The organism is Streptomyces sp. NPDC042346 (genome assembly GCF_055581845.1).
In genome coordinates, this window is sequence record NZ_JBVJEH010000001.1 from 333,815 (window position 1) to 446,962 (window position 113,148).

Below are 113,148 nucleotides of genomic sequence, written 5' to 3' on the forward strand. Positions count from 1 at the left end.
GGGCGCCCCACCGGTCGGTGGGGCGCCCCTCGTCTTTGAGGTTCAGAGGCTCAGAGGTCCAGAGGTTCAGAGGTTCAGAACTCCAACGTCCGTCGTGCGCCCCGGTTTACGCCGGAATGGCCACGCCCGCCCCCTCGGCGTGCAACGCTGGTACGAGCCGTGTGCTGACGAGCCGTGTGCTGCCGTGAGGAGTGGCTCATGAGGACGACGCGGGACCGAGGGCGACGGGCGACAGCGGGGTGGTCGGCGGCAGAGGGGTGGCCGGCGGCGGCAGGGCGATGGACAGCAGGGCGACGGGCAGCAGGGCGGCGGGCAGCAGAGGGCCCCGGCGCCTTCCGGCGCCGGGGCCTGTCCTCCCCTGTCCTGACCTGGAGCCCCGAGCTCTCAAGGTCAGTCCCGTCGGACCGTTTTTCCCCGAGCGGTCCGCCTCCCGTTCAAGATCTCCCCTCGGCGGCGGGGGTCAACCCTTGAGCCCTGTCACTCGAACGAGGGGTGTTGGGTGGCAGAAGCTCATTTTCGAATGCGAGTTCGATACTCTGATGCGGTTCGACGGGAAAGAGGGGGTGCCAGGGACATGGCGCGACGACTCGACGTCACCGGGGCCGACGGCGTACGCCTGGCCGCCTGGGACTACACGACGCTGACCGGCGAAGGCGACGCAGGCCACGACATCCGCGAAGGCGACCCGAAGGCTGCTTCACGGTCGGTCCCCCGCCCACCCGGCCCCCGGACGGCCCCCACGCCCACGCCCACGCCCAAGCCCACGCCCACGCCCACGCCCACGCCCGCTTCCACCCCGGCCCCCGGCGTCTTACTCCTCCACGGCCTCATGGGCCACGCGGCCCACTGGGCCCCCGCGGTCCGCCGGCTCACCGGCCGCCACCGCGTCGTCGCCCTCGACCAGCGCGGCCACGGCCACAGCCAGAAGCCGGCCGCCGGCCCCTTCACCCGCGAGGCGTACGTGGCGGACGCGGCCGCCGCGGTCGAGCAGCTGGGCCTCGGCCCGGTCACCCTCGTCGGCCACTCCATGGGCGCCCTCACTGCCTGGCAGCTGGCCGCCGAGCGCCCCGACCTGGTCCGCGCCCTCGTCATCTGCGACATGCGGGCCTCGGCTCTCGGCGCCGCCTCGCAGCGCGCGTGGCAGGACTGGTTCCGGGACTGGCCCGCGCCCTTCCCGTCGCTGGACGCCGTGCGCCGCTGGTTCGGCGAGGACGACCCGTGGGTCGAGCGCCCCAACCCCGCCAGGGCCGCCTTCTTCGCCGAGGTGATGGCCGAGCGTCCGGACGGCTGGCGCCCGGTCTTCGACCCGGCGCAGATGCTGACCTCCCGCGAGACCTGGGTCCACGACGCCCACTGGGAGTCGCTCGCGCAGGTCCGCTGCCCGACGCTCGTCGTCCGCGGCCTCGACGGCGAGCTGGGCCGCGCCGAGGCCCAGGAGATGGTCAGGGTCCTGCCCCACGGGGCGTACGCGGAGATCCCCGACGCGGGTCACCTCCTCCACTACGAGCACCCGGAGGCCTGGAGCGAGGCGGTCGAGCCCTTCCTGAACGGGGTCCTGACGCCCTGACGACGAGGAACCGGAACCCCCTTGCCATGATCGTCGAATGGCAAGGTACGGTCCTCCCCGTGGCGCGTCGAGGCCTCTCCGCGCCACCTCAGGGAGGAAACGAATTTGCGCACTTCACTGCTGAAGCGCCTGGCCACGGTGGCCGCGGCGCTGGGGCTCACCTCTGCCGGCCTGCTCGGCGCGGGCGCCGCGCCCGCCCAGGCCGCGATCAGCGACTGCCCGTCGGGCTACTTCTGTGCCTGGAAGACCGACAACGGCACCGGCACGATGTACAAGACGAACGCGAACGCGGCGACGCTCGGGACCTGGGACAACACGTTCCGCTCGGTCGTCAACCGCACGAACAAGTTCGCCTGCCTGTACGACGACCCGAACCACGGCACCGACGGCGCCGTCTACTCCGTGTACCCCGACCCCTCGGGCTCCGAGTGGGGCGGCCCCGGCAGCAACTCGATCAGCTCGCTCAAGTTCGTCGCCGCCGAGCGCGAGTGCACCATGGACCCGTACCCGGTCTGGTACGCGGCCGAGGCCCCCAAGGCGGCCGGTTTCGGCGACCTCGACGCCGACCGGACGGCGGACGTCCTCGTCCGCGACAAGGCGGGCCGGCTCTGGTTCCTGCCCGGCGACGGCAGCGGCAAGCTCGTCGGCTCCGGCGGCTGGCAGGCCTTCAACGCCCTCGTGCGTCACGGCGACTTCAGCCGTGACGGCAAGGAGGACGTGATCGCCCGCGAGGCGTCCACGGGCAAGCTGTGGCTGTACCCGGGTACGGGTACGGGCTCCCTCGGCGCCCGCAAGCTCATCGGCACCGGCGGCTGGAACGTCATGAGCCGGCTCGTCGGCGTCGGCGACCTGAACGGTGACACCCGCTCCGACCTGGTCGCCGTCGAGAAGTCCTCGGGCAAGCTCTGGCTGTACCCGGGCACCACCACCGGCACCCTCGGCTCCCGCGTGCTCCTGGGCAGCGGCGGCTGGAACGGCATGAACGCCTTCGCCGGCACCGGCGACCTGAACGGCGACGCCCGCCCCGACCTGGTCGCCCGCGAGGCGTCCACGGGCAAGCTGTGGATGTACCCGGGCAAGGCCGGCGGCACGTTCGGCGCCCGCTTGCTCCTGGGCAGCGGCTGGAACGTCATGGACCAGCTCCTCGCCGTCGGCGACTACGACGGCGACGGTCACCACGACCTGGCCGCCATCACCAACAGCAGCTACTCGTCGAACGTGTTCCGCGGCGACGGCGCCCTGATCCTCTACTCGGGCACGGGCACCGGCAAGTTCGAAGCGGGCTTCCCGGAGACCGACAGCTGGTGGCAGCTGAACGGCGCCTTCTGATCAGGCTCCGCTCCACGTGAGACGAAGGCCTCCGCCCCGGGTTCGCCCAGGGGGGAGGCCTTCATCCATGTGTACGGGGAACGCCCGTACCATGATCGCTCCATGACAACCGGCCCGGAGGTCGCCCCATGTCGGAGCTGTCCCGTCGTACGGTCCTGCACGGCCTCGGCGCAGGCGCGGGTGCCGTCGCGGCGACCCCCTGGCTGACGGCGGGCACGGCAGCCGCGACCCCGGCCGTCCCGCCCGCCAGGACCGCCGACAACCCGGTCGTACGGGAGAACAGGGCACCCGGCTCCGACCAGTGGGCCGTCGGCTGCGCGGAGACCTGCGGGGTGGATCCGGCCCGCCCGCAGATCGCGGGCCGCACCGAGCGGGACTCGGTCGCCCCCGGCGAGACCCTCCGCCTGCACCTCTCCACCCCCGGCGCGACCGTCTCGATCTACCGCCTAGGCCACTACGCCGGCGCCCGCGCCCGCCACCTCCTCACGGCCACCGACGCGGACCGGACCTGGACCCTGAAGATCCCCGCCGAGTGGGTCTCGGGCCTCCACCTCGCCGTCCTCACGACGCCCGACGGCCACCGCGCCCACACGCCGTTCGTCGTACGGGAGCCCGCCCGCGCCTCCGGCGTCCTCCACGTCGTCTCGGGGGAGCCGGGCGCCGACGCGAGCGTCGTCCGCTGGCTGGAGGAGGAGGGGTACGACGTCACGTACGCCACCGCCGGGGACGTCCGCGAGGGCCGCGTGCGTCCGGCGAGGTACGGCGCCGTGATCGTCACGGGCCGCACCGCGCTCACCGGCCGCCGCGTGGTCCGCCTGCCCCGCCCGCTCGCGCTGAGCGAGCCGGGCCGGACCGAGGAGACGGCCCGCCGGGCCGCCTCCGCCCTCATCGACGAGGCGGTCAGCAGGTCCAGAAGCTGACGTCCGCGCCGATCCAGCCCTTGAAGGCGCGGTCGTCGAAGAGCGTCACCCAGCCGTCCGTCGTCACTTCGAGCCGGACGAGCAGCGGCTGACCCGTCACGTACGCCCCGGAGAGGACGCCGACGAGCCGCTGCGTACGGTTCGGCCGGGCGGGCTGCGGAAGCTGGAAGAGCTTCGTCACGTCCGCCCAGGCCAGCTTGTCGACCCGGTCCATCGAGAAGTGCAGGTGGACCTGATCGCCGGAGAGCCGGTACTGCGGCGCGTAGGACGCGCTGTTCGGCGCGAACACGACGGTGTCGTACGGGACTTCCACCCACGGGCTGGTCCCCGGGTGCGGGTAGCGGGCCGCGTGGAAGCGCCGCGCGCCGGAGACCCCGCCCGCGAACCCGAACGCCAGGGTGGCCTGCGGATCGCCGGGACTGTTCCCGTACACGCACAGCCCCTCGGGCTCGCGGTACGTGATCGACCCGAAGGCGGCGACGACCTCGTCCTGCACGACCGCACCCGTGTCCCAGTGGGCGCAGGTCACGCGGCACTCACCGGACGGCTGCCCGTAGAGCGTGTACAGGTAGTCCCCGAGGCTGGCGTACCCCTGGAGGGTGCGGCCGGAGGGCGTGAACGGCAGCGTGGCGAGCGGCGTGTACGTACCGGCCACGGCGGCGTCCAGGTCGTAGCGGTCGACACCGCCGGCGGAGGAATCGGAACCGACGTTGCTCGACTGCCAGCGGTAGATCAGCTCCCGGCGGGTCGGATCGATGGTCGCCGACACGCGGTACGCCCCCGTCGTCCGGGGCCGGTGGAAGGTGATCGCGGTCGCCGGGGCGGCGGTGTCGGAGGCGTCGACGGTGCCGCCGGGCACGTACGGGATCCGCGCGACCGCCGAGGCCCACCCGCCGACCGGCAGCGCGTCGGTCCACAGGAACACCCCGCCCCCGGTCCGCTCGACACCTGTGTTCGCCCCGTGCCCGGCCCGCTCGACGTGCATCGAGTCCACGACGCTCCCGTCGGCACGGAGCCGCGTGACGAGCAGCCGGTCCTGGTCCTCGGGGGTGATGTCCCGCTGACACACGTACCAGTACTGATCGAACGCCTCCCAGAAGAACGACTGCGCGACGCTGGCCTCGGAGGCGAGCGGCACCCCGTTCAGGAGGACGGGTGTGACGGCGGAAGCGAGTCTGATCATGCGGCAACCCCTCAAGATCGGCAGGAGAGCCCGAGGGTACGACCCGGGTGACCTGCCGATCGTGAGGGGGGGAGGGGTCACATGGAGCCGAGGAAGGCGGCCCAGGCGGAGGGGGAGAGGGAGAGAGAGGGGACGGTGAGGTCCTTGGAGTCCCGGACGTGAACGGAGTGGGCGGAGGAGGCGACCTCGACGCAGTCGCCTTGCTGGTCGCTGCTGTAGCTGCTCTTGAACCAGTTGAGGTCGGTACTCATAGCTCTCGTGCCACCTGTTCGATGAGTCGTGCGGATTCCTCTGGAGTGAAGGCTTGTGCCCGCAACGCGCTGTAGCGGGCGAAGCAATCCCCCACCTCCGGCTGCTCGCTGAGAAAGTACCTGCTGCTCTGTCCCTCGACATAGACGAGTTGACTGCGGCGCTCCTCGGTCTCAAGCAGCGTGAATGATCCGCTGAGTCCCGCATGGGTCCACCCGTCGTCACGCATGACCTGAATGGTGACGTTCCGCAGGTCGGCGCACTCGCGGATGTAGCGCAGGTTCTTCCGAAGCACGTCCGGTCCGCCGATCGGCTTGATGAGCGCGGCCTTCTCCAGGACGAAGGTCACAAGAGGTTGCGGCTTGCGGAAGTACACCTCCTGCCGCTTGATGCGCGCGATCACGCTGGCCTCGATGACCTCCTCCTCCAGGACCGGGACGCCGCAGTGGAACACCGCCCGCGCGTACTCCGAGGTCTGGAGAAGCCCGGGGATCAGCTGGATCTCGTACTTGTGGATACCGGCAGCCTTCGCCTCCTCCTCCAAGTAGTCCTCGAACCAGGCGGCGACACCACTGGCCGTCACCTCCTCGGCGACCTGCAAAAGTGCACCTTGTGCACCGAGCAACTCATCCACGATCTTGACGAAGTTCGCCCTCGCCCGCCGCTCCCCGCGCTCGATCATCGCCACCTGGGACTTGGAATAGCCGGTTGCCCGGCCCAGCGCTTCCTGCGAGATCCCTGCCCGCTCGCGGTAGAAGCGCAGGAGCGCGCCGAAGGCCTTCGCGGCCCCCGGGCTCCCCTTCTTCTCGTTGTTCACACCCGACCTCCCGAGTGCACAGTCCGGCACAACCGGCCTGTGTCGCTGGTCACAGCACACCACGCCCGCAAAGCTGGTCGCATGAATCTGCGCAAGTCGCTTGACATCGCGCCCTCTTGGGTGCCCGCGACCGGTCACGCTCTCCGTCACGCGGGGGTGCACTTCGACGCCGTACGGATCGGGGGGTTCCTCGGTGAGGACGTGGCGTACCGGATCATGTCGTTCACGGATTTCCAGGCGGGCCCGATCGTCCGCGAGGCGACCGGTGAGAAGAACCTGTACTTTCTGCTGCCGCCCCGCACCGCCGGTGAGTTCGCGTGGCCGGCGCCGGCGAGGGCGCTGAGTGGGAGCGGCAGGAGTGAGGCGTACGTCGGGATCCCGGCGTTGCACGGGCTGACCTGGCCGTTGGACTGGCGGTCACGACCGACGCTCGAAGATCCGTTCGTAGAGGCGGAGTTGTTGCATTGGACCGTGAAGTCTGCGCTACGGTAACCCTGTTATCACGCTCCGTAAATGGAGCGGTCCCCGGGGGTGCGCCAACACCGCCCGAGGACCTTCACGCCCAGTGGAAGCGGTGTCCACCAGAAATGCTTCGGCATGCTATCGCGCCTGTGCGCAGCTATACGAAGGTCTCGAACGAGATCCTCCACTCGCGTCGGATGAACAACGACGCGAAGGTCTTGCTCCTCGTCGTCCAGAGCCTCCCCGAGAAGGACCGGTACGACGCGCTCGGCGCGTACGCGGAGGCGCTGGGGCTGACGCCCCGGCAGTACCGGAACGCGAGGAAGGATCTGATCGCGAACGGGTACCTCCACGAGTGGAAGTGGCAGAACGACCGGGGGCGTTGGGTCACGGATCAGCTCACGTCGAACGTCACGCTGACGAGCGATGAGGCGATCGCGCTTCGGGACGGGGGTCCTCCGGCGGAGCCACCGAGTGAGCGGGATCCGATGGTCGGTTCTTTGGGTACGCGGAAAGCCCGAACCTATAAACCGGTAGAAGAAGACTGTGGGAAGACTCCTCCCCACCCACCCTCCCAAGCGGACCCGGAACGCGACCCGGACCCGAACCCGGAAGGGGACCCGGAACTCCTCCAGGCCGAACGCCTGTTGCTCTCCCTCCGCCACTCGCACAGGGATCTGCTCCTGGGGGTCCGGGAGGCGCGGGGGCTGGCCGAGCATGCGGCGGAATGGCTCCGTCGCGGGATGCAGGCGGCCGATCTGCGCCGCGCCCTGACGGCGTACCTGCCGAGCAACGGCGTACGGTCGGCCGTCGGCTTCCTGCGGCACCGCCTGACGGAAAAGATGCCGCCCCCGGCGGCCTCGGCGGATACCCCGGACACCTCACCTGAGCCGCCCACCCGCCCGGCGCCGCTGATCACCTGCGAGGGCCCGGGAGACCTGCACGTCTTCCGCCCGGCGGCCGGCGAGACGCACTGCGGCTCGTGCCGCACGGAGGCGGCCTGGGAGGCCCACGAACGCCGCCACCCCCGACCCCAGAGTGCCCCCGACCCCGGCCCGGTCGCCTGGCGCGACCACTTCGACAAGTACGCGAAGGGCCTGATCACCTAGAGCGTGTCTCTTCGAATGGTTGCTCAGTTGATCGAAGATCACCAGCGACCAGGACGTGCTGCTGGACTCGCCATGGTGTTCAAGCTGCCTGCGCGGCATGAGCCACCTCGGCCGATCCGCAGGGCGCGAGTGGATCTCAGGTATCCCTGCACCGTATGTGCAGATGACCGTCGAGAGGGAAGGAGGGCGGCGCCGCGGGCAGAAGGCTGTCGAACTCGTACCGGCTCTTCTGTGCAACCCGGCACGAAGCGGAGTTGTCCACCTGATGCAGGAGTTCCAGACGCTTCAGCCAACCGGCCCCGAGCGTGTCGAAGGCCCAGCCGGTGAGAGCCTCCAGAGCGCGAGGCGCCACACCCCGTCCGCGAGCATGCGCCGCGGTCCAATAGCCCACCTCAGCCGAGGGTTTGCCGGAGGCGACTTCCTTGAGGACCACATTGCCGAGCAACTGCCCATGGGTTGAGTCGGGTTGCGCTTCAAGGACCGCGAAGCCGAACCGGTCGCCCACCGCCCATCCTCGCTGCTGGGCCCGCACCCACCGTACCGCGTCGGCGTCGTTCTCCACGGAAGAGCTTGTCCAGAGGCGCAAGGCTGGATCCCGGCACGCCTCGACCAGCGCGGGAACGTCCTGCATGCACCAGGGACGAATAACGAGGGCGGGAGTGGACGGCGTGGCATCCGCACGCAGTACGGCGGTGTCAGTCACCGGCCGATCGTACGCGTCGGCGTCCGGCCCCGGCAGAGACGGTTCCGGGCCCACTACCGCTGCGTCCGAACGCGCAGGGCCTCGACGGACCAGTCGAGCACTCGCGCCAGGCTCTCCGGAGCAGGCCAGCTGTTGATCACTGCGAGTAGCTGGAAGTACCGGTCCCTGCGCGGGTCGTTCGCACTCTCCAGCCGGAGCAGCAGCCGACGGCGAAGCTCGGCGTCGTCAGGGCGGCCGCAGATGTGCGCGTAGTGATCCGCAAGCGCCGCGACGATCGGATCGGCCTGATGGGAGGCCGGGTCGATGCCCGCTGTCAGGGCCGGGGCGACGAGGTCACGGACAGCTGCGGCGAAGTCGCGGCGCGGGCCCGCGGTGTCGCTCTGTGCCCGTTCGGCCGCCAGATCCTCGGCCATTCGTCGCACGCCGGCACGGAAGTCCGGGTCCAGGGCCAGTTCGGCCCACTCCACCCATGCTCGGGCCTGCTCCGCCTCGGGAGCATCCGGCAGTTCGGGGGTCATCGAGCGCATGACCCCTGCGAATGCCGGGTCGGCGCCGAGACCGTCGAAGACAGTGTCGAGGAAATCACCGATGAGCTCTCGGCGTTCGTCCTCGGAAAGCTGGGCAAGCTGGTGCATGAGATCGGTCTCCTCGGGAGTGAGCCCACGCTCGGCCACGACTGTCAGCACCGCGTGCCGCAGACGCAGGATGCGAATCTGCACCGCGAGTGCCTCGGCATGCGCCGAGGCGACCTCGGGGAGCGAGAGCTCCCGATCGACGATCTTGCGGATCGTGGGAAGGTCCAGCCCCAGTGTCCGCAGGGTCCGCACGAGGTCCAAGCGAGCGACGGCGTCGATGTTGTACAAGCGGTAGCCGGCCGGGCTGCGGTCCGTCGGCGTCACGATTCCTCGATCGGAGTAGAACCGAATGGTCTTGATCGTGAGACCGGTCCGCCGAGCCAGCTCGCCGATCGAGTAAAGCGTGTCGCCGTCCATGCCCACAGCTTGGTGTCTCCCCCTACGGGAGACTCAAGCCCCCTCGCCAGCCGACGGCCGGCCCCCTCGTGCACAGGTCTTGACTGTTCCTCCACCTCGCCAGCGACAGTCGTGCAGGACCCCGCCTGACGCCGTCCTCGCGGACCGCGCGTACTCGTCCCGCGCGATCCGCAGTCACCTCCGCCAAGGCGGTATCCGCGCTGTCATCCCCAGCCGTCCGACCGGATCGGCCACCAGCGGCTTCGCGGTTTCGCGGCATCGCGCGTTCAAGGAGACTTTGAGAGTTGAACGCGTTCAACTGCTCTGGCAAGGTGTCACCCATCGACTCGGAGGTGGGTGTGGTGGTGCGGGGGAGTGGGGTGCGCGCGTGGGGGTCCGCCATGGGTGGCCTCGTGTTGGCGCTGGTCGTGCTGACGGGGTGCGCCGGGCCGTATCAGTACTACGAGGGGACAGGGGTCCACGACGCCACGGCGGCCGAGGTCGCCGGGGCGTGGGAGAACATCGAGGGGACCCGGGTCGTACTCCGTAAGGACGGGACGGCCCAGGTCGAGGCGCTCGACGGGCCGGACTTCGCCTTCGAGGACGGCTGGCGCCTCTTCGGTACGGGGACGTGGAAACTCGCCGACGAGAAGGGCGGGCAGAGCGTCCGGCTGGAGCTGACGAAGCGGACGAAGGTCACGACCCGCTCACCGTCACCCTCGCCCTCCCCCTCGGCGGTCCCGGTCGCACCCACCCTGACCGCCGACCCGCCCTCCGTCTACTCCTGGGACTTCTACGTGCGCCGCGATGAGCGCGACGCGTTGGAGCTGTTCTTCTTCGTCGGCGATCCCGACATCGGGAACACGTACGTGATGTCCCGCGAGGCGGAGTCCTCGACCGAAGCCCCCTGAACCGGGGGCGGGGCGTCCGTCAGACGGGCTGGGTGGCGAAGACGAAGAGGCCCTCGGAGGTGTGGATGGCGGCGTAGCCGTTCGTCGTGAACTGCGGCATCTCCGCGATGTCGGAGGCCAGCAGCTTCTTGTCGTCGGCGTCGAGCGCGGCTCCGACGCCGTCCAGGTATGCGTAGAGGACGCCGTTGCCCGGGAGGTCGCCCGGCCCGATGGTCACCTCGTCATCCGCCTGGCGCCACAGCTCCTTGCCGGTCTCCGTGTTCCAGGCGACCGCGCCCTTGCCGTACTGCACCACGGCGGTCTTGCCGTCGGGGGAGACGGCGAGGCCGTCGTCGTCGGTGGTGCCGTTGGTGTCGATGGCCGGCCCCTCGGCGAGCCGGCGGCCGCTCTTGACGTCGATCAGCGTGATGACCGCTTCGGAGTCGCCGTACGAGGACCATTCGAGGAGGGCCTTGTCGCCCCGGAACGGCATCAGCCGCGCACTGGTCGCCTTGTCCGAGGTGACCAGCTTGGCGATGGGGGCCGGCGGCGTGAGGTCCTCGCTGGTCCACGCCTTGTTGTCCGTACGGACGTCCTTGGCGATCAGCCAGTCGGCGGAGGGCTGGTAGGAGATGTCCGGCTCCGAGTAGTAGCCGAGACCGGAGCCGACCGTCCCCTTGAGGTCGAAGGCCGAGGCCTCGCTGGTCACGGTCTCCCCGTCACCGATCGGGGTGAACGTGGTGCCGGCGCCGATGGAGCTGGCGTCCACGATGTAGCCGTTCCGGACGGGGGTGGACATGTGGGTGTCCTCGTCGAAGGAGGAGCTCCCCAGCTTCTCGCCGGACGGCGCGTACATGGTCAGCACGGTCTGGGACGAGGCCTTCTTTAGGCCGCTCGCCGGGGTGTCGACGCGGCTGCGGATCAGCAGGGCCGGCGAACCGTCCCGCCACTCGCCCACCTGCGCGATGGTCACCGCCGAGGCGGACTCGGGCCTGCCGTCACCCGCGGGGTGGACGAAGTCGAGCTTCTTGCGCAGCTTGCCGGTCTCGGCGTCGAGGAGCCGGGCGGTGAAGACGCCCGTGCCATCCGGCCCGTTGGTGTAACTGGTGACGATGAGGGCGTCCCCGACCGTGCAGATGTCGTTCCGCGACGCGTCCTTCACGGACGCCTTGCCCGCGCAGTTCCCCGCCTCGTCCCTCGCCAGGCTCCAGGCCGGCTTCGCGGCCAGGCCGGGCACCGGCTTGCCCTTGAAGACCGGGGTCTTCGGTGCCGCGGACGCGGACGCGGACTCCGTGACCTTGCCCGTTTCCCCGCCACTGGGCTTGGCATCGGGCTCCGCGCCTCCGGAGCATCCGGTCACGAGAGCCGCGGACAGCACCAGACCGAGCGCCACCGTCGTTCGTATGCGATTCAAGTTCCTTGCCCGTCTTTCCTCTTGAGTGATCAACGGACCAGCTTACTTCGATCATGACCCGCCCCTGCCGGGCATGCCGGGCATCCCGGGGGGAGCCTCGGATTCAGGATCGGTCGGGTCGCGCTCAGTCGCCGAGGCGGGCGAGGACGCTCGGGCCGAGGTGTTCGGCGACGACCGCCAGCGCGGCCTTGACCTCGGCCAGTCGCTCCGGGTCCTCCAGTACGCGCGTGAGGACGCCGTCGATGTCGGCGGAGCGGACCTCGGCGACACGGGGGGAGGCGGTCGGGGCGGGGCTGATGAGGGTGCGGCGGCGGTCGGCGGGGTCGGTGTGGGTCTCGACCGCACCCGCCTCGCGCAGGCGCGCCACGCAGGCCGAGACCTTGCTCTGGGGGAACCCGGTCCTCGCGGCGACGTCCTTGACGGGCGTGCCCGGGTGGGCCTTGATGTCCGCCGCGACGATGATCACGGACTGCGCGCTCGTCCCGTGGGTGCCGATGCCCTCGGTGGGGATGGCGGCCTCGCCGAGCTTCATCAACGTGCGGCCCAGCAGGGCCAGATCCATGCCGTTCACTCCAGCAAGGTACATCAATGTAGATGCATCACTCTTGATGCATCAGATCTGATGGATTACTGTGGGGTCCACACCCGACGAAGGAGGAACTCCCATGACCACCGGCCTGCTGACCGTCGACGGCGCGACCCTCTACTTCGAGCAGCGCGGCACCGGCCCGCTTCTCTTCATCTCGCAGAGCGGCGAAGGCGACGCCGGCCGCACCACCGACCTCGTCGACGCCCTCGCGGACGACTTCACCGTCCTCACCTACGACCGGCGCGGCCTGTCCCGCAGCACCCTCGACGCCCCCGGCCGGCCCGTCACCATGGCCGACCACACCGACGACGCCCACCGCCTCCTCGCCCACGTCGCCGACGGCCCGGCGCTCATGCTCGGATGCAGCTTCGGCGCGGTCATCGGCCTGCACCTGGCCGCCGAGCACGCGGACCAGCTCGACACCCTCATCGCCCATGAACCGGTCGCCCCCTGGCTGCTCGACGCGGACTCCGACGCCCACCGCCACGAACTGGCGGAGCTCCAGGACCTGTTCGCGGCGGGCGGCCTGCCTGCCGCACTCCCGGCCATCGCGGCCTCCCTCGGCATCGACCCGGCCCAGCCCGGCGCGGAACCCGACCTGACCCCGCAGCCGATGGACGACCGCCGCCGCGCCAACTTCGCCCACTTCATCACCGCGGAGTTCACCGCCCTGCGCACCGACCCCGGCTGCCGCGACCGCCTCGCCGCCACCACGACCCGCATCCTGCCCGCCACCGGCCGCACCACCCCGACGACCGTCTTCGACTACCAGGCCGCCCACAGCCTGGGAGCACTGGTCGGCCGAGAGGTCACCGCCTTCCCCGGCGGCCACAACGGCAACACCACCCACCCGCGCGCCTGGGCGGCCCAGCTCCGCACCACCCTCGCCGCCCGCTAGGGAGCGTCGCCCAAGGTCGGGGTCGCGGGGCCTGATCCGCCGGACACGACCTAGTCCCGCAGGACCTCTACGGCCCGGTCGAAGGCCGAGTCCTCGTTCCGGTCGAACTCCTCCGTGGTGAAGACCGGCTCGGTGAGGTGCGGCGGGATGCCCGCGCCGTCGAAGGTCCTGCCCGACCGGGTCAGCAGCTCCTCGTTCGGCAGCCAGACCGACATGCCGTTGGGGAGCTTGCGCACCATGACGTCCGAGAACACGCCTTGCGTGGGCTGCCCGATCCGCACGGTCCGGCCGGGCCGGTCCATGAGGGCCTGGGTGAAGGTCTCTCCCGCGCTGACGGTCGAGCCTCCGGTCAGAACGGCGACCGGTCCGGTGTAGCGGGGACCCTGGGCGGGCGTGACGTACAGGGGCTGCGGGCGCGTGTGCCGGGTGGGGTCCGCGGGATCGTTGCGGGCCCGCTTGGAGTAGGCGAGGTAGGGGGTGTCGGTCAGCCGCCCGGCGAGGTGGAGCCCCATGGCGTCGGAGCCGCCGCCGTTGATCCGCAGGTCGATGACCAGGCCCTTCAGGTGCCGGGTGCGCTCCCGGTCGAGGATCGTGTCCAGCGTCTTGTCGAGCTCGGCCAGCTCGGCGGCGTAGGAGGCCCCGTCGCCCGCGTAGCCGCCGAAGCCGGAGATCCGCAGGTAGCCCCGCCCGCCGGGGAGGTCGGCGTAGGTGATCCGCCCGGCGGCGAAGTCCTGGACGTTCCGGGCGTCCTTGAGGTCGCGCTCCACCACGAACTTCTTGACCTTGGCGTCAAGCTTCCCGTCGGGCCGGACGGTGCCGGGGCGGACCTGTGCGAACGCCCGGTCGGGAATGCCGTCGGCGTCGGCGTCGACGTCGAAGACAGCGACGTGGGCGTCGTGGAGCGGCTCGACCATCTTGCCGAAGACGGCGAAGAGTTCGTCCGGGGTCGTCCCCTCGTGGACCGTGGGCCGGTACCGGTCGCGTACGGCGTGCCAGTCGATGCCCTTGGCGGCGAAGAAGGGGTAGTTCTCCTCGAAGGACTGCCAGAAGACGTCGAAGGAGGCGAGCGGTCCCCCGGGGGTGGACGGCGCGCAGGCGTCGGGCAGTTCCGCCATCCGCCGCAGGTTCCGTTCACCGACGTCGCCGTCCAGTCGTACGGAGGCGCGGTCGCGGTCCCCGCGGGTGCGCACGGTGAAGACGGTGCCACCCCCGGGCGTGGTGTAGGTGCCGGGGCCGGTCCGCCGCGCGGTGTCGCCCGCGATGCAGCTGACGGCGGTGGTCTGGTACTCCTGGAGGGTTCCGTTCCGGATGGACAGCACCGTGCCGTAGCCGTCGGTGCGCCAGATTCCGTCGGTGGCCGGCTGATGGGCGGTGGCGGCCGGCGCGGCTGCGCCGACGAGGGCCAGGGCGACGGCGGTGGCCGTGACGATGCGCACGATCTTGCCTTCTCTGTAGGCGACTTGCTGGGTACCTCCCCACCGTCGCCGACACGGGACCCGCCGGGCCATCCGGCTGTCCGGCCGATCAAGGGTGGGGTCAGCCCCCGCTCCCCGCGGAACCCGGGACCAACACGCTTGAGGAGGTGTGCGCGCGACGGAAGGTGTGAACCGCCGCCCCCACCACGGCCTCGACGCGGCCGCGCTGCTGCTTCGGGGTGGCCTGGGCGTCGGGGCGCAGGGTGTAGACGACCCGACGGTGCGCGTGCGGGTCGGTGGTCGCGAAGACGCCGCTCGTCCAGCCACCGCTGGAGCCGGTCTTGCCCCAGACCTTCGTGCCGTTCAGGTCGAGCCCCATCAGCCCGCCTGCGCTGAAGCAGGCCGTGGCCGGCGGGCAGCTGGTGTTCTCGGGGCCGCCGGGGACCGCGGGTATCTCGAAGAGGTGCCGCTGCTGGGCCCGAGGCAGCAGCCGCCCGTCCAGCAGCGCGCGCAGGAATCTGTCCAGGTCGGCCGCGGTGGACGTCAGTCCGCCCTCCGCCCAGGACCAGGCGATCGCCGGCTCCTCGGAGAGGGCGGTGTGGCGCAGGGCCAGGGGGCGCAGGACGCGCCGGTCTAGCTCCTGGGCGAAGGTGCGGCCCGTGACCCGCTCCACCAGCAGCCCGGCGACGAAGCTGTTGAGCCCGTTGTACTGCTGGACGGTCCCGGGCGCCGGGACGTGGCCGGGGCGGGCCGTCGCGTCCCCCTCGAAGGACGCGGTCACCACCCCGCGCGGGTCGAGCGGCACCCGTGCCGGGCGGGGGAAGTCACTGGTGTGGTCGAGGAGTTGGCGTACCGTCACGTCCGCGTACGCGGCCGGGATCAGCTCCGGGAGGTGGGGGCGTACGGGCTCGTCGATGCCGATCCGGCGCTCGGCCACCAGCTGGAGGATCACCGCGTCGGTGAACACCTTCGTCACGCTCCCCACCGGGAACCGCGCGTCCGCCGCCACCGGTCCCGCCGTCCCCGTGTACGGCGAGCGCATGCCCTGACCCGCCACCCTCACCAGGGCCGCGTCCGTCACGTCGTCGGGGATCGTGGCGAGCAACGCCCGTACCGCGTCGGGGGAGTGGTGGGAGGCCGGGGCGGCCGTCGCCGCCGGGGCCGCGCCGACGCCGGCCGTGAACGCGGCCAGTGCGAGGCCGGTGGCGGCGAGGCGGCGGCTGAGGGTACGGGGGAGGGCGCTCATCGGTGGCTCCTGGGGACGGGGCGGGCGGCTCGGGTCTTCGCCTGACTGCGGCTGGTCCAACCTTCGTGCCCGCACCGCCTGTTGCTCATCGGTGATCACCCTGAGCCCACCCGGAGCTCACCCCGACTCCCGCTCCGGGTCGGAGATCAGGGGCGGTGCCGTGGCGGTGCGTGCCGGTGCCGGCGCCCCGGTCGAGCTCCTTCCCCACCCCCTATAAACCCGGTGTATACGCACTGCGTATAGTCGGCCGCATGGCACCGTCCCCGCGTACCGCGACCGCCCCCCGGCTCCTCAAGGCGCTGATCGTCACGCTGCTCGCCGTCGCGGCGGCGCACCTCGTCCTGTCCGACACCCTGCGCCTGTCCTTCAGCAGCCAGGCGGCCTCGACGCTGGGCGCCGCCCCCGGCTACTCGGCGGACCAGGCCTTCACGAACGCGCTGATCAACACGTTCCTGGCGATGCCGTTCGTCCTGTGGGCGGGGATGCGGATCAGCGGGGAGCGGAAGGTCTGGCCGATGGTCCTCGTGGGCACCGCGGTCTGGATCGGCGCCGTGGGGAACGGCATCGACGTCATCGACGACGCCCCCGGGACGCTCCTCCCCCTCCGCTCCCTCGCCCTCGTCATCGGCGTCACGGCGCTCGCCTCCCTCATGCGGCGCCGTTCACCCGCCTGACTTCGACCGGCCCTTCGCCGCCGGAGCGTCCGGGCCGCAGGCCAGCAGGGCCGCCTCCATGGCGTGCCTCTCGCGCTGCTCCACCACCGGCTCGGAACACTCCAGGATGCCCCCGCCGTCGATGGTCCACCCGACGGCCCGGCCCGTCACCGGCTTCTCGGTCCCGCAGGTGTACCGGAAGTCGCCGGTGACCTCCTCCACCCAGGCGTAGTCGACGAAGTTTCCCGCGCCGGTGACACGGGTGTGGCTCACGAGACTCGGTACCTGCCTGCGGACATTGGCGAACTCGTGGCTCACGCCGTCGTCCTCGGCGCTCACCTCGCCGACGCGCCTGCCCAGCGAGAGCAGCGCGGCCTTCGCGTCGCCCCGCGCGCCCTTCTCGAAGGTGACGGCCGTGCGCGGCGTGTGGAGCGGCTTCAGGGTCGAGGCGAGGTCGCCGCCCCCCTTGCCGATCTTCTGCTTCTCGCTGATGCCCGTCAGGACGTCCTTCTTGTCCACGTTGAACCACGTGTAGGTGCCGTTCTTGCACGCGGCAGCGGTCGTGGGCCCGGCCTTGTCGGCCGGCCCGTCGCCGTCGGACGTACACGCGGCGGTGCACGCAAGCAGCGCGGCCACGGCGCACGCCGACAGGAAGGTCTCTTTGATCTTCATGCTCTTGTCCCCCCGGAACCATTGGTCAGATGGTGCGGTCGACACTGCCGCCAAGGAACCGGGGAGGCAAGGGACTTGATCTACTCCAGAGCTCCGGAGAGCACCGGCGGAGGCCTTCGGGTCACCCCTTGCTGACCGCCGCCAGGATCTCCGGCAGCCGCCGCGCCGTGCGCGGGGCCGCCACCTTCAGACCCGCCCAGACGAGCAGCGCGCCGTAGAGCACACCGGCCGGGAGGAGGAGCCACAGCGCGGACTCCTGGTCGGACAGGTGCAGGTAGACCGTCGCGCCGATCAGCGGCGAGCACAGCAGCGCCGAGCCGAACATGCCGCCCAGGATCGACATCCAGGCCAGCCCGCCCTGCCCCGGCACCACGTTCTTGTAGCCGCTGTCCTGCGGGATCGAGTACGGGAAGACCGCCGAGGCCACCGCGCCCGAACCCACCAGCGCGCCGAGCAGGCCCAGCGCCAGGCCGAGCGCCTCCGGGAGGGCCGACCAGTCGCCGAGGACGGCGGCCGTCGCCACCGTCACCAGCGCCGTGAACGGCAGCGTGATCGTCAGCAGGGCCAGGGCCCGTGCCCGCAGTTCGGCGTACGCGTCGTCCTTCGTCGAGATGGTCTGCGCGACCATCCAGAACGCCGACGTGTCCTGCCCGAACTGGTTGTACATCTGGACGCCGAGCATCCCCGAGGCGAAGCACGCCCAGTAGATCGTGCCCACGCCCTGGAGGGCGTTGAACAGCGGCACGATCAGACCCATGGCCAGCGAGGTCACCCACGCCGCCTTCGTCTTCGGGTCGCGCCAGATGTAGCGCAGGCTGCGCTCCATGACCGCGCCCGTGCGCCCGCCCGGCAGGATCCGGCCGAGCAGCCCCGTACCCCCGGACTTCTTCCGTACGTCCGAGCCGGAGGACGCGCCGATCGTCGAACCGTCCGGCTCGACCATCAGCCGCACCAGGCTCCGCTGCCACCAGTGGACGAGCCCCGCGAGCGCCGCCGCCGTGAGCAGCAGCCGGGCCGCCGCCACCACGTGGTCGCCGTTGCTCGCCGCGTCGACCGCGCCGATCGCCGCGGCCGGCGGCAGCCAGCCGACGACGGCCGCCACCGGTTCGAGCGGGCCCATACCGCCGGCCTGGCCGAGGCGCTGGGCGCCGAAGTTGACCACCTGCATGCCGACCGCGATCACCAGGCCGCTGAGCAGCGCCAGGTCCCGGCCCTTGCGGGAGGTCAGGAGCCGGACGTTGGCGGCGGCCACCGCCCGGGACAGCGCGACGCACACGGCCGTCACGAGCGGGACGGCGAGGACGGCGGCGACGACGCCCGCCGCGCCCCGCGCGACCGAAAGGGCCGAGCCGAACACCAGGAGGAGGGTGATGGCGGGGCCGACGCCCACCAGGGACGCCACGAGCAGCGCCCGGACCAGCGGCCGGGGCCGCAGCGGCAGCATCACGAGCCGCGACGGGTCGAGGGTCTCGTCCCCGCTCGGCACGAACAGCGGCATGAACGTCCACGCCAGCGCGAGGGTCCCGGTGAGGAGGACCGCGATCGTGCCGGCCGACGAGCTGCCCCGCAGCAGGACGGACGCCAGCACCATGCCCGCGGCGAAGAGGACGCCGAAGACGATCGAGACGATGTACGCGGCGGTCCGCCCGCCCGACTGCCGCAGCCCGTTCTTCAGCAGCGACAGCTTGAGCCGTACGAAGGTGGACGTCAGCGACGGTACGGGGGAGGTGCCGGTGGCGGGCGAGGTGGCGGTGGTCGTGCTCATCGCTGCGCCCCGCCCGCGGAGCCCGTACCCGAGGCACCCGCCGAGCCCGCGGAGCCCGTACCCGAGGCGCCCGCCCCGCCGCCCAGCCAGTCCAGGGAGTCCCCGGCCGTCTCGTGCCCGCTCGCCCCGACCAGTTCCAGGAACGCCGCCTGGAGCGAGGGCCGGTCGCCGCGGACCTCCGCGAGCGGGCCCTGCGCGCGGATCCGGCCCGCCGCCATCACGGCGACCCAGTCGCAGAGCGACTCGACCAGCTCCATGACGTGGCTGGAGAAGACGACGGTCGCGCCCGACCGGGTGTACCGCTCCAGGACCCCGCGGATGGTCTGCGCGGAGACCGGGTCGACGCCCTCGAACGGCTCGTCCAGGAAGAGCACTTCCGGGTTGTGGAGCAGGGCGGCCGCCAGGCCGATCTTCTTCCGCATGCCGGTCGAGTAGTCGACGACCAGCTTGTTCTGCGAGCCCGTCAGGTCGAGGACGTCGAGGAGCTGCGCGGCCCGCTTGTCGACCTCGGCACCGGGCAGCCCCCGCAGCCGCCCGCTGTAGGCGAGGAGTTCACGGCCGGAGAGTCGCTCGAAGAGCCGCAGCCCCTCCGGCAGGATGCCGATCCGCGCCTTGACCTCGGCGACCGACTCGGGGTCGGCCCAGACGTCGTGCCCGGCCACCAGGATCCGCCCGTGGTCGGGCCGGAGCAGGCCCGTGATCATCGAGAGGGTGGTGGTCTTGCCGGCCCCGTTGGGCCCGACGAGCCCGATGAACTTCCCCGCGGGCAGCACGAGATCGATCCCGTTCACCGCGATCTGCTGGCCGAAACGCTTCCACAGCCCCTCGACACGCACAGCGGGCACCGCACCGGCACCCGGTGCGGTGCCCGCTGTGGCGCCCGCCTTGTCAAAAACTCCGTCAAATGCCTGGTCAGGCATGGTCCGTCAACCCTTCGGTTGTCCCCGTGGATACGGGCACCACCATACGGGTGAGACCTGGCCCGGCCCAGGGATCACTGCGCCCGGCTGCGCGCCTCCGCCGCTTCCCGGCCACACGCGTACGCGAGGGGACTGATCAGTTCCTCCGCGTCGGGGAGCCAGCGGTTCGCCGGGGTGGGGCGCCGCGCCCACTGCACCGCGCCGACGCCGCCGATCCGGGTGGGCGGGGCCGCCACGTAATGGCCCTCGCCGCGCGTCGCGAGGTCGATCGCGCCCGGGACCCAGCCCAGCTTGCGGACGAGGTCGGGCACCTTGGCGGCGGCGCCCGGCAGGACGAAGAAGAACATCCGGCGGTCCGGCGTACAGGTCACGGGGCCGAGCGTCAGGTCCATGCGCTCCATCCGGGCGAGCGCGAGGAAACCGGCCGACTCCGACACCTCGATCGCGTCGAACGTCCGGCCCGTCGGCAGCAGGATCGACGCCTTCGGCGTCTTCGACCACATGCGCCGCGCCCCGACGCCGCTCCCCGTGGCCTGGGTCGACCAGTCGGGCTTGACCGCGTGCGCGCCGGGGACGGCGCACTCCGCGCCGCAGGAGCAGCGCTCCCTGCCCTCGACGGCCTCAAGCCAGGTCCCGGGGAACACGTCCCAGTGCCGCTCTTCCGCGTACCGCACGGCGCTGTCCAGCAGCTGCTCGCCTCGCTGCTGGGGGATCTGTGCGGCTTCCGTGACTCCGATGGTCTCTTCCACGGTGAACACAACTGCCCCCGTCACCTGGGGTTACGGGCGTGGGGAAGAGCGGTGTGACGCATCGATCCTGCACATGGGGCGCACGGGTGCACCGACGGGGGCGCGCGGGAGGCCGGGGAGCGGGGGTGGGTACGTACCAGTGGGTACGCGGCCGTCACGGGTGCGTGCCCATCGGTGCGCGGCCGTCATGGCTGCGTGCCCGTGGACGCGTCAGTGGGGGGCGCCGGCGGCAGCGTCGCGGCCGGCCTGTCCGGTTTCGCGTGTTCACATCGGCATTGACCGGATATTCGCCGGGCATTGATCACTTCCCGTGATCACTGCACCTGTGATCACCGCTCGGCCTCAGGGGGTAACTCATGGCAGCCAGGCCACTTGTCGCGCGTCAGCCCAACGAACGGCTCCAAGTCCTCATCCAGGAGGCGGCCTGCTCGCACGCCGGCCTCGCCCGCAGGGTCAACATGGTCGGCGCGGAGCGTGGCCTCGACCTGCGGTACGACAAGACGTCGGTGGCGCGGTGGCTGCGCGGGCAGCAGCCGCGCGGCCGGGCGCCGGGCATCATCGCGGAGGCGCTGGGCCGCAAACTGGGCCGGACGGTCACGATCGACGAGGTCGGGATGGCGAACGGCCGGAACCTCGCCGCGGGCGTGGGCCTCCAGTTCGCGCCGACCGTCCTCGGGGCGATCGAGCAGGCCTGCGAGCTGTGGCGCAGCGACGTGGGCCGCCGGGACTTCCTCACGGGCTCCACGGTCGCGGCCTCCGCGCTCGTCGAGCCCAGCAGGGACTGGCTGATCACCGGGCCGGACGCGCACGTGGCGCGGCTCGCGGGCGCGCGCGTCGGGGTCGCGGACGTCGCGGCGGTACGGGAGATGACGAGCGCGCTGGTCGACCTCGACCGGCGGTTCGGCAGCGGTCACGTGCGGCCGGTGGTGGTGCACTACCTCAACAGCGTGGTGTCGGGGATGCTGTCCGGCTCGTACCGGGAGGCCGTGGGCCGGCAGCTCTTCGCGGCGGCCGCGCGACTGACCGAACTCGCCGGGTACATGGCGGTGGACACGGGCGAACCGGGGCTCGCGCAGCGGTACTACATCCAGGCGCTGCGGCTCGCGCAGGCGGCGGGGGACCGGGGCTACGGCGGCTACGTCCTCGCCGCGTCGATGAGCCACCTCGCCGCGCAGCTCGGCAACCCGCGGGAGATCGCCCAGTTGGCGCGGGCGGCGCAGGAAGGGGCGCGGGGGAAGGTGCCGCCGCGGGCGGAGGCGATGTTCCTCGCGGCCGAGGCGCGCGGGCACGCGCTGCTCGGGGACCTCAGCTCCTTCGAGACGGCGGCGGGCCGTGCCGTACGGGCGCTGGAGCAGGCCGATCCGGAGGCGGGCGACGACCCGGTGTGGATCGCGCACTTCGACCAGGCCTATCTCGCGGACGAACTGGCGCACTGCTACCGGGACCTGGGGCAGGCGGAGGCGGCGGCGCGGGCGGCGCGGGAGTCGATCGCGGGGCATCCGGAGACGCGGGCGCGGCGCCGGGCGATCGGTCTGGCCCTGCTGGCCTCGGCGCAGGTGCAGCAGCGGGAGGTGGAGCAGGCCTGCCGGACGGGGACGCGTGCGCTGGAACTCCTCGGCACGCTGCGGTCGTCGCGGGGCGCGGAGTACCTGGACGACCTGCGGGACAGCCTGGAGCCGTACGCGGGAGAGGCCGTGGTGCGGGAGTTCGGGGCGCGGATGGACCTGTCGGCCGCCTAGCCGCCCCCGGACCCGTCGCCGCGCAAGAAGGTTGTGTAACCGGGCTCACACGTGTGTGCGGAGCCCTGCGCGCACCCGGTAGCGTGAGCCGACGATTCCGTAGGTCGGTCCATCAGTAGGAGTCCCGGTGACGCAGAACGGACAGGGTCCGGAGCCGCAGTACCCGGCGGTGCCCCCCGCGCACGACGGTGCCCATGGGGGAGCTCAGTCGTGGGACGGCGCCTGGGGCCCCGCCGGTGGTCAGCCGGGCGGGCAGCCGCTGCCGCCCGCGCAGCCGCTGCCCCCGGAGGCGACGCCGGGCGCCGCCGACATGCAGTCCACGCAGTACCTCGCGCCCATCCCGCCGCAGGCGCCGCCGATACCGCAGATGCCGCAGCAGGTCCCGCCGCAGCCCGGGTACGGCTACCCGCCGCCGGCCGCCCAGGCCGCCGCCGACATGCAGGCGACCCAGCACATCGCGCCGGTCCCGGGCGCGATGCCGCCGGTGCACGCCCCGCAGCCGGGGTACGGCTACCCGCCGCCCGCGGCCCAGGCCCCGCAGCCGGGGTACGGCTACCCGCCGCCGGCGGCCCAGGCCGCCGCCGACATGCAGGCGACGCAGCACATCGCCGCCGTGCCGCCGCACCCGGGCGCGGGCTCCGACACCCAGTTCCTGGGGACGGGCTCGCTCCCGCACCAGGGGCCCGGTCAGGCCGCGGGCGCCTCGGACGCGACCCAGTACATCGCCCCCGTACCGCCGCAGGCCCAGGCCCAGGCCCAGCAGCCCGGTGAGCGGCAGCCGCCCGCCGAGTTCGACAACCTGTTCCGTACGGAGGCGCCGCGCGCCCCGCAGCAGCCGCAGGCCTACCAGCCGCAGCAGCACCAGCAGCCCGCCCCGCCGGCGTACCAGCAGCAGCACCAGCAGCACCAGGGGCCGCCGCAGCACGGCTACCAGCCGCCGCAGCCCCCGCAGCAGTACGCGTACCAGGACGCCTACTACGACGACGAGCCCGAGCCGCCGCGCCGCAAGTCGCCGGTCGCGCTGATCGCTGCCGTCGTCGTGGGCTGCGCGGTCGTCGGCCTCGGTGCCGGGATGCTGCTCAGCGGCGAGGACGAGAAGGACCCCAAGACGCCCGGGCAGAACGTCGCGGCGAGCTCCGCCGCGCCCTCCGCCTCGACCGAGGCGCCGCCCTCGGAGAAGCCGGCGGACCCGGCGGAGCCGCAGGCGAAGGAGCTGGACAAGCTCCTCGCGACCAGCAACAGCAGCCGGGACACGGTGATCAGCTCGGTCGCGAAGATCAACCAGTGCAAGGACCTCGACAAGGCGGCGAACGACCTGCGGGGCGCCGCCGAGCAGCGCCGGGGCCTGGTGACCAAGCTCCAGACGCTCTCGGTGGACAAGCTCCCGAACAGTCCGGCGCTGACGTCCGCGCTGACGAAGGCGTGGCGGGCCTCGGCCGCCGCGGACGACCACTACGCGGCCTGGGCCGACCAGATGAAGGCCAAGAAGGCCTGCAAGGGCAAGGCCAAGCGGACCAACCGTCTCGCCGAGGCGGAGAAGGCGAGCGGCGAGGCCACCGCGGCCAAGCGGCAGGCGGCCGGGTTGTGGAACCCGACCGCCACGAAGTACGGACTGGACAAGCGGACGCCCACCCAGCTCTAGCGGAGGGTGTTACGGGACGCTGAGGACGGTTTCGCCGACGTCGACGAAACCGGGCTTCTCCGCCACGAGCCGCCCCTGGCGGACCACCTGGAACGTCACCTCGCGGTTGACGACCCGGGTGAGGCCGGGGGCGCCGAGCAGGTCCTCGTACTTCCACCGCAGGGTGGGCGTGAGGCCGCCGGTGTCGATGCGCGCGCCCTGGTCGAGGGCGTGGGTGATCTGCTCGGAGGTGATCTGGTCCTTGTCGAGGGACTCGACGACCGACTTGAGGACCGTGTAGGCGATCCAGGTGGTCTGGACGCCGGTGTCGGCCGGGTCGACCCGGTTGTCGGCGAAGGCGTGTTCCTGGATGACCTTGCGCATCGGCGCCCAGCTCTTGTCGGAGGCCTCCGGGTACCAGCCGGTGACGTACGCGCCCTCGAAGGGGCTGTGGGCGCCGCCGGTGCGGTCGATGACGGGCTGGGCGACGCTGCCGAGCACCGAGGAGATGCGGACGGGGTCGCCCTTCTTGCCGGACTCGTCGTTCTTCCCGTCCTCCGGGAGGCGCCGGAAGGAGTCGAAGAAGGTCTGGGTGCGCTCGCCGAGGACGGCGGTGACGCAGCCCTTCTCGGCGCCGGCCTTGTCACGGGCCCGGCCGGCCTGCTCGGTGTACTCGGCGGCGTCCTCGACGGCCGGGATGTCGACGGCGCTGCGGTGACTGGCCTTGCGGAGGCCGGAGTTGAGGAGGTCGGGGAGCCGGTCGCCGGCGACGGTGTCGGGCCGGACGAGGGAGACCCGGCGGCAGGACTCGGCGAGCTGCATGCCGTGGCCGGCGATGAGCGCGGCCTGTCCGCCGTTGACGGGGTAGGACAGCGAGCTGGTGAACTCGTCGTCCGAGATGCCGTAGCCGCCGATGTACGGGATGCCGGCGGCCTCCAGCGGGGCGAGGAACGAGCTGCCGTTCTGGCTGTACGAGCCGACGACCGCGACCGCCTTCTCGCGGACGGCCCGGCGGGCGCAGGCGGCGGCGCCGGCGCTGGTGTTCTGTTCGTTGCAGGTGAGCACGCGGAGTTCGTGGCCGTCGATGCCGCCCTGGGAGTTGACCCAACGGGCATAAGCCTGCGCCATTGCGGGCATTCCGGGCATGTTGGTCGCTCGGGTCTGGTCGGGAGCCCAGGTCATCACCGTGACGGGCTCCCTGGAGCCCCCCGTGGCCCCAGGGAGCACGCCACACCCGGTGAGCAGCGACGCTCCGGCCGCCGCGGTCGTGACGTACGCGAGGAGTGAGGTCAGTCGCCTACCGGTCATGGGCATGCACATTTCCGCCTCACGGGTAACGCGGGAGTGAGCGCGGTTCAACGAAGGGTGACGTGAAGGTGAATTACGGGGGCGGGACGCCGATGAGGAGGGGGTGAGTCCGCTTACGCCGCAAGGGAACGTACGATCGAAACGTGTCCAGTCCAGTCTCCGGTTCGGTTAACTCTTCCCGTCGCGGCCGTCGCTCCTCCACCATGGGCGGCATGCCGCTCAACGACATGCCGTGGTGGCGCTGGCGCATCAACGTGCGTTCCGCGCTGCACATGCTCTCCGACCCCGGATTCCACGAGACCACCTGGCTGACCGGCCAGGAGGGGTACGGCGACGTCACCGACGCCGTCTACCGCCTCGTCGAGGACACCTGGCTCGACAACTGGTCCGCCGAGAAATACGTGGGCGCGGTCTTCCGCGACGGCGGCGAGGCCGCCCTCGTCGACGCCGCCGTGCTCCGCGTGCTGCGGATCATGCACCAGGTGGGCCCCGACGCCCCCGTCTCCGCCTACCTGGAGCACCAGGGCTGGCCCGAGGCCGTACGGGCCGCCCGCGAGGCACACGTACGGATGGCGCAGGCCGACGGGGAGGACCCCGACACGCCCCCGCGCTCCCTGGACGTGCTCCGTATCATGACCCGGTCCTGAGCCGTTCCGCCTGACGGACGGTGGCTCTTGCGGGCCGCCCCGGTGTGGCAGGCTGACGGGATGACCGACCAGTACGTCCTCACCCTCTCGTGCCCGGACAAGCAGGGCATCGTGCACGCCGTGTCGAGCTACCTGTTCATCACCGGGTGCAACATCGAGGACAGCCAGCAGTTCGGAGACCGCGACACGGGTCTCTTCTTCATGCGGGTCCACTTCTCGGCCGAGGCGCCGGTGAACGTGGACAAGCTGCGGGCGAGCTTCACGGCGGTCGGGGACTCCTACGGGATGGACTGGCACATCAACCGCGCCGACGAGCGCATGCGGGTCGTGCTCATGGTCTCCAAGTTCGGGCACTGCCTGAACGACCTGCTGTTCCGCTCGCGGATCGGCGCGCTGCCGGTGGAGATCGTCGCCGTCGTCTCCAACCACACGGACTTCACGGAGCTCGTCGGCTCGTACGGCATCCCGTTCCGCCACATTCCGGTCACCAAGGACAACAAGGCCGAGGCCGAGGCCGAGCTCCTCGACCTGGTCCGCGAGGAGAACGTCGAGCTGGTCGTCCTCGCCCGCTACATGCAGGTGCTCTCCGACGACCTGTGCAAGCAGCTCTCCGGCCGCATCATCAACATCCACCACTCCTTCCTGCCGAGCTTCAAGGGCGCCAAGCCCTACCACCAGGCGCACACGCGCGGGGTGAAGCTGATCGGCGCGACCGCGCACTACGTGACGGCCGACCTCGACGAGGGCCCGATCATCGAGCAGGAGGTCGAGCGGGTCGGCCACGAGGTGACCCCGGACCAGCTCGTCGCCGTGGGCCGCGACGTGGAGTGCCAGGCGCTGGCCCGCGCGGTGAAGTGGCACGCGGAGCGCCGCATCCTCCTGAACGGCCGCCGCACGGTCGTCTTCGCGTAACCCCTGGAGCTTTTACAGGCGGCTCAGGGACGCCGCCGCCGAGAGGACGTCGCGGATGGCCTCCCGGTCGCCGTCCTGGCCGGCCGCCGCTTCCTCCGGGGAGATGTGGCCCGCCACCAGCTGACAGAACTCCACCCCGTCCATCGCCACCTGTGCGACCGCCCGGTCAGGCGAGCCGATCGCCGCGGGGGAGTCCAGCGCGATGTACCAGTGGCCGCCGCCCGCGCCCTCGACCTCCAGGTGGAGCGAGCGGCCGGGCGCACCGGCCGCGACGAGGTGCCGGGCCGGGGCCGCGAGGCCGCTGCGACGCCGGCCGGCGAGGGCCGCCGGAAGCAGCCGGGCCGCCAGGTCGATCATGCCGTGCAGATGGGCACCGCTCGGCGGGGCGTACGGGTACGCCACCGCGTTGGCGATGTCGTCCGCGTGCACCCAGCACTCGAAGGCCCGCTCCAGGAGCGAGTCCCGCAGCGGCAGCGCGAAGTCCTTGTACGTGACGGTGAGGTCGCTCACGCCGCGGCCCGCGAACGAGACCGTGCGGATCAGGGTGTGCGTCTGGTCCCGCCAGGGCCCGCGCAGCGCACGGTTCGGCGGCCGGTCGAGCGCCGACCAGAACGCCTCGGTCCGCTCCGTCGGCGAGAGCTCCGGTACGCCCGCGCCCAGCGGGTCCGTGATGCCGAGTGCCGAGGTCACCAGGCCGTCCACCGCGAGGAGGTGGCCGATGACCCCGGCGACGGTGGTCTTCCGGCGCATCACGTGCTCGTCCTCGTACCACTTGAGCCGCACCGGGGCGTGCCACTCCGACTCGCCGATGTCCCGCAGCAGCGCGTCGAGCCGGGCGGTCTCCGCGTCGTACGGCGTGACCCACTCGGGCACGGGGACGCGGGCGGGGCGGCGGCCCAGGCAGTTCTCCAGGACCCGGGACCGCAGCAGCGGGTCGAGGTCCAGATCGCGGTCCTCGTGGAGCAGCGCGACGGCGTCCCGCAGCCGCAGGGCCTCCTCGGCGCAGGGCGCGCACTCGGTGAGGTGGTCCTCGACGGCCGTCGTCTCCCCGGCGGAGCACGCCGAGAGCGCCCATGCCCCGAGGAGGGACTTGAGCACGCGGTGCGTCAGCTGCGGGACGTCCGGCTCCTCGGGCTCCTCCGGTACGTCGGCGCCCGGCACGGCCTCCGCCGTCAGGTCCGCGGCTTCCTCGGCTTCCGCGCCCTCCGCCGGGACAGCCGTCGTGGCAGCCGTCAGGTCAGTCGTCGGGTCAGCCGTCGGGTCAGCCGTCGGGTCAGTCGTCGGTTCGGTCGTCGGGTCGGACGACAGGTCCGCGTGGTCGTCCGCCGACCGGCGCGGTCCCGGTATCCACGGGGCGCGTGCGACGTCGTCCGCGTCGCCGTTCGCCCCCGTCACAGCGCCCGCCCGTAACCGGGCGGTGAGGAGCCTTCCAGGGGGCGGGTGTTCGCGGAGGAGAGCAGCTGGAGCCCGAGCCGGAGGCGCCGGCGCGCCTCGTCCTCCGTGACCCCGAGGTCGGCTGCGGTCTGGCGGTAGTCCCGCCGCTGGAAGTAGGCCAGTTCGAGCGCGGCCCGCAGCGGCGCCGGCATGGAGGTCACGATGTAGTCCGCGCGGGCCGCGACGGAGGCCCGCCGCACCTTCTGCTCCAGCTCCTCGGCGGAGCCCTGCCCGGTCTCCGCGTAGGCCGTCGCCTCGACCTGCCGCAGCCGGTGGACGGCCTGCCGCTGGGTCAGCCGGGCCACCCACGACCGCATGTTCCCCTGCTTGGGGTCGTAGTCGTCGGGGTTCTCCCAGATGTAGCCGAAGACCTCGCGGGTGACCTGGTCGGCCGCGGCGTCGTCGTCGAGCACCCGGTGGGCCAGGCTGTGCACGAGCGAGGCGAAGCGGTCGTAGAACTCGCCGAGAGCGGCGGCCTCCCCGCGCGCGAGCCGCTGCTGCATCTTGCGGTCCCAACGCGGTGGTGTCTCCATCGCCATGCGAATCCTCCGTCCCCTGCCGGTGCCGGTCCCCGAGTCCTCGTTCTCCAAAGTAATGCGCGGTGCCGACAACGCACGCCTGTTTGCCGCAAGTGCGCCCTTGACGCGGTTCTGGATGGTAAGGAAAGCGCCATCCCTGGGCGCGGGGGTTTCGGCCGGTGGTGTCGGGGCAGGCGGCGACCGTGACGACGATCGAGGTCGACGAGGACGAACACGGCCCCTGGACGGTGCTGAGCATCCGGGGGGAACTGGACCTGGTCACCTCCCCAGGGATACGCCGCCGCGTCCACGACGCCGTCGCGGGCGGCCGCCACGACCTGGTGATAGACCTGTCCGCCGTGCGGTTCTGCGACTCCAGCGGCGTCGGCGTCCTCATCGCCGCCCGCCGTCTCCTGCGCTCCTGCGGCGGCCGCCTCCGCCTGATCCTGCCGGAGACGGGGATCGAGGGCGTGGACGGTCATGTCGACCGGGTCCTGTCCGCCCTCGGCGTCCGGCGTCTCTTCGACGTGTACGGGGACGTCCCCGCTGCGGTCAGCGCGACGGGCCGAACCGTTCCCTGAGCTGGTACTTGAGCACCTTGCGCAGGGTCTCGTTGCGGGGGAGGGCGGCGACGACCTCCAGTTGTTCCGGGAGCTTGTGGACGGAGAGGCCGGCCTCGCGGAGGTAGGCGGTGACCGTCCCCAGGCTCAGCGGGGCGGCGCCCGGCGGCTGTTCGACGACCGCGCAGACGCGTTCGCCGCGCTCGGGGTCCGGGAGGCCTATGACGGCGGCGTCGCCGACGTCCGGATGGCCGTGGAGGAGGTCCTCGATCTCCTTGGCCGAGATGTTCTCTCCCTTCCGGATGATGATGTCCTTGATCCGGCCCGTGAGGACGAGGTGGCCGCTCGGGGTCAGGTGGCCCACGTCCCCGGTGACGAGGAAGCCGTCCTCGTCGAAGGCGGCCGCGGTCTGGGCCGGGTCCAGGTAGCCCCGGCAGACGGCCTCGCCGCGCAGCCGGACCTCCCCGGAGTCGGTGATCCGGATCTCCATGCCGGCGGGCGGGCGGCCCTCGGTCGTCGCGAGGTTCTCCTCGGTGTCGTCGGGGTCGCCCATCGTGATCATCGGGACCTCGGTCATGCCGTACCCGTGGGTGAGCCGGCAGCCCAGCTCCTTGCGCACCGCGTGGTAGATCTCCGGCGGCTTCGGCGCCCCGCCGCCCGCGAGCAGCCGCAGGGTGGGGATGACGGGCTCGCCCGGCTGCTTGCGCTGCTCCGCGAGGAACATCGCGTAGAAGGCGGTGGAGCCGCCGGCGACGGTCACGCCGTGCGCGCGGTACTCGGCGAGCGCCTCGGGCAGCGCGAACTGTTCGAACATGACGGCGGGGAATCCGTACAAGAGGAGCATCACCGTGTAGTCGGGCCCGGCGATGTGCGCGTACGGGAAGGCCATCGAGCCGACGTCCTCCGCCGTCAGGCGCAGGGCGTGGGCGAGGCAGGAGCCGCCCGCGAGGAGCGAGCGGTCGGTGTGCAGGACGCCCTTGGGGTCGGAGGTCGTGCCGGAGGTCCAGTAGATCCAGCGGACGTCGGTCCCGGAGGAGGGCGGTGGCGGCAGGATCTCCGGGTCGCCGTCGGGGAGGGATTCGGGGCCGTACGCCTCGAAGATCCCGCGCGCGCCGAGCCGCCGGGCGAGCTCCGTGTGGTCGAAGCCGCGCCACACGCCGGGGACGGCGAAGAACTCGGCCCGGGACTCGCGGAGCGCGAAGCCGACCTCCTTGTCCCGGTAGAAGGGGATCACCGGCGTCTGTACGGCTCCGATGCGGGCGAGCGCGAAGGAGAGCACCGCGGTCTCGATGCGGGTGGGCAGCTGCCAGGCGACGACCGTGCCCGGCCGGACGCCCATCCCGTACAGCCCGGCGGCGCAGCGTTCGGCGCGGTCGCGGAGGCCGCCGAAGGTGAGGACGCGGTCGCCCTGGAGCAGGACGGGCCGGTCGGGGGTGAGGGCGGCGCGGCGCTCGACGAGCTCCCAGAGCGTGCGGGACTCGCCCAGGGCGTGCGCGGTCTGGTCCAGGGCCGTATCCATGACCGTACTCCTCTTGGCTGACGTTCCGTCAGATCGTGCGGAGAGCGTAGAGGTCCGGCGCTTGTCGGTCCAGGGGTGCGGGGCTAGCCTGATCCCGTCAGATCTGACGGGTCATCAGAAACGGATCGGGAACGGTCCGCCGAATCCGGGAGGGCTCCATGACGGAACTGCCCCGCATCATCAGCGTCGACGACCACGTGATCGAGCCGGCCCACCTCTTCGAGACCTGGCTCCCGAAGAAGTACCGCGACCGGGGCCCCAAGGCCCTCACGGCCGGCATCGGCGAGCTCGCCTACGTCGCCGGCAAGTACCAGATCACGATGGACCCCGAAGGGCCGCCCACCGACTGGTGGATCTACGAGGACCTCAAGTTCCCGTACAAGCGCAACATCGCCGCCGTCGGCTTCGACCGCGACGACATGACCCTGGAGGGCATCACCCGCGACGAGATGCGCCGCGGCTGCTGGGACCCCAAGGCACGCCTCGCCGACATGGACCTCAACCACGTCGAGGCCTCCCTCTGCTTCCCCACCTTCCCGCGCTTCTGCGGCCAGACCTTCGCCGAAGCCCACGACAAGGAGGTCGCACTCGCCTGCGTCCGCGCCTACAACGACTGGATGGTCGAGGAGTGGTGCGGCGACAGCGGCGGCCGCCTCATCCCCCTCTGCATCATCCCGCTCTGGGACATCGACCTGGCGGTCGCCGAGATCCGCCGCAACGCCGCCCGGGGCGTCAAGGCCGTCACCTTCTCCGAGATCCCCACCCACCTCGGACTCCCCTCCATCCACTCCGGCTACTGGGACCCCTTCTTCGCCGTCTGCCAGGAGACCGGCACGGTGGTCAACATGCACATCGGGTCGAGCTCCCAGATGCCCGCCGCCTCCCCCGACGCGCCCCCCGCCGTCCAGGCCTCCCTCAGCTTCAACAACGCGATGGCCTCGATGATGGACTTCCTCTTCAGCGGCGTGCTGGTGAAGTTCCCCAGGCTCAAGCTCGCCTACAGCGAGGGCCAGATGGGCTGGATCCCGTACGCCCTCGAACGCGCCGACGACGTGTGGGAGGAGCACCGCGCCTGGGGCGGCGTCCGCGACCTGATCCCCGAGCCCCCGTCCACGTACTACTACCGGCAGATCTTCTGCTGCTTCTTCCGCGACAAGCACGGGATCGCGTCCCTCGACGTCGTGGGCAGGGACAACGCCACCTTCGAGACCGACTACCCGCACGTCGACTCGACCTTCCCGCACACCAAGGAGGTCGCCCTCGACCACGTCCAGGGCCTCGACGACAAGACGATCTACAAACTCATGCGGGGCAACGCCATCCGCATGCTCGACCTGGACTTCGACCGGGGCCTCGGCGGGGGTCTCGGCCGGGGTCTCGTCTGATGGACCTCGCCTACGGCGCGGAGGAAGAGGAGTTCCGGGTCCGGCTGCGGGAATGGCTGGCCGCGGTACTGCCCACCCTCCCGGCGAAACCCGACCCGCTCGACTGGCCGGCCCGGCGCGCCTACGACTGCGGCTGGCAGCGCCGGCTCCACGACGCCGGATACGCGGACGTCCACTGGGACGCCTCACCCACCCAGCGGCTGATCTTCCTGGAGGAGACCGAACTCGCCGGCGCGCCCTACGTCGGCGCCAACTTCGTCGGGCTGCTCCACGCGGGCCCCACGATCGCCGCCGAGGGCACCGCCGAACAGCGCGAGCGCTGGCTGCCGTCGATCCTGCGCGGCGACGAGGTCTGGTGCCAGGGCTTCAGCGAACCCGACGCCGGCTCCGACCTCGCCTCGCTCCGCACCCGGGCCGTCCGGGACGGCGACGCGTACGTCGTCACCGGGCAGAAGATCTGGACCTCGCACGCCGAGGTCGCCGACTGGTGCGAGCTGTTGGTACGGACGGACCCCGAGGCGCCCTCCAAACACCGGGGCATCAGCTGGCTCGCCATGCCCATGGACGCGCCCGGCATCACCGTCCGGCCGCTGCGGACCCTCGCGGGCTCGACCGAGTTCGCGGAGGTCTTCCTCGACGAGGTGCGGGTGCCGGTGGCCAACCGGGTCGGCGAGGAGAACGACGGCTGGCGCGTCACCATGGTGACCCTGTCGTTCGAACGCGGCACCGCGTTCGTCGGCGAGGTCGTCGCCTGCCGCCGCCTCCTCGGCGAACTCGCCCGCACCGCCCGGAAGAACGGCACCTGGGACGACCCCGTCCTGCGGCGGCGGCTCGGCAGGCTCTCCGCCGAGTTCCAGGCGCTGTGGCGGCTCACCCAGGCGAACGTCAGCGAGGCGCAGGCGACGGGCGGGGTGCCCGGCGCCGGCGGCTCCGTCTTCAAACTGCACTACTCGCACGCCCGCCAGGAGCTGTACGAGGCCGCTGCCGGAGTGCTGGGGCCCGACGCGCTCGACCTCGGCCGCGACTGGACCCTCGACCGGCTGTCCTCGCTCTCGTACACGATCGCCGCCGGCACGTCCCAGATCCAGCGCAACATCGTCGCCGAGCGCATCCTCGGCCTCCCGAAAGGACGGTGACCCCCGCCATGGACTTCCGACTCACCGAGGACCAGCGGGCGCTGCGGAAGGGGGTACGGGAACTGCTCGCGCGGCTCTTCGACCGGGAGGCGCTGCGGGCGGCCGTGGAATCGGGCGGCCGGCTGGACCGGGGGCTGTGGCGGGAGCTCGGCACGGCCGGGTTCTTCGCCCTGCGGCTGCCGGAGGACGAGGGCGGGGTGGGGCTCGGGCTGCCGGAGGCGGTGCTGCTCTTCGAGGAGGCGGGGAGGGCGCTGGTGCCGGGGCCGTTGGTTGCCACGCATGTGGCTGCCGGGTCCGTGCTGGGGGCGGCGGAGGGGGATGTCGTGGTGACCGACGCCTCGGAGGGGCTGGTCCCTTGGCTGGACGAGGCCGATGTGGTCCTGGGTGACGTGGAGGGCGCCGTCCCGATGCGGTCGGTCGATCCGCTGACGCCCCTGCACAAGGTGCAGGGAGTCGGGGGCGCCGGGAGCGGGGGCGGAACGCGCCCGCAAGGGCGCCGTCCCGTTGTGCCCACCCGTCCCGCCCCGGCGGGACGCATGCCCACAACGGGGGTGCTGGACACAGCGGACGTCCTGCCGGCGGGCGACGAGCTGGTCGCCGTGCTGCTCACCGCCGCCGAGCAGGTGGGGAGTGCGGAGCGGACCACCGAGATGGCTGTTTCGTACGCGCGGGAGCGGGAGCAGTTCGGGCAGGTCATCGGGGGGTTTCAGGCCGTGAAGCATCTCTGTGCCGGGATGCTCGTGCGGGCCGAGCTCGCGCGGGTCGCCGTGCGGGCCGCCGCCGTGACCGGCGATCCCGTCGAGATCGCCGGGGCCAAGCTCCTCGCCGACGAGGCCGCCACCGGGAACGCCCGTGACTGCCTCCAGGTGTACGGCGGCATGGGCTTCACCTGGGAGGCGGACGTGCACCTGCACCTCAAGCGGGCCTGGGTGCGGGCCGAGCTGCGGCTGCCCGCGGCGCGCGCCGAGGAGGTGGTGGCGGCCCGGTTGTAGCGCTCCGCGTTCGCCGGGTCACGGAATGTCGATATCGGGTTGTGTCCTACGGCGCGGCCGTCACGGCCCGGAGTCGGTCGTCGGCTCCGGTACTCTCCGTGGGATGCGAGTGCTCGTTGGCCCGGATCGTCCCGGTGTCGCCCCTGAGGTGACCCCGGGCCCGGGGATGCCCGCCGCTCGCGCCCGGCGTTCGACTACCCGCAGCGTGCGTCGCACAGTATGGACCATGCGTACTCCTTCGCGCTGGAATATGCCCGAAGCGCTTGTTGCGGTGACTGTACGTCAACCATGCTGTCCCATAAGGGAATCACGTTCCGTGAAGGTGTGTCCGCCGGTTCGGATGGTGTGAGCGGTGCAGGTGCTTCAGGTGCAGTTGGAGGTCGGGCCCGACCCGGCGGAAGTGGGGCGAGCCCGGAGGTGGGCGCGGTCGCGGCTCGCCGGTTCGGGTATAGGGGACGACGAGCCGCTCGCGGAGACGCTGGTGCTGCTCATCTCCGAGCTCGTGACCAACGCCGTGGTGCACACGGGCTGCCCGGCCGTGCTGCGGATGCTGTTCGCGGCGGAGGGCGGCGTACGGGTCGAGGTGGCGGACGCGAGCGACCGCCCGCCGCAGCCCCGGCACGCGGAGGGCGACGACACCAACGGGCGCGGCCTGGAGCTGGTGGACGGCCTCGCGGACCGGTGGGGCTGGCAGCCCGAGGGTGCCGGCAAGAGCATCTGGTGCGAGGTCGACCGGGTGGCGGTGGCGGTGGCGCCCGCGCGCGGGCAGGGCGCGGTGTCGCCCGGCCGGGTGCACTGTTGACGGTTCGTTCCGTTTTGCCCACTCTGGTGTGAGCGATTCGTGGCGAGGGGAGCCGAGGGCGTCGTGTGCTGCCCTCGGCGTGTGCGGGTCGTGGCCGGGTGGCGGCGCGACCGTGCCGTGCTCGGGGCGCGCGCGAGCGCGCCGCCGCCCGTGGAGCCGGTAGCTGCTGGCCGGTAGCCGGTAGCCGGTGAGCCTCTGTGTCAGAGGATGGCTATCGGGGCCACCGGTGTGCCCGTGCCGCCGACGAAGGGCTCCGGCATCGCGGAGAGCAGGAAGGCGTAGCGCCGCTCCTGTGCACAGGCTGTGGACAGTCCTTCGAGGTTCCAGTTCTGCCCCTGGAGCATGCCCATCTCGACCAGGTCGAGGGCGTGGACGGGCAGCCAGAGGCCGTCGATCTCCGGCGGGAAGATCTCGAAGGTGAGCGTGTCGTTGGCGACGGCCGCGACGTCCCGGGCGTGGAACCACTCCGGCGTACGGACCGAGAGCCCCGGTGACGGGAACGCGTACCCGTGCTTGTCCCCGGCCAGGTACACCTGCATCTGCCCCGTCCGTACGAGGACGATGTCGCCGGACCGGACCGTGACCCCGCCGAACTCGGCGGCCTCGTCGAGGTCTTCGGGGGTGACGGCGTGGTCGCCGGGCAGCCGGTCGACGCCCTTGGCGGCGGCCACGTCGAGCAGGACGCCCCGCGAGACGACCTGGCGGGCGGTGTGGATGCCGCTGAACTCGGCGCGGCCGTGCGCGGTGATCGTGTCGGCGGGGCGGCCGTTGTAGATCCGCCCGGAGTGCGAGGCGTGGGTCAGGGCGTCCCAGTGGGTGCCGGCCTGGAGGCCCAGGGTCACGGCGTCGTCGCTGGTGGCGACCGTGCCGGGGCCGAAGAGCTCCTGGTTGACCTGGACCATGACGTGGAGCGGATTGACGCGGCCGGGGATCATGCCGGTCTGGACGCCGTCCTGCTCGAGGTCGACGGCGAGGGGGATCCGCCGGCCGGTGCGGACGGTGGCGACGGCCTCGCGCACGACCTCGTCGGTGATGAGGTTGAGCGTGCCGATCTCGTCGTCCTGGCCCCAACGGCCCCAGTTGTTGACGCGTTTGGCGATCTCGTGAAAAGCGGCGGGCAGAGACATCGGGGCCTCCGGGGTCTTGTTTTCCCGTATCTGACGGGTCGTAGAATCCTGACGACGAATGAATCTAACGGACCGTCAGAAACTGCGGGAGGGGCCGGGCATGGGGAACTTCTTGGCTGGCAAGGTCGTGGCCGTCACGGGAGCGGGGCGGGGCATCGGCCGCGCCGTCGCCCTCGCGTGCGCGGCGGAGGGCGCGAAGGTCGTCGTGAACGACTACGGGGTGTCGATCGAGGGCGGCGAACCGACCTCGGAGATCGCCCTCTCCGTCGTGAAGGAGATCGAGGCGGCCGGCGGCACGGCCGTCGCCGTCGCCGACGACATCTCGACGATGGCGGGCGGGCAGCGGATCGTGGACGTCGCCCTCGCGGAGTACGGACGCATCGACGGCGTCGTGTGCGTGGCGGGCATCCTGCGCGAGCGGATGCTCTTCAACATGTCCGAGGAGGAGTGGGACCCGGTCGTCGCCACCCACCTGAAGGGCACGTTCACGGTCTTCCGCGCGGCCTCCGCGGTGATGCGCAAGCAGGGCACGGGCACGCTGATCGGCTTCACCAGCGGCAACCACCAGGGATCGGTCGCACAGGCCAACTACTCGGCGGCGAAGGGCGGGATCATCTCGCTCGTCCGGAGCGCCGCCCTCGGACTCCACAAGTACGGGGTCACCGCGAACGCCGTCGCCCCCGTCGCCAGGACCCGGATGTCCGCGAACGTCCCGATGGAGCTGAAGGAGATCGGGGAGCCGGAGGACGTGGCCGCACTCGTCGTCTACCTGCTGTCGGAGCAGGCCAGGGCCGAGAAGATCACCGGCCAGGTGTACACGATCGCCGGCCCGAAGATCGCCGTGTGGGCGCAGCCGAGGGAGCTGCGGGCCGGATACGCCGAGGGCGGGGCGTGGACACCGGAGCGGATCGCCGACTTCCTGCCGGGGACGGTGGGGACCGACCCGATGCCGATGCTGGCACGCCTGGAGGAGATGGCCCGGGCGGCGGCCGAGGGCACCCGCCCGAACGCGTAGCACGTACACGTACCCGTACCGGATCGTTGGGGGGCGCGCGCCCCGGAGATGAGGAGCTGGCTCATGCGTGGTGTCGTGTTCGACGGGAAGTCCGTGCAGGTCGTCGACGATCTGGAGGTGCGGGCGCCCGGGCCCGGAGAGGTGCTCGTCGGGATCGCCGCCGCCGGGCTGTGCCACAGCGACCTGTCCGTGGTCGACGGGACCATCCCGTTCCCGCCGCCCGTCGTCCTCGGCCACGAGGGCGCCGGAGTCGTCGAGGCCGTCGGCCCCGGCGTCACCCATGTCGTCCCGGGCGACCACGTCGCCCTCTCCACCCTCGCGAACTGCGGCGCCTGCGCCGACTGCGACCGCGGCCGGCCCACCATGTGCCGCAAGGCGATCGGCATGCCCGGACAGCCGTTCTCGCGCGCGTCGACCGGGCAGAAGCTCTTCCAGTTCGCGTCCAACTCGTCCTTCGCCGAGCGGACCGTCGTCAAGGCCGTCCAGGCCGTGAAGATCCCGAAGGACATCCCGCTGACCTCCGCCGCCCTCATGGGCTGCGGCGTCCTCACCGGCGTCGGAGCCGTACTCAACCGCGCGAAGGTCGACCGCGGCGAGACCGTCGTCGTCATCGGCACCGGCGGCATCGGCCTCAACGTCATCCAGGGCGCCCGGATCGCGGGCGCCCCGACGATCGTGGCCGTCGACACCAACCCGGAGAAGGAGGAGGTGGCCCGGCGGTTCGGCGCCACGCACTTCCTCGCCTCCACCGACGGCGTACGGGAGATCCTGCCGACCGGCGCCGACCACGTCTTCGAGTGCGTCGGGCACACCGGCCTCGTCCGTACCGCGATCGAACTCCTCGACCGGCACGGCCAGGCGATCCTCCTCGGCATGACCGCCCCGACGGCGGAGGCGAGCTTCCCGCCCGCCGCGATGTTCCTGGACAAGTCGATCCTGGGCTGCCGCTACGGCTCCTCCCGCCCCCAGAAGGACATCGCGCTCTACGCGGAGCTGTACCGCTCCGGCAGCCTCCTCCTCGACGAGCTGGTGACGCGGACCTACCCCGTGGAGGACTTCGCACGGGCCGTCGAGGACGCCGAGCAGGGGAAGGTGGCGCGGGGAGTGCTCACCTTCTGAGCCGCGCGGGACGGTACGGAAATCTCTGGGGGACAGGACCGCCTGAGGGTTACGGTCATGGCCATGTCCTACCGCGAGCTCGCCACCCGACCCGTCCTCGCCTGGTGCGCCGTCACCGCCGCCGGGCGGCTGCCCGTCGCCATGGCGCCGCTCGCGCTCGTCTTCCTCGTGCGCGAGCGGCCCGGCGGGTACTCCCTCGGGGCCGCGCTCGCCGCCGCGTACGTCATCGGCGAGATCGTCGCCGCACCCGTCCTCGGCCTGCGCATGAACGCCGAGCGGGCCCGGCCGCAGCTCGTCGCCGGACTCGCCGTCGGCGGCGTCGGGTTCGCCGGACTCGGGTTCGCGCCCGACGCCCACCCCGTCGTCCTCGCCGTCCTCGCGGTGCTCGCGGGCGCCGGACCCGCGGCCGTGGCGGGCGGGCTGCGCGCCCTCCTGACGAGCATGGTCCCCGAGCGGGCCGTCACCCAGGCCATGAGCATGGAGTCGATGCTGGTCTTCGGCGTCTGGGCGGCCGCCCCCGCACTCGCCACCGGCCTCGCGCTCGGCGTCGGCCCCGCCGTCCCGCTGCTCCTCATGACCGCCCTCACGGTGCTCGCGGTGGCCGGGATGTGGCTGCTGCCCGTCGGCTGGGCGGCCGAGCCGCCCGAGAAGGGCGTCTCCGCGCGGCGGGCGCTGCTGCGGGCCTGGCCCGTGTACGTCCTCGGGGCCGCCGGACTCTCCCTGCTCGCGCTCGCCGAGCTGCTCCTGCCCGCCCTGCTCGAACAGCGCGGAATCGCCATCGGCTGGGCCGGTCCGCTGCTCGCCGGGTTCTCGATCGGCTCGGCGGTCGGCGCGTTCGTCTACGGCCTGCGGGCCCGCTGGCCGGGCCCGCTGCTCGTGCAGTCCGTCCTCCTGGTCCTCGCGGTGACCGCGGGCGTCGCCCTCGTGGCCCTCCTGCCCTGGGCCGCCGCCATCGGCGCCGTCCTGGTCGCCGCCGGACTCCTCCAGGCCCCCGCCGGGCTCACCCGCAACCTCGCCCTGCGCCGGCTCCTCCCGCCGTCCGCGCTCGCCGCCGGGTACTCGGTCATGTACGCGGCCGTCGGCGCCGGTTACGCGGCGAGCGGCGCCCTCGCGGGCGGCCTGCTGAAGGTCGTGGCCCCGTCGACCGCGATCCTCTACGGCGTCGCGCTGACCGTGCTGCTCACGGCGATCGGCGCGGTGGGGGAGCGACGGCTGACGCGCCGCGTCCCCGCGGGTCAGACGGAGGGACCTGCCGAGGGCGCGGCGGACTCGGAGGGCGCGGCGGTCTCGGCGGTCTCGGAGGGCGCGGCGGTCTCGGCGGTCTCGGCGGTCGAGGAGGACTCGGCGGACTCGGCGGTCGAGGAGGACCGGAAGGTGCGCCGGTAGGACGTCGGGGTCACCCCGATCGCGCTCATCAGGTGCACGCGCAGCGACTGGGCCGTGCCGAAGCCGGCGTCCTGCGCTATCCGGTCGACGGGCAGCCCGGTGGACTCCAGGAGGTGCCGGGCGCGCTCGACGCGCTGCTGCGTGAGCCACTGCCCGGGGCTGATGCCGACCTCGTCCCGGAAGCGGCGGGTGAACGTCCGTACGCTCATCGCCTCCCGCTCGGCCAGGTCCCGCAGCTGGATCGGCTCGTGGAGGTGGGCGAGCGCCCAGGCCCGCGCGGTGGTCGTGGTGTGGGTGCCGGCCTCGGGGAGGGGCCGCTCGATGTACTGGGCCTGGCCGCCGTCCCGGTGCGGCGGGACGACGGTCCTGCGGGCGACGTCGTTGGCGACGGCCGTGCCGTGGTCGCGGCGCACGATGTGCAGGCACAGGTCGATCCCGGCGGCCACGCCGGCCGAGGTGAGGACGTCGCCGTCGTCGACGAAGAGGACGTCCGCGTCGACCCGCACGCTCGGGAAGAGCCGCTGGAAGTGCGCGGCGGAGGACCAGTGGGTGGTGGCCGGGCGCCCGTCGAGGAAGCCGGCTGCGGCGAGCACGTACCCGCCGGTGCAGATGGAGACGAGCCGGGTGCCGGGCCGGATGTGCGCGAGGGCGGCGGCGAGCTCGCCGGTGAGCCTGCCCTCCTCGTAGACCGGGCCGAGTTCGTACGAGGCGGGGACGACGACCGTGTCGGCGGTGGCGAGGATCTCGGGGCCGTGCTCCACGTACACGGAGAAGTCGGCGTCCGTGGGAACCGGTCCCGCGATCGGGGCGCAGGTGACGATCTCGTACAGCAGGGTGCCCTCGGCGTCCCGGGCGCGGCCGAAGATGCGGTGCGGGATGCCCAGTTCGAAGGGGAGGAGCCCGGGGAGGGCGAGGACGACGACGCGGTGGGGCACGGGCACGGGTACGGGCACGGCGGGAGGCTCCTTCCGAAGCGCGACGGCGAGAAAATCAGTGGTGGTCCAGACCAGTTACTGGTACCTCTTCGTTTCCGTGACGGACAACACGTACAAGTCTGAGGCCGCCGAACGGATTCCCGTACCGGCCGAGCCGCCCGCACTGTGGAACCGTAACTTCCGGCTCTTCTTCGTGGCCCGCGCGGTCGCCGTCTTCGGCGAGGGCATGGTCCCCGTCGCCTACGCCGCCGGACTCCTCGGAGCCGGCCACCCCGGCTCCACCGTCGGCTACGCGCTCGGCGGCTGGACGGCCGCCTTCGCGCTCTTCGTCCTCTTCGGCGGCGTCCTCGCCGACCGATTCACCGCCCGCCGCATGATGATCCTCGCGGACCTCCTCCGGCTCCCCGGCGCCGCCGTCCTCGCCGTCTCGTTCACCCTCGGCAGCCCGCCCCTGTGGGCCGTCTACAGCCTCTCCGTGCTCAGCGGCATCGGCGCCGCCCTCTTCCAGCCCGGGGTCGCCTCCACGATCCCGCGCATCGCCCCCGACGTGCAGCGCGCCAACGCCGTCCTGCGGGTCGTCGAAGCCCTCATGGTCATGGCGGGACCCGCCGCGGCGGGCCTGCTCGTCGCCCTGTGGAACGCGGGCGCGGCCTTCGCCGTCAACGGCCTGACCTTCGCCGTCAGCGCCCTCTGTCTCGCGCTCATGCGGCTCGCCCCGATCCCGTCCGACACGGCCCGCCGCGACTCCTTCGGTGCCGAACTCGCGGGCGGCTGGCGGGAGTTCCGCTCCCGCAGCTGGCTGTGGGGGGTCATCTCCATCTGGACCGTGTACGGGCTGACCGTCGCGGGACCGATGGTGCCGCTCACCGCGAGCCTGGTCACCGGGGACCACGGCTCCGCCACGTACGGGGTGCTGATGGCGGTCAACGGCGCCGGCAGCGCCGTCGGCGGCCTCCTCGCGCTCCGGCTGCGGCCCCGGCGGCCCCTCGCGGCGGGCGCGGTGGCCCTCCTCGGCCTCCCCGTGAACCTCTTCCTGCTCGGTACGGACGCCTCCGTGTGGCTGCTGGGCGCGGGGCAGCTCATCGGCGGCGCCGGCTTCGCGTTCTGGCTGGTCATGTGGTCCACCGCCGTCCAGACCCACGTCCCGCAGGAGGCCCTCAACCGGATGCACGCGTACGACGTGGCCGGCTCGCTCCTGATGATGGGCGTCGGGCGCACCCTGTCGGGCCCGGTGGCGGCGGTGGTCGGCACGGAGCAGGTGCTGCTCGCGGGGGCGGGGGTCGCGGTGTTCGTGGTGGCGGCGCTGCTCGTCGTACGGCCGATCAGGACGCTGCCGCGGGCGTAGGGGTCCGGCGCGGAGGCCAGTGGCTCGATGCGGGGCGGGCTGATGGCCCGATCCTTTGCAAACCTGTCGTCCGGGCCAATGGTCGGTACGGGCGCGCGGGCGGGATGCTCTGTGGCATGGCCCAGACAACCGAGAGCCGCGGCTCCGCGCTCCCGCCCTCCCCACGTCGCCCGTCCGGCACGTCCGACACATCCGACACGTCCGGCACACCCGGTACGTCCGGCACGCCCCGCCGCCCGCCCCGCGTCCACCGCGCCTGGTTCGTCGCGGCGGTCACCTTCGTCACGATCATCGGCGCGGCGGCCTTCGCGTCCCTGCCGGGCCTGCTGATCGAGCCGCTGCACGGCGAGTTCGACTGGTCGCGCGGCACGATCGGCTTCGCCGTCTCGGTGAACCTCGCCCTCTACGGCCTCACGGCCCCCTTCGCCGCCGCGCTCATGGACCGCTTCGGCATCCGCCGGGTCGTCGCCGTCGCGCTGACGATCATCGCCGTCGGCTCGGTCCTCACCGTGTGGATGACGGCCGCCTGGCAGCTCGTCCTCTTCTGGGGCGTGCTCGTCGGCCTCGGCAGCGGCTCGATGGCGCTCGCCTTCGCCGCGACCGTCACCAACCGCTGGTTCGTCGCCCGCCGCGGCCTCGTCACCGGCATCCTCACCGCCGCCGGCGCCTCGGGACAGCTCGTCTTCCTCCCCCTCCTCTCCTGGCTGGTCGAGCACCACGGCTGGCGCCCGGCCGCCGTCACCGTCTCGCTCGCCGCGCTCGCGGTCGTCCCCTTCGTCTGGCTGCTGCTCCGCGACCACCCGGCGGACGTCGGACTCGCCCCGTACGGCGGGGAGTACGCCGAGAAGCCCGCCCCCGTCACGGGCGCCGCGCGCCGGGCCGTCACCGTCCTCTTCAAGGCGGCCCGCACCGGTCCCTTCTGGCTGCTCGCCGGCACCTTCGCGATCTGCGGCGCCTCGACGAACGGCCTGGTCAAGACCCACTTCGTGCCCGCCGCCCACGACCACGGGATGCCCGTCACGGCGGCGGCGGGACTGCTCGCGGTGATCGGCGTCTTCGACGTCGTCGGCACGATCGCCTCCGGCTGGTTCACGGACCGCTTCTCCACGCGCCGCCTCCTCGCCGTCTACTACGCGCTGCGCGGGATCTCGCTGCTCTTCCTGCCGATGCTGCTCGCGCCGACCGTCCACCCGCCGATGCTGTTCTTCATCGTCTTCTACGGCCTCGACTGGGTGGCCACGGTCCCGCCGACGATCGCCCTCTGCCGCGAGCACTACGGCGAGGACTCGGCGATCGTCTTCGGCTGGGTCCTCGCCTCCCACCAGGTCGGCGCGGCGATCGTCGCCTTCGGGGGCGGCGTCGCCCGGGACGTCTTCGGCTCGTACGACATCGTCTGGTACGCCTCCGGCGCGCTGTGCGCGGCGGCGGCCCTGATGGCCCTGGTCATCAGGCGACCCCGATCGGAAGCGGCGGTTCCGCTCAGCGCATGATGGTACGGAGGGGGTGATCGCCCATGAGCGATGACGAGAGCGGCCGGACCGCAGACCGGACCGCAGACCGGACGGCCGACCGGACGGCCGACCGGACCGTCGGTCGGATGGTGCGGGTGGCGGTGCTGACGCTGCTGCTGGAGGGGGCTCTGACGGTGGCGGCGAAGGCCGTGTTCGCGGGCCCCGGCGACGACCGGGCCGGTTTCCTGGCGGTCTTCACGCACCCGACGCTCGCGGCGATCTGGCTGCTGAGCCTGGCGGCCGCGGCCGTGTTCCTGGTGCTGCCCGTGGTGTGGCTGGGCGAGGAGCTGGAGCGCCGCTTCCGAGGCCGCGCGGACGCCTGGATCCCGGTCGTGGCCGCCGCCGCGGCCACGGTGCCGGTCCTGCCCCGCGCGCTCTCGGCGGGCTCGGGCCCGGCGGACTCGGCCGGGGCGTGGCTGACCGGAGTGGTCGTCCTGTCGGTGGCCGCGCTGGTCACCCGGAGGGCGGGCGGAGGCCGGGGTCTCGGCCTCGGACTCGGCCGTGGCCTCGGCTTCCGGCGCAAGGCCCCCGCGCCGACGCGCTGAACCGGTCCTGCCGGTGGCGCTGCCCGGCGAGGAACTGGGACACGCTCGCGGTGGTGAGCGTCTTCACGGTGGGCGGAATCATCGTGTACGCGGCGGACTGACCCCCGCCTCTAGGAGTCGAACCGCCCGAACCGTCCCCGGTGGAAGAGCAGCGGATCCCCGTCCTCCGTCGCGCCGAGAGAGTCGACCCGGCCGACCACGATCAGATGGTCGCCGCCCGTGTGGACGGCGGTGATCGTGCAGTCGATCCAGGCGGGCGAGCCGGCGAGGCGCGGCGAGCCGGTCGCCGGCGCCGGGTCCCAGTCGACCCCCGCGAACTTGTCGGCCCCGCTCACCGCGAACGACCGGCACAGGGCGCCCTGTTCGGCGCCGAGGATGTTGACGCAGAAGGTGCCCGCGTCCGCGATCCGGGGCCAGGTCGTCGACGTACGGGCGACCATGAAGGCGACCAGGGGCGGGTCGAGGGAGAGCGAGGCGAAGGACTGGCAGGCGAAGCCCGCCGGGCCGTCGTCGTCGAGGGCCGTGACGATCGTGACCCCGCTCGCGAAGTGACCGAGGACGCGGCGGAATTCGGCGGGATCGACGGGCGGTCGCTCGTCCTCCCGTACCGCGCGCAGTACCGGCCGTGGCAGTGGTTCGACGGCCGTGGGCGAACCGGCCGCTCTCAGGTGTCGGACGGCGGTGGCCGCCATCCCGGCGTGTCCCATCACATCACCCATTGAAGCTGACGGTTCGTCAGATAGGAAGCCCCGGGCACGACGGACAGACGACGGACAGGAAGTCCCCGGCGCGACGGACGGGAGGCCCTCGGGCCCGACGGACGGGAAGCCCCCGGGCCCGACGGACGGGAAGCCCCCGGGCCCGACGGACGGGAGGCCCTCGGGCCCGACGGACGGGAAGCCCTCGGGGGCGACGACCGTCCGTCGCCCCCGGGGGCTTCCGTATGGCAGGCGTACGAGGTCGGCGCGGGCGGCCGGTCCCGACGGCGTCGCGCGACTATTTCCCCTCGTACCGCGCCTCCCGCCGCTCCACGAAGCTCGCCACCCCCTCCTGTGCGTCCCTCGTCGTCATGTTGAGCTCCTGGGCCGTCGCCTCCGTCGCGAAGGCCGTCGCCCGGTCCGTGTCCAGGGATGCGTTGACCAGCTGCTTCGTCAGGGCGAGGGCCCGCGTCGGGCCCTGGGCGAGGCGTTCCGCCCATTCGCGGGCCGTCTTCTCCAGGTCCTCCGCCGGGACGACCCGGTTCACCAGGCCCAGCTCCTTCGCCTCCGCCGCCGGCACCGCGTCGCCGAAGAACATCAACTCCTTCGCCCGCTGCGGCCCGATCAGCCGCGGCAGCAGATACGCGCCGCCGCCGTCCGGGACGAGTCCCCGGCGTACGAACACCTCGATGAAGCGCGCCGAGTCCGCCGCCAGCACCAGGTCGCAGGCGAACGCGAGGTGCGCCCCGATGCCCGCCGCCGTGCCGTTCACCGCCGCGATCACCGGCTTCTCGCAGTCCATGACCGCGCCGATGAACCGCTGCGCGCCCAGCCGGATCATCCGGGCCACGTCCCCCGCGACCCGCTCCCCGGTGGCGGGCGCCCCCCGCAGGTCCGCGCCCGCGCAGAAGCCCCGGCCCGTCGCCGTGACGACCACCGCCCGGACCTCCGGGTCGGCGGAGGCTTCGGCCAGCAGGTCGATGATCCGTTCCCGCTGGTCCCAGGTGACCGCGTTCATCGCCTCGGGGCGGTTGAGCGTGATCCACGAGACGCCGTTCTCGACGGCGTGGAGTACCTCGGTCATACGTGATCTCCTCAGCGGCAGACCGCGAGCGCGTCCAGGGCCACCGCCCCCTGCCCGCGCGGCAGCACCATCAGCGGGTTGATGTCCAGTTCGGCGAGGTCGCCGTCGAGTTCGAGGGCCATCCGCTGCACCCGGAGCACCACCTCGACCAGCGCGTCGACGTCGGCCGGCGGAGCTCCCCGTACGCCCTCCAGGAGCGCCCGGCCGCGCAGCTCGGCGAGCATCGAGCGGGCCTCGTGCTCGCCGAAGGGCGGGACCCGTACGGCCGTGTCGTTGAGGACCTCCACCAGGACCCCGCCGAGGCCGACCGTGACCGTCGGGCCGAAGAGTTCGTCGCGGGTCACGCCCACCACCATCTCCACCCCTCGCCCGACCATCTGGCAGACGAGGATGCCGTCGAGGTCGATCGACTCGTACCGGGCGATGTCGGTGAGTTCGCGGTACGCGTCCCGGACCTGGCTCGCCGAGGTCAGCCCGACCTTCACCAGGCCCAGCTCCGTCTTGTGCGCGAGCTGCGCACCCGACGCCTTCATCACCACCGGGTAGCCGACGAGCCCCGCCGCCCGGACCGCCGCCGCCGCGCTCGTCACGAGCTGCTCGCGCGGCACCCGTATCCCGTACGCCCGCAGCAGCTGCTTCGCCGCGTGCTCGCTGAGCCGCCGCCCGGGCCGCATGAGGGCCTGGGCCTTGCGGAGGGAGGGGGAGGGGGTGCGGGGGGCCTCGTCGAAGGGCGAGCGGTAGCCGGTGGTGAAGCGGTGGTGGTCGAGGTAGGCCTTCACGGCCCCGATGCAGTTGCCGAAGGTACGGAAGGTGGCGAGGCGCGAGGAGCCGAGGAGGGTCGTGCGGTACGCCTCCTCCGTCCCGACCGGCGAGCCCCAGATCACGCACACCAGCTTGTCCGTCGCCTCGGCCGCGTCGGCCAGGTCCTGCGCGAGCTTGTCGCTCATGGGCGGGAAGGGGCCGGTGATCGGACAGATGAGGACGCCGACGGAGGGGTCGGCGAGGATCGCGTCGATGATCTTCCGGCCGCGCCAGTCGCCCACCGGGTGCCCGCCGTTGTCGACGGGGTTGGAGACGCTCAGGTACTCCGGGATCCACTGGTGCAGTTCGTCCTGCTTGGCCTGGGAGAGGGTGGGGAGTTCGAGTCCCGCCGCCGTGGCCAGGTCGGCGAAGTGGGCTCCCGTACCACCGGAGATCGAGTACACGACGACTCCGTCGGCCTGCGGCCTGCGGGCGCGGGCGAGCAGGGTCGCGGTGTCCTGGAGCTGGTCGAGCCCGTCGACCCGGATCACCCCGTACTGGCGCATCGCCGCGTCGACGACCTGGTCGGCGCCGGTGAGCTTGCCCGTGTGGGAGGCGGCGGTGCGGGCCCCGGTCTCGGTGCGGCCCACCTTCACGGCGACGACGGGGACGCCCTGGCGCGCGGCCCGGTCGGCGGCGAGGAGGAAGGCGCGGCCGTCCTTGAGCCCCTCGACGTAACAGGCGATGGCCCCGACCTCGGGGAGTCCGGCGAAGTACGAGATGAAGTCGGAGGTCTCCAGGTCGGCTTCGTTGCCCGTGGGGGCCCAGTGGGAGAGCCGGACGCCCAGCTCCTGGAGGGTGAAGACGGGCCGCCCCTGGTGGCCGGACTGGGTGATGAGGGCGACGGCGGGGCCTTCGAGGTCGTCGCGGAAGCGCTCGAAGGCGTTGAGGTTGGTGTTGGGGCCGAGGAGCCGGAGCCCCGAGCGGCGTACGGCGGCGGCGAGCCGTTCCTGCGCGGCGGCGCCCGCCTCGCCGGTCTCGGCGAAGCCGGAGGCGAAGGCGACGGCGAACTTCACCTTCGTGTCGGCGAGTTCCTCGATGACGGGGAGCGGGTCGGCGACGAGGAGGACGGCGAGGTCGACGGGTTCGGTGAGCGCGCCGACGGAGGGTACGCAGTCGATCCCGAAGACGCTCGTACGGGTCGGGTGCACGGGCACGAGCCGGGCGCCGACCCGCTCGGCCCAGGCGAGCAGCTGCCGGGTGATCCCGGTGTTGGGGCGGCCCTCGGTGTCGGACGCGCCGACGACGGCGACGGACGCGGGCCGGAAGAACCGGTCGAGGTCGGGTACGGGGGCGTGCAGCGGCCGCCCGCTGACGTCCTGGTCGCCGGGGGCGACGGTGACGCCGTGCACGACGGCGGCGGGCGCCTCCCCGCAGGCGACCACTCGTGCGCGGAGATCGGTGGTGAAGGTGCCGTGAGTCGATCCAAGCATCGTTCCGCTCCACCTTCCGCCCATGACTACTGACCTGACGCCTAGTCAGATTACAGAACTGACGGCCAGTCAGGAATGGGCGTGCAGGGGGCAGTACTGGCGGGTACGGCGGGAGGGGCGGCGGGAGGGGCCCCGTAGGCCCGGCGGGAGAGCCTCTGTGAGCCCGGCGGAAGGGCCCCGTGGACCCTTCCGCCGGGCGGCGGGTCAGAAGGCCCAGCGCTGGTTGTTGCCGCCGTTGCACTCCCACTGGATCAGGGGAGTGCCGTTCGAGCCGCCGTAGCCCGAGGCGTCGAGGCAGAGGCCCGAGACCCTGTTGCGCAGGCGGAAGCTCGAGTCGGCCAGCGGCTCGACCCTCCACTGCTGGTTGTGACCGTTGTGGCAGGTCCACTGGATCGCCTGGACGCCCCACTCCCTGGAGCTGTTCGGGATGTCAATGCAGCCGTTGTTGTCGTTCGCCAGCTTGACGTAGCCTTCGCCCGCGGCGACGTGGGTCCACCGCTGGTCCGGGTTGCCGTTGCAGTCCCACAGGACCGCCGGGGCTCCTTGGGGCGGCGCCTGACCGTAGATGGCGAGGCACTTGTTGTCGGTGCCCCAGGCGTAGGTGGACGTGCCCAGGGCGGAGGCGGACGGCGCGCCCGCGATGAGCGTGGTGGCCAGAGCGGCCAGACCGGCGGCCACGGCCGAGACGCGTCCAAGAGAACGAGACATTGCGGATTCCCCTCGAAGGATGAGTGCGGGTGGGTCGCACGCTCAGGAGGCGGTGCGTTCCTCGCGGGGAAAGTCTGGCGACGGTCCTCCCTCCGGGTCTTGGACAAAAGCGAAGCAAGCGAGAGGGTCCTGCGGGATCGTCGGCCACGAGCAGCCGAGCGTCAGGGTGTGCAGGAAGCGCCCCGGCGGCATGCCGGTCAGCGTCCTGAACTCGCGTGCGAGGTGCGGCTGGTCGCTGAAGCCGGCGGCGGACGCGGTGTCCGCCTGGCTGAGGCCTGCCGACAGCAGCGCGATGGCCCGGTCCAGGCGCAGCCCGCGCGCCAGGCGCTTCGGCGTGAGCCCGATCTGTTCACGGAACCGGATCTCCAGCTGCCGCCGGCTCCATTGCGCTCTGGCCGCGACGTCGTGGATGGGCATGGTGCCCGCCGTGCCGGTGATCAGGTCCCAGGCGCGCAGCACTGTCGGGGCGGGGGCGGAGTGGCGGGCGCTGTCGGCGCGCGCCGTCCACCGCAGCAGCTGCCGGTCGAGGATGCCGAAGCGCGTACGCCAGTCGGAGGCCTCGCTGACGGCCTCGGCGAGGAAGGACAGGCGGCGCCCCACGACCGCGTCCGCGTCCACCACCGTGTCGGCCAGATCGTCCATCGAGGCGTCGAAGAGCCGGCGGGCGACCCAGGGGAGGACGCTGATCTCGACCCCTTCGACGGCCCCTTGGCGGCGGAGGATCTTGGGCCGTGCGTGCGTCCCGTAGAACACGGAGGGCCGGGACAGTCCCGTGGTGGCGTCCTCCCCGTCTCCCGTGTGACCGGCCGACATCTCCCCGTCGAGCGTGAGGAAGACGGAGACGCTCCCGTTGGCCGCGAAGTACCACTGCTGCGGTTCCGCTCCGGTCAGGCGGTAGGCGCCGTAGCCGATGACGCCGGGCCGTAATCGGGCGTCCGCCTGCACCAGGACCAGCTCGCAGTCGCCCCGGGAGCACGTGTGTTGCTGCATCTCTCATCCCCCTTGCCAGGTCTAGACCAATTCTGCAAGGGGGAGATGCGCATGGCTACCCCGGCGGCCAGGGGGAGGCGGGGAGCGGGCGGTTACGCGACGGCCGTTGCGGGGCGGGTCACCCGCGGCCCGCGCGCCTGTCCGACCGGGCGATCCGCCGTGCGATCCGCTCCGCGTCCAGCGCCAGCTCCCGGAACATGCCGCTGATGGGGTTGGTGAAGCCGGTGAAGTACAGCCCCGGCGCCTCGCGCGGGCAGCGCGCCCCGTGCGCCACCGGCCGCCCGTGCCCGTCCAGCACCCCGTCCAGGTGTCCGAGGAGCGGCTCCAGGGCGCGCCGGTACCCGGTCGCCGCGATCACCGCGTCCGGAGCGATCCGGGTGCCGTCCGCGAGGAGCACCTTGCCGCCCTCGAAGGCGTCGACGGCGGCGACGACCTCGACCTTCCCGGACCGTACGGCGTCGATCAGGCCCACGTCCTGCACCGGGATCGCGCCCGCCCGCTGCCGGGTGGCGAGGCCCGTGTCCGGCCGGGGCAGGCCGTACGCCGTGAGGTCGGGCGTCGCGAACCTCGCGACGAGCGCGCCCAGCCGGTCCACCAGGCCGGCGGGCAGCCGCCGGATCAGGATGCCGGACCGCTGGGCGGGCCAGCCGAGCGTCGTCCGGCGCACGAGGTGCGGGACGGTCCGCACCGCGAGCCGTACGCGCCCGGCGCCGCCCTCGGCGAGGTCGGCGGCGATCTCCGCCCCGGTGTTCCCGGCGCCCACGACGAGGACGTCCCTGCCCTTGTACGGGCCGGGGTTGCGGTAGCCGCAGGCGTGGCCGAGCTCGCCCTCGTAGCCGTCGAGGCCCGGCCACTCCGGCAGGTGCGGGGTGTGGTTGTACCCGGTGGCCACGACCACCGCCCGCCCGGTGAGCCGCCGCCCGCCGGTCGCGTGCAGGACCCACTCCGCGCCCGCCCGCTCGACCCGGAAGACCTCGACGCCCGTCACGACCTCCAGCTCGTGCTTCTCCGCGTACTTCTCCAGGTAGCGCACCATGTCCGCGCGGGCGACCCAGCGGCCGAAGGCGCGGGGTATCCGCAGGCCGGGGAGGCCGGAGAGCGGCCGGGTGGTGTGGAGCCGCAGCCGGTCGTAGTGGGTGCGCCAGGAGGCGCCGACGGCGTCGGACTTCTCCAGGACGACGGCCCGGACGCCGCGCTCGCGCAGGGAGGCGGCGACGGCGAGTCCGCCGGGGCCGCCGCCGATGACGTACACGGGGTGGGTGGAGGGTTGCTGGGGGGTGGTGACCATGAATGCTGAGCGTAATGACGTGTACACGGAGTGGGTCTCGACCAAGAGGGATTTCGGTTGCGAATCGGTCACGTGCGCGCCGGCCCCGCCGTGGCTCCGGTCCGGCTCCGTCGCGGCTCTTCGCCGGCCCCGCCGTGGCTCGCGGCGGGCTCCGCCCCGGCTTGCGTGTGGCTCCGTCGCGGCTCCGCCCCGGCTTGCGGCCGGGCTCCGCCCCGGCTCCGGGCCGGACTCCCGCTCGCCCCTTGTGTCCGCTCCGTGCGCGCACTCCTCGCGCCCGCCTCTTGCGCGCGGGGCCCGCCTGCGCTGAACTGACGTACCGTCAGATACGACTCCTCGAGGGGGCGCGCATGCAGACCGTCTGGCTCACCGGCGCCGAATGGCTCGCCGTCCTCCGCATCGGCCTCGGCCTGTGGTGGCTGGAGAGCTGGCGACACAAGGACAGGAAAGGCTGGTTCGAGCGCGGCACCGGCATCGCCTGGGCCGCCGACGTCGCCGCCAAGCACAAGTGGCCACAGGTGAAGAAGGGCTTCGACACCGTCGTCGCCCCCCGCCCCAAGGCCATGGCGTACATCGTCGTCTACGCCGAACTCGCCCTCGGCCTCGGCCTGGTCGTCGGCTTCCTCACCCCGGTCGCCCTCGTCGGCGGCCTCCTCCTCAACCTCCTCTACCTCGTCCTGATGATCCACGACTGGGCCGAGCAGGGGCAGAACGCGATGATGGCGCTGATCTCCCTGGTCGCCCTTCTCGCCCTGTCCTGGCAGACCTGGTCCCTCGACTCCGCGATCGGACTCTTCTGATGACGGCCGCCGACCCCGACGTCGACACCTTCACCCGCCCGTACTGGGACGCCGCAGCCGAAGGACGGCTGCTCCTGCGCCACTGCGCGGCCTGCGACCGGACCCACCACTACCCGCGCGAGTTCTGCCCCCACTGCTGGAGCGAGGACGTCCGCTGGGAGCCGGCGAGCGGCCGGGCCACGCTCTACACCTGGTCCGTCGTCCACCGGAACGACCTCCCGCCCTTCGGCGAGCGCGTCCCGTACGTCGCGGCCGTCGTCGACCTCGCCGAGGGCCCGCGCATGATGACCGAGATCGTGGACGTGCCGGAGGCGGACCTCCGGATCGGGATGGAACTACGGGTCGCCTTCCGTGCGGAGGGCGAGATGACGGTCCCGGTCTTCACGGGCGGCGGCGCCTGAGGCCTCTTGAGGCCTCCTGATGCCGTCTCCTGACGCCGTCGCCCGACGCCGCCGCCCAGGCCCTGGGCGGCGGCGTCAGGCGAGGCGATCGGTCAGGCGGGCGAGATGTTCCGCCAGAGCTGCGCCTTCATGCTCGGGTCGCAGGTGTACGACATCATGAACGGCGGGCCGGCGACCATGCACTGGCCGCTGTCCATGTTCTTGATGGTCATGCCGGCGGACGTCTTGGTGTTGATCTTCCAAGACTGGGTGCTGGAGCCGTTGCACGCCTTGGCGGTGAAGCCCGGTGTCCCGCCCGGCTGGAGGCAGTGGCCGGTCGCCCTGTTGACCAGCCGGAAGGTGCCGTTCCCGTTGGACGTGTAGGTCCACGCGTAGGAGATCGTGCCGCTGCTGGGCGGTTCGCCGCACGGGGCCGTGTTGGCCATGATGGCGTACCCGGGGTTGGACTCGGCCAGGCACTCCCCGTTGGAGACGCTCTGGATGGAGTACGTCCCCGAGGGCGTCGAACCGCCGGTCGTCGGCGGGGGCGGCGGGGGAGCGGGCTGGGTGGTCGTGCGCGGGGGCTGCGACGCGGGCTGGGTGGTCGTCGACCCGCCCCCGCCCCCGCCACCGCCGGGACTGGTCGTGGTGGATCCGCCGCCGCCCGGACTGGTCGTCTTCGACCCGGACCCGGACTCGGACCCGCTGCCCGCCCCGCCGCCCGAGCCGCTCCCGGAGCCGCTTCCGTCGCCGGGTACGGTCCCGCCCCCGCCGTCACCCGTGCCGGGCGGCGGTGCCGCCGTGGACCCGCCCGGAGGCACGGACGACGGCCCCGCCGAGGCGGAGGAGGACGCGGACGGGGAGGCGGACGTGCCCGGCTTCCCGGACGACGACGTGGGTACGGGCGCGGGGTCGCCCGGCGCCGGCTGCGAGGCGACCGAGGAGGGCGACCCGGAGGTGTCGGGGGACGCGCCGAGGCGGCCGATCTCGTACGGGCCGAGGGCGACGGTCAGGGTGGTGCCGGTCGCCACGACGACGGGCACGGCGAACATGACGAACCGATTCCGCCGCACCCGCTTGCCGCCGGCGGCGGTCCCGGTGACGGAGACGGCGTCGGGGGAGGCGGTGGCGGGCTCCCTGCCGCCCTGCGGGGTGAGCGAGGCGGTCGCGACGTCCTGGGCCGGCTCGATCCGCTCCAGCTCCGCGAGGTGCTCGGCGGTGGGCGCCCCGGCGGCGAAGACCGCCCGCTCGCCGATGCGTTCGGCGACGGCGGTGGGCCACGCGGCCCCGGCGGCCCCCTCGGTGGCCCGCTCGACGAGCTCGGCGGCGGTCGGCCGGTCCGCCGGGTCCTTGGCGAAACAGGTCCGGACGAGCGCGGCGAGCTCGGGGTCGGTCTCCGTGAGCCGCCCGAAGTCGGGCTCGCCGTGGACGACCCGGTAGAGGAGGTCCGGCCCGGAGCCGTCACCGAACGGAGGTCGCCCGTTCGCCGCGTACAGCAGTAGGCTCCCGAGCGCGAACACATCGGCGGCACCGGTCAGTTGCCGGTCGGCGACGGCCTGCTCGGGGGCCATGTAGGCGGGGGTCCCGATGACCATGCCGGTCTTGGTCAGCCGGCTCTGGTCGGCGGCGCGGGCCACGCCGAAGTCGATGAGGGAGAGGCCGTCGCCGGTCAGCATGACGTTGGACGGCTTGAGGTCGCGGTGCACCATGTCGGCGCCGTGCACGACCCGCAGCCCGGCCGCCGCGTCCCGCAGCAGCCGCCACAGCGACTCCCCGGGCAGCGGGCCGCCGTTCAGCCGGATGGCCTCGCTGAGCGTGATGCCCGGGATGAACTCGGTGGCGAACCAGGGCGGTTTGGCCGTGCGGTCGCTCGCGAGCAGCTTCGTATTGGCCCCGGCGGGCAGTCGGGCGAGGTTGTCGAGCTCGTGCCCGAAGTGGCTCAGGAAGTCGGCGTCCTCGGCGAGCACGGGAAGGACCCGCTTCACCGCCGCGAACTTCCCGGGCACGGCGCCGAGATAGACCCGCCCCATGCCTCCTGAGCCGAGCACACCGAGCAGTCGGAACGCCCCGATCTGACGGGGATCCCCCGCTTCCAGAGGCATGGCTCCGCTGCCGTCGAGACTGCCCACACCAGAGTGGTCTTCCAGTTCCCCCTGCATGGGCCACACATTAGCTGAGGGTTATTCACATCTATACGGAAGCCAAGTGCGGGTTTCTGTACGGGGGTTGAACGGCCGGAGTGGCGGCGACGGCGCGTTCACTCTCAATCCATTGCAACGTCAAGGTGTTGGTTGTTGCGTTAGGCCGCATCATGGTTGCAATGAAATCTTGGCCTTGACCTGCAATTATGGGGTTTGGATGCGGTGCATGTGTTGCTCGATCTTTGAACGCAACGTAGCTTTTCCCTTGTCGGAAACGGCGCGGACAGCGAGTCCGAAAGCCGCAAACAAGGAGAACGCCATGCAGAAGTTCCAGACCCCCGCCGCCATCGTCACCACCCTCGACATCCCCGCCGGCCTCATCCGGTTCATCGCCGCCGACCGGGCCGACACCACCGTCGAGGTCCTCCCCGCCAACGCCTCCAACAGCAACGACACGAAGGCCGCCGAGCGGGTCCTGGTCGCCTACGCCGACGGCGTCCTGCGGATCGAGGCCGCCGAGGCCAAGAACAAGATCCTCGGCACCTCCGGAAAGGTCGAGGTCACCGTCCACCTCCCCGCCGGCTCCCGCGTCGAGGCGAAGACCGCCGCCGCCGAACTCCACAGCGTCGGGCGCCTCGGCGACGTCACCTTCGACAGCGCCCAGGGCACCGTCAACCTCGACGAGACCGCCGCCGCGCACCTCACCCTCCAGGCCGGCGACATCACCATCGGCCGCCTCGGCGGCGCTGCGGAGCTCCGTACCCAGCAGGGCGGGATCCGGATCGGCGAGGCCCAGGGCGGCACGGTCGTCCTGCGCACCGAGTCCGGCGACCTGGAGGTCGGCGCCGCGACCGGCGTCTCCGCCACGCTCGACGCCGGCACCACCTACGGCCGCATCACCAACACCCTTCAGAACTCCGAGGGTTCCGCCGCCGTTCTGACCATCCACGCCACCACGGCGCACGGCGACATCATCGCCCGCAGCCTCTGACCCCCACTCCCACCCTCACCCCCACCCCCTTACGTACGCACACGCCGAAAGAGGACCACGCCATGACCACCAACACCGCCACCGCAGCCGCCGTCACCCCGCAGTCCGTCGCCGCGTGGACCGGCATGGTCCACGTCGACGACACCGCCCTCGCCGTGACCGACACCGGCGGCCCCGGCCGCCCCGTCGTCTACCTCAACGGCTCCTACGCCGACCAGTCCCACTGGCGCCGCGTCATCACCGAACTCGGCGGCGACTACCGCCACATCACCTACGACGAGCGCGCCCGGGGCAAGTCGGACCTGTCCGCCGACTACTCCTTCGAAGCCTGCCTGCGTGACCTCGACGCGGTCCTGACCGCCCGGGGGATCGAGAGCGCGATCCTGGTCGGCTGGTCCTACGGCGCCATGCTCGCCGTCCACTTCGCCGCCCGGAACCCCGACCGCGTCGCCGGGGTCGTGTCCGTCGACGGCGCCCTGCCCCACTCCTGGCTCGACGACGCCACCAAGACCCAGGTCCGCAAGCTGTTCCGCCGTCTCAGCCCCCTGTTCCCCGTCGCCCGCCGCATCGGCATGGCGGCCCGCATGAGCGCCGAGCAGCACGCCGAGATCAACATCGAGGTCAACGAGCTCTGCGCGCCCGCCGTCCTCGACCCCGTCTTCGACCGCATCACCGTCCCCACCCGCTACGTCCTCGCCACCGGCGGCAACCTCGGCGGCGACCCCAAGCTGATGGAGAAGATCCGCAGCAACCTCACCCCCGTCACCGACCGCAACCCCAACATCCGGCTCAGCGCCAAGGTCCCCAGCAACCACTCCAAGATCCTGCGCAAGGACTTCCGCGCGGTCGCCGACGCCGCACGCGATATCGCCGCCACCGCTGCTACCGCCGGCGCCACCGACGGTCAGACCGCGTGAGCCGCAGGAGGGTGCGGGTCGCCCAGGCCCCAGGGGTGAACGTCCCCCACGGGCTTCTGGTGCGGCCGCCCTCTTTCCGAGTGTGGCGGCCTCCACCGCCGCGTCAAGGGCAAGTCGGCTTCGCCGATGGGCTGCGCCCACCCTTGACCCGGCGGCGGAGGCCGCCTTTTCACACTCGGAGGGCGGCCGGGGGCGTGGCCACGCGGGGGCCCGGGCAGTATCCGGGGTCGCGTGAGCGGGTGGCGGGCCGGTGGGTGGGGGCTTGGTCAGTGGCGGGGGAGGGTGAGTCCCTTCGGCCCGGTTCGGGGTGCGCGGTTGTTGAATGGGGCGGCCGGGCTCGGCTTAGCGGCGGACGTCCGTGCCTTGGCTGGGATTCAGGCCCCGCTGGTCATTCCCGGTGGGTGGTGGTCGGTGGCCAGTGGTGCGTGAGGGCGGGCGGCGAGACATTCGTGCACTTTCTCGGCCCGATGAGGGTGATATGCACCCAATGCCCGCTATTCTCGCGCCTGTTACTGGGGTAGCTGCGGGTTGGGCTCTGCCCGGCGGGTCATGGGGGATCGACAGGAGAGGCGCAGGTCACACGCCAGGTTTATGGGTGCGCTCCATGGCGAACCCCATGGCAGGCTTCATGCATGCCGAACGTTGTCGTGTCCCCCGAGGTGTCCATAGCGTACGAGAGCTTCGGCGACCCCGGGGATCCACCCGTCCTGCTCGTGATGGGTTTCGGTGCGCAGATGCTCGGCTGGCACGAGGACTTCTGCCGGGCGCTGGCGGACCGCGGCCGCTACGTGATCCGCTACGACAACCGTGACTGCGGGCTGTCCACCAAGTTCGACGATCACCCCGTCGACACGGGCGAGTTCATCGCCACCGTCAGCTCGGGTGACATTCCCGCCGCCCTCGCGATGGCCCCCTACCGGCTGCGCGACATGGCCGACGACGGACTCGGCCTGCTCACCGCGCTCGGCATCGAACGCGCCCACGTGGTCGGCTCCTCGATGGGCGGAATGATCGCCCAGACGATGGCCCTCTCCTCCCCCGAGCGGGTGCTGACCCTGACGTCGATGATGTCCTCGACCGGCGAGAACGCATACGGCCGGTCCAGCCCGGAGGCCCAGGCGGCGCTGTCCACTCCGAAGCCCGCAGACCGCGAGGGATACGTCGCGGCGGCGGAGAAGGAACTGGTGTGGGCGTCCAAGCGCTACGGCAACGCCGCGGCGCTGCGAGAACTGGCCGCCGCAAGCTACGACCGCTCGTACTACCCCGCGGGGCTCGGCCGACAGCTCGCCGCGATGATCCTCAGCGGTTCACGCGCGGACGCCCTCCGCGAACTGCGGGTGCCGACGCTGGTGATCCACGGCTTGGACGACACGCTGATCGACCCCAGCGGCGGAAAGCGCACCGCGGAGCTCGTGCCCGGTGCGGAACTCCTGCTGATCCCCGACATGGGTCACGACCGTCCCCGAGAACTCTGGTCGCAGCTCATCGACGCCGTGGTGTCCCACACCGGCTGAGTACGTCGTCCGTAGCACTCGCGGCCTGGCCGACGCCGAGCGCGCTGGAGGAAACCCGTTCCTGTCGAATCGGTGCCCGCCTCGGCATGCCCCCACCCACCAGGAGTGACCAGCGGGGCCTGAATCCCAGCCAAGGGACGGACGTTCGCCGCTAAGCCGAGCCCGACTGCCCCATTCAACGACCGCGCACCCCGAGCCAAGGGAAGGCGCCCACCCGCCCCGACCGCGAACCCAGCCCCCACCCACCGGCCCGCCACCCGCTCATCCGACCCCCGCCGATGCCCGGGCCCCGGCGACCCCGGCCCCCGGACCGCCCTCCGAGAGTTGTTGCGCACCTTCCGCCGCCGGGTCAAGGGTGGCCGTAGGCCATCGGCGGAGCCGACTTGCCCTTGACGCGGTGGTGGAAGGTGCGACTCTCGGAGAGAGGGCGGTCCCACCAGAAGCCCACGAAGCAGGCCCGCCCCGAGTCAGCTCAGAGACGCCAGGATGTGCGGCGCCGCGTCCGCCAAGGTCGGGAAGTGGCGGTGGGCGCCGTCCACGGCGGCCGGGCCGTTGACCGACCAGACTGTCATTCCGGCGGCGAGCCCCGAGCGGACCCCGGAGGGCGCGTCCTCGACGACCAGGCATTCCGCCGGGTCCGCGCCCAGCTTCTCGGCCGCCAGCAGGTACGGGACGGGGGACGGCTTCCCCTCGGTCACCGAGGCCGCGTCCACGATGAGCCCCGGCAGCGGCAGCCCGGTCCGCTCGAACCGCCCCCGCACCCGGTGCTCGTAGTTCGACGTGACGATCGCCCACCGGTCCGCCGGAAGCCCGGCGAGCAGCTCGGCGGCGCCGTCGAAGGCCGCGTACGTCCCCGTACGGACGTCCTCGTCCTCCAGCTCGTGCAGCAGGGCGAGGCACGCGTCCGGATCGTGCTCCGGGGCGACGGCCGCGAAGGTCTCGACGGGCCGGGTCCGGAGCGCGACCGCGTACACCTCGTCCCCGTCGAGCCCGTACCGCGCGGCCCACTCGTGCCACATGCGGCGCTGGTTGGCGACGGCGTCCATGAGGGTGCCGTCGACGTCGAAGAGAACGAAGTTCTGGGAGGTCACGCCCCGGATGCTACGACGAGCGATCCGAGGCGCGACCGGCAGGCCCTGACCCGTACCGGGTCAGGCGGGCGTCACGACACCGACGTGAACTTGGTTCCCTCGCCCGCGTACAGCGAGGTCGTCGTCTTCGTGAACGGCGCCGACCACGAACCCGTCCCCAGGTACACGTGCGTCCCCGCCGACCCGTACGCGACGAGGTCGGGCCGCCCGTCGTTGTTCGCGTCACCGACACCCACGAGCTGGCTGTACGCACCCCAGCCCGTACCGATCTTGGTCCGGGCCGCGAACGTTCCGTCGCCCTTCCCCAGGTACAGCCACAGCACGCCCGCCGCGTCCCGGGCGACGAGGTCCCCGGCGACGCCCCCGGCGATGTTCCCGACGGCCGTCAGCTGGTTGTAGATGCCCCAGCCGGGCCCGATCTTCACGCGGCCCGCGTACGGAGCGCTGGGGCTGCCCGTGCCCTTGTAGAACCACAGAACGCCGGACGCGTCGGTGGCGACGAGGTCGGCCCTGCCGTCGCCGTTCAGGTCGGATCCGCCGGCGAGCTTGTTGTAGACGCCCCAGCCCGGGCCGACCTTGATCCGCGTCCCGAAGCCGCCGTCGCCCTTGCCGAGGTAGGTCCACAGCACCCCGGCCGTGTCCCGCCCGATGACGTCGCCGACACCGCTGCCCGCGATGTCCCCGGCCGCCTCGATGAGGTTGTACGTGTTCCACCCCGGACCGATCTTCACGCGCGGCTTCGCCGGCGTCACCTGACCGGCGACCGGCCAGTCGAGCAGGTCGTCGCGCCACAGCACGCCCGACGCGTCCCGCGCGAGCAGGTCCGGCGAACCGTTGTCGCTGTAGTCGTGCGGGTTGGCCTTCCGCGTCACCTTGAAGGCGCCGGAGGCGTATCCCGGGTATCCGATGCCGTTGGTCGGCGTGAGGGTGACGTTCCAGGTGTAGTCGCCGTTCGGGGCGCTGGACCCGTCCGTGGTCAGCCCGTCCCACGTGAGCCGCGCGGGCGCCGTCGGCCGCGAGAGCCGCTTCGTGTAGGTCTTCCCGGTCACGTTGTGCCGCAGGGTGACGTCCACGTTCACGTTGTACCGGGAGAGCTGCCACTCCAGGGCGACCTGCCCGCCGTTGCGGTCGAGCTCCGCCACGGCCGGGACGGTGCTGCCGAGGACGGTCGGCGAGGTGGACGCGCCGGGGGTCTTCGCGACCAGCGTGGTCAGGGGATAGCCCCCCTCGCCGATCTTGAACAGCCCTTCGCCGTCGGTCGACTTGCCGCCCTGGACGTAGATGCTTCCGTCGGGCGCGGTCGACGTGGACGTGAAGTGGTCGAGCAGCGTCATCGTCTCGCCGGTGAGGACGTTCTGCGCGGTGAGCGCGTACAGCGGGTTGGGGGAGGAGGCGGTGAGCCCGCCCGGCACCCCGTACAGCACCCAGTCCCCGTTGAACCCGACGACGGTCCCGCTCGTGCCCGCACCCAGGGAGATGTACTTGAACGGCTGGTACTCGCTCCGCTTCTGCAGGCCCACCCGCGTGACGCCGTCCACGGTCTCCGTCCACGCGATGTACGACGGGCTGACGGCGCCGGTGACGTTGGCGAGGTCGAAGGGCTGGGTCGCGTTCTCCGGCCGGTGGAAGTTGCCGAGGAGGCTCGTCAGGGCGCGGTAGTACGTGGTGGGGCTGGTGAGGCTGCCCTTCTTCGTGAACATGATGGACACGTCGGCGCCGGAGTCCGCGACGATCTTGTAGTCGCGCGCGTAGGGGAGGTACGAGATCCTCTCCTGCTGCTGCACCCCGTTCACGCGGGTGAGCCGGTAGAGGTCCTCTCCGCCGACCGAGTTGGGCACGGTCAGGTAGAGGGTCGAGGCGGCGGCGCCGACGACCTTGAAGTCCGTCCCGATCGGCGCGGTCGGCTGCACGTGCGTCGTGAACATGCTGACGCTCATGTCATAGAGAGAGAAACGATTCCCCTCGCGGACGATCACCGTGTCCGAACGGCTCGGGACGGCGACCGTCCCCGGAATCGCCGTACGGCTGCCGTCGGAGAACCTCGTCCACGTCAGCTCGGTCCCACCCGCGCCGTCGTCCTTCGAGCTCAGGAACCCGGTCGACCCGCTGCTGACGAGCTTCTCGCCGGCCGGAAGCGTGACGTCCGTCGCGTCCTGCGGCGCGGCCGGGGCGGTGACGGCGGCCACCGCTGCGGGCGCGACGACGAGCGTCCCGCCGACGGCGGTGACGGCGAGCACGGCGGTGACGGCCACGGCGAGCCGACGGCCGGGTATGTAGGCGTGATTCATGTGGTGTATCCCCCCAGAGGAACGGGCGGGGAATTACCCAACACCACGCCCGTTACTCACGATTGCGTTGTGATCGCAGCGTACGAGACGAAGGCGGACCAGGTCGCGGGGGATACGGCGAGCTGGGGGCCGTGGGGGATCTTGGAGTCGCGGAGGTGGATGGCGGCGGGGTGGGCGGCGACTTCGATGCAGTTGCCGCCTTCGCCGCCGCTGTAACTGGACTTACGCCAGTCGTAGGCGACTTCGATGCAGTTGCCGCCCTCGGAGCTGCTGAAGCTGCTCTTGAACCAGGCCAGATCCGTGGTGTTCATCGTTCTCCCAGCAGTTTCTCGAGCCATGTCAGGGACTCGTGTTGCGTGAGCGCCTGCGACCGGATGATGCCATAGCGCTCGGTGTACTGCCGGACCTCTTCCGGGTCGGTGATCAGCCGGGGGTGCCCGTAGATCTCGGTGTACGCCGTCTCCCGTCGTCCCTTGGGGGTGAGTAGGGTGAACGCGCCGTCCAGGTAGGGGTGCTGCGGCTGGTCCAGGGGCATGATCTGGAAGTCGACCGTCCGCCGCTGGGCGACGCTCAAAATGCGTCGTAGCTGCTCGCGGTGGACCTCGGGTCCGCCGAACGGCCGGAGTAGGACGGCCGCCTCCAGGACAAAGCTGATCGTCGGTGCGGGCCACTTGTCGAGCAGTACCTGGCGGGAGATCCGGTCGGCCACGCGCTTCTCGATGGTCGCCTCGTCCAACATCGGGCGGCGGTCCCGGAAGAGGGAGAGCGCGTAGGCGGGCGTCTGCAGGATGCCCGGCACGGCCTGCACCTCGTAGTAGTGCAGTGCCACGGCTTCCGCCTCGGCCCGCGCGAAGTCCTGGAACCAATCCGGATGCCGCACCCGCGCCTTCGCCTGCGCCTCCCGCACATCGCCCACCGCCGCGATCAGCACCCCACCCGCATTGAGCACAGGGTCCGCCCGCATCAGGAAGTCCGGCTGGGGAATCCGTACGCCCCGCTCGATCGACGAGATCAGGTCCTCGCCGCAATGCGTGATCTCGGCCAGCTCCACCTGGCTCAGGCCCGCGTTCTTCCGCAGGACCTTGATGATCTTTCCGAGCGCACGGAACAGGTGCGCCGTCCCGTCTGCTTCGGACGGCCGTTCCGGCCGCTCCGCCTGGTTCTCCGACATCCGTACCGCCCTCTTGGCGCACCCGTACAGTGACTCAGCGTCGTCGCGTCGCTGCTGTTCAGCGTAGGACGGACCCACCAGGCTCAGGGGCATGAAGTCCGAAACCACCACCCCAACCGGTGAGTTCACGCTCCGGCTCTCGGCCACGCGCCGGGGCGCACGTCTGGCGCGGCTACTCGCCGTGCAGCAACTCCACGACTGGGGCGTGACCGGTCCCGCGGCCGAGGCGGCCGAACTGGTCGTCGCCGAGCTCGCGAGCAACGCCGCCCTTCACGGCCGGGTGCCGGGGAGGGACTTCGAGGTGCGGATGGAGCGCGCCGACGACCACGTACGGATCGAGCTGTCGGACGCGCGCGGCGAGCGCCGCCCGTTACCGTCCGGGCAGCCCGACGAGGGCGGCTACGGGCTGTTGCTCGTAGCCGCCCTCGCCACCACCTGGGGTGTGAAGGACCGGTCCGTCGGCAAGACGGTCTGGGCGACCGTCCCGCTCGCTCCTTAGAACACCGTGTTGAGGGCCGTCGGGAGGGTGGCGAGCCACTTGGCGGCCCCGAAGGGAGCACGCCAGTCGCCCGTCCCCTTGTAGACCGTCAGGCTGTCGGTGGAGTCGAGCCCCCACAGGTCCGGGCGACCGTCACGGTTGATATCGCCGATGCTGAAGACGTCCTTGTACGCGTTCCAGCCGCCGCCGATCCTCGTGCGGGGCGCGAACGTGCCGTCGCCCTTGCCGAGGTGGAGCCACAGCACACCGGTCTTGTCGCGCGCGACGAGGTCTCCGGCCGGGCCGCCGCCGATGTTGCCGGTGGCGACGAGCTTGTCGTACGTGCCCCAGCCGTGGCCGATCTTCGTCCGGGTGGCGAAGGGCGCCGTGGCCTTGCCCGTGCCCCTGTAGAGCCACAGGTCTCCGGCCTTGTCGGTGGCGACGACGTCGGGCCTGGCGTCGCCGTTGAGGTCGCTGCCGCCGGTGATCAGGCTGTAGCCCTGCCAGCCACCGCCGATCCGCACGCGGGGCGCGAGGGCGCGCCCGGTGCCCTGGTAGAGCCAGAGGACGCCGCTTCTGTCCCGGGCCACGACGTCCCCTGCCGAGGTGCCGCCGAGGTTGCCGGGCGCGACGAGCCGGTCGTAGATGCCCCAGCCGGGGCCGATGTGCTGCGCCGTGTCGAGCGGATGCTGCGGCGCGGTGGCGCCCGTGTTGTAGCCGGACAACTGGCCGGATGTGTCCCGGACGAGGTAGTCGGGCGTGCCGTTGTCGTCGAAGTCGTGCGGGACGGTCTTGCGGGCGATGGTGAAGGCGCCGGTCCTCTCGACGCCCGGGCCGATGCCGTTCATGGGGGTTGCCGTCATCCGCCAGGTGTAGCCACCGTTCGTGGCGTACGTGGCGTCCCACTGGAAACCGACGGACTTCCCGCCGCCGGATTGGTGCAGCGTCACCGTCTTCCCGGTCGCCGTGTGGGTGAGCTGGAGGCTCGCCAGCACGTAGAGATGGTTGAAGTACCAGGTGAACCGGACAGGCGCGGCGTGGCGGTCCAGGTCGACCTGCCCGGGGGTGCTCTCGGTCTCCCACTGGAGCGCGGTGGACTCGCCGGTGCTCGCCACCAGCTCGGTGGACGGCCTGCCGTCCTGGTCGAGGGCGATCCGGTACAGGCCCTCGCCTTCGGCCAGGGTGCCGCCGCGCACGAGCTGTGTGCCGTTCGGGCCCGGGGCGGAGCTCGTGAGGTGGTCCAGGAGCGGAAACGTCTCGTCTGACGTCAGGGACACGGCTCTCAGGGGGCTCTGGGGTCGTAGCCGGGGAGCTTCGAAGCCGCCCTGCTCCCCGTACAGCAGCCAGTCACCGGCCAGCTCGACGGTCAGGCCGCCGGTCTGCCCCAGGTGGACGCGCTTCGTCTCGCCGGCGCCGCGCCGGGCCACGACCAGGTCTGCGGCGTTGTTGCCGCCGGCGGGCCTCTCGATCCAGGCGATGTGGGTCTCGGACAGGGCGAGGTCACCGTCGTAGTTCCCGGTCCGCGGGGTCGTGTAGGTCTCGACGACGGCACGCTTCTCGATGTCGACCACGGCGACGTGCGTGCCCACCGACGTGTCCCCGATGTCCCTGTACCGAACGGAGAGGGTGCCGGGGTGGTTCTGGTGGAGACGCGTGACCTCGGTGTTCTCGGGCAGACCGGTCACCTTGTCGTCGACGAGTGCGCCGTTCACCTTGCTGACGATGTGGAGTTCGCGCGCCCCGGTCGCGGTGGTCTTCGTGGCGACGAGGGTGGACGGCCCGATGGCCCTGCCCGAGCCGAAGCCCCCACCGAGGAGAGCGGTGTCGATCACCACGGGCTCGGCGTTCTCCGCCGCCATGTCGGAGAGGGTGAAGACGGGCAGGTCGACCTTCGTGACGATGTCGGTCTGCCCGAGTGAGGCGACGACACCGGCGGGCAGGGCGGTGGTGGAGCCGCCCTCGTACCCGGTCCACGCGTACGAGGTCTTGCTGTCGACCGTATGGGAGGTGAGGAAGCCCGTCCGGCCCGCGCCGGCGATGAGCGCCCCGGCCGGGAAGGGGAGGTGATCCTGCTGCGCGGGCTCCTCGGCGGCCGTCACGGCCCCGGTCGCCGCCATGGCCGCCGGCGCGGCCGTCACCGCCGCACCCGCCGTGACGGCGAGGGCGACGGCGACGGCGGTGGCGAGCCGGTGCCGGGTGGTGTTCGTGCGGTTCAAGGCTCTGCTTCCTCGGTTCTCTGCGGGGGTCAGAACAGCGTCGGGTACGGGCGGGAGATCTCCGCCGGGATGGGGTTGGGCGACTGGCCGCTGAAGGGCTTCCGCCAGTCGCCCGTGCCGTGGTGGACGACGAGGTCTTCGGTGCCGGTCCGGCTGCCACCGGCGACGAGGTCGGGCCGGCCGTCGCGGTCCGTGTCGCCGAGGGCGACGATGTCGTCGTAGACGCCCCAGCCGCCGCCGATCCGGGTGCGGGCGGCGAAGCTGCCGTCGCCCTTGCCGAGGTAGAGCCAGAGGACCCCGGCGGTGTCGCGCGCGACGAGGTCGCCCGCGGGGCCGCCGCCGATGTTCCCGGTGGCAACGATCTTGTTGTAGACGCCCCAGCCGCCGCCGACCTTGGTGCGCGTGGCGAAGGGGGCGGTCGCGGAGCCGGTGCCCTTGTAGAGCCACAGGGCGCCGGCCTTGTCGGTGGCGAGGAGGTCGGAGCGGCCGTCGCCCGTGAGGTCGCTGCCCGCGGTGAGCTGGTCGTAGACGCCCCAGCCGCCGCCGATCCGGGTACGGGTGGCGAAGGGGACGGTGGTGTTGCCGGTGCCCGCGTAGAACCACAGCACGCCCGTCCTGTCCCGGCCGAGCAGGTCGGAGTGCTTGGCGCCGCCGAGGTTTCCGGGCGTGACGATCCGGTCGTAGGTGTCCCAGCCCGCTCCGACGTTCACCTTCTCCAGCGGGCCGTTGTTGCCGACCTCGAACGTCTGGCGGGCGTCGTAGAGGAAGAGACGGCCGCCCTGGCGGAAGAGCAGGTCCGGAGAGCTGCTGTCCGAGAAGGCGTGCGGCGCCTGCTTGCCGGTGACCTTGAGGGCGCCGGTCCGCACGACCGCCGGGCTGAGGCCGTTCCCGGGCGTCGCCGTCATCCGCCAGGTGTAGTCGCCGTTGGACACGGAGGTTTCGTCGGTGAAGGTGCCGTCCCACGTCAGGGTGACACCCCCCTGACGGTTCAGCTCGCCGACGAGGGTCCGGCGCTTCCCGGACGCGGTGTGCGTCAGCTCGACGCGTACCAGCGCGGCGGTGGGACCGTCGAACTGCCAGCTCAGCTTCGCCTCGCCGCTCTTCGTGGTGAAGTCGACGGTGGCGGGGACGGTCTGGTGGTCCAGCGTGAGCGCGATGGGGCGGCCGGTGCTCCCCACGAGGGTGGCGGTCGGGTCGGCGCCGTCCTGGCCGGGGGTGATCCGGTAGAGGCCCTCGCCGTGCTCGATCGTGCCGCCCTGCACCAGCAGGCCGCCCTCGGCGTCGCCGCGGATGTCGGTCACGGTGTCGAGCAGCTCGACCGACCGGTCGCCGGTCAGGGAGCGGACCGTCAGGGAGTGGAGGGGGTTGGGGTAGGGCGCCCTCGTCCCCCCGGTCGCGGAGTACGCCACCCAGTCCTGGCCCAGGAAACCGACCGCCAGCCCGCCCTTCCCGAGGGGGAGACGCGTCTCCTGGGTCTCACCGCGCTTGGTCAGCCGCAGGATCGCCGCCTCGGTCTCGGAGTACTCCGCCCAGGCCAGGTGCGTGGCGGACGCCCGTACTCGGGTGTCGTAGTTGCCCGCCGTGAGGACGCGGTTCTCCACGACCGCGGCGGTGGCGACGTCCACCAGGGCCACGCTCAGGGTGCTCGTCCAGCTCGCGCCGTGGCGGATGACGAGGGTGTCGGGCGAGGACGCGTCGTACCAGCGGACGGCGGCGGTCGCGGGCAGCCCGGAGACCTTGCGGTCCACGACGGTCGCGCCCGGCTTGCTGAGGAGATGGACGTCGACCGCGCCGCCGCCACCGGCTCGCGGGACCTCCAGGACGAGGGTGGTGCCGACCAGCCGCACGAACTTGGCGGACGCGCCCAGGAATGCGGCGTCGATCACGACGGGGTCGGCGCCGGTGGCCATGTCGTACAGCTTGTACGTGGTCCCCTCGATCTTCACGACCACGTCCGACTGGACACCGCCTTCGTACGTGCCCTTGGGCAGCGCGGTGGTGACACCGTCCTCGTACCGCGTCCAGCGGTACACGTCCCCGATGTCGTAGCTGTCGCGGTGGCGCGTCAGGAAGCCCGCAGCGCCGTTGCCGAGGACGGTGGAATCGGGCAGCAGCGCGGCGGCGTCCTCCTGTGCCGTCGTGGCGGAAGCGGTCGCGCTCGACGTCGTCCCGGTGGAGGCGAGGGCAGGCGTCGCGACGAGTGTGCCCACGGTGGCGGCGAGGGCGACGGCGGCGGTGCGCCGGTGCCGGGATGTCGAGCGTGCTGTGGACATGGCGGTGTCCTCCCCCGGATGTCAGAAGTCGGATGTCAGAAGATCGCGTTGAAGCGGGTGGGGCCGGAGTGGATGTCCGTGCCGATGCCCGCCGTGAAGGGGCGCGTCGCGATGCCGGTGCCCGGGTGGAGCCGGGAGCCGTACGGTCCGGCCGCGTAGAGGTCCGCTCGGCCGTCGTGGTCGGCGTCGCCGATGCCCACGAGGTCGGTGTACTCGCCCCAGCCGCCGCCGATCCGCACGCGGGTCGTGAACTTGCCGCGGCCGTCGCCCTGGTACAGCCAGAGGACTCCGGCGGTGTCGCGCGCGACGAGGTCGCCCGCCGCCGTGCCCGCGAGGTTGCCGGTGGCCGTGATCTGGTTGTAGGCGCCCCAGCCGCCGCCGACCCTGACGCGGCCCGCGAAGGGGGCGGTCGTGCTGCCGGTGCCCTTGTAGAACCAGAGGACACCGGAGGTGTCGGTGGCCAGGAGGTCCGAGCGGCCGTCGCCGTTCAGGTCGGAGCCGCCGGTGAGCTTGGTGTACGCGTTCCAGCCGGAGCCGATCCTCGCGCGGGTGGCGAAGCCGCCGTTGCCGTTGCCCTGGTAGAGCCACAGGACGCCCGAGGCGTCACGTGCCACGAGGTCCGGGGCCGCCGAACCGGCCAGGTTGCCGACGGCCTCCAGCCGGTTGTAGATCTGCCAGCCCGGGCCGACCGCGTGCCGTCCGGGCGAGACGACGTCGCCCGCCTCCGTCGTCCACGTGTCGTCCCGCCACAGCTTGCCCGAGGCGTCCCGCGCCAGGATGTCCGGGCTCGAGTTGGAATTGAGGTCGTGGAGGCCGGCCTTCCGGGCGACCTTGAACGTGCCGGTCTTCCTGAGGGCCGGGCCGATCCCGTTGTCCGGGGTGGCGTCCAGCTCCCACGTGTAGTCACCGGCGGGGGCGTAGCCGCCGGACTCGCCGATGGTGCCGTCCCAGCCGATGACGAACCTGCCGTCGACCGGCGGGTTCACGTGCGAGTTGACCATGAAGGAGGTCGTCTGGCCCGTCGTCTTGTGCCGCAGCGTCACCTTGCCGTCGAAGGCGTTGCGGGACAGGGTCCAGCTGAGCTTTCCCGAACCGCTGTTGGGGGCGCCGAGGTCGACGGTGGCGGGGATCTCCGTCTTGCGGAGGGCGAGCGCCGTGGACTCTCCGGTGCTCGCGACGAGCGTGGCGGCCGGCTTGCCGGTGGCCGGGTTCACGGCGATCCGGTAGATGCCCTCGCCGTGGGCGACCGAGCCGCCCCGGACGAGCAGGGTGCCGTCGGGCGCGGAGACCGTGGACGTGGCGTGGTCGAGGAGAGTGACCTTGCTGTCGGGGTTGCGGGAGTCGACGGCGGTCAGCGGGTTGTACCGGGACCGGCGGTCGTCCTCGTAGCCGACGCGCAGCGCATACGTCACCCAGGGGCCGACGAGGCCGATGTGCATGCTCGCGAAGTTCCAGCCCTCGTCGACGAGGGTGACGAGGTCCCTGGCAGGGGCCGTGCCGGCTCCTCCGCGTTCGGCGAAGCGGAGTCGGTTGCCCTCGACCCAGGCGAGGGAGGAGGGGTTGGCGGCGCTGTCGTACGGGCTCGCCCGGCGCTCCTCGACGACCTGGGCGGTGGTGACGTCCACGACGGCGAGGTGCTGGGTCCACGGGTAGGGGCCGGCCACGTACTGGACGAGTGCGGTCGTCGGCGTGAGCGCCTCGGCCCAGTCGACCCGGGTGTCGGCGGGGAGGCCCGTCACCACACGGTCGGAGTCGGCGCCGACTCCCTCGCTCTTGAGCCGGAGCCCGCCCTTGCCGTTGTCGTACGTGGAAAGCAGCAGCGTCCGGCCGACGACCGCCCGCAGGCGCGTTCCGGGGGCGGTCCCGTCGATGACGGCGGTCGAGCCGCCCGGCACGGACATGTCCCGGAGCAGGTACTGGCCGGTCGCGGGGCCCTGGGAGACGACCGTGTCGGAGTGGCCGACGTAGTAATCGGAGTAGTCGTCCTGCTGGGGCAGGGTCGTGGTCGTGCGGTCGACGGTGCTCGTCCAGCGGTGGACGGGGATGCCGTCCTGGAACTCGACCGTGAGGAATCCGGAGGGCCCGGAGCCCAGGATCCGGTGCGCCTGGGGTATCGCGATCGCGCCGTCGAGGGGCGCCGCCGGGGCCTGGACGGCCAGGGGTGCGGCGGCGGTCGCCGGGGTGGTCGCCAGGGCCGTACCGGCGGTGATCGCGAGGACGGCGGTCACGGCGGTGGCGAGGTGACGGTGGCGGCGACGGACGGACGAACGGTTCTGCAAGGTGAGTTCCCCCAAAGAACAACCGGGCGTGGCGAGTGCCACGCCCGGTTGGACTCGTGATCGGGATCAGTGGTTGTACGGCTTCGGGCGCCCGTTCGGGAATTCGTTCGGGCGCCCTGCCGTGCGGAGTTCGGACGACTCAGGCGATCAGGTTGATACCGGTCGCCGGGTAGAGGGGCAGGCCGGTGCGGCCGCCGATCGGCGCCGAGAGATTGCCCGTGCCCGCGTAGAAGAACGTTCCGCTCGGGCCGTGCGCCAGGACGTCGGCGCGGCCGTCGCCGTCGATGTCGCCGGAGCCGACCAGGCGGGTGAAGCCGCCCCAGCCGCCGCCGATCCGCACGCGGCTGCCGAGGGCGGTGCCGCCCGTGCCCGGGTACAGCCAGAGGACCCCGGCGGTGTCGCGGGCGAGGAGGTCGCCGTGGGTGGTGCCGGCGAGGTCGCCGACGGCGGTGATCTGGTTCATGCCGCCCCAGCCGCCGCCGACCTTCGTCCGACCGCCGTAGGGCGTCTTCCAGTTGCCCGTGCCCTTGTAGAGCCAGAGGACGCCGGACGTGTCGGTGGCGAAGAGGTCGGACCAGCCGTCGTTGTCGACGTCGCTGCCGCCGGTGATCTTGTTGTACGTGTTCCAGCCGGGGCCGATCTTCGTGCGGGGCGCGAAGGTGCCGTCGCCCTTGCCGAGGTACAGCCAGAGGGTGCCGTCCCCGTCCCGGGCGACGACGTCGCTCACGGAGGCGCCGGCGATGTTGCCGACGGCCTCGATCCGGCTGTAGCCGTTCCAGCCGGAGCCGATCAGCTTGTGCTCGGACGCGACCCGGCCGTCGTACATGTCGGAGCCGTTGACGAAGTCGTCGCGCCACAGCCGGCCGGCGGTGTCCCGGGACAGGACGTCCGGCGTGCCGTTGTCGCTGTAGTCGTGCGCGGCGGGCTTGCGGACCACCTTGAAGGTGCCGTCCTTCGTCAGCTCCGGGCCGATGCCGTTCTTCGGCTTCGCGCGGAACTGCCAGGTGTAGTCGCCGTTGTAGGCGGCGGTCCAGTTGAGCTTGCCATTCCACTCGACCGTGACCTTGCCCGTGGGGTTGTTCGACCCCACCGAGCTCACGAATCCGATCTCCTGGGTCTTCCCCGTACGGGTGTGCCGCAGCGTGAGCGTGCCGGAGACGGCCCGGGACGGGGTCCAGGAGAAGGACGCGCGGTCGTTCTTGTCGAGGTCGACCACGGAGGGGACGTCCTGCGACACGAGCGTGAGCGCCGTCGGGGTGTTCAAGGTCGCGATCTTGGTGGCGGTCGGCGTGCCGTCGGCGCCCAGGGTGATCCGGTAGACGCCCTCGCCCTCGGCGACGGTGCCGCCGCGCGCGACGAGGGAGCCGTCGGGGGCCGTGGTCACGGTCGAGAGGTGGTCCAGGAGCGTGACCGTCCGGCCGGGTTCGGTGAGGGAACGGGCGGTCAGCGGGTAGAGCGCCGACGGGAATTCGGCGGTGCCGCCGTTCGGCCGGGCGTACGTCACCCAGTCGCCGACGAGTCCCGTGTGCATCCCGGAGCCGCCGCCCAGGAGACCCAGGTCGGTGTACGTGTACGGGGGCGTGCCGTCGCCGCCGCGCGGGGCGGTGGCGAGGCGGGCGCGGTCCGCGCCGACGTACTCGACCCAGGACCAGTGGGTCGCCGACACGGAGGCGTCGATGATCTTCTGCGTGGTCTGCGGGAGCTTCTCCGTGATCTGGCCCGTGAAGGTGTCCAGGGCGGCCAGGCCGTACTGGGTGGCGTCGCCGCTGCCCGTGGCGTAGTGCACGATCGCCGTGCCGGGGGTGGTCACGGAGGCCTTGAGCAGGCGGGCTCCGGTCGGGAGGCCGGTCACGGGGGTGGAGCCCGTCGAGCCGCCGGTGTTGCGGAGGATGGAGATGCCGGCGGGGTTGGTGGACGTGACCAGGAGCGCCGAGCCGAGGGCCGCGCGCACAGGGGAGCCGTTGTTCGTCGAGATACCGGTCAGGACATTGCTCGGGTGAGCCATGTCGTGGATCCAGTACGTGAGCGAACCCGCCTTGTGGGAGAAGACGATGTCCGAGCTGTTGCCCAGGAAGGAGGTCTCCGGCTCCTTCAGGACGGTGGTCGCGCCGGTGTCGTAGGTGATCCAGCGGTACTCGGAGTCGCCGTACTCGGTCGGGACCGTGGTCAGGAAGCCGGTGGCCCCGGCGCTGACCACCTGGGAGCCCTGCGGGAGCGTGGCCACGGCCGCCGCGGCCTGCGCCGGCCCGGCTTCCTGGGCGGCGGCGGGGGTGGGGGCGGCGGCGAGTGCGGCCGGGCCCGACGCCAGGGCCGTACCGGCGGTGATCGCGAGGACGGCGGTCACGGCGGCGGCGAGGTGACGACGACGGGCGGACAAACGATTCTGCAAGGTGAATTTCCCCCAAAACAACCGGACATGGCGAGCGCCACGCCCCGGTTGGACTCGCGATCCAGGTCAGGGGTTGTACGGCTGATGATCGCGAGTCAGGAGGCCGTGCGCTCCACCACGCCCCGTACGTACGCCGCCTGCCCCGCGTGCTGGAGGTCGTCCGCGATCACCGACACCAGTCGGACGCCGAGGGTGACCGGCGGGTCCCAGGCGGGGTCGACGATCCGGCCCAGGTCCGCGTTGGTCACCGCCCCGATCAGCTCCACCGTCCGCGCGTGCACGGCGTCGTGGTAGCCGAGCAGCAGTTCCGCCGGCGCGCGCACCGCGCCGACCTGGGCGCTCGTCTGCGCGTACCCGGTGGCCCGTGGGGAGAACGGCAGGCCGAAGCGGGTGGCCCAGCCGTCCGACGTCCACAGCTGCGGCGTGTCGAACGCGTCCGCGAGGTGGTCGTCCTGGATTCGGGTGAGGTGCCAGACGAGCCAGGCGACCGAGTTGGCGTCCGGGTCGATCCGGGCGGAGAGTTGCTCGTCCGTCAGGCCTTCCACGGCCTCGTGGACGACCTCTCGTACGCGCCCGAACGCGTCCACCAGCAGACCGGCGCTGTTCACAGCAGTCACGGGAGATTCCTCTCCGCCCTCCACCGCTCCAGGGTCTCCTCGACGTCGAAGAGCGTCAGGTTGAGCGGGGGGCCGGCCGGTGGCCGGGCGAGGGCTTCGGCGATCTTGGTGTTGATCTCGCCGAGGATCCGGCGGACCTGGCGCTCCGAGACGGCCGCGGCCACCGCCTCCTCCGCGTCCTCGGCCTCCTTGCGCAGGGCGAGCGACGGCGGGAGCACGGACGCGCCCTCGCTGTGCATCTTGCCCTTGATCCACCACAGTTCGTCGTACGGGGCCGAGTCGTCGGGCAGGGGCTTTCCGAAGCCGGGCAGGCTGCGGAACTCGCCGCGCTCCGAGGCCTCCCGGATCTGCTTGTCGACGAACGACTCGAAGCTCACGCCCGGCGGTTTCCGTTCGGTCATGTGTCCAGACTACGTAATCGCCGTCGTACGAGTGTGGTTCTCGGGGTCTACTGCGGCACGCGATCTTCCGGCACTCTGTGGTCCGTTCAACGCGCGTCGACCCTTGCCATGACCGGGATCCCCGGAATCCCCGGAATCCCCGGAATCCCCGGAAACGCCGGAATCTCCGGATTCCCGGGTTCCTCGGGTTCCCCGGATTCCCGGGTTCCCGGGTTCCTCGGATTCCCGGAATCCCCCGCTCCCCACGAACCGGAGGACGCATGCGTGCACGGATCACTCCACTCGGCACCCTGCTCGCGCTCGTCGCGGGCCTGCTCACCGCGCTCGTCACGACCACCCCCGCCCAGGCGGCGCCGCTCTTCAAGGCGCCCTACCCGTGCGGCCAGCAGTGGACCTACAGCCACCACTCCGCCGAGGTCCGCCAGGCCCTCGACTTCATCCGCTCCGACGGCGGCACGACGGCCGGCACCCCGGTCCTCGCCTCGGCGTCCGGGACCGCCTACCGCTACTCCCAGCCGAGCGGCGCCGGCAACTACATCGTGGTCGACCACGGCAGCGGCTGGAAGACGTACTACTTCCACCTCAACGCCTACTCCGTCGCCGACGGCGCCTGGGTCGCCCAGGGGCAGCAGATCGGCACCACCGGCACCACCGGCAACAGCTCCGGCGCCCACATCCACTACGAGCAGCTCTACAACGGCGTCGGCCAGCCCATCGTCATCAACGGCGCCTCCCTCGCCCCCTACCCGGGCTCCTACGGCTCCAAGTACCTGACCAGCGACAACGGCTGCTCGGGCGGCGGGGGCGGAAAGTACTGGGTCGACACCTTCGCCAACGCCACGGGCTACGCCCAGGCGAACACCAACGACGCCCAGGGCGTGCTGAACGCGGGCACCAACTACGTCTACTGCAAGGTCTGGGGGCAGGAGGTCCGGGACGGCTCCGGGAACTTCAACCACTGGTGGCTGAGGACCGACCTCGACACCGTCTACGCCGGGAAGAACGGCAACGGAGCGTACGTCTCCGCGTACTACCTGTCACGCTGGGGCAACGACGAGGCCCGTGACAACAACGGGGCGGTCATCCCCACCTGCTGACCCGACGGGAAAAAGGCAGGAGCCCCGCTCGTGCCCGGAGGCACGGAGCGGGGCTCCTTGGGTACTGCTCTAGACCAGCGCTGAAGCCGACCCGGGCAACTTAGGCCGGGGTGACGTTCTCCGCCTGCGGGCCCTTCGGGCCCTGCGTGACGTCGAAGGTCACGAGCTGGTTCTCCTCAAGCGAACGGAAGCCGTTCGCGTTGATCGCGGAGTAGTGGACGAAGACATCCGGGCCGCCGCCGTCCTGGGCGATGAAGCCGAAGCCCTTTTCAGCGTTGAACCACTTCACGGTTCCGGTAGCCATGAGCCCTCCTATGGGCCAAAGGGTCGCCCTGCTCCAGAACCTGCAAACAAGTCTGAAAACTACAAAAGCCTGCGGGTCACATGCTCCGCAGGCTCTGTACTGCAAGGGAAACCAAACTGCAACTTGCGGACGAGCCTAGCACGCAGGGCGCGGCGGGCGGTAGAGGGAAAGATCACGTCACCCACATGTTTGATCTGCGGTTCCACGCTGACGTCCGACGTGTCGCGAGCCCCGGCGATGCCCGCGCCGCGAGGCGGGTCTAGCCTCGCAATGTGGACAATGCAACCGACGACGCAACCGGCGCCCACCGACGCAGCCGGCCCCGCGTCGGACACATCCAGTTCCTGAACTGCCTGCCCCTTTACTGGGGACTGGCGAGGACCGGAACGCTCCTCGATCTCGAGCTCACGAAGGACACCCCGGAGAAGCTCAGCGAGCGCCTCGTCCGGGGCGACCTCGACGTCGGCCCCATCACCCTCGTCGAGTACCTCCGCAACGCGGAGGACCTGGTCGCCCTCCCCGACATCGCCGTCGGCTGCGACGGCCCCGTCATGTCCTGCGTGATCGTCTCCCAGCGGCCGCTGAAGGAGCTGGACGGGGCCCGGGTCGCGCTCGGTTCCACCTCCCGCACCTCCGTACGGCTCGCCCAGCTGCTGCTCGCCGAGCAGTACGGGGTGAAGCCCGACTACTACACCTGCCCGCCGGACCTCGGCGTGATGATGCAGGAGGCGGAGGCGGCGGTCCTCATCGGCGACGCCGCGCTCCGGGCCTCGCTGCACGACGCTCCCCGCCTCGGGCTCCAGGTCCACGACCTGGGCCTCATGTGGAAGGAGTGGACCGGGCTGCCGTTCGTCTTCGCCGTGTGGGCGGCGCGCAAGGACTACCTGGCGCGCGAGCCCGAGACCGTCCACGAGGTGCACCAGGCGTTCCTGGCCTCGCGCGACCTCTCCCTCGAAGAGGTCGCCAAGGTCGCCGAGCAGGCCGCCCGCTGGGAGACCTTCGACGCCGAACTCCTGGAGCGGTACTTCCGCACGCTCGACTTCCGCTTCGGCCCGGAGCAGCTCGCGGGGGTGCGGGAGTTCGCCCGCCGCACCGGCCCGACGACGGGATTCCCGGCCGACGTCCGGGTGGAACTGCTGCCGCCGAACACCCTGAGGAAGCCGTGACAAGCCCTGGCGTACGCTGGTTCGGTCGATCAGAACCCCTCCGAAAGGGACGTACCCGGTGACCGAGAAGGCCGAGCTCCAGTCTGTTCTCGACCGCGCAGCCGCGGGTGGCCGGATCACCCCCGAGGAGGCGCTCGACCTGTACCGCTCGGCGCCCCTGCACGCGCTGGGGTCCGCCGCCGACGCCGTGCGCCGCCGCCGGTACGCGGGGACCGAGCACATCGCGACGTACATCATCGAGCGGAACATCAACTACACGAACGTCTGCGTGACGGCGTGCAAGTTCTGCGCGTTCTACGCGCCGCCGAAGGACACCGCCAAGGGCTGGACCCGCGACCTCGACGACATCCTGCGCCGCTGCGCGGAGACCGTGGAGCTCGGCGGCACCCAGATCATGTTCCAGGGCGGCCACCACCCGGACTACGGCGTCGAGTACTACGAGAAGCACTTCGCCGCGATCAAGCAGGCCTACCCGCAGCTGGTCATCCACTCGCTCGGCGCCTCCGAGGTCGAGCACATGGCCCGGATCTCGAAGGTCTCCGTCGAGGAGGCGATCACCCGCATCCACGCGGCCGGTCTCGACTCCTTCGCGGGCGCCGGCGCCGAGCTGCTGCCCGAGCGGCCGCGCAAGGCCATCGCCCCGCTCAAGGAGAGCGGCGAGCGCTGGCTGGAGATCATGGAGATCGCGCACGGCCTGGGCGTCGAGTCGACCTCCACCATGCTGATGGGCACCGGCGAGACCAACGCCGAGCGGATCGAGCACCTGCGCATGATCCGTGACGTGCAGGACCGGACGGGCGGCTTCCGGGCCTTCATCCCGTACACGTACCAGCCCGAGAACAACCACCTCAAGGGCCGCACGCACGCCACGCTCTTCGAGTACCTGCGGATCATCGCGGTCGCCCGCCTCTTCCTCGACAACGTCGCCCACATCCAGGGCTCGTGGCTCACCACGGGCAAGGAGATCGGCCAGCTGACCCTGCACTACGGCGCGGACGACCTCGGCTCGATCATGCTGGAGGAGAACGTCGTCTCGTCGGCGGGCGCCAAGCACCGCTCCAACCTGCGCGAGATGATCGACATGATCCGCACGGCGGACCGCGTCCCGGCGCAGCGCACCACGACGTACGAGCACATCGTGGTCCACGACGACCCGGCGAACGACCCGGTCGACGAGCGCGTCGCCTCGCACATCTCGTCCACGGCGATCGAGGGCGGCACGGCACACCCCGAGCTGAAGCTCCTCGACGCCAACTGAGGCGACCGTGCTGACGATCCACTACGCCGAGGCGTCGCCCGAGACCGCCGTCCTGGTCGACGGCGACGTCGTCGCCGCCGTCGGACCGTACGAGGACCTGGCCGCCCTGCGCCCCGAGGCGCGGGTGCGGCAGTGGCCCGGCATCCTCACGCCCGGACTGCTCAACCCGTACGGGCCCGAGCTCCTCGAGGGCATGTACCACCCGGACCCCCGGGAGGCCGCGGGCTTCGGCACCGAGCCGATCCCCGGGGAGCGGGCGCAGCGGATCTTCCGGATGGACCCGTCCCGCCGCGGGGCGTCCGCGCGCCGCGGCGTGCAGCGGATGCTCGCGCACGGGACGGTCGCGGTAGCGGGCGAGCTCCGCGGCCAGGCGGCGGCGGACGCCGTGCGCCGGGCCGGTCTGGCCGTCGGCCGCCGCCCCGACAAGCTCCCGGCCGGCCCGTCCTTCTCGCCGGCGCCGCTGATCCTCCTGCCCGGTCTGGCCCCGGGGGGCCCGGCCCGCTTCGCCGTCTTCGACGTCCCGGACCGGGCGGCCCTGGTCAGGCTCGGCCCGTCGACCTGCGTGGCCACCGTGATCGGCGGCCGGCTGGTCTACCGCGCCCGCTGAGCCGTCCCGGGTCCGTTCCGGGGTCCGTGCCGGGTCCGTCCCGGGTCCGTTCAGAGTTTCGTGCGGGGTCGTGTCAGGCCTCCGTTGAGCGGCTCCTCCGGCTCCAGCGGATGCGCGTTCCGGGCCTTCACCAGGTCCAGGAAGCGGGGGTCTCCGGTCAGGGCGGAGAGGTCGCGTGCCGTCAGCGGCACCGCCGCTCCCTCCCCGAACACGGAGAGCGCGACCCGGCTCTTGCCGTACCAGTACTGCACGGCCTTGAAGTCAGCCCACTCGACGATCTGCCCGGTCTTCAGCTTCGTGTCCTTCTCGCAGTCGCGGCAGTCCTGGAGGAGGGAAGCCGACATCGGCCGCACCGAGACCGTCATGATGAAGGGCCGGCCGTCCACCGTGATCCGGTACTCGGCCACCTGGCCCTCCACCGGCCGGATGTCGGTGACCTTCGCGGGCAGCAGCTCGTCGAGGAGCGCCGCCGTCTTCCGCTGGTGCTCCGTGGCTCGCTCCCGCTCGGCCTCGGCCTCGGCGTCGACGTGCTTCGCCACCCCGGCGACGTCCGCCCCCGGGCCCGGCAGCAGCGTGAGGCCGAGGGCCCCCGCCGTGACCACGGCGAAGGCAGCCGCCCCGACCGCGAGCCGGGACCGGGTCCGTCGCCTGCGGCCCTCGCGCACCGCGAGCGGGGCGAGGTCGGGCAGCGGGGGCAGACCGTCCGTCGTCCGGTCCATGGCGTCGCGCAACAGAGCGGTGCCGTCGTTGTTCTCCACGGTGGACCTCAGCTTTCCGTGATCGAGAGCCCGGCATCCGCCAGGCGTACGCGAAGTCGGGCGAGCGAACGCGAGCACTGGCTCTTGACGGTGGCCTCGCTGCACCGCAGCAGCGTGGCCACGGAGGCCACGCTCTGGTCGTCCCAGTAGCGCAGCACGACCATCGCCCGCGCCCGGGGCGGGAGCTCGGCGAGTGCGCCGAGCAGCGTCACCCGCAGATCGGTGTGGTCGGCGGGCGGTGCCGGTTCCGTGCCCCCGGTCCGGGTCAGTGCGAGCAGATCGCGCAGCCGGCGCCGCCGCTCGGACAGGAAGGTGCGGGTCAGCACCGTCTTGGCGTACGCGTACGGATGATCGGCGGCCCCCGCCCGCCGCCAGTGCTGGTACAGCTTGGCCAGCGTGGTCTGGGTCAGGTCCCGGGCGCCCTCCGCGTCCCCGCAGAGCAGGTACGCCGTCCGGTACAGCCGCTGTTGCGCGGAGCGGGCGAACTCCTCGAACCCCGCGACCGTCCCCACGTCCGTCCCCACAGCCGTCCCCACGTCCGGTCCCCCGTCGGGTCCCACGTTCACCCCCACGGGTCTCACCTCGGTCGGCACTGCCATCGCACCCCTGCTCCTCTCGGTCCCGGACAGCGCCTCCGAAGAGCGCTTCCGACCGTCCTTGAGCACCGCCGGGCCCGAAAGGTTGAAGCGGTACGGGAAGAGATTCGGGCGGCTGCTTGAATGGGTCCCGTGACCCGAGCCAACCTGGACAAACAGCCGCACGAAGTCGCCTCCATGTTCGACGACGTCGCGGCCAACTACGACCTCACCAACGACGTGCTCTCGCTCGGCCAGGACCGCCGCTGGCGCAAGGAGGTCGCGAAGGCCGTCGACGCCCGCCCCGCGCAGAAGATCCTCGACCTCGCGGCGGGTACGGCCACGTCCTCGCAGCCCTTCGCGCGCGCGGGCGCGTACGTCGTGCCCTGCGACTTCTCGATCGGGATGCTCCAGGTCGGCAAGAAGAACCACCCATGGATGCCGTTCACGGCGGGCGACGGCACGAAGCTGCCCTTCCGCGACGACGTCTTCGACGCCGTCACGATCTCCTTCGGGCTGCGGAACATCCAGGACACCGAGCAGGCGCTGCGCGAGCTGTACCGGGTGACGAAGCCGGGCGGCCGGGTCGTCATCTCCGAGTTCTCGCACCCCACCTGGGGGCCGTTCCGCACGGTGTACGAGGAGTACCTGATGCGCGCGCTGCCGCCGGTGGCGCGTGCCGTCTCCTCGAACCCCGACGCGTACGTGTACCTGGCGGAGTCCATCCAGTCCTGGCCGGACCAGCCGACCCTGGCGGGCTTGCTCCAGAAGGCCGGCTGGTCGAAGGTGGCCTGGCGGAACCTGACCGGTGGGATCGTCGCCCTCCACCGGGGGTTCAAGGCCGTCTGAGCGGTCGGCGGCTACTTCGCGTACATGCCGTAGCCGCCCACCCCGGCGTACACCGAGTCCGCCACCTTCCGGTACACGTACTTGCCGCCCACCCGGTCCGTCGGCGGGGTGTTCACGGCCATGTCCGTCAGCGGCCGTGTCACCAGGGTCGTGGAGCCGCCGCCGTCCAGGTTGATGGCGTCGATGATCCCGAGGCCGGGGGCGTCCAGGAGGGTGGCGAAGTCCCGCAGGTAGGCGCCGTCCTCGTTGGTCGTGAGGTCGCCGCTCGGGACGGTCTCGCCGCTGAGGGTGACGAGCACCGGGCGTCCGTAGACGTTGGTGCCGAGCGCCGTGCGCGAGTCGATGCAGATCTGGGTCGTGCCGTCCTTGCCGGTCCTCGGCTCGCTGCACGAGTTGGGCAGCTCCGAGGGGATCGATCCGTCGCGGAGCAGCTGGTGGAAGGAGCTGACGACGTCGACCGACTCGTCCAGCGGGATGTCGCGGTTCAGGGTGACGTCGTGGAGCTTCTGGTCGATCGTCACCCGGTCGTCGACGGCGAGCCGTTCGCGGAGCCACTGCGCCCCGGTGCCGATGCCCTGGATGACGCGGCCGCCCTCCGGGACGGTGGTCCCGCCGCGGCCCTCGCGGACCTGGGTGACGACGCCGTGCGCGTCGACGACGACCTCGAAGCCGGCGTCGGCGGTGGCGGCGATGTTCGGGTCGGTGCCGGGCTTGGGCACGGGAAGGCCGTAGTCGTCGGTGAACACGACGATCTCGTCGGGGTCGGTGAAGACGGACGGCTTCGTGGTCACCTGCGTGTCCTCGGCGTCGCGCGCGCAGTGCGGGGGCCGGCCCGGGGTCCGGTTGAAGTCGTCGACGCGCACCGTCTCGCCGGAGGGCCCGGTCAGCTTCAGGTCGGTGAGGAGCTTGGTGACGTACGGGGTGCCGTACTGGATCACCGCGCCGGTACTGCCCTTCCCGCCGTTCCAGCAGCTGGAGCTGTGCAGGACGCCGTCGGTGGCCGAGACGCTGGAGTGCGCCGCGGTGTCCGCGACGCCGGCCCCGGCGGGTTCCGGCTGGAAGAGGCCGCCGTTGACGCCCGCGTACGGGCGGCGGGCCACGGTGTTGGAGACCTGCGTGAGCTGGTCGGTCACCACCTCGGCCGATCCGCCGCTCGTTCCGATGGTGCTCTCCAGGGTGAGGCCCCCGGCGGTCGGGTCGATCTCGACGACCTGGAGGATCCGGGGCTTGGCCCGGTTGTCGGGGCTCGTTCCGTCCGCGAGGACCTTCTCGGTCCAGGTGGTGTGGGTGACCCCGGCGGTGATCTTGACCGATGTGCCCTTCGTCCAGTTGGCGAGCGGGTCGGCCGCCGGTACGTCGGCGTGTGCGGCGGCGGAGGTGAGGGTGAGGACGGCGCCGAGGGCGGCGGCCATGGCCACCCAGGGGCGGAGGCGGTTCCCGGTCACTGGCATTCCGCCGTTCCGTTGACGAGCTCGTGCGAGCGGATGGAGGTGGCGAACGGCGCCGGGACGGTGATGCTGTCGCCGCGCAGGACGACGTAGGCGCCGTACTTCGTGGCGTCGTCCGGGTCGGTCCAGCTGCCGGTGAACGTCGGCTCGGGGTAGAAGCAGACGTGCTTCTGCGTGCGGTTCCAGACGGACTTGGGCATGGCGCCGGTGCCGTAGCTGTTGCCGTAGTTCCGGGTGGTCGGGTCGGTCTTCGGGAGGTGGACGGTCATCGCGCCGCGGCCGTTCGGCTCGGGGAAGGTGCAGACCCGGTTGTCGGGGCAGCGCTCGTAGCCGGTGAAGCAGCGGGCGCGGGCCGGGACCAGCTTGTGGGAGCGGACGGCGCCGACCGCGTACGCGTCGGCGTTGCCCGGCTTGACGGTCTGCAGGGCGCCGCCGTACGCGGGGTCGCCGTAGACGCAGGCCCAGAGGTCGGTGTTGTTCTTCGCCGACAGGGTCTTGCCGTCCCAGGCCGGGGCGTAGCTCTCCAGGTTCTGCAGGTCGGTGAAGTCGCGCCGCTCACCGGTCCCCTTGGCTCCGGAGTAGAGGCAGAGCGTGTCGGCCGGGCAGTCGGCGAAGTCGGTGGACTCGGCGTTCGCGGGCAGCACGTAGAACAGCGAGCAGAGGAGGGCGAGGACGGCTGTGATCAGCGCGCCCCGCCGTATATCGAATCGGAAGTCGGTCACGGATGATCAATCTGCCATCACGTTCCGCACAGGGGAACACGTGTTCACCCTGTGGGAAAGCGGTGGGGTGACCCTCCGCTTCCCCCGCACCCGCCCCCCATAGACTGCGATACGTCCTCAACACCGAATTTCCGGGAGACTCCGTCGTGACCGAGCAGCCCCTCTCCGAGCACACCGCTGATGTGATCGTCGTCGGGGCGGGCCCGGCCGGCTCCACCACCGCGTACTACCTGGCGAAGGCCGGACTGGACGTCCTGCTCCTGGAGAAGACCGCGTTCCCCCGCGAGAAGGTCTGCGGCGACGGCCTCACCCCCCGCGCCACCAAGCAGCTCGTCTCCATGGGCATCGACATCTCCGAAGAGGCCGGCTGGCTGCGGAACAAGGGCCTGCGGATCATCGGCGGCGGCGTCCGCCTGGAGCTCGACTGGCCCGAGCTCGCCTCGTACCCGGACTACGGGCTCGTCCGCAAGCGCGACGACTTCGACGAGCAGCTCGCCCGCCAGGCCCAGAAGGCCGGCGCCCGCCTCTACGAGCGCTGCAACGTCGGCGCCCCGATCGTCGACGACCGCACCGGCCGCATCACCGGCGTCCACGCCAAGCTGGGCGACGAGAAGCGCGAGGTCACCTTCCACGCCCCGCTCGTCGTCGCCGCCGACGGCAACTCCACCCGGCTCTCCCTCGCCATGGGCCTGCACCGCCGCGAGGACCGCCCGATGGGCGTCGCCGTCCGCACGTACTTCACCTCGCCCCGCCACGACGACGACTACCTGGAGTCCTGGCTGGAGCTGTGGGACCGGCGCGGCCCGCAGGACCGGCTGCTCCCCGGCTACGGCTGGATCTTCGGCATGGGCGACGGCACGTCCAACGTCGGCCTCGGCATCCTCAACTCCTCCTCCGCCTTCCGCGAGCTGGACTGGCGCGAGGTGCTCAAGGCCTGGTGTGCCTCGATGCCGGAGGACTGGGGATACACCCCGGAGAACATGACGATGCCGATCCGCGGCGCCGCCCTCCCGATGGCCTTCAACCGCCAGCCGCACTACACCAAGGGCCTGCTGCTCGTCGGCGACGCGGGCGGCATGGTCAATCCGTTCAACGGCGAGGGCATCGCGTACGCCATGGAGTCCGGCCAGATCGCGGCCGACGTCATCGTCCAGGCGCACGCCCGCGCGACCCCCGCGCAGCGCGAGCTGGCCCTGCGGAACTACCCGCAGGTCCTCAAGGAGACCTACGGCGGCTACTACACGCTGGGCCGCGCCTTCGTGAAGCTCATCGGCAACCCGAAGGTCATGAAGATCGCGACGCAGCGCGGCCTGACCCACCCGCTCCTCATGAAGTTCACCCTCAAGATGCTGGCGAACCTCACGGACCCGACGGGCGGCGACGCGATGGACCGCATCATCAACGGCCTCTCGAAGGTGGCCCCGAAGGCCTGACGCGCGCGAACGAAAAGGGCCCTCTTCCCGCGGGAGGAGGGCCCTTCGCCGTGTCACCGGTTGACCGAGGCCGCCTTCCTGATCCGCTCGTCGAGCTCGGTCCTGACCTGCTTCAGCGTCTCGGCGTGCCGGTTCATCAGCTCGTTCTGGAACCCGACCTCGGAGGTGTACCAGAGGGCCACCAGATCCGTCCGCTTCTTGCAGGCGACGTCCTGCCGTGCGGCGGCGATCGCCCTGGCGTTGCCGAACTCGGCCTCGGACCTCAGGCCGAGGGCCTTCTGCGGCGAGACGGGGTCGGTGACGCCGTACCCCTTCTCCGCCATGCACGCCGACCAGGCCTTGAGGGCCTTCGCCACCTTCGGGTCCTCCTTGGCCCGGGAGAACGCCTCCGACTCCATCCCGAAGACGTAGAGCAGGTCCACGGGGTCCTTCTTCTCCGCGTAGAGCCGGAGGTGGCCCTCCCGGCCGCAGCCGCCGACCGGCACCTTCTGCCCGCCGACCGTCCGGCCGCTGTCGGTCTTCCGGGACTCCTCCAGAGTGGTCGGGGGAAGGACCATGCCGCCGCTCGGCTTGGACTTGAGCGGCGGGCCGTGCAGGGCCAGCTGCTCGGACGAGGAGAGGGAGCCCTCGGCCGCCTTGCCGGGCCCGGGGCCGACGCCGGGCTTGACGTACCCGTACCGGGCGGCCGTCGTCTCGTCCGTGACCCCGTACCGCGACCAGGTGCTCCTGGTGCGCGGCAGGGGCCGGACCGGCGGCCGGTACGTGAACCCGAACCGCTTCATGCAGTCCGCCGTCAGCAGGTCCTGTGCCTTCTCCAGGCTGCGGATCTGCTCGTTCGACGTCTTGTACGGGTCCAGGGGGTACACCAGCTGCGCGGCGGGCACCTTGGCCGGGTCGGACGGCGGCTTCGCACCGGCGGAGACGGCCTGGCCGCCCTGTCCTCCCGGTTGGCCCGGGTCGCCCGGTTCGCCCGACGAGCACGCGGTGAGCAGCGCCGTACTCAGCAGGAGGGCGGCGGCGGTGAGTGGACGGCGGGGACGCATGAAGGGGGCTCCGGGAAGGCGAGGCGGGGGAGGGAGGGGTCAGCGGGCCTTGAAGTGGTAGACCGAGGAGACCTCGTTCTTGAACGTCTCGGAGAAGGTGCCGAAGCGGTCCGCGGGGATCCAGCCCTCGATGCCACCGGCGCTGGCGCCGGTGTAGACGTACCAGGTGACCTTGTCCTTGTTGAAGTACGAGGCGGCGTTGTTGCCCACGGTGTACCCCTGGCCGGGGCCGGGGCTGATGAACCGGTCGTTGGCGAGATCGCCGTCTGCCATGTACAGGTCAAGGAAAGAGCCGCCGAGGGACGAGTTGTAGAACAGGCCGAACTCCCGGATGTCCAGGTAGCCGTCCCGGGTCACGGCCGAGGCGCTGCCGGCGGTTGCCAGCACGCCCGTTCCGAGGGTGCCGAGGACCACGACGGTGCCGAGGGCGCGCCGGAGAGCGGTGTTCTTCATGTCCTTGCCTTTCGGTACGGGGAGGGCTGTCACGCACCATGTAAGCCATGTGACAGTCGGTGCCTGCGTGACGACGACAGGGAAGTAGACGCCACCGGCGGGGAATTGGCCAAGCGGCGCTCCCGCGACTATGTCAAGTCCGGTGAATCTTCCGCGCCATGGCTTAAATCGTGGACAACACGTGTGTACGGCATGCCAGTTGAGGGAAGAGGCGTCCCCTCTTCCGTGTGGCTAGAGTGGCCCCGGTCGAGCAGCCGTACGAGCCGCCCGGCCTGTTCCGCGCCGAGCCGTGGAGGCGCACCACGCCACCGGCCCCGAGCGCCGCCCCCGTATCGGGAAGCCCCGGCATCGGGACCCCCGGATAAGGACGTGCACCGATGAGACGTTCGCTGGCCGCCCCCTTGCTCCTCGCCGCTCTCGCGCTCACCGGGTGCGGGGGCGACCCCGACACCGACACCGGCCCCGCCGCCGCCCGTCCGGACCCGACGTCCTCGGTCGAAGCCGCCTTCGCCCCGTTCTACGACTGCCTCGCCGAGCACGGACTGAAGCTCGTGGAGTCGGAGGGAGGCGCCCGGCGGGTCGACAAGGACGCCAACAGCGAGCAGGCGCAGCGCGAGGCCGACAAGGCGTGCAAGAGCCTGATGCCCACCGAACCGCCCGTCGACCAGGCGCAGCTGAAGCAGGACAAGGCCGTCTCCGAGTGCGTCCGGCGCAACGGATTCCCCGACTATCCCGACCCGGACCCGAAGACCGGCCGGCTGCCCGAGAGCGAGGCGGTCAAGTACGACGAGAAGCTCCCCGAGATCCTCCGCAAGTGCCGCCCGGTGGCGGGGGAGGACCAGGGAGGCCAGGGAAACGCGGTCGACGGTGGCTGAGGTCGTCGGCGGGGACGGCGACACCTCCCGCGAACCCCGCACCCGCCGCGGCCGCGCGGGGATCGGCGCCCTGGTCGTCGGCGCCGTGCTGCTCATCGGCGCCGGTGCCGTCGCCGGTACGGTCGTCAAGTCCCCCGCGCAGGTCGCCGCCGACGCCGAGGCACCCCCGCCCGACCTGCTCACCGCGCCCGTGGAGCGGCGCGTCCTCCACGAGACCGTCGTCCTGCGCGGCACCGTCGCCGCCGGACAGACCGTGCAGGTCGCCCCCGTCGTCTCCGGCGGCGAGGGCGGGACGCCCGTCGTCACCAAGACGCCGGCCGCCGTCGGCGCCGCGGTGCGCCCCGGGCAGGTCCTCCTGGAGATATCGGGCCGCCCCGTCCTCGTACTGAAGGGCCGGCTGCCCGTCTACCGCGACCTCAAGCCGGGGGCGACCGGCGACGACGTCGCCCAGCTCCAGACCGCGCTCGCCGCGCTCGGCCACGGCCGGGGCGGCGACCCGAAGGGCACCTTCGGCGACGGGACCAAGAACGCCGTCGCGGAGTTCTACGCCTCCGTCGGGTACGACCCCCGGCCCGCCCAGGACGACGACGGCGCCGCCGTCGACAGCGCCACGGCGGCGGTGACCGCCGCCGAACGCGCCGCCGAGGACGCCCGGGACGCCCTCGCCGACAACAAGGACAAGGCGCAGGTGAAGGCGCTCCGCAAGGCGCGCGACCGGGTCGTCGCCGACCTCGCCGTCGCCCGGACCGCCCTGGACAAGGCGTGGGCCGCCGCCGGACCCATGGTCCCCGCCGGGGAGGTCGTCTTCGTGGAGCGCTTCCCCGCCCGGGTCGCCTCCCTCGCCGCGCGCCCCGGCTCCCCGGCCTCCGGCACCCTGATGACCCTGTCCTCCGGCCGGCTCCTGGCCCAGGGCCACCTCCAGGACCACCAGAAGGGCATGGTCAGGCCCGGCCAGAAGGTCCGCGTCCTCGACGAGACCTCCGGCACCGAACTCGCCGCCCGGGTGGCGACCGTCGCCGACACCGCCACCGGCCCGCGCGCCGACACCCCGCCCACCGGCGGCGGGGGAGAAGGCCAGGACGGCGCGGCCGCCCCCGCGAACGGCCCCACCGGCTTCCTCTTCACCGCCGTCCCCGACAAGGAGATCCCGCCCGCTCTCGCCGGCCAGGAAGTACGGCTGACGATCGAGGCGGCCTCCACCGACGGCGAGGCCCTCGTCGTCCCCGTCACCGCCGTGTCGGCGGGCGCGGACGGCCGGACCCTCGTCACCGTCGTGGCCGGAGACGGCCGCCGCACCCCCGTGGAGGTGCGCACCGGCACCCTCGGCGACGGATACGTCGAGGTCGTCCCGCTCGCCGCGGGCACCCTGGCGGAGGGCGCCGAGGTCGTCACCGGGGTGGCCGCCACCGGCGCCGCCCCGGACGGCCGGGGGTCGTCGTGAGCCCGTTCGTACGACGCCGGCGGGACCGGCAGCCCGGCCCGCCGCCCGCGCCGGCCGCCCCGCCCGGTCCGGCCGGTCCGGGTGATCCGGGTGTCCCCGTCATCGCGTTCCGGCAGGTCGGCCTCACCTACCCGGGGCCGCCGCCCGTCCAGGCCCTGCGCCCCTGCGAACTCGCCATCAAGAAAGGCGAGTTCGTCACCGTCGTCGGCCCCTCCGGCTCCGGCAAGTCCACGTTCCTGAACGTCGCCGGACTCCTCGACGCCCCCACCGAGGGCACCTACCTCCTCGACGGCATCGACACGGCCGCCCTCTCCGACGGCGATCGCACGGCCCTGCGCGGCCGCCGCATCGGCTTCGTCTTCCAGGCGTTCCACCTCATGCCGCACCGCAGCGCCATGGAGAACGTGATGCTCTCCATGGTGTACTCGGCCGTCCCCCGCGCCGAGCGCCGCACCCGGGCCAGGGAGGCGCTGGAACGCGTCGGCCTCGCCCACCGCGTCGACGCGCTCCCGGGCCGCCTCTCGGGCGGCGAGCGCCAGCGCGTCGCCATCGCCCGCGCGCTGGCGGGCCGGCCCTCGCTGCTGCTCTGCGACGAGCCGACGGGAAACCTCGACTCCGGCAACGCGGAGACGGTCCTCGCGCTCCTCGGCGAACTCCACGCCTCCGGCATGACGGTCGTCGTCATCACCCACGACAGCGAGGTCGCCGCCCGCGCCGGCCGCACGGTGACGATCCGCGACGGCGTCCTGAGTGAACAGCCGAGGGACGAGGGGCCCAGGGGCGACGCTCCCCGGGACTGCGTACCCGGGGACGGACCTGGGGAAGGCGCACCGCGGGACGATGCACCCCGGGACGGCGTACCCCGCGCGGATCGGAGCCCCGTATGAGAAGCCGTCTCCGGGCCCGCCGGGTCGTCGAACCCTCCCGCCTCACCCCCCGCGACGCGCTCTCCGAGGCCGTCGCGGGCATGGTCCAGCGCCCCGGCCGGTCGGTGCTCACCGCCCTCGGCACGGTCCTCGGCGTCGGCACCTTCGTCGCGATCCTCGGCCTGACGGCGACCACGTCCTCCCAGATCGACTCCCGCTTCGACCTGCTGACCGCCACCGAGGTCACCGTCGAGGACGTCGCCCGGGACCAGAACGAGTTCGCGGGCCCCGGCTTCCCCGCCGACGCGGACGCCCGGATCCAGCGGCTCGGCGGCGTCCGGGCCGCCGGGGTCTACTGGACGGTCCGGCTCGGCCCGGACGTCACCGTCCGCGCCGCGCCCGTCGGCGACGGCGCGGACGGCGTACCGGTCGACGTGGTCGCCGCCTCGCCGGGCGCGCTCCGCGCCGCCGTCCCCCGCCTCGCGCAGGGCCGGCTCTACGACGAGTTCGCCTCGGCGAAGGCGCAGCCGGTCGCCGTCATCGGGGCGTCCGTCGCGGCCCGGCTCGGCATCACCACCCTGGAGACCCGGCCGGCGGTGTTCATCGGGGACGAGCCGTTCGTGGTGGCCGGCATCGTCGACGACGTCGAACGCAGGCCGGACGTGCTGATGTCGGTGAGCGTGCCCCGGACGACCGCCGAGCGGATGTGGGGGCCGCCCGGGGCCGGGGAGGCGCGGATGCTCGTCGCGACCGAGACGGGGGCCGCCCGGCAGATCGCCGACGAGGCCCCGGTCGCGCTGCGCCCGGACCATCCGGAGTACCTGAAGGCCGTTCCGCCGCCGGACCCGAGGACGCTGCGGGCCGGCGTCACCGGCGACCTCGACCAGCTGTTCCTGCTGCTCGCCGGGATCTGCCTGGTCATCGGCGCGGTCGGCATCGCCAACACCACCCTGGTCGCGGTCCTGGAACGGACCGGCGAGATCGGACTGCGGCGCGCCCTGGGCGCCCGGGGCCGGCACATCACCGTCCAGTTCCTCACGGAGTCCGGGGCCCTGGGCGCGGTCGGCGGGCTCGTCGGGACGGCCCTGGGCGTGTGCACGGTGATCGGGGTGGCGCTCGTCCGGGACTGGACCCCGGTCGTCCACCCCGCGGTCGTCGTCGCGGCCCCCGCGATCGGCCTCGTCACCGGTGTGGTGGCCGGTCTCTACCCGGCCTGGCGGGCCTCCCGGATCGAGCCGGCCGAGGCCCTCCGCCACTGACGCGTCAACGGCCTCGCGAAGGGGGCCCCGAAGGCCTGAACGCCCGCCGGTAGTCGCTCGGGGAGACCCCGACCGTACGGGTGAAATGGCGCCGCAGGTTGGCCGCGGTGCCCAGACCGCTGCGGTCGCCGATCTGCTCCACCGGCAGATCGGTCGACTCCAGCAGGGTCTGCGCCCGCGCGACCCGCTGCTGGAGCAGCCACTGGAGCGGCGTGGTCCCGCAGGCCTCCTGGAGCCTGCGGTGGAAGGTCCGGGTGCTCAGCCGGGCCCGCCGGGCCAGGTCCTCCACGGTCAGCGGCTCGGCCAGGTGCTCCGTCGCCCACTGGAGGACCGGGCCGAGACTGTCGTCGTCGCTGGGCGGCAGCGGCGTCTCGATGAACTGCGCCTGCCCGCCGGTCCGGTGGGCGGGCACCACGAGCCGCCGGGCCAACTGGCCCGCCACGCCCGCGCCGAGGTCCTTGCGGACCAGGTGCAGGCACAGGTCGAGCGCGGCGGTGGCACCGGCGCTGGTCAGCACCGATCCCTCGTCGGTGTAGAGCACGGAGTCGTCGACGATCACCTCGGGGTGGCGGGCGGCGAGCTGCGCGGTGTGCTGCCAGTGCGCGGTCGCGCGCCGGCCGTCGAGGAGCCCGGCGGCGGCGAGCGCGAAGGCCCCCGTGCACAGGGAGACCACGCGGGCGCCGGAGTCGGCCGCCGCGCGCAGGGCCGCCACCAGCTCGGCGGGCACCTCCTCGCCGTCGTCGACGACCGCCTCGGGCACGGACGGCACGATGACCGTGTCCGCGCCGACGAGCCCGTCGAGGCCGTGGGTGACGCGCAGGGAGAGCGGCCCCGGCGGCGGCGCCGCGGTCAGGTCGCCGCAGAGGCGCAACTCGTACCAGGAATCGGCCAGATCCGGCTGCGGGATGCCGAAGACCGCGGACGCGATGGAGATCTCGTACAGCTCCCAGAGGGTGAGACCGACCCCGCCGTCCGGCACGACGGCGATGGCGACGACTCCCGGACCTGTGCTCATGATCGCCAGGCTATGGCAGGAACCGTGCGCACAGGGTCAGTTCCGCCACTGTCGGCCGGATCCCGCCGCTGCGAGCGTGGAACCCATGAGCAAGCAGAACACCACCCTCGCCACCGCCACCGCCACCGCCACCGCCACCGCCCCCATCCCCGCTCCCGTCACCGTCATCGGCCTCGGCCAGATGGGCGCCGCCCTCGCCGCCGCGCTCCTCGCCGCCGGCCACCCCACCACCGTCTGGAACCGCACCGCGGAGAAGGCCGATCCCCTCGTCGCCCGGGGAGCGGTCCGCGCCCCGGGCGTCGCCGAGGCCGTCGCGGGCGCCGAGCTCGTCCTGGTCTGCGTCCTCGACTACCCGGCCGTGCGCGAGCTGCTCGCCCCCGCGGCCGGGGCGCTGCGCGGCAAGGTCCTCGTGAACCTCACCTCGGGCTCGCCCGAGCAGGCCCGCGCGGAGGCGGAGTGGGCGGCGGAGCACGGCATCGGCTACCTGGACGGCGGGATCATGACGACCCCGCCCGGCATCGGCGACAGCGCCAACATGATCCTCTACTCGGGCGCGCCGGAGCTCCTCGCCGCGCACCGACCGGCCCTGGCCGTGCTCGGGGACCCGGTCGACCTCGGCGCCGACGCCGGACTCGCCTCGCTCTACGACGCCGGGCTGCTGGGCCTCATGTGGTCGGTGTTCGGCGGCTGGCTGCACGCGACGGCCCTCGCGGGCGCGGACGGGGTGAGCGCCGCGCGGTTCACGGAGGTCTCGAACCGCTGGCTGAAGACCGTCTCCTGGTTCATGAGCGGCTACGCCGAGCAGATCGACGCGGGGGAGTACCCGGGAGACGACGCCACCATCGACGTGCAGGTGGCGGCCATCGGGCACCTGCTGCACGCGGGGGAGGCGCGGGGTGTGGACGGGCGGCTGCCGCGCCTGCACCTGGACCTGATGCGCTCGGCGGTGGAGGCGGGTCACGGCGGCGACAGCTACGCACGCCTCATCGAGGCATTCCGGAAATAACGCCCGAAGCTTACCGAAGCAGAACAAAAGCCGAAGGACCGTCTCTCCCCCGAGGAGTGACGGCCCTTCGGCTCACGTGGTGCGTCGGATCAGAGGATCCGGACGGCGCCCGACGGGGTGTCCCAGTCGAGCGAGCGCTCGACGACGCCCGTGGACGGGTTCTGCGCGCCGACGTACTTGCCGCCGCCGACGTAGATGGCGACGTGGTACGAGCCGCTGCGGCTGCCCCAGTACAGGACGTCGCCCGGCTGGAGGTTGCTCAGCGAGACGGAGGTGCCGCGGCTCGACTGGTCGCCGGAGATGCGCGGCAGGTCGATGCCGGCCTGGGCGTAGGCGGCCTGGACGAGGCCGGAGCAGTCCCAGGAGTTGGGGCCGGTGCCGCCCATGACGTACGCGTCGCCGATCTGGGCGCGCGCGAAGGCCACGATCGCGGCGGCGGTGCCGGAGGGGGCCTGCGTCTCGGTGCTGCTGCCCGTGGACGAGCCGCTGTCCGAGGAGGAACCGGTGGAGCCGGAGTCCGAGACGCCGGAGCCCGACGAGCTGTTGCTCGTGGAGGTGGTGGAGAGCTGGGTGCGCGCGGCGTCGCGGGAGGCGCGCTCCTCGGCGTCCTTGCGCTCCTGCTCGGCCTGAGCCTTGGCCTCGGCCTCGGCGCGGGCCTTCTCGGCGCGCTCGGCCTCGGCCTTGCGGTCCGCCTCGGCCTTGGCCTTCTTGGCCTCCTTGGCGGCCTTCTGCAGGGCCGCGTTCTCCTGGGCCTGGAGGCTCTGGTCGAGGGCCTCCTGCTGGGACGTCTCGGCCGAGGCGGCGACGGCGCTCGCCAGGCCCGCGGTGTCGAGGGATCCGAGCGTGGGCATTTCGATGGTCTCGGTCACCGGCTCGGCAGACGCCGGCCCGGCAGCACCGGCCACCGCGATGGTGCCGAGGACGCCACCGGCAACTCCTGCGCGGAGCGCGAGCTTCGAGGCGCTGCGGCGGGGCTTCCGGTGGCTGGGTATGTGAGCGGTGTGGGACATGGGAACAACCGCTATCAGGGCTTGGTGGTTCCCTTCAAGAAACGTGGGCTGCGCCACAGTTGCGTGGGGAGTGGCCGAATCCGCTTCTCTGGCGCCCTTATTGACGCCGTAACGGGCAAATCGGGCACGCGTCATCGCGCCCTTGATCATGCGTTTTCAATAAAACGTCCGAATTGCCCGTCACTTACCACCTCTTCACGTCTGTGGCCAAGCCCCGTTTCCTCGGACCCTCGTGGGACGTGACGCAGGTCACAGGCGAGCTCGTGAACGGGTGCACGCGTCCACCTCCGTACGCGGGACCCCCCGACCGGGCGACGACGGCTTCCTTTATCACCTTGATCCATCCCATCGCCAATTTGCCTGTATGGGCCATGGCTTGATAGTGCGGCACCCCCTCCGAGCAGCGACTTCCGGTACGGATGTCACATCTGGTGATCACCTGGGCGCTTCGCGCAACAAGATCACCCCTCATCCGGCTTCATGATCCTTCGTCAGGTGGTGGAGATCACAAACTCGTTGCTGTACCCCGTGTCGCAGATCACAGAGGGGCGGGCATAAGATGCGGGGCAGCCGGGCTTGTGAACTGCCTCACATGGGGGCGATCTTTCACGGTCCGGCCGTGCGATCCAACGGTCAAGGACGACTGGAAGGAGCGAGGAGCGTGAATGCGTACGCGCCCGTCCTCGTGCTCGGTGCCCTGGGTGCGGGGTTTGCGATCTTCTCCGTGGTCATGGCCACGCTTATCGGGCCAAAGCGGTACAACAGGGCAAAGCTTGAGGCGTACGAGTGCGGCATCGAGCCGACACCCACGCCCGTCGGAGGCGGCCGCTTCCCGATCAAGTACTACCTGACGGCGATGCTCTTCATCGTCTTCGACATCGAGATCGTCTTCCTCTACCCCTGGGCCGTCACCTTCGACGCCCTGGGGCTTTTCGGGCTCGTGGAGATGCTGCTCTTCGTGCTCACCGTCTTCGTCGCCTACGCCTACGTGTGGCGTCGCGGCGGCCTGGAATGGGACTGAGGGGCTGAGGGGCACCTATGGGACTCGAAGAGAAACTCCCGAGCGGCTTTCTGCTGACGACGGTCGAACAGGCCGCGGGCTGGGTGCGCAAGGCGTCCGTGTTCCCCGCGACCTTCGGCCTCGCCTGCTGCGCCATCGAGATGATGACCACCGGCGCCGGCCGGTACGACCTGGCCCGCTTCGGCATGGAGGTCTTCCGCGGATCGCCGCGCCAGGCCGACCTCATGATCGTCGCCGGCCGCGTCAGCCAGAAGATGGCGCCCGTACTGCGGCAGGTCTACGACCAGATGCCCAACCCCAAGTGGGTCATCTCCATGGGCGTCTGCGCCTCCTCGGGCGGCATGTTCAACAACTACGCGATCGTGCAGGGCGTCGACCACATCGTGCCCGTCGACATCTACCTGCCCGGCTGCCCGCCGCGGCCGGAGATGCTCCTCGACGCGATTCTCAAGCTCCACCAGAAGATCCAGACCTCCAAGCTCGGCGTGAACGCCGAGGAGGCGGCGCGCGAGGCGGAGGAGGCGGCGCTCAAGGCGCTGCCGACCATCGAATTGAAGGGTCTGCTCCGGTGAGTGACGAGACACCCAACCCCGAGAAGGAGCTGAGCGAGCAGAACCTGCCGGGTCAGCGCGGGGAGCACGGCGAGGAGGTACGCCTCCAGCGTGGCATGTTCGGCGCCAACAACGGCGGCGACACGTCCGGATACAGCGGCCTCGTCCGCTCGGTCCGCCTCCCCGGCCCGGCCAACCGCCCCTACGGCGGCTGGTTCGACGAGGTCGCCGACGAACTCGAAGGCGCGCTGGAGGAGCAGGGACTGCTCCCCGCCAACGCCATCGAGAGGACGGTCGTCGACCGCGACGAGCTCACGTTCCACATCGAGCGCGAGCACCTCGTCCGGGTCGCCCGGACCCTGCGCGACGACCCGGCACTCCGCTTCGAGCTCTGTACCGGCGTCTCCGGCGTCCACTACCCGGGCGACAAGGGCCGCGAGCTGCACGCCGTCTACCACCTGCGCTCGCTCACCCACGGCCGGCTGATCCGCCTGGAGGTCTCGGCGCCCGACGCCGACCCGCGCATTCCGTCCCTCGTCGCCGTCTACCCGACGAACGACTGGCACGAGCGCGAGACGTACGACTTCTTCGGCATCGTCTTCGACGGCCACCCCGCCCTCACCCGGATCATGATGCCGGACGACTGGCAGGGCCACCCGCAGCGCAAGGACTATCCCCTCGGCGGCATCGCCGTCGAGTACAAGGGCGCCCAGATCCCGGCTCCGGACCAGCGGAGGTCGTACTCGTGAGCACTTCCCACGCGTCTCCCCGCGAGACGACAGAAGGCGCCGTCTACACGGTGACCGGCGGCGACTGGGAAGAGGTCGTCCAGTCCGCCGCCAAGGCCGACGACGAGCGCATCATCGTCAACATGGGCCCGCAGCACCCGTCCACCCACGGCGTGCTCCGGCTCATCCTGGAGATCGACGGCGAGACCGTCACCGAGGCCCGCTGCGGCATCGGCTACCTCCACACCGGCATCGAGAAGAACCTCGAATACCGGACCTGGACGCAGGGCACCACCTTCGTCACGCGCATGGACTACCTCACCTCGTTCTACAACGAGACGGCGTACTGCCTCGGCGTCGAGAAGCTCCTCGGCATCACCGACCAGATCCCGGACCGGGCGAGCATCATCCGCGTCCTGCTCATGGAGCTCAACCGGCTCTCCTCCCACCTGGTGTGCATCGCCACCGGCGGCATGGAGCTCGGCGCCACCACGATCATGATCTACGGCTTCCGGGACCGCGAGATGATCCTGGACCTGTACGAGCTGATCACCGGCCTGCGCATGAACCACGCGTTCATCCGCCCCGGCGGCCTCGCCCAGGACCTGCCGCCCGGCGCCGTCGACGCCGTCCGCGAGTTCGTGAAGACCATGAAGAAGAACCTGCCGGAGTACGACAAGCTCGCCACCGGCAACCCCATCTTCAAGGCCCGCATGCAGGACGTCGGCTACCTCGACCTGACCGGTTGCATGGCCCTCGGCGCCACCGGCCCGATCCTGCGCTCCGCCGGCCTCCCGCACGACCTGCGCAAGACCGACCCGTACTGCGGCTACGAGAACTACGAGTTCGACGTCCCGACCGCCGACACCTGCGACTCCTACGGACGCTTCCTCGTCCGCCTGGAGGAGATGCGGCAGTCGCTGCGGATCGTCGAGCAGTGCCTCGACCGCCTCGCCCCGGGACCGGTCATGGTCGGCGACAAGAAGATCGCCTGGCCCGCGCAGCTCGCCCTCGGCCCCGACGGCCTCGGCAACTCCCTCGACCACATCAAGAAGATCATGGGCACCTCCATGGAGGCCCTGATCCACCACTTCAAGCTGGTCACCGAGGGCTTCCGGGTCCCCGCGGGACAGGCCTACGCGGCCGTCGAGTCGCCCAAGGGCGAACTGGGCGTGCACGTCGTCTCCGACGGCGGCACCCGCCCCTTCCGGGTCCACTTCCGCGACCCGTCCTTCACCAACCTCCAGGCCATGGCCGCGATGTGCGAGGGCGGCCAGGTCGCCGACGTCATCGTCGCCGTCGCCTCCATCGACCCCGTGATGGGAGGCGTCGACCGATGACGGAGAACGTCAGCCTGGGGATGCCCCAGCTCCCCGCCCCCGCCTACCCGGCCGAGGTCCACGCGCGCCTGACGGAGGACGCGAAGGCGATCATCGCCCGCTACCCCGACTCCCGCTCCGCGCTCCTGCCGATGCTGCACCTCGTGCAGTCGGAGGAGGGCCACGTGACCCGTACCGGCATGCGGTTCTGCGCCGACCTCCTCGGCCTGACCACCGCCGAGGTCACCGCCGTCGCCACCTTCTACACGATGTACCGGCGCAAGCCCTCCGGCGACTACCAGGTCGGCGTCTGTACGAACACGCTCTGCGCGGTCATGGGCGGCGACGCCATCTTCGAGGAGCTCAAGCAGCACCTCGGCGTCGGGAACGACGAGACGACGGACGACGGCAAGATCACGCTCGAACACATCGAGTGCAACGCCGCCTGCGACTTCGCACCCGTCGTGATGGTCAACTGGGAGTTCTTCGACAACCAGACCCCGGCCTCCGCCAAGAAGATGGTGGACGACCTGCGGGCCGGACGGACCGTCGAACCCACCCGCGGAGCCCCGCTCTGCACCTTCAAGGAGACCGCGCGCATCCTCGCGGGCTTCCCCGACGAGCGCCCCGGCGCCGTCGAGGCCACCGGCGGAGCCGGCCCGGCCTCCCTCGTCGGCCTGCGCCTCGCCAAGGGCGAGGCGCCCCACCACCGAATCGTTCACCCGCGCGGTGAGGCAACCCGTCAGGAGGGGGAGTGATGACCTTGGCGGCCGAGATCGACAACAACAACAGCCCCGAGAAGCTTCTCGCCCCCGTCCTCTCCGCCTTCTGGGACCAGCCCAACTCCTGGACCCTGGAGACCTACGAGCGGCACGAGGGATACCAGGGCCTGAAGCGGGCCCTCGCGATGACCCCCGACGACCTCATCGCGTACGTCAAGGAATCCGGGCTCCGCGGTCGCGGCGGCGCCGGCTTCCCCACCGGCATGAAGTGGCAGTTCATCCCGCAGGGCGACGGCAAGCCCCACTACCTCGTCGTCAACGCCGACGAGTCCGAGCCCGGCACCTGCAAGGACATCCCGCTCCTCTTCGCCAACCCGCACTCCCTCATCGAGGGAATGATCATCGCCTGCTACGCGATCCGCTCCGAGCACGCGTTCATCTATCTCCGCGGCGAGGTCGTGCCCGTCCTGCGCCGCCTCCACGAGGCCGTCCGCGAGGCCTACGCCGCCGGCTACCTCGGCCAGGACATCCTCGGCAGCGGACTGAACCTCGAACTCACCGTGCACGCCGGCGCCGGCGCGTACATCTGCGGCGAGGAGACCGCCCTCCTCGACTCGCTCGAAGGCCGTCGCGGCCAGCCCCGGCTGCGACCCCCCTTCCCCGCGGTCGCCGGTCTGTACGCCTGCCCCACTGTCGTGAACAACGTCGAGTCCATCGCGTCCGTTCCCGCGATCCTCCACCGCGGCAAGGAGTGGTTCACCTCGATGGGCAGCGAGAAGTCCCCGGGCTTCACGCTCTACTCGCTCAGCGGGCACGTCGTCTCCCCCGGCCAGTACGAGGCCCCCCTCGGCATCACGCTGCGCCAGCTCCTCGACATGAGCGGCGGCATGCGGCCGGGCCACCGCCTCAAGTTCTGGACCCCCGGCGGCTCCTCCACCCCCATGTTCACCGAGGAGCACCTCGACGTGCCCCTCGACTACGAGGGCGTCGGCGCCGCCGGATCCATGCTCGGCACCAAGGCCCTCCAGTGCTTCGACGAGACCACCTGCGTCGTCCGGGCCGTCACCCGCTGGACCGAGTTCTACGCCCACGAGTCCTGCGGCAAGTGCACGCCCTGCCGCGAAGGCACGTACTGGCTCGTCCAGTTGCTCCGCGACATCGAAGCCGGCAAGGGGCAGATGTCCGACCTCGACAAGCTCAACGACATCGCCGACAACATCAACGGCAAGTCGTTCTGCGCCCTCGGCGACGGCGCCGCCTCGCCGATCTTCTCCTCGCTGAAGTACTTCCGCGCGGAGTACGAGCAGCACATCACGGGCAAGGGCTGCCCCTTCGACCCCGCCAGGTCGACCGTCTGGGCCGACCGGCGCGCAGACCACACGGAGGTGAACGCATGACAGTCACCACGTCTGCCCCCTCCGGGGGCGGCGAGGCGGCGCTCCCGCCCCAGGACCTCGTCACGCTGACCATCGACGGCGTCGAGATCTCCGTCCCCAAGGGGACGCTGGTCATCCGCGCCGCCGAACAGCTCGGCATCGAGATCCCGCGCTTCTGCGACCACCCGCTCCTCGACCCCGCCGGCGCCTGCCGCCAGTGCATCGTCGAGGTCGAGGGCCAGCGCAAGCCCATGGCGTCCTGCACCATCACCTGCACCGACGGCATGGTGGTGAAGTCGCAGCTGACCAGCCCGGTCGCCGAGAAGGCCCAGCACGGCGTGATGGAGCTGCTCCTCGTCAACCACCCGCTGGACTGCCCGGTCTGCGACAAGGGCGGCGAATGCCCCCTGCAGAACCAGGCCATGTCCCACGGCCAGTCCGAATCCCGCTTCGACGGCGTCAAGCGCACCTACGAGAAGCCCGTAGCGATCTCCACCCAGGTGCTCCTCGACCGCGAGCGCTGCGTGCTCTGCGCCCGCTGCACCCGCTTCTCCAACCAGGTCGCGGGCGACCCGATGATCGAGCTGATCGAGCGCGGCGCGCTCCAGCAGGTCGGCACCGGCGAGGGCGACCCCTTCGAGTCGTACTTCTCCGGCAACACCATCCAGATCTGCCCGGTCGGCGCCCTCACCTCGGCCGCCTACCGCTTCCGCTCCCGCCCCTTCGACCTGGTCTCCTCGCCGTCCGTCTGCGAGCAGTGCGCCGGCGGCTGCGCCACCCGCACCGACCACCGGCGCGGCAAGGTCATGCGGAAGCTCGCCGCCGAGGACCCCGAGGTCAACGAGGAGTGGATCTGCGACAAGGGCCGCTTCGGCTTCCGGTACGCGCAGCAGCGCGACCGGCTCACCACCCCGCTCGTGCGGAACCAGGAGACCGGTGAGCTCGAAACCGCCTCCTGGCCCGAGGCCCTGGAGGCCGCCGCACGCGGCCTTGTCCGCGGCCGGACCGGCGTCCTCGCCGGCGGCCGGCTGACCGTCGAGGACTCCTACGCGTACGCCAAGTTCGCCCGGGTCGCCCTCGACACCAACGACGTCGACTTCCGGGCCCGGGTCCACTCCGGCGAGGAGGCCGACTTCCTCGCCTCCGCCGTCGCGGGGCGGGGCAGGGACCTGGACGGCACGGGCGTCACGTACACCTCGCTCGAAGCCGCCCCGGCCGTCCTCCTCGTCGGCCTGGAGTCCGAGGAGGAAGCCCCCGGCGTCTTCCTGCGGCTCCGCAAGGCCTGGCGCAAGCACGGGCAGAAGACCTACGCCGTCGCCTCCCACGCGACCCGCGGCCTGGACAAGGCGGGCGGCACCCTGCTGCCCGCCGCACCCGGCACCGAGACCGAGTGGCTCGACGCCCTCACCTCCCGGGTCGGCCTCGAAGGCGACGGACTCGCCGCCGCCGAGGCCCTCCGCCTGGACGGCTCCGTCATCGCCGTCGGCGAGCGCCTCGCGGGCGTGCCCGGCGCGCTCACCGCCGCCCTGCGCGCGTCGGCCGCCACCGGCGCCCGGCTCGTCTGGATCCCGCGCCGCTCCGGCGAACGCGGAGCGGTGGAGGCGGGCGCGATCCCGACCCTGCTGCCCGGCGGCCGGCCCGCGACCGACCCGCGCGCGCGGGAGGAGGTCGCCGCCGCCTGGGGCGTCCGCGAACTCCCGCACCGCTACGGCCGCGACACCGGCCAGATCCTGGAGGCCGCGGCCACCGGCGAACTCGCCGCCCTGCTCGTCGCCGGCGTCGAGGTCAACGACCTGCCCGACCCGGCACGCGCGCGTGCCGCGCTCGACGAGGCCTTCGTGGTCTCGCTCGAACTGCGGCCGAGCGAGGTCACCGACCGCGCCGACGTCGTCCTGCCGGTCGCCGCCGTCGCCGAGAAGCCCGGCACCTTCCTCAACTGGGAGGGCAGGGCACGCCTCTTCGAGGCCGCGCTCAAGCCCGAGCAGATGACCAGGCCGCTCGCCCCGGCCGACGCGCGCGTGCTCCACATGCTCGCCGACGCCATGGACGCCCACCTGGCCCTGCCCGACCTGCGGTCCGCACGGCGCGAGCTGGACCGGCTCGGCCGCTGGACCGAGGAGCGGGCCTCCGAGCCCTCCGAGCCCGGTCAGGCCGCGCCCCGGCCCGGCGACGGCGAGGCCGTCCTCGCCGGACACCGGCTGCTCCTCGACCTCGGCCGCCTCCAGGAGGGCGACACCGCCCTGGCCGGCACCCGCCACGCGGCGGTCGCCCGGCTCTCGGCCGCCACCGCCGCCGACACCGGAGTCAAGGACGGCGACACCCTGGAGGTCACAGGACCGGCCGGCTCCGTCACCTTCCCCCTCCAGGTCACCGAGATGCCCGACCGCGTGGTCTGGCTCCCGCTGAACTCGGCCGGCGCGGGCGTCTACTCCGACACCGGCGCCCACCCCGGCGACCTGGTCCGCATCGGCGCGGCCGCCACGACGGAGGTCCAGGAATGAACACCGTCCTCGCCGCCGAAGACCTGTCCATGTTCGGCACGGACCCCTGGTGGCTCGTCGCGATCAAGGCCGTCTTCTGCTTCGCCTTCCTGATGATCACCGTGCTCTTCTCCATCGTGTGGGAGCGCAAGGTCGTCGCCTGGATGCAGCTGCGCATCGGCCCCAACCGGCACGGCCCCTGGGGCCTCCTCCAGTCCCTCGCGGACGGCATCAAGCTGATGCTCAAGGAGGACCTGGTCGTCAAGAAGGCCGACAAGGTCGTCTACATCCTCGCGCCGATCATCGCCGCCGCCCCCGCGTTCATGGCCATCGCCGTGATCCCCTTCGGCCCGGCGGGCAACGAGGTCTCGATCTTCGGCCACCGCACGGCGATGCAGCTGACCGACCTGCCGATCGCGATGCTGTACGTCCTCGCGATCGCCTCCGTCGGCATCTACGGCATCGTCCTCGCCGGCTGGTCCTCCGGCTCCACGTACCCGCTCCTCGGCGGCCTGCGGTCCTGCGCGCAGATGATCTCGTACGAGATCGCCATGGGCGCGGCCTTCGCCTCCGTCTTCCTCTACTCCGGGTCGATGTCGACCTCGGCGATCGTCGAGGCGCAGGCGGACCGCTGGTTCGTCATCCTGCTGCCGGTCTCGTTCATCATCTACATCGTCACGATGGTCGGCGAGACCAACCGCGCCCCCTTCGACATGCCGGAGTCCGAGGGCGACCTCGTCGGCGGCTTCAACACCGAGTACTCGTCCATCAAGTTCGCGATGTTCATGCTCGCCGAGTACGTGAACATGGTGACGGTCTCGGCCGTGTCGGTGACGCTCTTCCTGGGCGGCTGGCGGGCCCCGTACCCGATCTCCACCTTCTGGGAGGGCGCGAACCACGGCTGGTGGCCGATGCTCTGGTTCGTCCTCAAGGTGCAGCTGCTCCTCTTCTTCTTCATCTGGCTCCGCGGCACCCTGCCGCGCGTCCGCTACGACCAGCTGATGAAGCTCGGATGGAAGGTCCTCATCCCGGTCTCCGTGGTGTGGCTCATGCTCGTCGCCACCGTCCGGGCCCTGCGGAACGAGAACATCGCCTTCTCCAACATCGTCCTGTACGTGGCCGGTGTCGTCCTCGGACTGCTGCTGCTGTCCTTCCTCTTCGACACGTTCCGCGACAGGAAGGCGAAGGCCGAGGCGGAGGCCCCCGAGGACGCGCGGACCTTCGACCCGATGGCCGGAGGCTTCCCCGTACCGCCCAAGCCCGGACAGTCCCTGCCGCCCGTGCCCCGGCGCAGGCCGCGGCGCGAGGGGGACCTCGTTGTCAGTGGCGCCTCCGATACTGCTACTGCGAGTGAGGGAAAGGAGACGGACGGTGTCTGACTTCCAGAATCCGGTGGCCGGCTTCGGCGTGACCTTCAAGGCCATGTTCAAGAAGCGGTTGACCGAGCAGTACCCGGAGCAGCAGAAGACGACGGCGCCCCGCTTCCACGGCCGGCACCAGCTCAACCGTCACCCCGACGGTCTGGAGAAGTGCGTCGGCTGCGAGTTGTGCGCCTGGGCCTGTCCCGCCGACGCCATCTACGTCGAGGGCGCGGACAACACCGAGGAGGAGCGCTACTCGCCCGGCGAGCGCTACGGCCGCGTCTATCAGATCAACTACGCCCGCTGCATCCTGTGCGGGCTGTGCATCGAGGCCTGCCCCACACGCGCGCTGACGATGACCAACGAGTTCGAACTGGCCGACTCCTCCCGCGAGAACCTGATCTACACCAAGGAGCAGCTCCTCGCGGGCCTGGAGGAGACCATGGTCGACTCGCCGCACGCGATCTTCCCCGGCATGACCGAGCAGGACTACTACCGGGGCCTCGTCACCGAGGCTGCGCCCGGGACCGTCCAGCAGGTCGCCGTCTCCAAGGGCGAGCAGGGCGAGCCGGAGGGGGCGGACGCATGAGCGCCAACCTCGCGGCGTACACCACGTCGAGCGGCGAGGCCTTCCAGTTCTGGGTCCTCGGCACCGTCGCCGTCGCCGGCGCCCTCGCCACGATCCTGATGAAGAAGGCCATGCACAGCGCGCTGTCGCTGGCCGGCACGATGATCATCCTGGCGGTCTTCTACCTCGCCAACGGCGCGTACTTCCTCGGCATCGTCCAGATCGTCGTCTACACCGGCGCGATCATGATGCTCTTCCTCTTCATCGTCATGCTGGTCGGCGTCACGGCCGCGGACTCCCTGAAGGAGACCATCAAGGGCCAGCGCTGGTGGGCCGCGGCCTGCGGCCTCGGCTTCGGCGTCCTGCTGATCGCCGGCATCGGCCAGGCCTCGCTCACCGAGTTCAACGGCCTCGGCGCGGCCAACTCCGCGCGCGGCGGAAACGTCGAGGGCCTCGCCGCCCTCATCTTCACCAAGTACGTCTTCGCCTTCGAGATCACCGGCGCGCTCCTCATCACCGCCGCCGTCGGCGCGATGGTGCTCACCCACCGCGAGCGCACCGAGCCGGCCCGCACCCAGCGCGAGCTCTCCGAGCAGCGCGTCCGCCAGGGCACGCACGTGCCGCCGCTGCCCGCACCCGGCGTCTACGCCCGGCACAACGCCGTGGACGTCGCCGGTCTGCTGCCCGACGGCTCCCCGTCGGAGCTCACCGTCATGCAGACCCTGCGCAAGCGGGGCCAGATCCGGGACGTGTCCAGCGAGGCGCTGGCCGACCTCAAGGCCCTGGAGCAGCGCTCCGAGGAGCGCCTCGGCCGGGACCGGGACGAAGAGGAGGCCACCCGGTGAACCCCGTCAACTACCTGTACCTCTCGGCCCTGCTGTTCACCATCGGTGCGGCCGGGGTACCGATCCGGCGCAACGCGATCGTCGTCTTCATGTGTGTCGAGCTGATGCTCAACGCCTGCAACCTCGCGTTCGTCACCTTCTCCCGCATGCACGGAAACCTCGACGGCCAGATCATCGCGTTCTTCACGATGGTCGTCGCCGCCGCGGAGGTCGTCGTCGGGCTCGCGATCATCGTGTCCGTCTTCCGTGCCCGCCACTCGGCCTCGGTCGACGACGCCAGCCTGATGAAGCTGTGAGGGGCTGACCCGTGGAAAATCTCATTGCGCTGCTCGTCGGGGTGCCCCTGCTCGGCGCCGCGGTCCTGCTCTGCGGCGGCCGGCGGCTCGACAAGTCCGGGCACTGGCTCGGCACCCTGCTCGCGGCCGTCACCTTCGTCATCGGCCTGGCGCTCTTCGCCGACATGCTCGGCAAGAGCGCCGACGACCGGGCGCTGCACCAGTCGCTGTACACCTGGATCCCGGTGGAGGGCTTCCAGGCGGACATCGCCTTCCAGCTCGACCAGCTGTCGATGACCTTCGTCCTGCTGATCAGCGGGGTCGGCACGCTCATCCACGTGTACTCCATCGGCTACATGGAGCACGACGAGCGCCGCCGCCGCTTCTTCGGCTACCTCAACCTGTTCGTCGCGGCGATGCTCCTGCTCGTCCTCGCCGACAACTACCTGCTCCTGTACTTCGGCTGGGAGGGCGTCGGCCTCGCCTCGTACCTCCTGATCGGCTTCTGGCAGCACAAGCCCAGCGCGGCCACCGCCGCGAAGAAGGCCTTCCTGGTCAACCGGGTCGGCGACATGGGCCTGTCGATCGCCATCATGATCATGTTCACCACCTTCGGGACCTTCGCCTTCGGGCCGGTCCTGGCGTCGACCGGCGAGGCGTCCCAGGGGACGCTGACCGCGATCGGCCTGATGCTGCTCCTCGCGGCCTGCGGCAAGTCGGCCCAGGTGCCGCTGCAGTCCTGGCTCGGGGACGCGATGGAGGGCCCGACCCCGGTCTCGGCCCTCATCCACGCGGCCACGATGGTGACCGCCGGTGTCTATCTGATCGTCCGCTCCGCCGACATCTTCAACGCGGCGCCGGACGCGCAGCTCGTCGTCACCGTCGTCGGCGCGGTCACGCTCCTCTTCGGTGCGATCGTCGGTTGCGCCAAGGACGACATCAAGAAGGCGCTGGCCGGTTCGACGATGTCGCAGATCGGCTACATGATCCTGGCGGCCGGCCTCGGCCCCATCGGCTACGTCTTCGCGATCATGCACCTCGTGACGCACGGCTTCTTCAAGGCCGGGCTGTTCCTCGGCGCCGGTTCGGTCATGCACGGCATGAACGACGAGGTCGACATGAGGAAGTACGGCGGCCTGCGGAAGTACATGCCGGTCACCTTCGTCACCTTCGGCCTCGGCTACCTCGCGATCATCGGCTTCCCCGGTCTGTCCGGCTTCTTCTCCAAGGACAAGATCATCGAGGCGGCCTTCGCGAAGGGCGGCACCGAGGGCTGGATCCTCGGCTCGGTCACCCTCCTCGGCGCGGCCATCACCGCGTACTACATGACCCGCGTGATGCTGATGACCTTCTTCGGCGAGAAGCGCTGGCAGGACGACGAGAACGGCAACCCGCCGCACCCGCACGAGTCGCCCAAGTCCATGACGATCCCGATGATCCTGCTGGCCATCGGCTCGGTCGCCGCAGGCGCCTACTTCGAGTTCGCCGGGTTCGTCGAGTGGCTGGAGCCGGTCACCGGCTTCGCCCACGGCCACTCGCCGCTCAGCGCCGCGACCGTCACCACCGCCACCGTCGCCGTCATGGTGATCGGCGTCGGCCTCGCCTGGCTCCAGTACGGGCGCCGGCCCGTCCCGGTGGTCGCCCCGCGCGGCTCGCTCCTCACCCGGGCCGCCCGCCGCGACCTGCTCCAGGACGACTTCAACCACGCCGTCTTCGTCACCGGCGGCACGCACCTCACCCGCTCGCTCGTCTACGTCGACCACTCCCTGGTCGACGGCGTCGTCAACGGCACCGCGGCCGCCGTCGGCGGACTCTCCGGCCGGCTGCGCAAGCTCCAGAACGGCTACGCCCGCACGTACGCGGTCTCCATGTTCGGAGGTACTGCGGTGCTGATCGCCGCGACCCTGCTGATGAGGGCGGTGTAACTCCCATGTCTCTCCCGCTCCTTACGCTGACGGCAGCGGTGCCGGCGGCCGGTGCGATCCTCACCGCCGCCGTCCCCGCCGCCCGTCGCACCGCCGCCAAATGGCTGGCGCTGCTCGTCTCGCTCGCCACGCTCGTGCTCGCCGCCGTCGTCTTCGTACGGTTCGAGCCCGGCGGCGATCGGTACCAGTTGACCGAGTCCCACGCCTGGATCAAGGACTTCGGCGTCCGCTACGAACTCGGCGTGGACGGCATCGGGGTGGCGCTCATCGCGCTCACCGCCCTGCTGATCCCCTTCATCATCCTGGCGGGCTGGCACGACGCCGACCCCCTGGAGACCAAGTCCTCGCGCTGGCGCCCGACCCAGGGCTTCTTCGCCCTGATCCTCATGGTCGAGGCGATGGTGATCCTCTCCTTCGAGGCCACCGACGTCTTCCTCTTCTACGTCCTCTTCGAAGCCATGCTCATCCCGATGTACTTCCTCATCGGCGGCTTCGGCGACCGGGCGCACTCGGGCTCCGACGAGAACGCGGCGGCCCAGCGCTCGTACGCGGCCGTCAAGTTCCTGCTCTACAACCTGGTCGGCGGCCTCATCATGCTGGCCGCGGTCATCGGGCTGTACGTGGTCGCGGGGAACTTCTCGCTCACCGAGATCGCCGAGGCCAGGGCCAACGGCTCGCTCGACATGGCGACCAACACCGAGCGGCTGCTCTTCCTCGGCTTCTTCTTCGCCTTCGCGGTGAAGGCGCCGCTCTGGCCGCTGCACACCTGGCTGCCGAACGCGATGGGGGAGGCGACCGCCCCGGTCGCCGTCCTCATCACCGCCGTCGTCGACAAGGTCGGCACCTTCGCGATGCTCCGCTTCTGCCTCGGGCTCTTCCCCGAGGCCTCGAAGTGGGCCACCCCGGCGATCATCGTCCTCGCGCTCATCAGCATCGTGTACGGGGCGCTGCTCGCCGTCGGCCAGCGGGACATCAAGCGTCTTGTCGCCTACGCGTCGATCTCGCACTTCGGCTTCATCATCCTGGGCATCTTCGCGATGACCACCCAGGGCCAAACCGGTGCCACGCTCTACATGGTCAACCACGGCATCTCGACGGCCGCGCTGATGCTCGTCGCCGGCTTCCTGATCTCCCGGCGCGGCTCGCGGCTCATCGCCGACTACGGCGGTGTGCAGAAGGTCGCCCCGGTGCTCGCCGGCACCTTCCTCATCGGCGGTCTCGCGACCCTGTCGCTGCCCGGACTCGCGCCGTTCGTCAGCGAGTTCCTGGTCCTGGTCGGCACCTACGCCCGGTACCCGGTGGCCGGCGTCATCGCCACCACCGGCATCGTCCTCGCCGCGCTCTACGTCCTCGTCCTGTACCAGCGGACGATGACCGGGCCGGTGAAGGAGGAGGTGCGCGAGCTGCCCGACCTGCGGGTGCGCGAGCTGGCGGTGGTCGTCCCGCTGATCGCCGTCCTGATCTTCCTCGGCGTCTTCCCGAAGCCGCTGACGGACATCGTCAACCCGGCGGTCCAGCACACCATGTCCGACGTCCAGCAGAAGGACCCCCAGCCCACCGTGCCCAACGTGGAGGCCGCCCAGTGAGTACAACGGCTGTCCACAGCCTGTGGACGACGGCGGCGGTCGAGCCGCTGAACAAGATCCCGGCACCGCACATCGAGTACACGCAGCTGTCGCCCGTCCTCATCGTGCTCACCGCCGCGATCCTCAGCGTCCTCGTCGAGGCCTTCGTGCCCCGCAAGGGCCGGTACGTCTCCCAGGTCTTCCTGTCGGTCCTCGCCCTCGCCGCGGCCTTCGCCGCCGTCGTCGGCCTCGCGGCCGGCGGCTACGGCTCCACCAAGGCCCAGATCGCGGCCATGGGCGCCATCGCCGTCGACGGACCCGCCCTCTTCCTCCAGGGCACCATTCTCCTCGCCTCGATCGTGTCGGTCTTCACCTTCGCCGAGCGCCGGCTCGACCCGGCCGACCACGGCCACAAGGTCGACTCCTTCGCCGCCGAGGCCGCCGCCGTCCCCGGCAGCGAGCAGGAGAAGGCGGCCGTCAAGGCCGGGTTCACCACCACCGAGGTCTTCCCGCTCGCGCTCTTCGCGATCGCCGGCATGCTCGTCTTCCCGGCGGCCAACGACCTCCTGACGCTCTTCGTCGCCCTGGAGGTCTTCTCCCTCCCGCTGTACCTGCTCTGCGCCGTCGCCCGCCGCAAGCGGCTGATGTCGCAGGAGGCGGCCGTCAAGTACTTCCTGCTCGGCGCCTTCTCCTCGGCGTTCCTGCTCTTCGGGATCGCCCTGCTCTACGGCTACGCGGGCTCCGTCTCGTACGCCACCATCGCCAACGTCGTCGACGGCACCCTCGCCTCCGTCGACCCGGCGCTCGCCGACACCATGGGCAACGACGCCCTGCTGCTCATCGGCTTCGCCATGGTCCTGGCGGGGCTCCTCTTCAAGGTCGGCGCCGTGCCGTTCCACATGTGGACCCCGGACGTCTACCAGGGCGCCCCGACCCCGGTCACCGGCTTCATGGCCGCCGCGACCAAGGTCGCCGCGTTCGGCGCGCTGCTCCGCCTGCTGTACGTGGTGCTGCCGGGCCTCACCTGGGACTGGCGGCCGGTCATGTGGGGCATCGCGTTCGTCACCATGCTGGGCGGTGCGATCGTCGCCATCACCCAGACCGACATCAAGCGGCTCCTGGCCTACTCGTCCATCGCGCACGCCGGGTTCCTGCTGGCCGGTGTCATCGCCGCCACCCCCGCCGGCATCTCGTCCGTCCTCTTCTACCTGGGGGCGTACTCCTTCGTGACGATCGGCGCGTTCGCCGTCGTCACCCTGGTCAGGGACGCGGGTGGCGAGGCCACCCACCTCTCCAAGTGGGCGGGTCTCGGGCGCCGTTCGCCGCTCGTCGCGGCGGTCTTCGCGGTCTTCCTGCTCGCCTTCGCCGGCATTCCGCTGACCTCCGGCTTCTCCGGGAAGTTCGCGGTCTTCAAGGCGGCGGCGGACGGCGGCGCGGGCGCGCTCGTCGTGGTCGGTGTGCTCTCCTCGGCGATCGCCGCGTTCTTCTACATCCGGGTGATCGTGCTGATGTTCTTCAGCGAGCCGAAGGCGGACGGCCCCACGGTCGCCGTGCCCTCGGCCCTGACGACGCTCACCATCACGGCGGGTGTGGTCGTCACGCTGGTGCTCGGCCTCGCGCCGCAGTACTTCCTGGACCTGGCGAACCAGGCGAGCGTCTTCGTCCGGTAGCCGTGCGCGTGCGTGCGAGGAGGGGCCCGGCTCATCGCGAGCCGGGCCCCTTCCGCATCCGCCGGGGCTGCCGCACGCGGGGGTGACCGGCGGGAGGTGCCCGTGGCATCGTGGAATCCGCCCCGAATGGTCTGTACCACTCACCGGGAGGAAGCGCCACGATGCGCGGCTCGACCGTCTTACCAGGGACTCCCTGCGCCACCCCCAGAGCGGGCGACCCGCCCGTCCACCGCCTGGAACTGCGCCTCCCCGACGACGTGCCCTTCGCCGCCGGAAGCTTCGACGCCGTCGGCCCCCTGTCGCGGGCCGCCTTCCCGCACCGCCACACCTTCTACGAGATCGTCCACGTCACCGCCGGGACCGGCGCCCACGTCGTCGACCTGGCCCGCTGGGAGCTCCGCCCGCCCCACCTGGCCGTGATCGTGCCCGGACAGGTCCACCACTGGGAGGACGCCCGCGGCCTGGACGGCACCGTCGTCCTCTTCACCGAGGAGTTCCTCCTCGACCACCCCGGCGACCGGGACCTGCTGCGCCGCCTCGGCGAGCGCCCCTGGCTCACCCTCGACGGGCCCACCCACGCCCGTACCGCCCGGCTGATGGCCGAACTCGCCGAGGAGTACGGGCACGGCGCCGCCGGCTTCGCGACCGTCCTGCGGTCCCTGCTGCGCGTCCTCCTCGTCCGTACGGCACGACTGCCCGGCCCGGACGGCGGGGCGCCGACCGGCAGGGCCGGGGCCGTCGCCGAGGAGTTCGCCCGCCTCGTCGCCGCCACCGGAGCGGACACGGCCGACGAACGGCCGGCGGCGGCCCGTTCCGTACGGGAGTGCGCCGAGCGGATCGGGGTCACCCCCGGCCACCTCACCGAGGCCGTACGGGCCGCCACCGGCCGCACCCCCGGCGCGCTGCTCCGGGAGGCCCGCACGCGCGAGGCACAACGCCTCCTGATCGGCACGGGACTGACGATCCGCCAGATCGCCGCCCGGGTCGGCTTCGACGATCCCGCCTACTTCTGCCGCTTCTTCCGCCGCGAGACGGGCCACAGCCCGGGGCACTTCCGAAAACACCACGACCGCCGTGTTCCGTCCCTCGAAGTCGACGGCCCGCGGCCCTAGGTTCGTTGCCATCCCCGCCACCCCCGCCCCCGCAGGAGGAGCAGGCATGGACCACGAGACCAGCACCGGACACATCACCCGCAAGGCGGTGCTGCGCGCCGCGCTCGCCGCCGGCATGGCGGCGCCCGCGGTGCTCATGGGCGTCCCCGCGCTCGCCCGCACCCTCACCGCCGGCGAGTCGGCGCCCGCGCTCACCCCGGCGTGCGACGACGGCGACGATCCGACCCCGCCGCAGACCGAGGGCCCGTACTTCAAGCCGAACTCCCCGCTGCGGACCAGCCTGTTGGAGTCCGGCACGGCCGGCGTGCGGCTGACCGTCAGCGGCTATGTCTTCGGCCTCGCCTGCAAACCGATATCGGGCGTCCTGCTCGACTTCTGGCAGGCCGACACCAACGGCGCCTACGACAACTCGGGATTCCGCTTCCGCGGCCACCAGTTCACCGACGCGCAGGGCGCCTTCAAGCTCACCACCATCGTGCCCGGCCTCTACCCGGGCCGCACCCGGCACATCCACGTCAAGCTCCAGGCCCCCGGCAGGCCCGTGCTCACCACCCAGCTGTACTTCCCGGGCGAACCCCGCAACAACACCGACACGATCTTCGACCCGCGGCTGCTCATGACCGTCCGGGACGCGGGCGGGGCCAGGGAGGCCGCCTTCGACTTCGTCCTGAACGTGCCGCAGGACCCCGGCCCGAGCCCCACCCCGACGCCCACGCCCACGGCCACGGGGTCTCCCGGCGGCACCTGGGCCGCCGGGACCGCCTACAAGGCCGGGGACGCCGTCACGTACGGCGGCCTGGGCTACGCGTGCCTCCAGGCACACACGGCCCAGGCCGGCTGGGAGCCGCCGAACGTCCCCGCGCTGTGGCGGGTGCGCTGACGGCCGTACGACTCAGTACGACTGAGTACGACTCGGTACGGCTCAGGCGGAAGGAACGATCCGGCCCCGGACCTCGCCCAGCCCCACCCGCGTGCCGTCCGGGCCCGGCGCCCAGGCCGTCAGCACGACCTCGTCGCCGTCCTCCAGGAACGTCCGCTTGCCACCGGCCAGTTCGATCGCGTCCCGGCCGTTCCAGGTGAGTTCGAGGAGCGAGCCGCGCTGGCCGACCTCGGGCCCGGACACCGTCCCGGAGCCGTACAGGTCGCCCGTGCGCAGCGAGGCGCCGTTCACCGTCATGTGGGCGAGCTGCTGGGCCGCCGTCCAGTACATGGTGGAGAACGGCGGCTCGGCCACGGCCTCGCCGTTGATCTCCACCGTGATCCGCACGTCGAAGCCGCCCGGCTCCTCCTCGGCCGCGTCGTCCAGGTACGGAAGCAGCGGGAAGTCCCGCGCGGGCGGGGCGGTCCTGGCGGCGTCCAGCGCCTCCAGGGGCGTCACCCACGCCGACACCGAGGTCTGGAACGACTTGCCGAGGAACGGGCCCAGCGGCACGTACTCCCAGGCCTGGACGTCCCGCGCCGACCAGTCGTTGAGCAGCGACAGGCCGAAGACGTGCTCCCGGAAGTCGCCGAGCGCGACCGGCTTCCCCAGCTCCGACGGGGCGCCGACGAGGAAGCCGACCTCCGCCTCGATGTCCAGCTTGATCGAGGGCCCGAAGACCGGAGCCGCGTCCGCCGGCGCCTTGCGCTGCCCGGAAGGGCGTACGACATCGGTGCCGGAGACCACGACCGTGCCCGCGCGACCGTGGTAACCGATCGGCAGGTGCTTCCAGTTGGGGGTCAGCGCGTCGCCGTCCGGGCGGAAGATCCGGCCCACGTTCGTCGCGTGGTGCTCGCTCGCGTAGAAGTCGACGTAGTCCGCGACCTCGTACGGCAGGTGCAGCGTCACCGCGTCCAGCGGGTACAGGAGCGGCTCGATGTCCGCCCGGTGCGCGGGCACCGTCACCCAGGCCGTGAGCGCCCGGCGCACATCGCGCCAGGCGGTCCGCCCGGCCGCGAGCAGCGGGTTCAGGCTCGTCCGGGCGAGCAGCGCCGCGTAGGGCGAGCCGAGCGCGTGCGCCGCGGCGCCCGCGTCCAGCACGTACCCGCCGATCCGGACACCGAGCCGGCGCCGCTCGGGCTCGTCGGCGGTGGAGAAGACGCCGTACGGGAGGTTGTGCGGGCCGAAGGGATCGCCCTCGGCCAGGTCGAGCGGGCTGTGCTCGGACATCTGTGCGTGCCTCGCTTTCCACGTGTGTGGGGGACACGTTACGGGGCCTGCCGCCGGGCGCTGATGACATGGATCACACAGAAAGTGCGGCCTCCGTGGGCAACTGTCCGTCTTCGTGCGGTTTATGTGGCCGACGGGGATTGCGCTCGTCCCTGAACCGCGAGAACAGCCCTCCCTCAGGGGCGTTCTCGGCCATACGATCACGGTGGTATCGCGCCGCGTGAAGTGACCGCAGGCGCGCGCCCCGCATGTCTCTCCCCTTCCTGACCAGGAAAAAGGTCCCGCACTGTGAAGATCCGTCGCATCCTCGCGACCGCCGTGGCCGCCGCCGTGACCACCCCGGTCGTCTTCCTCTCCGCCGCGCCCGCCTTCGCCGACACCAAGCCCGGCGGCACGCAGACGCAGAAGCCCGCGTCCGACGAGGCCGACAAGCCCTCGTACGAGGAGCTGGAGAAGGCCGTTGCCGAGGCGGAGGCCAAGCTCAAGGACCTCAAGGCCAAGCGCAAGGCGGCCGTGCAGGACATCAAGGACGACAAGATCGATGAGGCTCTGAAGACCGAGCTCGCCGCGGCCAAGGCCGCCGTCGAGGCCGCGAAGACCGCGAAGGCCACCGCCGACGCGGCGCTCGTCACCGCCGAGGAGGCCCTGGCGAAGCTGAAGGAGACCGGCAGCACCGCCACTCCGGAGGAGATCGCGACGGCCGAGCAGGCCGTCACCGCCGCGAAGACCGCCGCCGAGGCCGCCGCCGCCGGCAAGACCGCCGCCGACCTCCGTCTGACGAACGCGGACACCGCCTACGACGACGCGCGTGTCGCCCTCGCGCGGAAGGTCGGTCTCATCGACGTCGACATCGTGGTGGCCGAGCAGGAGCTCGCCGACGCGGAGGACGCCCTGGCGGCCGCCTTGGAGGAGGGCCTCAGCGACTGCGAGGAGGACGACTCCGTGAAGGTCGCCCTGAGCGGCCCGAAGTCGGTCACCGCCGGCACCAGCGCGATCTTCTCGCTGCGCGTCAGCAACACCTCCGACCGCACCCTCGACCAGGTCGGCGCCCTCGCCTATGCCGCGGCCCTGCCCGACAGCGCCGAGGACATCGACGACGAGAGCGACTTCAAGGAGTACATCTCCATCGAGTGGTCCTCCGCCGACGTCCTGGAGTGGACGAAGGTCACCGAGGAGCACGACGCCATCGAGGTCGGCGACCTGGTCAAGGGCGGCTCCAAGGACGTGAAGCTGCGCCTCACCCTGGAGAGCGACACCCCGGCCGGCCCCGGTGT

At 71.7% G+C, this 113,148-nt stretch carries 102 protein-coding genes and 2 pseudogenes (1 of these 104 running past the window's edge); 58 read left to right on the top strand and 46 right to left on the bottom strand.

All coding sequences use genetic code 11. The features are described from left to right. The first annotated feature begins 574 nt into the window (after positions 1–574). The 3 genes from ACZ6K0_RS01620 to ACZ6K0_RS01630 all read left to right on the top strand — a co-directional run bounded on the left by ACZ6K0_RS01620 (position 575) and on the right by ACZ6K0_RS01630 (position 3,816). Positions 575–1,567: an alpha/beta fold hydrolase gene (locus ACZ6K0_RS01620; RefSeq protein WP_469229162.1), complete on the top strand. Its 993-nt coding sequence runs from the start codon at positions 575–577 to the stop codon at positions 1,565–1,567. A 105-nt stretch (positions 1,568–1,672) separates the two neighbouring features. Continuing rightward, positions 1,673–2,896 carry an FG-GAP-like repeat-containing protein gene (locus ACZ6K0_RS01625; RefSeq protein WP_469229164.1) on the top strand — a complete coding sequence of 408 codons (1,224 nt, stop codon included), beginning with the start codon at positions 1,673–1,675 and terminating at the stop codon, positions 2,894–2,896. Between the two features lie 128 nt (positions 2,897–3,024). Then, positions 3,025–3,816 (top strand): N,N-dimethylformamidase beta subunit family domain-containing protein, encoded by a 792-nt coding sequence (locus ACZ6K0_RS01630; RefSeq protein WP_469229166.1) that lies wholly within the window; start codon positions 3,025–3,027, stop codon positions 3,814–3,816. On the opposite strand, the gene ACZ6K0_RS01635 is transcribed toward ACZ6K0_RS01630, so the two are convergent. From ACZ6K0_RS01635 to ACZ6K0_RS01645, 3 genes are all read right to left on the bottom strand, one after another. Continuing rightward, entirely contained in the window at positions 3,797–4,999 is a 1,203-nt protein-coding gene (locus tag ACZ6K0_RS01635) for a phage baseplate protein (RefSeq protein WP_469229168.1), read from the bottom strand. The genes ACZ6K0_RS01630 and ACZ6K0_RS01635 overlap by 20 nt on opposite strands. Positions 5,000–5,076: 77 nt before the next feature. Continuing rightward, positions 5,077–5,250, bottom strand: a complete 174-nt coding sequence (locus ACZ6K0_RS01640; protein WP_376408998.1) for a DUF397 domain-containing protein — start codon at positions 5,248–5,250, stop codon at positions 5,077–5,079. Then, entirely contained in the window at positions 5,247–6,065 is an 819-nt protein-coding gene (locus ACZ6K0_RS01645; RefSeq protein ID WP_469229170.1) for a helix-turn-helix domain-containing protein, read from the bottom strand. Before ACZ6K0_RS01645 ends, ACZ6K0_RS01640 begins: the two co-directional genes overlap by 4 nt. Before the next feature lie 81 nt (positions 6,066–6,146). On the opposite strand from ACZ6K0_RS01645, the gene ACZ6K0_RS01650 reads away from it, so the two are divergent. Beyond that, positions 6,147–6,557, top strand: coding sequence for a hypothetical protein (locus tag ACZ6K0_RS01650; RefSeq protein WP_469229171.1), 411 nt, complete (start codon positions 6,147–6,149; stop codon positions 6,555–6,557). Between the two features lie 119 nt (positions 6,558–6,676). Beyond that, the gene (locus tag ACZ6K0_RS01655; protein ID WP_469229174.1) at positions 6,677–7,636 is read left to right on the top strand and encodes a hypothetical protein; all 960 of its coding nucleotides are present in this window, start codon (positions 6,677–6,679) and stop codon (positions 7,634–7,636) included. A 136-nt stretch (positions 7,637–7,772) separates the two neighbouring features. Here the strand turns inward: ACZ6K0_RS01655 and ACZ6K0_RS01660 are convergent, their stop codons facing one another. Beyond that, positions 7,773–8,339, bottom strand: coding sequence for a GNAT family N-acetyltransferase (locus tag ACZ6K0_RS01660; protein ID WP_469229176.1), 567 nt, complete (start codon positions 8,337–8,339; stop codon positions 7,773–7,775). Positions 8,340–8,392: 53 nt separating this feature from the next. Beyond that, positions 8,393–9,331 carry a MerR family transcriptional regulator gene (locus ACZ6K0_RS01665; protein ID WP_376408986.1) on the bottom strand — a complete coding sequence of 313 codons (939 nt, stop codon included), beginning with the start codon at positions 9,329–9,331 and terminating at the stop codon, positions 8,393–8,395. 115 nt (positions 9,332–9,446) lie between these two features. Between ACZ6K0_RS01665 and ACZ6K0_RS01670 the strand changes: the two are divergent. Next, positions 9,447–9,595 (top strand): annotated as a pseudogene (locus ACZ6K0_RS01670) (IS5/IS1182 family transposase); the annotation flags it as partial. 116 nt (positions 9,596–9,711) lie between these two features. After that, complete coding sequence (locus tag ACZ6K0_RS01675) at positions 9,712–10,221, top strand: hypothetical protein (protein ID WP_469229181.1); 510 nt, start codon at positions 9,712–9,714, stop codon at positions 10,219–10,221. 19 nt (positions 10,222–10,240) lie between these two features. Here the strand turns inward: ACZ6K0_RS01675 and ACZ6K0_RS01680 are convergent, their stop codons facing one another. Then, positions 10,241–11,614 carry an outer membrane protein assembly factor BamB family protein gene (locus ACZ6K0_RS01680; RefSeq protein WP_469229183.1) on the bottom strand — a complete coding sequence of 458 codons (1,374 nt, stop codon included), beginning with the start codon at positions 11,612–11,614 and terminating at the stop codon, positions 10,241–10,243. A gap of 124 nt (positions 11,615–11,738) precedes the next feature. Beyond that, positions 11,739–12,176: a MarR family winged helix-turn-helix transcriptional regulator gene (locus ACZ6K0_RS01685; protein ID WP_469229665.1), complete on the bottom strand. Its 438-nt coding sequence runs from the start codon at positions 12,174–12,176 to the stop codon at positions 11,739–11,741. 103 nt (positions 12,177–12,279) lie between these two features. On the opposite strand from ACZ6K0_RS01685, the gene ACZ6K0_RS01690 reads away from it, so the two are divergent. After that, the gene (locus ACZ6K0_RS01690; protein WP_469229188.1) at positions 12,280–13,101 is read left to right on the top strand and encodes an alpha/beta fold hydrolase; all 822 of its coding nucleotides are present in this window, start codon (positions 12,280–12,282) and stop codon (positions 13,099–13,101) included. Positions 13,102–13,151: 50 nt separating this feature from the next. Here ACZ6K0_RS01690 and ACZ6K0_RS01695 read toward each other — a convergent pair whose 3' ends face one another. Both ACZ6K0_RS01695 and ACZ6K0_RS01700 read right to left on the bottom strand, forming a co-directional pair. Further along, positions 13,152–14,537, bottom strand: a complete 1,386-nt coding sequence (locus ACZ6K0_RS01695; protein WP_469229190.1) for a S41 family peptidase — start codon at positions 14,535–14,537, stop codon at positions 13,152–13,154. A 100-nt stretch (positions 14,538–14,637) separates the two neighbouring features. After that, positions 14,638–15,762: a serine hydrolase domain-containing protein gene (locus ACZ6K0_RS01700; RefSeq protein WP_376408971.1), complete on the bottom strand. Its 1,125-nt coding sequence runs from the start codon at positions 15,760–15,762 to the stop codon at positions 14,638–14,640. A gap of 251 nt (positions 15,763–16,013) precedes the next feature. On the opposite strand from ACZ6K0_RS01700, the gene ACZ6K0_RS01705 reads away from it, so the two are divergent. Then, complete coding sequence (locus ACZ6K0_RS01705; protein ID WP_400147922.1) at positions 16,014–16,436, top strand: hypothetical protein; 423 nt, start codon at positions 16,014–16,016, stop codon at positions 16,434–16,436. Here ACZ6K0_RS01705 and ACZ6K0_RS01710 read toward each other — a convergent pair. From ACZ6K0_RS01710 to ACZ6K0_RS01725, 4 genes are all read right to left on the bottom strand, one after another. Then, entirely contained in the window at positions 16,425–17,087 is a 663-nt protein-coding gene (locus ACZ6K0_RS01710) for a hypothetical protein (RefSeq protein ID WP_469229193.1), read from the bottom strand. The genes ACZ6K0_RS01705 and ACZ6K0_RS01710 overlap by 12 nt on opposite strands. Before the next feature lie 121 nt (positions 17,088–17,208). Continuing rightward, positions 17,209–18,852 carry a transporter gene (locus ACZ6K0_RS01715; protein ID WP_469229195.1) on the bottom strand — a complete coding sequence of 548 codons (1,644 nt, stop codon included), beginning with the start codon at positions 18,850–18,852 and terminating at the stop codon, positions 17,209–17,211. Then, a complete protein-coding gene (locus tag ACZ6K0_RS01720) occupies positions 18,849–19,772 on the bottom strand; it encodes an ABC transporter ATP-binding protein (protein WP_469229196.1) in 924 nt (307 codons plus the stop codon). Before ACZ6K0_RS01720 ends, ACZ6K0_RS01715 begins: the two co-directional genes overlap by 4 nt. Positions 19,773–19,846: 74 nt before the next feature. Then, positions 19,847–20,530, bottom strand: a complete 684-nt coding sequence (locus ACZ6K0_RS01725) for a bifunctional DNA primase/polymerase (protein WP_469229198.1) — start codon at positions 20,528–20,530, stop codon at positions 19,847–19,849. A 347-nt stretch (positions 20,531–20,877) separates the two neighbouring features. On the opposite strand from ACZ6K0_RS01725, the gene ACZ6K0_RS01730 reads away from it, so the two are divergent. Both ACZ6K0_RS01730 and ACZ6K0_RS01735 read left to right on the top strand, forming a co-directional pair. After that, on the top strand, positions 20,878–22,260 hold the full coding sequence (locus ACZ6K0_RS01730; RefSeq protein WP_469229200.1) for a transcriptional regulator: 1,383 nt from the start codon (positions 20,878–20,880) through the stop codon (positions 22,258–22,260). A gap of 127 nt (positions 22,261–22,387) precedes the next feature. After that, entirely contained in the window at positions 22,388–23,902 is a 1,515-nt protein-coding gene (locus ACZ6K0_RS01735; RefSeq protein ID WP_469229201.1) for a hypothetical protein, read from the top strand. A gap of 9 nt (positions 23,903–23,911) precedes the next feature. Here the strand turns inward: ACZ6K0_RS01735 and ACZ6K0_RS01740 are convergent, their stop codons facing one another. Then, the gene (locus tag ACZ6K0_RS01740) at positions 23,912–25,201 is read right to left on the bottom strand and encodes an ABC transporter substrate-binding protein (RefSeq protein WP_469229203.1); all 1,290 of its coding nucleotides are present in this window, start codon (positions 25,199–25,201) and stop codon (positions 23,912–23,914) included. Positions 25,202–25,392: 191 nt separating this feature from the next. On the opposite strand from ACZ6K0_RS01740, the gene ACZ6K0_RS01745 reads away from it, so the two are divergent. Further along, positions 25,393–25,836, top strand: a complete 444-nt coding sequence (locus tag ACZ6K0_RS01745) for an SCO4402 family protein (protein WP_376408952.1) — start codon at positions 25,393–25,395, stop codon at positions 25,834–25,836. A 60-nt stretch (positions 25,837–25,896) separates the two neighbouring features. Continuing rightward, entirely contained in the window at positions 25,897–26,748 is an 852-nt protein-coding gene (purU, locus tag ACZ6K0_RS01750; protein ID WP_376408949.1) for a formyltetrahydrofolate deformylase, read from the top strand. A gap of 12 nt (positions 26,749–26,760) precedes the next feature. Here the strand turns inward: purU and ACZ6K0_RS01755 are convergent, their stop codons facing one another. Beyond that, positions 26,761–28,143: a maleylpyruvate isomerase N-terminal domain-containing protein gene (locus ACZ6K0_RS01755; RefSeq protein ID WP_469229205.1), complete on the bottom strand. Its 1,383-nt coding sequence runs from the start codon at positions 28,141–28,143 to the stop codon at positions 26,761–26,763. Next, on the bottom strand, positions 28,140–28,721 hold the full coding sequence (locus ACZ6K0_RS01760; RefSeq protein ID WP_376408944.1) for a sigma-70 family RNA polymerase sigma factor: 582 nt from the start codon (positions 28,719–28,721) through the stop codon (positions 28,140–28,142). The genes ACZ6K0_RS01755 and ACZ6K0_RS01760 overlap by 4 nt, the downstream gene beginning before the upstream one ends. Positions 28,722–28,903: 182 nt before the next feature. On the opposite strand from ACZ6K0_RS01760, the gene ACZ6K0_RS01765 reads away from it, so the two are divergent. Further along, entirely contained in the window at positions 28,904–29,281 is a 378-nt protein-coding gene (locus ACZ6K0_RS01765; protein WP_376408941.1) for an STAS domain-containing protein, read from the top strand. Here the strand turns inward: ACZ6K0_RS01765 and ACZ6K0_RS01770 are convergent. After that, positions 29,253–30,767 (bottom strand): class I adenylate-forming enzyme family protein, encoded by a 1,515-nt coding sequence (locus ACZ6K0_RS01770; RefSeq protein ID WP_469229667.1) that lies wholly within the window; start codon positions 30,765–30,767, stop codon positions 29,253–29,255. The genes ACZ6K0_RS01765 and ACZ6K0_RS01770 overlap by 29 nt on opposite strands. Positions 30,768–30,937: 170 nt before the next feature. On the opposite strand from ACZ6K0_RS01770, the gene ACZ6K0_RS01775 reads away from it, so the two are divergent. The 4 genes from ACZ6K0_RS01775 (at position 30,938) to ACZ6K0_RS01790 (ending at position 35,094) form a co-directional block, all read left to right on the top strand. Next, complete coding sequence (locus ACZ6K0_RS01775; RefSeq protein ID WP_376408938.1) at positions 30,938–32,164, top strand: amidohydrolase family protein; 1,227 nt, start codon at positions 30,938–30,940, stop codon at positions 32,162–32,164. Next, on the top strand, positions 32,164–33,300 hold the full coding sequence (locus tag ACZ6K0_RS01780; protein ID WP_376408935.1) for an acyl-CoA dehydrogenase family protein: 1,137 nt from the start codon (positions 32,164–32,166) through the stop codon (positions 33,298–33,300). Before ACZ6K0_RS01775 ends, ACZ6K0_RS01780 begins: the two co-directional genes overlap by 1 nt. An 8-nt stretch (positions 33,301–33,308) precedes the next feature. Further along, a complete protein-coding gene (locus ACZ6K0_RS01785) occupies positions 33,309–34,292 on the top strand; it encodes an acyl-CoA dehydrogenase family protein (protein WP_469229208.1) in 984 nt (327 codons plus the stop codon). Positions 34,293–34,644: 352 nt separating this feature from the next. Next, positions 34,645–35,094 carry an ATP-binding protein gene (locus ACZ6K0_RS01790; RefSeq protein ID WP_376408930.1) on the top strand — a complete coding sequence of 150 codons (450 nt, stop codon included), beginning with the start codon at positions 34,645–34,647 and terminating at the stop codon, positions 35,092–35,094. Between the two features lie 200 nt (positions 35,095–35,294). On the opposite strand, the gene ACZ6K0_RS01795 is transcribed toward ACZ6K0_RS01790, so the two are convergent. After that, complete coding sequence (locus tag ACZ6K0_RS01795) at positions 35,295–36,221, bottom strand: cyclase family protein (protein ID WP_469229210.1); 927 nt, start codon at positions 36,219–36,221, stop codon at positions 35,295–35,297. 100 nt (positions 36,222–36,321) lie between these two features. Here ACZ6K0_RS01795 and ACZ6K0_RS01800 point away from each other — a divergent pair, with 100 nt between their 5' ends. From ACZ6K0_RS01800 to ACZ6K0_RS01810, 3 genes and pseudogenes are all read left to right on the top strand, one after another. Then, positions 36,322–37,236, top strand: a complete 915-nt coding sequence (locus ACZ6K0_RS01800) for an SDR family NAD(P)-dependent oxidoreductase (protein ID WP_376408925.1) — start codon at positions 36,322–36,324, stop codon at positions 37,234–37,236. Between the two features lie 63 nt (positions 37,237–37,299). Continuing rightward, entirely contained in the window at positions 37,300–38,355 is a 1,056-nt protein-coding gene (locus tag ACZ6K0_RS01805; RefSeq protein WP_469229212.1) for a Zn-dependent alcohol dehydrogenase, read from the top strand. 63 nt (positions 38,356–38,418) lie between these two features. Then, positions 38,419–39,645: pseudogene (locus ACZ6K0_RS01810) on the top strand (MFS transporter); the annotation flags it as partial. Here the strand turns inward: ACZ6K0_RS01810 and ACZ6K0_RS01815 are convergent. Beyond that, on the bottom strand, positions 39,591–40,694 hold the full coding sequence (locus ACZ6K0_RS01815) for a GlxA family transcriptional regulator (RefSeq protein ID WP_469229214.1): 1,104 nt from the start codon (positions 40,692–40,694) through the stop codon (positions 39,591–39,593). The pseudogene ACZ6K0_RS01810 and the gene ACZ6K0_RS01815 sit on opposite strands and share 55 nt — an antisense overlap. 79 nt (positions 40,695–40,773) lie before the next feature. On the opposite strand from ACZ6K0_RS01815, the gene ACZ6K0_RS01820 reads away from it, so the two are divergent. The 3 genes from ACZ6K0_RS01820 (at position 40,774) to ACZ6K0_RS01830 (ending at position 44,077) form a co-directional block, all read left to right on the top strand. Then, positions 40,774–42,021: an MFS transporter gene (locus tag ACZ6K0_RS01820; RefSeq protein WP_376409019.1), complete on the top strand. Its 1,248-nt coding sequence runs from the start codon at positions 40,774–40,776 to the stop codon at positions 42,019–42,021. 116 nt (positions 42,022–42,137) lie between these two features. After that, a complete protein-coding gene (locus ACZ6K0_RS01825) occupies positions 42,138–43,511 on the top strand; it encodes an MFS transporter (RefSeq protein WP_376408916.1) in 1,374 nt (457 codons plus the stop codon). Positions 43,512–43,534: 23 nt separating this feature from the next. Then, the gene (locus tag ACZ6K0_RS01830; RefSeq protein WP_469229217.1) at positions 43,535–44,077 is read left to right on the top strand and encodes a hypothetical protein; all 543 of its coding nucleotides are present in this window, start codon (positions 43,535–43,537) and stop codon (positions 44,075–44,077) included. Between the two features lie 110 nt (positions 44,078–44,187). Here ACZ6K0_RS01830 and ACZ6K0_RS01835 read toward each other — a convergent pair whose 3' ends face one another. The 6 genes from ACZ6K0_RS01835 to ACZ6K0_RS01860 form a co-directional block, all read right to left on the bottom strand. After that, positions 44,188–44,769: a flavin reductase family protein gene (locus ACZ6K0_RS01835; protein WP_376409017.1), complete on the bottom strand. Its 582-nt coding sequence runs from the start codon at positions 44,767–44,769 to the stop codon at positions 44,188–44,190. 304 nt (positions 44,770–45,073) lie between these two features. Further along, positions 45,074–45,859 (bottom strand): enoyl-CoA hydratase/isomerase family protein, encoded by a 786-nt coding sequence (locus ACZ6K0_RS01840; protein ID WP_376408911.1) that lies wholly within the window; start codon positions 45,857–45,859, stop codon positions 45,074–45,076. Between the two features lie 11 nt (positions 45,860–45,870). Beyond that, entirely contained in the window at positions 45,871–48,093 is a 2,223-nt protein-coding gene (locus tag ACZ6K0_RS01845; protein ID WP_376408908.1) for an acetate--CoA ligase family protein, read from the bottom strand. Positions 48,094–48,297: 204 nt separating this feature from the next. Continuing rightward, positions 48,298–48,801, bottom strand: coding sequence for an RICIN domain-containing protein (locus tag ACZ6K0_RS01850; protein ID WP_376408905.1), 504 nt, complete (start codon positions 48,799–48,801; stop codon positions 48,298–48,300). A 42-nt stretch (positions 48,802–48,843) separates the two neighbouring features. After that, positions 48,844–49,791, bottom strand: coding sequence for a helix-turn-helix domain-containing protein (locus ACZ6K0_RS01855; RefSeq protein ID WP_469229219.1), 948 nt, complete (start codon positions 49,789–49,791; stop codon positions 48,844–48,846). 118 nt (positions 49,792–49,909) lie between these two features. Beyond that, positions 49,910–51,079, bottom strand: a complete 1,170-nt coding sequence (locus ACZ6K0_RS01860) for a flavin-containing monooxygenase (protein ID WP_469229220.1) — start codon at positions 51,077–51,079, stop codon at positions 49,910–49,912. Positions 51,080–51,426: 347 nt separating this feature from the next. Here ACZ6K0_RS01860 and ACZ6K0_RS01865 point away from each other — a divergent pair, with 347 nt between their 5' ends. Together ACZ6K0_RS01865 and ACZ6K0_RS01870 are read left to right on the top strand one after the other, a co-directional pair. Continuing rightward, positions 51,427–51,876, top strand: coding sequence for a DoxX family protein (locus tag ACZ6K0_RS01865; RefSeq protein WP_376408896.1), 450 nt, complete (start codon positions 51,427–51,429; stop codon positions 51,874–51,876). Then, positions 51,876–52,277, top strand: coding sequence for a Zn-ribbon domain-containing OB-fold protein (locus ACZ6K0_RS01870; RefSeq protein ID WP_469229221.1), 402 nt, complete (start codon positions 51,876–51,878; stop codon positions 52,275–52,277). The genes ACZ6K0_RS01865 and ACZ6K0_RS01870 overlap by 1 nt, the downstream gene beginning before the upstream one ends. A gap of 92 nt (positions 52,278–52,369) precedes the next feature. On the opposite strand, the gene ACZ6K0_RS01875 is transcribed toward ACZ6K0_RS01870, so the two are convergent. Next, entirely contained in the window at positions 52,370–54,415 is a 2,046-nt protein-coding gene (locus ACZ6K0_RS01875; RefSeq protein ID WP_469229223.1) for a protein kinase domain-containing protein, read from the bottom strand. 301 nt (positions 54,416–54,716) lie between these two features. Here ACZ6K0_RS01875 and ACZ6K0_RS01880 point away from each other — a divergent pair, with 301 nt between their 5' ends. The 3 genes from ACZ6K0_RS01880 to ACZ6K0_RS01890 all read left to right on the top strand — a co-directional run bounded on the left by ACZ6K0_RS01880 (position 54,717) and on the right by ACZ6K0_RS01890 (position 57,819). Then, positions 54,717–55,388: a DUF4097 family beta strand repeat-containing protein gene (locus ACZ6K0_RS01880; protein ID WP_469229225.1), complete on the top strand. Its 672-nt coding sequence runs from the start codon at positions 54,717–54,719 to the stop codon at positions 55,386–55,388. Between the two features lie 62 nt (positions 55,389–55,450). Then, complete coding sequence (locus ACZ6K0_RS01885; RefSeq protein ID WP_469229227.1) at positions 55,451–56,305, top strand: alpha/beta fold hydrolase; 855 nt, start codon at positions 55,451–55,453, stop codon at positions 56,303–56,305. Positions 56,306–56,937: 632 nt separating this feature from the next. Continuing rightward, the gene (locus ACZ6K0_RS01890) at positions 56,938–57,819 is read left to right on the top strand and encodes an alpha/beta fold hydrolase (protein ID WP_469229229.1); all 882 of its coding nucleotides are present in this window, start codon (positions 56,938–56,940) and stop codon (positions 57,817–57,819) included. Between the two features lie 467 nt (positions 57,820–58,286). On the opposite strand, the gene ACZ6K0_RS01895 is transcribed toward ACZ6K0_RS01890, so the two are convergent. From ACZ6K0_RS01895 to ACZ6K0_RS01910, 4 genes are all read right to left on the bottom strand, one after another. Continuing rightward, positions 58,287–58,910, bottom strand: a complete 624-nt coding sequence (locus ACZ6K0_RS01895; protein ID WP_469229231.1) for an HAD family hydrolase — start codon at positions 58,908–58,910, stop codon at positions 58,287–58,289. A gap of 71 nt (positions 58,911–58,981) precedes the next feature. Continuing rightward, positions 58,982–61,198, bottom strand: coding sequence for an FG-GAP repeat domain-containing protein (locus tag ACZ6K0_RS01900; protein WP_469229233.1), 2,217 nt, complete (start codon positions 61,196–61,198; stop codon positions 58,982–58,984). A 56-nt stretch (positions 61,199–61,254) separates the two neighbouring features. Beyond that, complete coding sequence (locus tag ACZ6K0_RS01905; RefSeq protein WP_469229234.1) at positions 61,255–61,509, bottom strand: DUF397 domain-containing protein; 255 nt, start codon at positions 61,507–61,509, stop codon at positions 61,255–61,257. Next, positions 61,506–62,369: a helix-turn-helix domain-containing protein gene (locus ACZ6K0_RS01910; RefSeq protein ID WP_469229236.1), complete on the bottom strand. Its 864-nt coding sequence runs from the start codon at positions 62,367–62,369 to the stop codon at positions 61,506–61,508. Before ACZ6K0_RS01910 ends, ACZ6K0_RS01905 begins: the two co-directional genes overlap by 4 nt. 91 nt (positions 62,370–62,460) lie before the next feature. Here ACZ6K0_RS01910 and ACZ6K0_RS01915 point away from each other — a divergent pair, with 91 nt between their 5' ends. Further along, positions 62,461–62,868 (top strand): ATP-binding protein, encoded by a 408-nt coding sequence (locus ACZ6K0_RS01915; RefSeq protein WP_469229238.1) that lies wholly within the window; start codon positions 62,461–62,463, stop codon positions 62,866–62,868. Here the strand turns inward: ACZ6K0_RS01915 and ACZ6K0_RS01920 are convergent. The 6 genes from ACZ6K0_RS01920 to ACZ6K0_RS01945 form a co-directional block, all read right to left on the bottom strand. Next, entirely contained in the window at positions 62,865–65,063 is a 2,199-nt protein-coding gene (locus ACZ6K0_RS01920; protein ID WP_469229239.1) for an FG-GAP repeat domain-containing protein, read from the bottom strand. The genes ACZ6K0_RS01915 and ACZ6K0_RS01920 overlap by 4 nt on opposite strands. A gap of 29 nt (positions 65,064–65,092) precedes the next feature. Beyond that, positions 65,093–67,336 carry an FG-GAP-like repeat-containing protein gene (locus ACZ6K0_RS01925; RefSeq protein WP_469229241.1) on the bottom strand — a complete coding sequence of 748 codons (2,244 nt, stop codon included), beginning with the start codon at positions 67,334–67,336 and terminating at the stop codon, positions 65,093–65,095. A gap of 35 nt (positions 67,337–67,371) precedes the next feature. Next, on the bottom strand, positions 67,372–69,615 hold the full coding sequence (locus tag ACZ6K0_RS01930; RefSeq protein ID WP_469229243.1) for an FG-GAP repeat domain-containing protein: 2,244 nt from the start codon (positions 69,613–69,615) through the stop codon (positions 67,372–67,374). A gap of 139 nt (positions 69,616–69,754) precedes the next feature. Further along, positions 69,755–72,004, bottom strand: coding sequence for an FG-GAP repeat domain-containing protein (locus ACZ6K0_RS01935; protein ID WP_469229244.1), 2,250 nt, complete (start codon positions 72,002–72,004; stop codon positions 69,755–69,757). 95 nt (positions 72,005–72,099) lie between these two features. After that, on the bottom strand, positions 72,100–72,612 hold the full coding sequence (locus ACZ6K0_RS01940; protein ID WP_469229670.1) for a mycothiol transferase: 513 nt from the start codon (positions 72,610–72,612) through the stop codon (positions 72,100–72,102). A 5-nt stretch (positions 72,613–72,617) separates the two neighbouring features. Then, positions 72,618–73,022 (bottom strand): DnaJ family domain-containing protein, encoded by a 405-nt coding sequence (locus tag ACZ6K0_RS01945; RefSeq protein WP_469229246.1) that lies wholly within the window; start codon positions 73,020–73,022, stop codon positions 72,618–72,620. A gap of 260 nt (positions 73,023–73,282) precedes the next feature. Here ACZ6K0_RS01945 and ACZ6K0_RS01950 point away from each other — a divergent pair, with 260 nt between their 5' ends. Next, on the top strand, positions 73,283–74,119 hold the full coding sequence (locus ACZ6K0_RS01950) for a M23 family metallopeptidase (RefSeq protein WP_376408850.1): 837 nt from the start codon (positions 73,283–73,285) through the stop codon (positions 74,117–74,119). A 100-nt stretch (positions 74,120–74,219) separates the two neighbouring features. Here ACZ6K0_RS01950 and ACZ6K0_RS01955 read toward each other — a convergent pair whose 3' ends face one another. Continuing rightward, the gene (locus tag ACZ6K0_RS01955) at positions 74,220–74,423 is read right to left on the bottom strand and encodes a cold-shock protein (protein ID WP_030208785.1); all 204 of its coding nucleotides are present in this window, start codon (positions 74,421–74,423) and stop codon (positions 74,220–74,222) included. 272 nt (positions 74,424–74,695) lie between these two features. Between ACZ6K0_RS01955 and ACZ6K0_RS01960 the strand changes: the two genes are divergently transcribed. Genes ACZ6K0_RS01960 through ACZ6K0_RS01970 form a run of 3 tightly spaced genes read left to right on the top strand, consistent with a single transcriptional unit; the run spans position 74,696 to position 77,454 of the window. Beyond that, positions 74,696–75,589, top strand: coding sequence for a menaquinone biosynthetic enzyme MqnA/MqnD family protein (locus ACZ6K0_RS01960; protein ID WP_376408847.1), 894 nt, complete (start codon positions 74,696–74,698; stop codon positions 75,587–75,589). 58 nt (positions 75,590–75,647) lie between these two features. Beyond that, complete coding sequence (gene mqnC / locus ACZ6K0_RS01965; protein WP_376408844.1) at positions 75,648–76,847, top strand: cyclic dehypoxanthinyl futalosine synthase; 1,200 nt, start codon at positions 75,648–75,650, stop codon at positions 76,845–76,847. Between the two features lie 7 nt (positions 76,848–76,854). Beyond that, on the top strand, positions 76,855–77,454 hold the full coding sequence (locus ACZ6K0_RS01970; RefSeq protein ID WP_469229249.1) for an imidazolonepropionase-like domain-containing protein: 600 nt from the start codon (positions 76,855–76,857) through the stop codon (positions 77,452–77,454). A gap of 50 nt (positions 77,455–77,504) precedes the next feature. Here the strand turns inward: ACZ6K0_RS01970 and ACZ6K0_RS01975 are convergent, their stop codons facing one another. Together ACZ6K0_RS01975 and ACZ6K0_RS01980 are read right to left on the bottom strand one after the other, a co-directional pair. Continuing rightward, complete coding sequence (locus ACZ6K0_RS01975; protein ID WP_376408839.1) at positions 77,505–78,212, bottom strand: hypothetical protein; 708 nt, start codon at positions 78,210–78,212, stop codon at positions 77,505–77,507. 8 nt (positions 78,213–78,220) lie between these two features. Beyond that, the gene (locus ACZ6K0_RS01980; protein WP_469229251.1) at positions 78,221–78,811 is read right to left on the bottom strand and encodes a SigE family RNA polymerase sigma factor; all 591 of its coding nucleotides are present in this window, start codon (positions 78,809–78,811) and stop codon (positions 78,221–78,223) included. A gap of 129 nt (positions 78,812–78,940) precedes the next feature. On the opposite strand from ACZ6K0_RS01980, the gene ACZ6K0_RS01985 reads away from it, so the two are divergent. Next, the gene (locus ACZ6K0_RS01985) at positions 78,941–79,636 is read left to right on the top strand and encodes a demethylmenaquinone methyltransferase (RefSeq protein WP_376408834.1); all 696 of its coding nucleotides are present in this window, start codon (positions 78,941–78,943) and stop codon (positions 79,634–79,636) included. Positions 79,637–79,647: 11 nt separating this feature from the next. On the opposite strand, the gene ACZ6K0_RS01990 is transcribed toward ACZ6K0_RS01985, so the two are convergent. Next, positions 79,648–81,081, bottom strand: coding sequence for a phosphodiester glycosidase family protein (locus tag ACZ6K0_RS01990; RefSeq protein ID WP_469229253.1), 1,434 nt, complete (start codon positions 81,079–81,081; stop codon positions 79,648–79,650). After that, positions 81,078–81,806, bottom strand: coding sequence for a peptidase inhibitor family I36 protein (locus tag ACZ6K0_RS01995; protein WP_469229255.1), 729 nt, complete (start codon positions 81,804–81,806; stop codon positions 81,078–81,080). Before ACZ6K0_RS01995 ends, ACZ6K0_RS01990 begins: the two co-directional genes overlap by 4 nt. Positions 81,807–81,952: 146 nt before the next feature. Between ACZ6K0_RS01995 and ACZ6K0_RS02000 the strand changes: the two genes are divergently transcribed. Continuing rightward, positions 81,953–83,239 (top strand): geranylgeranyl reductase family protein, encoded by a 1,287-nt coding sequence (locus tag ACZ6K0_RS02000; protein ID WP_125744625.1) that lies wholly within the window; start codon positions 81,953–81,955, stop codon positions 83,237–83,239. Between the two features lie 53 nt (positions 83,240–83,292). Here the strand turns inward: ACZ6K0_RS02000 and ACZ6K0_RS02005 are convergent, their stop codons facing one another. Further along, positions 83,293–84,282, bottom strand: a complete 990-nt coding sequence (locus tag ACZ6K0_RS02005) for a hypothetical protein (protein ID WP_469229257.1) — start codon at positions 84,280–84,282, stop codon at positions 83,293–83,295. A gap of 39 nt (positions 84,283–84,321) precedes the next feature. Beyond that, a complete protein-coding gene (locus tag ACZ6K0_RS02010) occupies positions 84,322–84,735 on the bottom strand; it encodes a hypothetical protein (RefSeq protein ID WP_376408816.1) in 414 nt (137 codons plus the stop codon). Positions 84,736–85,112: 377 nt separating this feature from the next. Between ACZ6K0_RS02010 and ACZ6K0_RS02015 the strand changes: the two genes are divergently transcribed. The 4 genes from ACZ6K0_RS02015 to ACZ6K0_RS02030 all read left to right on the top strand — a co-directional run bounded on the left by ACZ6K0_RS02015 (position 85,113) and on the right by ACZ6K0_RS02030 (position 89,176). Beyond that, a complete protein-coding gene (locus tag ACZ6K0_RS02015; RefSeq protein ID WP_376408813.1) occupies positions 85,113–85,610 on the top strand; it encodes a hypothetical protein in 498 nt (165 codons plus the stop codon). Next, positions 85,603–87,051 carry a peptidoglycan-binding protein gene (locus tag ACZ6K0_RS02020; RefSeq protein WP_469229259.1) on the top strand — a complete coding sequence of 483 codons (1,449 nt, stop codon included), beginning with the start codon at positions 85,603–85,605 and terminating at the stop codon, positions 87,049–87,051. The genes ACZ6K0_RS02015 and ACZ6K0_RS02020 overlap by 8 nt, the downstream gene beginning before the upstream one ends. Before the next feature lie 101 nt (positions 87,052–87,152). Beyond that, positions 87,153–87,938, top strand: a complete 786-nt coding sequence (locus ACZ6K0_RS02025; RefSeq protein ID WP_469229671.1) for an ABC transporter ATP-binding protein — start codon at positions 87,153–87,155, stop codon at positions 87,936–87,938. Further along, positions 87,935–89,176 (top strand): ABC transporter permease, encoded by a 1,242-nt coding sequence (locus tag ACZ6K0_RS02030; protein ID WP_469229261.1) that lies wholly within the window; start codon positions 87,935–87,937, stop codon positions 89,174–89,176. The genes ACZ6K0_RS02025 and ACZ6K0_RS02030 overlap by 4 nt, the downstream gene beginning before the upstream one ends. A gap of 4 nt (positions 89,177–89,180) precedes the next feature. Here ACZ6K0_RS02030 and ACZ6K0_RS02035 read toward each other — a convergent pair whose 3' ends face one another. Next, positions 89,181–90,191, bottom strand: coding sequence for a helix-turn-helix domain-containing protein (locus ACZ6K0_RS02035; protein ID WP_376408804.1), 1,011 nt, complete (start codon positions 90,189–90,191; stop codon positions 89,181–89,183). An 85-nt stretch (positions 90,192–90,276) separates the two neighbouring features. Between ACZ6K0_RS02035 and ACZ6K0_RS02040 the strand changes: the two genes are divergently transcribed. Beyond that, a complete protein-coding gene (locus ACZ6K0_RS02040; protein ID WP_469229264.1) occupies positions 90,277–91,197 on the top strand; it encodes an NAD(P)-dependent oxidoreductase in 921 nt (306 codons plus the stop codon). 89 nt (positions 91,198–91,286) lie between these two features. On the opposite strand, the gene ACZ6K0_RS02045 is transcribed toward ACZ6K0_RS02040, so the two are convergent. Beyond that, on the bottom strand, positions 91,287–92,207 hold the full coding sequence (locus ACZ6K0_RS02045; RefSeq protein WP_469229266.1) for a C40 family peptidase: 921 nt from the start codon (positions 92,205–92,207) through the stop codon (positions 91,287–91,289). A 661-nt stretch (positions 92,208–92,868) separates the two neighbouring features. On the opposite strand from ACZ6K0_RS02045, the gene ACZ6K0_RS02050 reads away from it, so the two are divergent. The 16 genes from ACZ6K0_RS02050 (at position 92,869) to ACZ6K0_RS02125 (ending at position 110,605) form a co-directional block, all read left to right on the top strand. After that, positions 92,869–93,228 carry an NADH-quinone oxidoreductase subunit A gene (locus ACZ6K0_RS02050; protein WP_266895216.1) on the top strand — a complete coding sequence of 120 codons (360 nt, stop codon included), beginning with the start codon at positions 92,869–92,871 and terminating at the stop codon, positions 93,226–93,228. Positions 93,229–93,245: 17 nt separating this feature from the next. Continuing rightward, the gene (locus tag ACZ6K0_RS02055) at positions 93,246–93,800 is read left to right on the top strand and encodes a NuoB/complex I 20 kDa subunit family protein (RefSeq protein ID WP_024756031.1); all 555 of its coding nucleotides are present in this window, start codon (positions 93,246–93,248) and stop codon (positions 93,798–93,800) included. Further along, positions 93,797–94,528, top strand: coding sequence for an NADH-quinone oxidoreductase subunit C (locus tag ACZ6K0_RS02060; RefSeq protein WP_376408795.1), 732 nt, complete (start codon positions 93,797–93,799; stop codon positions 94,526–94,528). Before ACZ6K0_RS02055 ends, ACZ6K0_RS02060 begins: the two co-directional genes overlap by 4 nt. After that, complete coding sequence (locus ACZ6K0_RS02065; protein ID WP_024756029.1) at positions 94,525–95,847, top strand: NADH-quinone oxidoreductase subunit D; 1,323 nt, start codon at positions 94,525–94,527, stop codon at positions 95,845–95,847. Before ACZ6K0_RS02060 ends, ACZ6K0_RS02065 begins: the two co-directional genes overlap by 4 nt. Next, positions 95,844–96,584, top strand: a complete 741-nt coding sequence (gene nuoE / locus ACZ6K0_RS02070) for an NADH-quinone oxidoreductase subunit NuoE (protein WP_469229268.1) — start codon at positions 95,844–95,846, stop codon at positions 96,582–96,584. Before ACZ6K0_RS02065 ends, nuoE begins: the two co-directional genes overlap by 4 nt. Further along, a complete protein-coding gene (gene nuoF, locus ACZ6K0_RS02075) occupies positions 96,584–97,945 on the top strand; it encodes an NADH-quinone oxidoreductase subunit NuoF (RefSeq protein ID WP_376408792.1) in 1,362 nt (453 codons plus the stop codon). Before nuoE ends, nuoF begins: the two co-directional genes overlap by 1 nt. After that, the gene (locus ACZ6K0_RS02080) at positions 97,942–100,425 is read left to right on the top strand and encodes an NADH-quinone oxidoreductase subunit G (RefSeq protein ID WP_469229270.1); all 2,484 of its coding nucleotides are present in this window, start codon (positions 97,942–97,944) and stop codon (positions 100,423–100,425) included. The genes nuoF and ACZ6K0_RS02080 overlap by 4 nt, the downstream gene beginning before the upstream one ends. Next, positions 100,422–101,783, top strand: a complete 1,362-nt coding sequence (nuoH, locus tag ACZ6K0_RS02085) for an NADH-quinone oxidoreductase subunit NuoH (RefSeq protein ID WP_376408786.1) — start codon at positions 100,422–100,424, stop codon at positions 101,781–101,783. The genes ACZ6K0_RS02080 and nuoH overlap by 4 nt, the downstream gene beginning before the upstream one ends. Further along, positions 101,776–102,354, top strand: coding sequence for an NADH-quinone oxidoreductase subunit NuoI (gene nuoI, locus ACZ6K0_RS02090; RefSeq protein ID WP_376408783.1), 579 nt, complete (start codon positions 101,776–101,778; stop codon positions 102,352–102,354). Before nuoH ends, nuoI begins: the two co-directional genes overlap by 8 nt. Then, positions 102,351–103,178, top strand: a complete 828-nt coding sequence (locus ACZ6K0_RS02095) for an NADH-quinone oxidoreductase subunit J (RefSeq protein WP_376408781.1) — start codon at positions 102,351–102,353, stop codon at positions 103,176–103,178. Before nuoI ends, ACZ6K0_RS02095 begins: the two co-directional genes overlap by 4 nt. Further along, positions 103,175–103,474 carry an NADH-quinone oxidoreductase subunit NuoK gene (gene nuoK / locus ACZ6K0_RS02100; protein WP_469574803.1) on the top strand — a complete coding sequence of 100 codons (300 nt, stop codon included), beginning with the start codon at positions 103,175–103,177 and terminating at the stop codon, positions 103,472–103,474. Before ACZ6K0_RS02095 ends, nuoK begins: the two co-directional genes overlap by 4 nt. 11 nt (positions 103,475–103,485) lie before the next feature. Then, positions 103,486–105,378, top strand: coding sequence for an NADH-quinone oxidoreductase subunit L (gene nuoL, locus ACZ6K0_RS02105; RefSeq protein WP_469229273.1), 1,893 nt, complete (start codon positions 103,486–103,488; stop codon positions 105,376–105,378). Positions 105,379–105,383: 5 nt separating this feature from the next. After that, positions 105,384–106,964 carry an NADH-quinone oxidoreductase subunit M gene (locus tag ACZ6K0_RS02110; protein WP_469229274.1) on the top strand — a complete coding sequence of 527 codons (1,581 nt, stop codon included), beginning with the start codon at positions 105,384–105,386 and terminating at the stop codon, positions 106,962–106,964. Further along, positions 106,961–108,613: an NADH-quinone oxidoreductase subunit NuoN gene (gene nuoN / locus ACZ6K0_RS02115; RefSeq protein ID WP_376408773.1), complete on the top strand. Its 1,653-nt coding sequence runs from the start codon at positions 106,961–106,963 to the stop codon at positions 108,611–108,613. The genes ACZ6K0_RS02110 and nuoN overlap by 4 nt, the downstream gene beginning before the upstream one ends. Before the next feature lie 161 nt (positions 108,614–108,774). Then, positions 108,775–109,725: an AraC family transcriptional regulator gene (locus tag ACZ6K0_RS02120; protein WP_469229276.1), complete on the top strand. Its 951-nt coding sequence runs from the start codon at positions 108,775–108,777 to the stop codon at positions 109,723–109,725. A gap of 46 nt (positions 109,726–109,771) precedes the next feature. Then, the gene (locus ACZ6K0_RS02125; RefSeq protein WP_469229278.1) at positions 109,772–110,605 is read left to right on the top strand and encodes a dioxygenase family protein; all 834 of its coding nucleotides are present in this window, start codon (positions 109,772–109,774) and stop codon (positions 110,603–110,605) included. Between the two features lie 42 nt (positions 110,606–110,647). On the opposite strand, the gene fahA is transcribed toward ACZ6K0_RS02125, so the two are convergent. Then, the gene (fahA, locus tag ACZ6K0_RS02130) at positions 110,648–111,874 is read right to left on the bottom strand and encodes a fumarylacetoacetase (protein ID WP_376408764.1); all 1,227 of its coding nucleotides are present in this window, start codon (positions 111,872–111,874) and stop codon (positions 110,648–110,650) included. A gap of 288 nt (positions 111,875–112,162) precedes the next feature. Here fahA and ACZ6K0_RS02135 point away from each other — a divergent pair, with 288 nt between their 5' ends. Continuing rightward, positions 112,163–113,148 carry the 5' portion of an LPXTG cell wall anchor domain-containing protein gene (locus ACZ6K0_RS02135; protein ID WP_469229280.1) on the top strand. The gene runs 373 nt beyond the window's last position, so the window shows 986 of its 1,359 coding nt (coding positions 1–986); its start codon is at positions 112,163–112,165; its stop codon lies off the right edge, out of view.

Bases quoted from the DNA above. Each gene is read 5' to 3' on its own strand.
- ACZ6K0_RS01620 (WP_469229162.1), top strand. From the start codon at position 575: ATGGCGCGACGACTCGACGTCACCGGGGCCGACGGCGTACGCCTGGCC.
- ACZ6K0_RS01630 (WP_469229166.1), top strand. From the start codon at position 3,025: ATGTCGGAGCTGTCCCGTCGTACGGTCCTGCACGGCCTCGGCGCAGGC.
- ACZ6K0_RS01635 (WP_469229168.1), bottom strand. From the start codon at position 4,999: ATGATCAGACTCGCTTCCGCCGTCACACCCGTCCTCCTGAACGGGGTG.
- ACZ6K0_RS01640 (WP_376408998.1), bottom strand. From the start codon at position 5,250: ATGAGTACCGACCTCAACTGGTTCAAGAGCAGCTACAGCAGCGACCAG.
- ACZ6K0_RS01650 (WP_469229171.1), top strand. From the start codon at position 6,147: ATGAATCTGCGCAAGTCGCTTGACATCGCGCCCTCTTGGGTGCCCGCG.
- ACZ6K0_RS01665 (WP_376408986.1), bottom strand. From the start codon at position 9,331: ATGGACGGCGACACGCTTTACTCGATCGGCGAGCTGGCTCGGCGGACC.
- ACZ6K0_RS01675 (WP_469229181.1), top strand. From the start codon at position 9,712: ATGGGTGGCCTCGTGTTGGCGCTGGTCGTGCTGACGGGGTGCGCCGGG.
- ACZ6K0_RS01685 (WP_469229665.1), bottom strand. From the start codon at position 12,176: ATGGATCTGGCCCTGCTGGGCCGCACGTTGATGAAGCTCGGCGAGGCC.
- ACZ6K0_RS01690 (WP_469229188.1), top strand. From the start codon at position 12,280: ATGACCACCGGCCTGCTGACCGTCGACGGCGCGACCCTCTACTTCGAG.
- ACZ6K0_RS01700 (WP_376408971.1), bottom strand. From the start codon at position 15,762: ATGAGCGCCCTCCCCCGTACCCTCAGCCGCCGCCTCGCCGCCACCGGC.
- ACZ6K0_RS01705 (WP_400147922.1), top strand. From the start codon at position 16,014: ATGGCACCGTCCCCGCGTACCGCGACCGCCCCCCGGCTCCTCAAGGCG.
- ACZ6K0_RS01710 (WP_469229193.1), bottom strand. From the start codon at position 17,087: ATGAAGATCAAAGAGACCTTCCTGTCGGCGTGCGCCGTGGCCGCGCTG.
- ACZ6K0_RS01715 (WP_469229195.1), bottom strand. From the start codon at position 18,852: ATGAGCACGACCACCGCCACCTCGCCCGCCACCGGCACCTCCCCCGTA.
- ACZ6K0_RS01720 (WP_469229196.1), bottom strand. From the start codon at position 19,772: ATGCCTGACCAGGCATTTGACGGAGTTTTTGACAAGGCGGGCGCCACA.
- ACZ6K0_RS01730 (WP_469229200.1), top strand. From the start codon at position 20,878: ATGGCAGCCAGGCCACTTGTCGCGCGTCAGCCCAACGAACGGCTCCAA.
- ACZ6K0_RS01740 (WP_469229203.1), bottom strand. From the start codon at position 25,201: ATGTGCATGCCCATGACCGGTAGGCGACTGACCTCACTCCTCGCGTAC.
- ACZ6K0_RS01745 (WP_376408952.1), top strand. From the start codon at position 25,393: ATGGGCGGCATGCCGCTCAACGACATGCCGTGGTGGCGCTGGCGCATC.
- purU (WP_376408949.1), top strand. From the start codon at position 25,897: ATGACCGACCAGTACGTCCTCACCCTCTCGTGCCCGGACAAGCAGGGC.
- ACZ6K0_RS01760 (WP_376408944.1), bottom strand. From the start codon at position 28,721: ATGGCGATGGAGACACCACCGCGTTGGGACCGCAAGATGCAGCAGCGG.
- ACZ6K0_RS01775 (WP_376408938.1), top strand. From the start codon at position 30,938: ATGACGGAACTGCCCCGCATCATCAGCGTCGACGACCACGTGATCGAG.
- ACZ6K0_RS01780 (WP_376408935.1), top strand. From the start codon at position 32,164: ATGGACCTCGCCTACGGCGCGGAGGAAGAGGAGTTCCGGGTCCGGCTG.
- ACZ6K0_RS01785 (WP_469229208.1), top strand. From the start codon at position 33,309: ATGGACTTCCGACTCACCGAGGACCAGCGGGCGCTGCGGAAGGGGGTA.
- ACZ6K0_RS01795 (WP_469229210.1), bottom strand. From the start codon at position 36,221: ATGTCTCTGCCCGCCGCTTTTCACGAGATCGCCAAACGCGTCAACAAC.
- ACZ6K0_RS01800 (WP_376408925.1), top strand. From the start codon at position 36,322: ATGGGGAACTTCTTGGCTGGCAAGGTCGTGGCCGTCACGGGAGCGGGG.
- ACZ6K0_RS01805 (WP_469229212.1), top strand. From the start codon at position 37,300: ATGCGTGGTGTCGTGTTCGACGGGAAGTCCGTGCAGGTCGTCGACGAT.
- ACZ6K0_RS01825 (WP_376408916.1), top strand. From the start codon at position 42,138: ATGGCCCAGACAACCGAGAGCCGCGGCTCCGCGCTCCCGCCCTCCCCA.
- ACZ6K0_RS01830 (WP_469229217.1), top strand. From the start codon at position 43,535: ATGAGCGATGACGAGAGCGGCCGGACCGCAGACCGGACCGCAGACCGG.
- ACZ6K0_RS01835 (WP_376409017.1), bottom strand. From the start codon at position 44,769: ATGGCGGCCACCGCCGTCCGACACCTGAGAGCGGCCGGTTCGCCCACG.
- ACZ6K0_RS01840 (WP_376408911.1), bottom strand. From the start codon at position 45,859: ATGACCGAGGTACTCCACGCCGTCGAGAACGGCGTCTCGTGGATCACG.
- ACZ6K0_RS01845 (WP_376408908.1), bottom strand. From the start codon at position 48,093: ATGCTTGGATCGACTCACGGCACCTTCACCACCGATCTCCGCGCACGA.
- ACZ6K0_RS01850 (WP_376408905.1), bottom strand. From the start codon at position 48,801: ATGTCTCGTTCTCTTGGACGCGTCTCGGCCGTGGCCGCCGGTCTGGCC.
- ACZ6K0_RS01855 (WP_469229219.1), bottom strand. From the start codon at position 49,791: ATGCAGCAACACACGTGCTCCCGGGGCGACTGCGAGCTGGTCCTGGTG.
- ACZ6K0_RS01860 (WP_469229220.1), bottom strand. From the start codon at position 51,079: ATGGTCACCACCCCCCAGCAACCCTCCACCCACCCCGTGTACGTCATC.
- ACZ6K0_RS01865 (WP_376408896.1), top strand. From the start codon at position 51,427: ATGCAGACCGTCTGGCTCACCGGCGCCGAATGGCTCGCCGTCCTCCGC.
- ACZ6K0_RS01870 (WP_469229221.1), top strand. From the start codon at position 51,876: ATGACGGCCGCCGACCCCGACGTCGACACCTTCACCCGCCCGTACTGG.
- ACZ6K0_RS01875 (WP_469229223.1), bottom strand. From the start codon at position 54,415: ATGCAGGGGGAACTGGAAGACCACTCTGGTGTGGGCAGTCTCGACGGC.
- ACZ6K0_RS01880 (WP_469229225.1), top strand. From the start codon at position 54,717: ATGCAGAAGTTCCAGACCCCCGCCGCCATCGTCACCACCCTCGACATC.
- ACZ6K0_RS01885 (WP_469229227.1), top strand. From the start codon at position 55,451: ATGACCACCAACACCGCCACCGCAGCCGCCGTCACCCCGCAGTCCGTC.
- ACZ6K0_RS01890 (WP_469229229.1), top strand. From the start codon at position 56,938: ATGCCGAACGTTGTCGTGTCCCCCGAGGTGTCCATAGCGTACGAGAGC.
- ACZ6K0_RS01900 (WP_469229233.1), bottom strand. From the start codon at position 61,198: ATGAATCACGCCTACATACCCGGCCGTCGGCTCGCCGTGGCCGTCACC.
- ACZ6K0_RS01905 (WP_469229234.1), bottom strand. From the start codon at position 61,509: ATGAACACCACGGATCTGGCCTGGTTCAAGAGCAGCTTCAGCAGCTCC.
- ACZ6K0_RS01910 (WP_469229236.1), bottom strand. From the start codon at position 62,369: ATGTCGGAGAACCAGGCGGAGCGGCCGGAACGGCCGTCCGAAGCAGAC.
- ACZ6K0_RS01915 (WP_469229238.1), top strand. From the start codon at position 62,461: ATGAAGTCCGAAACCACCACCCCAACCGGTGAGTTCACGCTCCGGCTC.
- ACZ6K0_RS01925 (WP_469229241.1), bottom strand. From the start codon at position 67,336: ATGTCCACAGCACGCTCGACATCCCGGCACCGGCGCACCGCCGCCGTC.
- ACZ6K0_RS01945 (WP_469229246.1), bottom strand. From the start codon at position 73,022: ATGACCGAACGGAAACCGCCGGGCGTGAGCTTCGAGTCGTTCGTCGAC.
- ACZ6K0_RS01950 (WP_376408850.1), top strand. From the start codon at position 73,283: ATGCGTGCACGGATCACTCCACTCGGCACCCTGCTCGCGCTCGTCGCG.
- ACZ6K0_RS01955 (WP_030208785.1), bottom strand. From the start codon at position 74,423: ATGGCTACCGGAACCGTGAAGTGGTTCAACGCTGAAAAGGGCTTCGGC.
- ACZ6K0_RS01980 (WP_469229251.1), bottom strand. From the start codon at position 78,811: ATGGCAGTGCCGACCGAGGTGAGACCCGTGGGGGTGAACGTGGGACCC.
- ACZ6K0_RS02005 (WP_469229257.1), bottom strand. From the start codon at position 84,282: ATGCGTCCCCGCCGTCCACTCACCGCCGCCGCCCTCCTGCTGAGTACG.
- ACZ6K0_RS02010 (WP_376408816.1), bottom strand. From the start codon at position 84,735: ATGAAGAACACCGCTCTCCGGCGCGCCCTCGGCACCGTCGTGGTCCTC.
- ACZ6K0_RS02015 (WP_376408813.1), top strand. From the start codon at position 85,113: ATGAGACGTTCGCTGGCCGCCCCCTTGCTCCTCGCCGCTCTCGCGCTC.
- ACZ6K0_RS02030 (WP_469229261.1), top strand. From the start codon at position 87,935: ATGAGAAGCCGTCTCCGGGCCCGCCGGGTCGTCGAACCCTCCCGCCTC.
- ACZ6K0_RS02035 (WP_376408804.1), bottom strand. From the start codon at position 90,191: ATGAGCACAGGTCCGGGAGTCGTCGCCATCGCCGTCGTGCCGGACGGC.
- ACZ6K0_RS02040 (WP_469229264.1), top strand. From the start codon at position 90,277: ATGAGCAAGCAGAACACCACCCTCGCCACCGCCACCGCCACCGCCACC.
- ACZ6K0_RS02045 (WP_469229266.1), bottom strand. From the start codon at position 92,207: ATGTCCCACACCGCTCACATACCCAGCCACCGGAAGCCCCGCCGCAGC.
- ACZ6K0_RS02055 (WP_024756031.1), top strand. From the start codon at position 93,246: ATGGGACTCGAAGAGAAACTCCCGAGCGGCTTTCTGCTGACGACGGTC.
- nuoE (WP_469229268.1), top strand. From the start codon at position 95,844: ATGACGGAGAACGTCAGCCTGGGGATGCCCCAGCTCCCCGCCCCCGCC.
- nuoF (WP_376408792.1), top strand. From the start codon at position 96,584: ATGACCTTGGCGGCCGAGATCGACAACAACAACAGCCCCGAGAAGCTT.
- ACZ6K0_RS02080 (WP_469229270.1), top strand. From the start codon at position 97,942: ATGACAGTCACCACGTCTGCCCCCTCCGGGGGCGGCGAGGCGGCGCTC.
- nuoH (WP_376408786.1), top strand. From the start codon at position 100,422: ATGAACACCGTCCTCGCCGCCGAAGACCTGTCCATGTTCGGCACGGAC.
- ACZ6K0_RS02095 (WP_376408781.1), top strand. From the start codon at position 102,351: ATGAGCGCCAACCTCGCGGCGTACACCACGTCGAGCGGCGAGGCCTTC.
- ACZ6K0_RS02110 (WP_469229274.1), top strand. From the start codon at position 105,384: ATGTCTCTCCCGCTCCTTACGCTGACGGCAGCGGTGCCGGCGGCCGGT.
- ACZ6K0_RS02120 (WP_469229276.1), top strand. From the start codon at position 108,775: ATGCGCGGCTCGACCGTCTTACCAGGGACTCCCTGCGCCACCCCCAGA.
- ACZ6K0_RS02125 (WP_469229278.1), top strand. From the start codon at position 109,772: ATGGACCACGAGACCAGCACCGGACACATCACCCGCAAGGCGGTGCTG.
- fahA (WP_376408764.1), bottom strand. From the start codon at position 111,874: ATGTCCGAGCACAGCCCGCTCGACCTGGCCGAGGGCGATCCCTTCGGC.